Origin of the sequence: Thermodesulfovibrio sp. 3462-1 (assembly GCF_040451425.1) — a bacterium.
GTDB classification, from domain to species: Bacteria; Nitrospirota; Thermodesulfovibrionia; order Thermodesulfovibrionales; family Thermodesulfovibrionaceae; genus Thermodesulfovibrio; species Thermodesulfovibrio obliviosus.
In genome coordinates, this window is record NZ_CP144374.1 from 230687 (window position 1) to 346029 (window position 115343).

A 115343-nucleotide genomic window follows, 5' to 3' on the forward strand; every position below is an offset into this window, starting at 1 on the left:
GCTTACTGGAGTGCGAAGGATAAAACTCTTTATTCCGATAATCCACTTAAGATTGAAGGAAACAGGTTTATTATAGAAGGCAACTCTGGCAAAGCCAGTGAGAATTTGATAGAATTAAAGAAAGGGGTGAAAGCAATTGTCTATTCTAAGAAGTAGTTTTATATTTTTAGTAGCTTTGTTTCTTTTTATTAATCCAGTTTTGGCTCAGGACAAAAAGGAAATGCCAGAGCCTATAATAATAACCTCAAAAACGCTTATAAATGATAGTAAAACAAAAACAGCTACTTTTGAGGGAAATGTTGTTGCTAAAAGAGGAGAGGTTACATTGTATGCAAATAAAATGATTGTTTATTATGAAGATGAGCAAAAAGGTGGGAATATAAAAATGATAGAGGCAATAGGAGATGTAAAGCTTGTAAAGGCAGACAGAGTTATTACCTCCCATAAGGCAACATATCTTCCTGAGCCAGAAGAAAGAGTAATATTTACTGGAGAGCCAAGAGCAACAGAGGGTAAAAATCTTGTAACAGGTGAAAAGATAACATATTTCATGAAAGATGACAGATCAGTTGTGGAAAAAAGTAAGGTTTATTTAAAAGAGAAAAAATCAGGAAAATGAGCACTCTTAAGGTTGAAAATTTAAAAAAAAGCTTTGGTAAAAAGGAAGCTGTTAAGAGTATCAGCTTTAAAGTAGAAAGCGGAGAGGTTGTTGGTTTACTTGGTCCTAATGGTGCCGGGAAAACAACCACATTTTACATGATAACAGGAATAATAAAGCCTGACAGTGGCAGTATCTTTCTTGATGATAAGAACATTTCATCAATGCCAATTTATGAAAGAGCAAGACTTGGATTGGGATACCTTCCTCAAGAACCTTCTATATTTAGAAAGTTAACAGTTAGAGAGAATCTGAAGGCTGTTCTTGAAATTAAATACGACGATGATAAAAATGCTTTATCAAGAATTGACGAAGAGGTTAATGAAATTCTTAAAGAATTTAATTTAACAGAGTTTGCAGACAGAGAAGGATACAAACTTTCAGGTGGTGAACGTAGAAGAGCTGAGATTGCAAGGGCAATTGCATTAAAACCTATTTTTATGCTTTTTGATGAACCATTTGCAGGTATAGATCCTCTTGCTGTGGTTGAACTAAAAAAAACAATAAAGCATTTAAAAGACAGAGGAATTGGAGTAATAATAACAGACCATAATGTGAGAGAGACTCTTTCTATAACTGATAGAGCATTTATTATACACAGCGGTAAATTGCTTGCCGAGGGTGGCCCAGATACTTTGATTAATGATCCAGTGGTAAGAGAAGCTTATTTAGGGGAGGAGTTTAAACTATAATGGTACTTGAACAGAAAACTGAGTTAAGGCTTACGCAGAAACTGGCACTTACACCGCAGCTTCAGCTTCAGCTAAAGCTTTTACAGTTACCACAGCTTGAACTCAGTCAGTTTATTGAACTTCAGTTAATGGAAAATCCTATGCTTGAAATAGATGAAGAGACTGAAAACAATCATGAAAAAGAAATTTCAGAAGAAATTGAAGAACCCATAGCAGTTGATAAATTAGAAAAGATAATGATAGATGAATATTTTGCTGAAAGAGCTGATGATGGTAGAGATCTTGGCTATTTTACCCCAGGCATAGAGGAAAAGCCTTCCTTTGAACTTTTTTATTCAACGACCTCTGACCTCTGGGAATATCTCCTGTGGCAACTAAGATTAAGCAAGGCTTCAGATGAAATAAGAGCAGTGGCAGAGATAATTATTGGTAACATTGATGAAGACGGATATCTTAAGGCAACAGAGGAAGAAATAGCAAAAATTGCAGATACAAATATTGAGACTGTAAAGAAAGCAATTGAACTTGTTCAGGAATTTGATCCTCCAGGAGTTGGCGCAAGGGATATTAAAGAATGTTTAATCTTGCAGATAAAAGCACTTGATCTTGGAAATACTCTTGTTCAGTTTGTTGTTGAAGAGCATCTTGAAGATATAAGAAAGAAGAAATATGAAACCATAGCGAAGAAATTTAATGTCTCTATTGATGAAGTCATTAAAGCAGTAAAAATCATAGAGAAACTTGAACCAAGACCCGGTAGAAATTTTTCTAAAGCACAGGTGAACATTCCAGTTCCTGATGTTTATGTAAACAAAGTTGAAGGTGAATATCAGATTATATTGAATGACGAAGGAATTCCAAAGCTAAGGTTAAGCAAACTTTACAGGGAGCTTTTTACAGAAAAAGATTTATCTTCTGATGAAAAGAAATATCTGAAAGAAAAATTTAAAAATGCTATAGAGCTTTTAAGAAGCATAGAGCAGAGAAATAGAACAATTTACAGAGTAACTGAAAGTCTGATCAAATTTCAGAGAGAGTTTTTTGATAAAGGTGTTAGCTATTTAAAACCCCTCAATTTGAAGGATGTAGCGAGTGATCTCGGACTTCATGAAAGCACAATAAGCAGGGTAACCTCAAATAAGTATCTTGCCTGTGAACATGGTGTATTTAATTTCCGATTTTTTTTCAGCAATGCCTTGCCATCCAATCATGGAAGTGTTTCCACTACTTTTGTAAAGGAGCTAATTCAAAAAATTATAAACGAGGAAAATCCAGCAAATCCTCTTTCTGATCAGGAAATTTCAGATATGTTAAAAAAACAGGGTATAGATATTGCCAGAAGAACTGTTGCAAAATATAGAGAAGAGCTTAAAATTCCACCAAAATCTTTGAGAAAACTAAAAAATTATTAGGGAGGAGCAAGCATGAAGATAACAATCAGAGGGAAAAACATTGATGTCACAGAAGCATTAAAACAGTATATTGAGAAAAGAGTGAGTAAATTTGAAAGGTTTTTAAATGATGCTTCAGAGGCAATAGTAACAATAAGCACAGAAAAGTTTACTCACAAAATAGATGTTTTGTTAAAAGTAAATGGGCATTTAATACAGGCTGAAGGCAAAACAGAAGACCTTTATTCAGCAGTGGATCAGGTCGTGGAGAAGCTTGAAAAACAGGTTTTGAAGTATAAAGAGAAGATTCAAAATAAAAATAAAAAAGAAGCAGTTAAATATCCTACTACAGCTCCTCAAGAAATAGAACAGGTAAAGAGAATTGTTAAATATAAAAAATTTGATTTAAGACCGATGTCTCCAGAGGAAGCAGTTGACCAGATGGAACTTTTAGATAAAGATTTCTTTATTTTCCTTAACTCATTTACTGGAGATGTCAATGTGGTGTACAGAAGAAAAGATGGCAATTTTGGCTTAATTGAGCCAGCCAGATAAGTTGAATTCTGAAAAATTTATAGTAATAGTAACAGGACTTTCTGGCGCAGGTAAAACCGTAACTCTTAGAACGCTGGAAGATATAGGATTTTTTTGCGTAGATAATCTTCCACCTCCGGTTATACTGGAGTTTTTAAAGTTGCTTCAGAAGCACACAACTTTTAGAAATATTGCAATAGGAATTGACATTAGAGTTCAACAATTTTTTGAAGAAGCGATAAAACTTATTAAAAAAATAAAAAAATCATATAAAACAGAAGTTTTGTTTCTTGAAGCTGATGATGAGGCAATTCTTTTAAGATATAAAGAAACAAGAAGACCTCATCCCCTTTCAGGTTATGTCAGCGATTTAATTGAGGCAATCAAAAAGGAAAGAGCTATGCTTTATCCTCTCAGAAGCTTTTCTGAAAGAATAATTGATACATCACGATTTAATCCTCATCAGTTGAAGTCTTTAATTCGTTCAATTTATGCAGCAGAAGAAATACTGCCTTCAGTAATTGTTATTTCTTTTGGCTATAAAAAGGGTGTCCCTATGAATGCTGATCTTGTTTTTGACGCAAGATTCCTGCCCAATCCTTATTTTGTGCCTTCTTTAACAGAGTTAAGCGGCAAAGATAAACCAGTAAGAGATTTTGTATTGAAACAGAAGGAAACAATTGAATTTTTGAAGTATATCAAGAACTTTTTGAATTTTGCGGTTTCAGGGTATAAAAAAGAAGGAAGAGCTTATATAACAATAGCAATTGGATGTACTGGAGGCAGGCACAGGTCAGTGGTTTTAGCAGAAGAAATAGCTGAGTATATAAAAAGCCTTTCTCTTAATCCTGTGGTGATTCACAGAGATTTATAAGTAAATTTTAAGAAATCCATAAAAATTTAAAATTAACAATTTCTTGACAAAATAGACTTTCTATGGTATTCTTTTTTGCAGTTGTTTTTTTTAGCTGCAAAAATCTAACAGAAAGAAGGTGGGGTATGTTAGAGTTCAACAATTGGTTTTTTGTCTTAATGATTCAATTTTTTGTATTGATGTTTATTCTTAATGCTATTCTCTTTAAGCCAATGATGGAGCTTTTCAGGCAGAGAGAACAGACAATTAAAGGTGCTCTGGAAGAAGCTCAACTGATGAATGAAAAGAAGGAAAAAGCCATTGCTCAGATGAATGCAGATCTGGCTCAGGCAAAGGCTCAGGCAAAAAGTATTATCAATGCTTTAAGAGAGGAAGGGCTTTCTTATCAGAGAGAAGTTGTCTCTAATGCTGAAAAAGAAGCTGTTCAGATGATTGAAAAAGCAAGAGCAGAAATTAAAGCAGAAACAGAAAGAATAAGAGCAGCGCTCAGGCAGGAAGTTGAAAGACTTTCTGAAGAGATTGTGAATAAACTGATAAAGGTTTGATTGGAGGGAATATGAAAAAATCAATAATTTCAATACTAATGATAGTTATATTTGCTTCATCAGCAATGGCAGCAGGGGCAGAGCATGCTGGAGGGAGTTCAAAAAGCTGGATTTATCAGTTCATTAATTTTGCCATACTTGTCTTTCTTCTTGTTAAATTCTTAGGTAAGCCCCTTAAAAAGTTTTTTGCTCAGAGAAGAGAATTAATTGAGAAGAGTATAAAAGAATCACAGGAAGCCAAAGAGCTTGCTAAGAAAGCTCTTCAGGAAGTAGAGGAAAAACTTAAATTAAAGGATAAAGAAGTTCAGGATATTTTGGATACAGCCAAAAAAATTGGAGAGCAGGAAAAATTAAAGATTATAGAGGAAAGTGATAAATTAAAGGAAAAAATTCTTGAACAGGCTAAAACAAATATTGAATTTGAAGTTAAGATGGCAAAGGATGCACTAAGACTTGAGGCAGCGGAGCTTGCAATTCAGCTCAGTGAACAAAAATTAAAAGAGAAAATTACACCTGAAGAGCAAGAAAAGCTTCTTCAGGAATCAATAAAAATAATAGAGGGGCGGAAAAATTGAGAAAGGTAAGAGGAGCTAAGGCAAAAAAATATGCAAAACAATTTTTAAGCCTGGTTAATCTTGACCAGGTTCCTGAAATTGCAGGCAAATTAGAAACAATGGCTCTGCTTATGCAGAAAGAAAAGCAGTTCAGAAACATGCTTGCATCTCCCTCATTTAATGAGCAAGAAAGAGCTGGAGTGATTAACTATCTCTGTGAGAAATTGGCACTTCCTGAAGAAGCAAAGAAATTTCTCACTTTCCTCAGTATTGAAGGGGTGCTTGTTGGATTGGGAGAAATTGTAAAATATATCAATGCACTTTATCTGGAAGCCAAGAAAAAGGTTAAAGGCGTGGTTACATCTGCTGTGGAGCTTCCTGAAAGTATCAAGCAAAAGATTGTTGAATCTCTCAGAGCAATTACTGGCAGAGATATTGAATTGCAATATGAGATTGACCCTTCACTGCTTGGTGGAGTCAGGGTTAAAGTGGGTAGTACCATGTATGACTTGAGCATAAAAGGCCAGTTAGGTCTTTTAAGAGATAAGCTTATAAAGGGGTGAAAAACTATGGAACTTAAGATGGAAGAAATTAGTGAGTACCTTAAAAAGCAGATTGCTGACTTTGAGAAGAAGGCTGATGTCAGCGAAATCGGAATTGTTACTTCTGTTGGTGACGGTGTTGCAAGAATTTACGGATTGGATAACTGCATGGCTTCCGAAATGCTTGAGCTACCAAATGGTGTTTACGGAATGGCTCTCAATCTTGAAGAAGACAATGTAGGTGCAATTCTGTTTGGTGATGACAGACTGATAAAAGAAGGTGATATTGTTAAAAGAACTGGAAGGGTTATGGAAACACCAGTTGGAGAAGAGCTCATTGGAAGAGTTGTCAATGCAGTTGGAATGCCAATTGACGGTAAAGGTCCAATTAATGCAAAACACTTTAGAAAAGTTGATGTTATTGCACCTGGAATTATTAAAAGACAGCCTGTTAAGGAGCCTTTGCAGACAGGTATTAAGGCAATAGATGCAATGATTCCAATAGGAAGAGGACAGAGAGAGCTTGTTATTGGTGACCGTCAGACTGGTAAGACAGCAATTCTGCTTGATACAATCATTAATCAGAAGGGACAAAATTGTATATGTATATATGTTGCATGCGGGCAGAGACGTCAGAGTGTTGTTCAGGTTGTTGAGACTCTGAAAAAATATGGTGCAATGGATCATACAATTGTTGTTGCAGCCACTGCCTCAGAACCTGCTGCCATGCAGTATATTGCCCCATATGTTGGCTGTGCAATGGGTGAATACTTTAGAGATAAAGGCATGCATGCACTTGTATGTTATGATGACCTTACAAAGCAGGCTTATGCATACAGGCAGATTTCATTGATTCTTAGAAGACCACCAGGAAGAGAAGCATATCCTGGTGATGTATTTTATCTCCACTCCAGATTGCTTGAAAGAGCAGCTAAGCTCTCTGATGCAGAGGGTGGTGGTTCTCTTACAGCACTTCCAGTTATTGAAACACAGGCTGGTGACGTTTCTGGATATATTCCAACAAACGTTATTTCTATTACAGATGGTCAGATATATCTTGAACCTGAGCTTTTCTATGCCGGTGTCCGTCCTGCTATTAATGTGGGACTATCAGTTAGCCGTGTTGGTGGTTCAGCACAGATTAAAGCTATGAAACAGGTTGCAGGAATGTTAAGGCTTGACCTTGCACAATACAGAGAGCTTGCAGCATTTGCTCAGTTTGCTGCAGATCTTGATAAAGCTACAAGAGCATTACTTGAAAGAGGACAGAGAATGGTGGAACTTCTGAAACAGGACCAGTACGTTCCAATGCCTGTTGAAGATCAGATAATGCTCATTTTCGCAGGAACTCAGGGACATCTTGATGATTTACCTGTTTCTGCTATTAAAGCATTTGAACAGGGCTTCCTGAGCTTTATAAGAAGCCAGAAAGAAGACCTTAGAAAAGAAATCAGAGAAAAGAAAGAGCTTGATGATACATTAAAACAAAAAATTACAGATGCTATCTTAGAGTTTAAAAAGACATTTCAGCCTTAATTAAATAAAATCTGAAGGTAGGAGCAGTTAAATGCCAACATTAAGAGATATAAGAAAAAAAATAAAAGCAATACAGGGAACAAAAAAGATCACCTCTGCTATGAAAATGGTGGCAGCAGCCAAGCTCCGCAAGGTTCAGGATAGTATGCTCAGATACAGACCTTATGCTACAAAAATGCAACAGGTTCTTGCAGATCTGGCTGCAGCAGTCGAGACAAGAAGTGATCTTCCACCTCTGCTTTTAAGAAGACCTATTAAGACAGTAGAAGTACTGGTTATTACATCTGATAAAGGACTCTGCGGAGCCTTTAATACTAATATTTTAAGAGTTGCCACAAAAGAGATAGACAGGCTAAAGAAGGAAGGTTTAAATACTACAATTTCAGTGGTTGGGAGAAAAGCAAGAGATTATTTCAAAAGAAGAGAGATTCCCCTTAAAAATATATGGACGGGAATTTCTGGAAAACTTCAATACACTCACGCTCAAATGATAGCCCAGGAGATGATTAATGCTTATGTAACTGAAGCAGTTGATGAAGTGGTGATCATTTACAATGAATTTAAATCCGTGATATCTCAAAGGGTTGTAGTAAACAGAATTCTTCCAATTGGCAGAATAGAAACTGAACCTGTGGAGCAGCCTTTTTATCCATTTACCTATGAGCCAAGAGCACCTGAATTGTTTGCAATGTTACTGCCAATCTATATAGAAATTCAGATTTACAGAGCACTTTTGGAATCACAGGCAGCAGAAGAGGCAGCAAGAATGACAGCAATGGATAATGCCACGAAGAACTGTGATGAGTTAATTAAGAAGACAACTCTTATAGCAAACAAGGTAAGACAGGCATCAATCACAAAAGAGCTTATGGACATAGTTGGTGGTGTGGAAGCTTTAAAACAAAGTGAAGGATAAAAATTTAAAAAAAGAATAAAGGAGGTTTAAAAATTATGAACGTAGGCAAGGTAGTACAGGTTATTGGAACAGTGGTTGACTGTGAATTTGAAGGACAGTTGCCTGAAGTTTTAAATGCTCTAAGAATAGATGAACCTGGTGATCCTCAGAAGGGTATTCCAGAGATTCATCTAACCCTGGAAGTTGCTATGCATCTCGGTGAAAATAGAGTAAGAACAATAGCTATGGGTTCAACAGACGGACTTGTAAGAGGAATGAAGGTTGTTGACACGGGTGCACCAATTAAAGTTCCTGTTGGTAAGCCTGTTCTTGGAAGAATTATAAATGTTATTGGTGAACCTGTCGATGAAATAGGTCCAATTCAGGCTAATGAGTATTATCCAATTCATATTCCAGCTCCTGATTTTACAGCCCAGTCTCCAACAACCCAGCAGTTTGAAACAGGTGTTAAAGTTTTTGACCTTCTTGTCCCATTCGTCAGAGGCGGTAAAATGGGAATGTTTGGTGGTGCAGGAGTTGGTAAAACAGTCATCATTATGGAAATGATTCATAACATCGCAATGAAACACGGTGGTGTTTCAGTTTTTGCAGGTGTTGGTGAAAGAACCCGTGAAGGAAATGACCTTTATCTTGAAATGAAGCATTCTGGAGTTTTACCTCAGGTTGCCCTTGTTTACGGACAGATGAACGAGCCACCAGGAGTTAGAGCACGTGTTGCTCTTACAGCACTTACAGTTGCAGAATACTTCAGAGATCAGGGACAGGACGTTCTAATATTTATAGATAACATTTTCAGATACACTCTTGCAGGATCAGAAGTTTCTGCTCTCTTAGGAAGAATGCCATCAGCAGTTGGTTATCAACCAACACTTTCAACAGAAATGGGAGCGTTGCAGGAAAGAATTACAACAACAGCAAAAGGTTCAATTACATCCATGCAGGCAATATATGTTCCAGCAGACGACTTAACAGACCCAGCAGTTGCAGCAGTTTTTGCTCATCTTGATGGAACAGTTGTTCTTTCCCGTCAGATTGCAGAGCTTGGAATTTATCCAGCAGTGGATCCTCTGGATTCAACAAGCCGAATTCTTGATCCAAGAATAATTGGTGAGGAACATTATCAGGTTGCAAGAGGAGTTCAAGCAGTTCTTCAGAGATATAAAGAATTGCAGGACATCATAGCAATTCTTGGAATTGAAGAGCTTTCAGAAGATGATAAACTCACTGTTGCAAGAGCAAGAAAGCTTCAGAGATTCCTTAGCCAGCCATTCCATGTAGCAGAAACCTTTACAGGAACACCTGGAAGATATGTAAAGCTTGAGGATACAATAAAAGGCTTTAAAGCAATTCTTGATGGTAAATACGATGATCTTCCAGAGCAGGCATTCTACATGGTTGGTCCAATAGAAGAAGTGGAGGAAAAAGCCAAGAAAATGGGATATACAAGGCAGGTATAAATTAGAAGGAGTAGACAATGGCAGATAAATTGAAGTTAGAAGTTATAACTCCCTATGGAGAAGTAGTAAACGAAGAAGTGGATGAAGTCTATACTACAGGTGCAGAAGGAGATTTTGGAGTATTGCCAGGGCATTGTCCTTTTATGACAGCCATCAGAATTGGCTCTCTCTCATACAAAAAAGATGGACAGATGCATTATCTTTTCGTTAATAGGGGATATTGTGAAGTGTTGAATGATAGAGTTTTAGTGTTAGTTGGAAGTGCTGAGAGAGTTGAGGAAATTGATATTGAAAGAGCTAAAGCTGCATTAGCTCGTGCAGAGGAGAGAATTCGTAAAGCTCAGGCTGGTGAAACAGATATTGATCTTGCAAGAGCTCAGGCAGCCCTGGAAAGAGCAACCATAAGAATTCAACTTGCTACAAAGCTTATTCCAAGGTAGCATATAAAAAGAGGAGGATTTAAATTGTCCTCCTCTTTTCACTTCAATAGCGTTAACCATTCATTCAACACTCAGATTGCTGATAGAAAATTGTTTTTAACTTTTGTTAGGAGCTTTTTATCAAAAAATTTTTAACATCGCTCAAGACAAAATCATAATGGCAATTTTAAGCCCTTGAACATTTAAACTATTTTATAAGTGGATTGGATATTAGAGGCTCAGAGATTCCTCGTGCCATCGAGGTGTTCGGAATATATGATGATATACGAATTACTCAGTGCTCGGAAAAATAAAAAAAGGGTGGGAGGGCATTATCCCTCTCACACCCTTTCTTTTTTTATCCGTGGGATGCTGGAAAGAATGTGTAGCTTATCCAGACAAGCACAATCAATAAAACTATGCCAAGCCCTACACTCCATAAGATAAGTTTTTTCTCAATTGGAAGTAGTGGCTCAAACTCCATTTTTTCAAGTTCTTCTTTGAGTTTTGCTTCTTCTGTCATATTCCTACCTCCTTTATCCTGTTATTACCGGAGGTTTTACTCCGTGGAAGAATATATAGGATATCAACAAACCAATCCAGAGAATGAATCCAAAAAGACATATCAGATAGACAAGGGCAAGCTTTCCAATACCCTCTTCCCAGAGTTTTCTAAAGTCAGACATTACTCCGATTGTAAAGAATGTGATCAAGAAGAAAAGCACTCTCAAGGCATTTGTTCCTGCTGTTGATACAGATGTTTGAGAAATAATTTTCTTTGCGTCTTTTACACTTGCTTCTAAATCTTGAATTTGTTTTTTCTTTGCATCAATTTGTGCTGTTAAGGTTGCCTGTTGTGCTGGGTCCGTAACTTGAGTAAGCTGCTTTTCAATTGTTGTTATTTCCTTTTTGATTTTGTTTACCTTTCCTTCAACAGAGCCAACTTTTGGAGCATACGGAATAGCAATGACAAGAATAACTATAAAGGTAACAGCATATGCTATGACGAATTTTGGAAATCTTCTCCATATTTCTGTTGCAGAGACCCTTTCTCCAGGTCTGCATTCAATTTTTGCACACCATATATAGGCAAGTATGAATGCCCAGATACTGATAAATATATCAATAAAAAGCTTTGTCGTTGATGCTGCCATTAGCATCCATCCTGGCTCATACTTAATCCCGGCAGCAGTTTCTGCTTTTGCTCTTATAAGGGCATCAACAACTGCACCTGATGCAAAGGCTGCACCATCTGTCTTAACTGCAAGTCCCATCCATGCACCAGCAACCATTGGCTCTTTCCAGAGGAAAGCTTGAGCAAAGAAAGGAAGAATAATGAGCTCAACAACTGCAAATATAACAACCAGTGAGCTTACCATAATCGGAACAACAGGCCTTGCTTTAATTGCTCCACCTGTTGCAATTGCTGCAGAAACACCACAAATGGAGATTCCAGATGCAAGTGGAGCTGCCCATTCTTTACTGAACTTAAACCATTTTCTCGCAATCCAATAAACCAATGCCCAGTAAATGAGATAGGCTTCAATTATGGCGCAGAGTCCTCTGAAAAGTACTGCCTGTGCAAGTCCAAATGATTGAGCTGCTTTTAATCCAAGTAATGCGCCCATTAAACCAATTGCGGTTTTAATGTAAAACTCTGGTTTTAATGCTTCACCAATGAATTTTGCAAAACCTCTGAAGAAATTACCAACAATCAAGCCAAGTAACAGAGCAAATATAAAGCCACCTTCACCTGTAAGTTTCAATGACCATGGAATATTGAATTTTTTAGCATCGGTTGCTGCAAAATAAGCATAATGACCAATAAACCAGCACAGATAGCTCAACCAGAAAACAAAGAAGAATCCAATATTGAATTTTACTATATTAGCTCGCATGAGTGCTGCACCGATTGTGAAAACTACAGCCATGAAAATATAGGTAAGCACAAGAGATGCAAATCCTGAAAGCCCTTTCTTTTCATAGGTGTCACCAACTTTGTATTTTGTTGGATCAGAGACTGTTACAGTTTCTTCTTTCCCGTCAGGTTTCTTGATGGTTAGTTTGTTCCCATCAATTTTTGTAATTTCACCCTTCAGGCTTTGATAAACTTTTCCTGTTGGAGCAATTGCCTTGCTTGAGTCTGTCCACTCTTGTGTAGAGACAACCCATCCTAAGGGATCAATTCCTGTGTAAGCCAGCAGAGAAATTGCAAAAATCACAATAGCTAACCAAAAGGCTAACCAATCCTCACTAACACCTTTCTTTTTTTCTTCCATACTTCATCCTCCTTCTCTTAAAAATTTTAATAAAATAAAGTAAAGTGCATTTTCACCCCCTCTCTTCAGAAAGAAGATTCACTTTAATTTAAGCAAAATATATACCAGAATAAAAAGCAGGAAAAATCAAAAAATTTTTTCATTTATGTTACTTTGCAGTAACAATTTTTTATTTATATGTTACTTTATGGTAACAATTTTAATCATCAATTATAAGGTATAATTCTTTAGACTTAGGCAATGGGTTCAATTTTACACATAAAAAATTTTTACACTGCTCATAAAAATTGTTTGACAAAAAAATTTCTTTTGCTTTAATATATAAAGTTTACAGGGGCTTTGTCCCTGTTTTCATCTCTGTGGGAGGAGGTCGAAAAATTGTATGCTTTAGGGACCCATCTTTTAATTGAATTAAAAAATTGCAATCCCGAGATCCTCAAAGATCTCGAAAGCGTCCAAAAAATTCTTGTAGATGCTGCCAAAAAAGCAAATGCAACAATCATTAATGTAAATTTCCATGAATTTAATCCTTTTGGTATTAGTGGAGTAGTAGTTATTGCTGAGTCTCATCTGACGATTCATACATGGCCTGAGTATGGTTTTGCTGCAGTGGATGTATTTACCTGTGGAGATACTATAAAGCCAGAGATTGCAGCTCAATATATTATAGAAGCCTTTGAATGTGAATCTCCCTCAATTGTTGAAATGAAAAGAGGTATAATTTCTTACAAAAACGAGAAATTACCACATAAGGTATGTCATGAAGAATTGCAAATGGTATATTGAGCAGACATCAGAGGATGAGATTATACTTCATTCTCTGAAGGAGATTATATATTCTGAAATATCTCCTTATCAGAGAATTGAAGTCATTTGTTCGGGTAATCTTGGCAGATGTCTTCTTCTTGATGGTAAAATGCAGTCTGCTGAGGCTGATGAATTTATTTATCACGAAGCACTGGTTCATCCTGTTATGCTTTTAAGTGAATCTATAGAAAGGGTGCTTATTGCAGGTGGTGGAGAAGGAGCTACTTTGAGAGAGGTATTAAAATATCCTGTTAAGGAAGTTGTAATGGTTGAGCTTGATGAATTAGTTATTAAAACTGCTAAGAGATATCTTCCAGAATGGCATAATGGCGCTTTTGATGATCCAAGGGTCAGGTTAGTTATAGATGATGCAAGAGCTTATATTGAAAGAACGAAAAACTATTTTGATGTAATAATAATAGACTTGCCAGAACCAGCAGAAGGAGGACCTGCGTATCTTCTTTATACAAAAGAGTTTTATGAAAAAGTCAAAGAAGCTCTTACTGAAAAGGGAATGATGGTTACGCAGTCTGCCTCTGCATCTGTGAATAATTTAAGAGTTTTTGTCTCAATTGTTACCACTCTCAAGCAGGTATTCCCCTATGTGAAACCCTACATTGCTTATATTCCTTCCTTTTTTGCTCCATGGGGTTTTGCTCTTGTTTCCAAAAAAATAAATCCAGAAGGCTCAATGGCTAAAATAAATGAAAAAATTGTTTCCATTAAGGATAGTCTAAAGTTTTATGATATAGATGCACATACTGCAATGTTTTGTCTTCCAAAGCATATTAAAAAAGCTATTGAAACAGAAGGGGTAGTCATCCATGATGACTCCCCTCTTTCTTTTTATTAATCTCTCTTTTTAGAAGGCAGCACTGCAAGACCTGGCAGTTCTTTACCTTCCAGTAGTTGTAAAGCAGCACCGCCACCAGTTGATATAAAGGAGATAGCATCACTTACACCTGCTTTATGCACTGCGTAGTCTGTATCTCCACCGCCAACTATTGTAAAAGCATAAGAGTCCGCTACGGCATGAGCAATTGCAAAAGTTCCTCTTGAAAAGGCATCTATTTCAAAAACTCCCATTGGTCCATTCCAAAGAATAGTTTTCGCATCATGTAATGCTTCTGTAAAAAGTTTTACTGAAGCAGGACCAATATCAAGGCCACGCCATCCTGGTGGAATTTCCTGAATAGGAACGATTTTTGTTTCTGCTCCATGCTCTATACTTTGAGCAATAACAACATCAACGGGCAAATAAAATTTAACTTTATTTTTGTGAAGTTTTTCTATAATTTTAAGGGCAAAATCTATCATATCTGGTTCAACAAGACTGTCTCCCACTTCGTATCCCATGGCTTTTATAAATGTGAAAGCCATACCTCCACCAACTATAACTTTGTCTGCCTTATCTGCAAGATTTTCAAGCACTCCAATTTTACCTCCTACTTTTGCTCCGCCAAGTATTACAACAAAGGGTCTTATTGGAGATTCCACTGCACCTTTCAGGTATTCAATTTCCTTTTTAAGTAAAAAACCAGCAGCAGAGGGAATAAACTTAGGAATACCAACAATTGAAGCATGTGCTCTGTGTGAGGCACCAAAGGCATCATTCACATAAAAATCCGCTAAAGAGGCAAGAGCTTTAGCAAATTTTTCGTCATTTTTTTCTTCTTCAATGTGAAATCTTAGATTTTCAAGCAACACAACATCGCCTTCCTTCATTTTTGAGACAAGCTGTTCTACCTGTGGACCAATGCAATCGGGTGCAAAAATTACTTCTTTGTTGAGTAATCTCTGAAGTCTTCTCGCAACAGGAGCCAAAGAAAGCTTTGGATCAAGTTTTCCTTTTGGTCTGCCAAGATGGGAAGCTAAAATTACCTTAGCCCCTTCGTCAATTGCATAGTTTATAGTTGGCAGTGTAGAGCGAATTCTTCTGTCATCAGTTATCATCAGGTTTGCGTCAAGGGGAACATTAAAATCAGCTCTAATAAAAACTCTCTTACCTTTTATAGGTAAATCTTCAATTGTCATTTTGTCAAAGGAATTATTAAAGGGTGCCATTTTTGCCTCCTTAAATTTTTTCCATTAAATATAGCACAAGGTCTCTTACTCTACAACTATAACCATATTCATTATCATACCATGATATCACCTTTGCAAGTTTGCCTTCTAAAACTTTTGTAAGAAGTCCATCAACAATTGATGAGTAGGGTGAATGGTTGAAATCTACAGAAACAAGAGGTTCTTCAATATACATAATAATTCCTTTAAGATGCTCCTGAGAGGCTTTTTTTAATGCTTCGTTGATATCAGACTCCGTAACTTCTTTACTGAGTTGAGCTACAAAATCAACCATTGATACATTTGGAGTTGGAACTCTTACTGCCATTCCATCAAGTTTTCCTTTAAGTTCTGGAAAAACTTTTCCTACAGCCCGTGCAGCACCTGTTGTGGTAGGAATTATTGAAACAGCAGCAGCTCTTGCTCTTCTTAAGTCTTTGTGAGGCAGATCAAGAATTCTCTGGTCATTTGTATAAGCATGAACAGTTGTAGCAAAACCTCTTTCAATCCCAAAGTGTTCATGAAGGACTTTTGCTACAGGAGCAAGGCAGTTTGTGGTACACGAAGCATTTGAAATTATTTTATGCTGAGATGGATCAAGAAGATAATGATTAACTCCCATCACGACTGTGATATCTTCTTCCTTTGCAGGTGCTGTAATTATTACCCATTTTGCACCAGCCTGCAGATGCTTAGATGCACCAGCTCTGTCTGTAAATCTTCCTGTTGATTCAATCACAACATCAATGTTTAAATCTTGCCATGGAAGTTTTTGAGGGTCTGTTTCAGCAAAAACTTGAATTTGTCTTTCATCAACCACGATATTGTTTCCTTGAGCTTTTACAGTTCCTTTAAACTTCCCATGAACAGAGTCATACTGAAGCAAATGAGCAAGAGTATATGCATCTGTAAGATCATTAATTGCAACGATTTCAATTTCTGGATAACCGTAGGAAGCACGGAAGAAAAGCCTTCCAATTCTGCCAAAACCATTAATGGCGACTTTTAATGCCATATTACACCTCCATTAAATTTTCTCTCTAAAACTATTAATAACCATTCCTGTAAGAAGTTTCGGGTAGAAATATGTTGATTTGGGAGGCATTCTTAGACCTTTAAGTGCAACTCGTTCTATTTCTTCTACTTTTGTCGCTCTGAGAATAAAAATTGCATCACATTTTCCTTCTTCCACCATCTTTATACCTTTGTCAATATCTGTATCATAACAGACTTCTTTCTGAGGAAACATTTCCTTTAGAATTACCTCTTCAAGAATGGTAACATCAAGATCTCTCAACTCTTCAGGTAAATGTTCAAGAGATGAGCCTTTATATTGAAGGATATAGAATTTGTTATTTTTAAAATAAACTCCGATATTTTTACTCCCCATTCTTTCAATTGCTTCCTGAATATCCTCATTTTTGTTGAATTCAAGTAAACAAAAAAGATTATTATGTTTTTCAAGTTGTTGCTTGACAGGTAAAGGAGTGCTTAAAATTCTGTGAGTTGGCAGAATTAGATAACCGTCATCTTCAATATTGGCCAAAAACATTAGAACATAATTCCATGGCGGGTCTTCTCTGTCTGGATAAATTGCATTCATCATTGTTTTAAACTCAAGAGCAACCTCGTATCTATGATGACCATCAGCAATAAATATGGGTTTGTTTTTAAACTCTTCCGCTATTTTTTTTATTTGAGATTGCTCATTTATTTTAAATAGCCTGTGAATATTTCCATCTAAATCTTTTGCCTGGATATAAGGATTTTTAAGATTTTCAAGTATTTGAGAGGTTACTCTCTCTTTTGAACGATAAATAGAAAATATCAAAGAAGTATTTGCCATGCAGGCTTTCATGAGATTTAATCTATCTGTCTTAGGTTTTGAATATGTTTGCTCATGAGGATAAATTCCTCTGCCAAGTTCTTCAAGTCTTACAGTGCCTATGATTCCTCTTAGTGTTTTCTTTTTATTTTTATATACATATTCAACTTCATAACCGTAAAAACAAGGCTCTTTTTCTTGAATAAGAATTCCTTCCCTAAGCCATCTCTCCATATACTCTTTTGCAAGAACATATTTATCTACTCCTGCTGAATTTTTCCCGTAATCAATTCTTATTATATTATAAGGGCTTTTATCATAGAGAATATCTTTAAGTTCATTGGAGATGATATCATAGGGAGGGCACATGACATCATCTCCAATGATTTTTTCAGGATTGTAAACAATTCCCTTAAAAGGTTTGATTACAGTCATATAGGTTCTATGATAACATTTAAAGTTATTGTAGCTCAACACTGATAAAATATGTTATATTGTTTTTCATGAATCTGATTACGAAAACAGTTCTTCTTCCAAAGATTGGAAAAACAAGAATAACATTTTACCGTGAAAGGAGAAAAATCACAAAGGATAAAACAACAATTTCTCTTCCCTTTGATCTTCAATTGAATGAAAAACTTGCTTATGGAGAGATAATTTACAGTCCTGTATTCAGGTCCTGTAGAATCATGTGGAGTGATGCTCCAGAGGACATGCAGATAAAAGAAGAGGCAGAAAATTTTATTAAAGAATTTTTATTTGGTACTTTGATTGCTACAACAGAACCAATAGAGGATGAGGAAGCTGAAAAGATTTTTAATGATTTTATAGAATTTTTTGCCTCCTCTGTGCAATACAGGATAACAGCTGAAGGTGCTTGCGTTCTGACTATTCCAATTGCTAAGAAGGAAGCAAAAGTAATTAAAGTAATATTAAGGAAAAAAGAAACAGGAGATTATTTTTTCAGTGATGATGGATTAATACTCAGAAGTTTTCGTCCCCATGAAAGAGGTCAGAGAGAAAGAGTTATTTTTGCTGCAAAAAAATTGGGCATAGAAATTAAAGAAGAAGAGTTGTTTCTTGAATCCTCTCGAGAAGAACTCTCTCAAAATTTTTACAAGTTTATACAGTTTGTCTCTGCAGTATATTTGTTTTACTTGATTTAATATTCCTTCTGGTTGACACAAAACAGGCAAAAAAATTAATATTGATTTTAGAAACTAAAAATTTTTACAGGAGCATTAAAATGTTTGAGAAGTTTACAGAAAAGGGTCGTAAAATAATTCTCTATGCCAGAGAAGAAGCAGAAAAAAGAAATAGCGAGTTTCTTGATACAGAACATTTACTTCTTGCAATTTTAAGAGAAGAAGATTCCATTCCAGTGGCTATACTAAGAAAAATCGGAATTTCTCCTGAAAATGTAAGATATGAAATTGAAAAAAGAATAAACACAGAGGGTAATCTTCTTACTTATGGAGAAATACCTTTTTCTCCAAGAGCTAAAAAGGTTCTTGAAAATGCAGTGGAAGAGGCAAGACTTTTAGGACATCCCTATATCGGGAGTGAACATCTCTTTCTTGGTTTAATTAAAGAGGAAGAAGGAATCGCAGGTAAAATTCTGAGAAGTTTTGGAATTAATCTTTTAGGCGCAAGACAATTGACTATTAACTTTTCAATAAGACCTCATTTCCAGAGTACACCTCAAAAAGAAAAAAGAAAAACAAATACTCCAGCTCTTGATGAATTTGGAAGAGATCTCACTTTGTTTGCTATTGAAGGCAAACTTGATCCTGTAATCGGAAGAGAAGATGAGATAGAAAGAGTCATTCAGATTCTTGGAAGAAGAATTAAAAATAATCCTGTTATAATTGGTGAGCCAGGGGTTGGCAAAACAGCAATAGTAGAAGGGCTTGCTCAAAAAATTATTGAAGGAGATGTGCCTGATATTTTACTTGGCAAAAGAATTATTGCCCTTGACTTGGGAGCATTAATTGCAGGAACAAAATACAGAGGCCAGTTTGAAGAGCGACTCAAAGCAGTAATAAGAGAGGCAACTCAATCAGACAATATTATTTTATTCATTGATGAGCTTCACACAATAATTGGAGCAGGTGCAGCAGAAGGCTCTGTTGATGCTTCAAACATGTTAAAACCTGCTCTGGCGCGTGGAGAAATGCAGTGTATTGGTGCGACAACTCCACAAGAATACAGAAAATATATAGAAAAAGATGGAGCTTTGGAAAGAAGATTTCAACCTGTATACATTCAACCAACAACTGTGGAAGTAACAATCGAGATTTTAAAAGGAATAAGAGAAAAATACGAATCCCATCATAGGGTAAAAATTACAGATGAAGCAATAGAAGCTGCTGTAAAGCTTTCAGATAGATACATTGCAGACAGATTTTTACCAGACAAAGCAATAGATGTTATTGATGAGACTGCTTCAAGAATTAAGCTTAGAAGATCTGTGATGCCTCAGGAACTTAAAGACCTTGAGTTTGAGCTTGCTAGAATTACCAAAGAAAAGTCTTTATACATAAAGCTTCACGATCTTCCTGCAGCGCAGAAGGCAAAATACGAAGAGGAAAAATTAAAAAGAATTTATGAAACTAATTACAAAAAATGGAAAGACTCAATGCACAAGGAAGTTCCTCTTGTTACAGCAGAGGATGTCTCATATACTGTTTCCAAGATGACAGGTATCCCACTTTATAAACTTGAACAGACAGAGTCTGAAAAACTGCTTCATATGGAGGAAATTCTACATCAAAGAATTGTAGGACAGGATGAGGCAATAAAGAGTGTCTGCAAGGCAATAAGACGCTCTCGTGCAGGATTGAAAACAAAAAACAGACCAATTGGTTCATTTTTCTTTTTAGGTCCTACAGGAGTTGGCAAAACAGAACTTGCAAGGGTCCTTGCAGAGTTCATGTTCAATGATGAGACTGCTTTAGTAAAATTTGACATGTCCGAGTATATGGAAAAATTCAATGTATCAAAGCTAATAGGCGCACCTCCTGGGTATGTTGGTTATGAAGAAGGAGGGCAGCTTACAGAAAGAATTCGTAAACGACCTTATTCTGTTGTTTTATTTGATGAGATTGAAAAAGCTCATCCTGATGTATTTAATCTGTTGCTCCAGATACTTGATGAAGGCGTTCTTACAGATAGTTTTGGTAGAAAAGTGGATTTCAGAAATACGATTATAATAATGACATCAAACATAGGAGCAAGATTGATTGAAAAATCAACACCTCTTGGTTTTCACAAGCCTCAGTCCACTGATATATACCAGAAAATCAAAGACAGCGTGTTTGATGAACTTAAAAAGACCTTTAATCCTGAATTTCTGAACCGAGTTGATGATATTGTGGTATTCCATCCTCTTGAAGAATCCCATTTACTTGCTATTATTGATCTTTTAATTGCTGAAACAAATAAAAAACTTGCAGAATACGGATTTGTTATTGCTGTATCCGATGCAGTTAAACATTGGATTCTCAGTAAATACTATCAGCCAGCTTATGGTGCAAGACCTATGAGACGAGCTATTGCAAAAGAAATAGAAGACCCACTTTCAGAAGAAATTCTGAAGGGTAACTTTAAAGGAGCGAGCCTTATAAAAGTTGAGCTAAATAACAATCAGATAGAGTTTAAAGAAGTTGCTGAAGAAGTAACAGCATCTGTTAATTGAGGTGAGTGATGAAAAAAAATGTATTTTTAATTTTATTTGTTTTACTTGCCCTGATTGTTACAGGAAGTATTTTATTAAAAAAAGGCAAGACTTCTATAAAAGAAAATGCACAGATTGGACTCCCTGCTCCTGATTTTGAACTTAAAGATATTAATGGTAAAAAATGGAGTCTCAAAGACTTAAAAGGTAAAATTGTTATTCTCAACTTCTGGGCATCATGGTGCAATGACTGTAAAGTAGAGAAAAAGTCAATACAGGCTTATTTAAATAAAAATGGAGCTTCCGATGACTTTGTATTTCTTACAGTTCTTTACAAAGATAATCCCCTAACTGCCACTGAAATAGCAAAAAAAGAGGGTTTTACTTTCCCTGTGCTTATTGATGACAGAGTTACATCAACAATTTATGGAATAAAGGGAGTTCCTGAAACATTTCTCATAGATAAAAAAGGAATATTAAGGCACAAGATCGTTGGTCCTGTTGACTGGAGTAATCCTCATATAGTTCCTCATCTAAGACAAGTATTATCTTAATGGGTAAACCCGCTCAGCCAAAAAAGGTTTTGCTATTTATTGGAACACTTTTCAAGGATAAAGAGGTATACTATAGGGCAAGACAAATCCTGGAGAAATTTTTCGGCGAAATAATTTTAGAGTCAAGTCCGAAACAATGGAATTATTCAGATTACTATACTGCAGAACTTGGTAGCCCAATACTGAGAAGATTCATGTTTTTTAAAAATTTGATTTCTGAAGGGGATATTGCCCAGATAAAAATTCAAACAAATCAGATTGAAGAGGAACTTTCTAAGGATGGAAAACGAACTATAAATCTTGATCCAGGTTATATAGGGCTTGCAAAGCTTATTCTTGCTACAACAAAGGATTACTCTCACAGAATTTATCTTAAAGATGGAATTTATGCAGAGGTTACATTGATTTTCAGGGATAATTCCTTCAGACCCTATATAAACACTTACAGAGATTATGCAGAAGATGAATATATAAAACTTTTTAATCTTGCAAGAGCTATTTATAAGGATTTGTTACTCAAGTAAAAATTGACAAAAATTCTATCTGACTTTTAAACTTAAAATAAATCATACTGAGGGAGGGAATGTGTTAAAAGGAATCGAAGAAATCTCAACGACCAAAAAAAGATTGAAATTTGAAATACCAGCAGATGTAGTTGAAGAAGAAATTCAGAGAGCATTAAAAGAAATTCAAAAGAAAGCAAAAATCCCTGGTTTCAGACCTGGAAAAGCTCCTCTTGCAATAATCGAAAAAAAATTTGGTCAAGAAGCTATTTCCGATGTTCTGGAAAAACTGGTTTCAGAGTCTTACAGGAAAGCAGTTAAAGAGGCTAATTTAAAACCTCTTGTTCCTCCAATAGCTGAAGATGCCATTGATATAAAGAGGAAGGAGCCTCTTTCTTTTGAATTAGTTGTTGAAGTAAGGCCAGAGATTGAAAATCTTAGCTATGAAAATATAGAGGTAGAAGAGATTGAAACAGAAGTAAAAGATGAAGAAATTGAAGAAGTCATTAAAAGATTGTGCGAAGAAAGAGGTAGTTATGAACCAACAGATGAGCCTACCCGGGCTGGAGATCTTGTAGTTATTGATTATAAAACAGACATTGGAAAAGAAGCAAAGGACTTTGTCTATAAGCTTGGTGCTGGACCATTTCCAGAGGATTTTTCAAAGGCAATAGAAGGCAAGAAAAAAGGAGAAAGTTTTAATGTAACAATTGATTTTACGGAAGACTCTATTGCTGATTTTGCAGGCAAAAAAGTTAATTTTGAGATTACTTTAAAAGAAGTAAAAAGAAAACAAACAGTTCCTTATGAAGAAATTTATAAAGAGCTTGGTTTTGAAAGTATGGAAGAGTTTAAAGATTACATAAGAAAAAATCTTGAAAACGCTAAAAAACAACAAGCTATTGAACAGCAGAAAATTGATATACTTAAAAAACTTCTTGATACTCATGAATTTGAACTTCCAGAAGGGCTTGTTGAGATGGAAATAAAACGAATCACTGAAGAATATGAATCATTAGGACTTGATATAACACAAAATATGGATAAAATCTCAGAAAGAGCAAAAAGGAATGTTAAAGCATATATTCTTCTTGAAGCCATAGGAGAAAAGGAAGGAGTTACTGTTTCAGAGGAAGAGCTTAAACAGGAAATTATGGATATTGCAAGAAGATACAGCATAACTCCACAGGGAGTTATACAGTATTACATGTCAAGGGATGGCTCCTTAGAGGCACTACAAAATAGTGTATTTGAAAGAAAGGTATTTGACATACTTCTAAGTAAATCAAATAAGATTAAAAAACAGGAGGCAGTATGAGCATTGTTCCAATAGTAATAGAACAAACAGGAAGAACAGAAAGAGTTTATGACATATACTCAAGACTGCTAAAGGATAGGATTATTTTTATTGGCACAGAAATAAATGATCAGGTTGCCAATGTTGTAATAGCTCAGTTGCTTTTTCTTCAAACTGAAGATCCTGACAAAGACATTCATATTTACATAAACTCACCAGGAGGTATGGTATCAAGCGGACTTGCAATATATGATACAATGCAGTATGTAAAACCTGATATTGCCACATACTGTATCGGACAGGCTTCTTCAATGGCTTGTGTTCTTCTTGCAGCTGGAACAAAAGGAAAAAGATTTGCGCTACCTCATTCAAGGGTAATGATTCACCAGCCAATTGGTGGTTTTTATGGACAGGCAACGGATGTGGAGATTCATGCAAGAGAAATCTTAAAAATGAAAGATTTGCTCAATAAAATTCTTGCAAAACACACAGGACAGCCAATTGAAAAAATTCAGAAGGATACAGAAAGAGACTTTTTTATGTCAGCAGAAGAAGCAAAAGAATATGGAATTGTTGATGAAGTTATCACATCAATAAAAAAATAAGGTGGTAGTATGGCAAAGAAAAATGAAGAAACTTTAAAATGTTCCTTTTGCGGAAAGTCACAGAAAGAAGTAAAAAAACTTATTGCAGGAAACGGCGTTTATATATGTGATGAATGTATTGCCCTGTGTAACGAGATTCTTGAAGAAGAAAGATTTAATAGCCTTGAGGGTATAAAGACAGATTTGCCAACTCCACAGGAAATTCACAGGTTTTTAAATGACTATGTTATAGGACAGGAAAGGGCAAAAAAAATACTTTCAGTGGCTGTTTACAATCATTACAAAAGAATTTTTAAAGGCACTTCCTCTGATGAAATTCAAAAAAGTAATATAATGCTTATAGGACCTACAGGCACAGGTAAAACCCTTTTAGCGCAAACTCTGGCAAAATTCCTTGATGTTCCCTTTGCAATTGCTGATGCCACAACACTTACAGAAGCTGGATATGTTGGCGAGGATGTGGAAAACATTCTTCTTAAACTACTCCAGAATGCCAATTATGACCTCCAGCGTGCTCAAATAGGAATAATTTACATTGATGAAATTGATAAAATAAGTAGAAAATCAGATAGCCCCTCCATTACTCGTGATGTATCAGGGGAGGGAGTTCAACAGGCACTTTTAAAAATAGTTGAAGGAACACTGGCAAACATACCACCTCAGGGAGGAAGAAAACATCCTCAACAGGATTATATTCAGATGGATACCACAAACATACTTTTTATATGTGGTGGCGCTTTTGTCGGGCTTGAAGAAATTATAAAAAAGAGAATCGGGAAAAGAACAATTGGTTTTCTTTCAGAAACACCGAAAGTGGATAAAGAAAATGTATTAGACTATGTTGAACCAGAGGATTTGATAAAATACGGGATGATTCCAGAATTTGTTGGAAGATTTCCTGTTGTAGCAACTCTGAATGAACTTGATGAAAATGCACTTGTAGAGATACTTACCAAACCAAAAAATGCCCTTGTAAAGCAATATCAGAAACTATTCAGCATTGATGGAGTAAAACTCACATTTACTGAAGATGCTTTACGGGCAATTGCTAAAAAAGCAATTGAAAGAAAAACAGGTGCAAGAGCATTAAGAAGCATACTTGAAGACATAATGCTTGATGTTATGTATCTCATTCCTTCTGAAAAGGGAATTTCAGAGTGCATTATAAACGAAGATGTGGTAAATAAAAAGACATCTCCTCTTTTGATTTATAAAGAAAAAAGAGCAAAACATGCATGAATACAAAAGTCAGATTAATTATTGACGGAAGACAAATAAGAGCAGAATTATATGATACGGAATGTGCAAAAAAAATTCTTGAGGCACTTCCAATAGAAAGCAAAATTAATGAATGGGGAGATGAATTCTACTTTTCAATAGGGATAAGCATGCCTCTTGACAGCACAGCAACGACTTGTGTAGCAGTAGGAGACATTGGTTATTGGCCAGCTGGTGAGGCTATGGCAGTATTTTTTGGAAAAACTCCTTTAAGCACCGGAGAGGATCCTGTGCCAGCCAGTGAAGTAAATATAGTTGGCAGAATTATTGATGATCCAGCCATTTTAAAAACTCTAAAAGGAGCAAGAAAAATTAGAATTGAAAAAGAATAAACTAAGGCTCAGTTTTCCTGAAGATGAAAAAATGCATAGCTGGCTACCAGTACTTCTTAATGCTTATGCAATAATGGATGAAGGAGTTAAAAGGGATATTAAAAAATATGAAAAATTAGGTCGTCGCCTGGCATGTCGTCGTGGATGTAGCTCCTGCTGTAAAACCCATCGTGACATTCCCGTTTATCCAATTGAAATTGTAGGAATTTACTGGTATGTAATTGAGAAGGTAAAAGAACCTCTGCGAGCAAAAATAAAAGCCTCACTCATATCACACAACCGAGGTGATTTCTGTCCTTTTTTAATTGATGAAGTATGTTCAATTTATCCAGTGAGGCCCCTTGCATGCAGACAGTTCAATGTATTTAATAGGCCCTGCAGTGCAGGGGAGGACCCTTTTTATACAAGACCTGAAGATGTTTTAAAGCCTTCAGAGCACTATCTTGGCAAAGCCCTCTATGAGACAACGCCATTTTACAATGTTTATACTGATGAAGAAAGAGTTGATTTTATAAACTCTGGCAGACTTAATTCACTTGTCAGAGTTCTTCAAAACTATCCATGGATTGAACTGGCACGAAGAATTGATAATGTGAAGAAAGCCCATAAATAGTAAATTTTATTGGAGGAGGAAGGTTTATGGAATGCAAAATTGAGAGAAATAAAAAAATCTGTAACTGCAGTTATGAGCCATGTGAAAAAAAGGGAATTTGTTGTGAATGCCTGCATTATCACAGAAAAAGAGGGGAACTACCAGCATGTTATTTTACTCCAGAAGTGGAAGCTACCTATGACAGAAGTATAAAAAGATTTATCTCAATGTATCAAGGGAAAAAGTAAGGTTTTCTAACTCAACATCTGTTGCATCTTTGATTTTTTTGGATAAATCAACTTTTGCTACAGTTATACCTGCTCTGAAGGCATATCTACGGCAGGTAAATACAGTTATGCATTTATTTGAATAGATGCGCTTACCTGCTACATTGTAGTCATGTCCTCTTATAAAACATGATGCATTGATTGAATTTAAAAACTCAATAAGTTGTTTTTCTGTGAACTTAGGAATTCCATATCCTCTAAACATGGGAGAACACTCAGGGTCTGCCCATAATATATCTATAATCAAATCCGTACTAGATTTGTCATCAATTTTTTGATCTTTTAAAGGAAACCCACCATGCGCGGCTACTACTCCATTTTTTGTTTGTATCATTAAAGGCATTTCCTGAAAAACAGATACTGCAGCATCATGCATTTTTACTCCTGTTTTTCCAAATAAATTTCCAAGCTCTTCATTAAATTCATAGGGAAAACATTGCACTGCATAGTTCGCCTCATGGTTACCCTTTAAGAGAAAAACTCTGTCTGGAAAGTTTATTTTAAGCAGGCAAAGATAAACGAGGTTCCAGACAGACCCCTCAGGTTCAGGCTCTCTATCCACATAATCTCCAAGAAATATCAGATTTTGTTTGTCTGAGTTATGTAAAAATCTTTTCACAATATATTTCGTGGTTGAAAAATCTCCATGAGTATCTCCTACAAACACTGCTTCACCTGCTTTAAGATCTGGTTTTACAAAAGCAGGCTCTTTAGCCAGAACCTCAGCTGTATTTTTGAAAATATCAATTATATCTTCTGGCTCGAAGTTATTTAATAATTCAGGATTATAAAGCACCTCCGAAAGCATTTAATAACTCTTTATGGTTTCCGTCAGAAGCTATTTCCTTTATAAAATTAACTGCCTCTGGTGTTCCTATTGATTTTAATGCACTTACAATTGCTATTCTCACTGCAAGAGTTTTTTCTGATAAAAAGGCTTCTTTTAAATATTTAACTGCTTCAGCCATCTTAATTCTACCCAGTGATTTTGCTGTAGCTTCCCTTACAAGAGTTTCTGGGTCATTTAAGCCTTCTTTCAGAATCTCAAGAAGCCTTATACTTGGTTTAAAGTCTCCTAAAGCATCAGCTACATAGGATTTTAACGAAGGACACTCATGATGAAAAAAAGGATCCTGAAACATTCCCAGTAAAGCTTCCTCAGCCTGAGGGCTGCCAATGCTTCCAAGAAGTTTTATTGCACGGATTCTGTATCTCCAGTCATAACCCCTTGCGTCAGCAAGTTTAATAACTGTGGAGAGCATATCAGGATTTTTAAATTTTTCTACAAAAGCTGGATTTGAAACCTTTTCTCTCCATTGAGGTGTATCAAGCTCTTTAAGAAGTTCATCAATTGTAAGGCTGTAAACACTGGTAAAAGGGAAAAGCAGAAATATTAAAATCAGAAATTTCAAAAAAATTTTCATAAAAAACCTCCGTAACAGTTTTTATGTTTTATAATAAAACTATGCAATGGAAAAAAGAAAGAGAAGAAATTGTGAAGATAGCAAAAAGGATTTATAAAAAAGGGCTTGTTACTGGATGTAGTGGTAACATTAGCATGAGGCTTAAAGAAAATCTTATTGCCATTACAGCAAAATCCAAATCTTACAATGGACTTAAAGCATCAGATGTGGTCATTATTGATTTTAATGAGAATGTCATAGAAGGAGACAGCGAACCATCATCAGAAAGAAAGCTTCATATAGAAATTTATAAGGCAAGAAAAGATGTAAATGCGGTGATCCACACACATTCTACTTTTGCATGCACAATGGCAGCTTTGAATCTTTCTCTCCCTTCAATTCTTGATGAACAGACTGATGTTCTTGGTGGGCCCATAAATGTTACAGAATACGCTCCTTCAGGGACAAAGGAGCTTGCCGAGAAGGCTGTAAAAGCTTTAGGGGATAAAAAAGCTGTTTTTTTATCAAGGCACGGAGCTGTAAGTGTAGGAGACTCCATGGAAGAAGCTTTTTCAGTTTGCGAACTTCTTGAAAAACTCTCTCAGATTTATCTTTTTATGAGATTAATTCAGAAATAAATTAGCATTTTTCAAGATAGTTAACAACATAATCTTTTATCCCTTCTTCAAGAGATACAGCGGATTTATTGTAGCCAGCTTTTTTAAGTTTACCCATATCAGCTTTTGTAAAATATTGATATTTTCCTTTGATTTCTTCAGGCATGTCAATGTATTCTATCTGTGGTTCAAGCTCTAATGCTGAAAAAACCGCTTTTGCTAAGTCATTCCATGAACGGGGTATGCCTGTGCCTGCATTGAAAATTCCATTTATTTCAGGTTTTTCAAGGAAAAATATAGTCATTTCTACCGCATCTTTTACATAAATGAAATCTCTAAGTTGTTCACCATCTCTGTAATCCGGGTGATAGGATTTAAAGAGTCTTATTTTGCCATCTCTCTTAATTTGCTCATAGGCTTTCAAAACCATACTTCTCATCTCACCTTTATGAGCTTCTCCTGGTCCGTAAACATTGAAGTATTTTAAGCCAACTATTTTATCAAGAATTCCATTTTTTAATGCCCAGAGGTCAAATATCTGCTTTGAATAACCATAGGCATTTAAAGGTCTTAAAAAAGGTATTAAGCTATGCTCATCAGAAAATCCCTTAGAGCCATCTCCATAGGTAGCTGCAGTTGATGCATATATGAATCTGACATTGTTTTGTAATGACCATTTTGCCAGTTTTTTAGTGTATTCATAGTTGTTTTTCATAAGAAAATCAACATCCTTTTCAGTAGTGCTACTTCTTGCACCAAGATGGATTATTGCTTTAGTTGAATTTTTAAATTCTTCTATTTTTTCAATAAACTCATCTTTGTGAATGTAATCTTCAAAATTGAGTTCCACAAGATTTTTCCACTTTTCCGAGGTATTTAAATTATCAACTATGAGGATTTTTTCCTCTCCCAGTTCATTAAGCCTTTTTACCACATTTGAGCCGATAAATCCAGCTCCTCCAGTGACAATCAGGTAGTTCAATTTTACCTCCAGAACAGTTTAATTTTTTATTTTACCAGAAATCTGCTCTATTCTGTAACCAGAAGGACTTAAATTTTCCATTAGGAAGTTAGTGTTTTGTTTAGAATGTTGACAAACATATAAAAATTTTTTTATACTTTTTGTATGGAAAACTTGAAAACATCTGAGTTGACAAAGGTGTTTCATGCATTGTCTGATGAAACGAGGCTTAAAATTCTCAAGCTTCTTGAAAAAGGTGAACTTTGCGTATGCGAAATAGTTAATGCTCTTGATATGATTCAGCCAAAGGTTTCCTTTCATCTCGGGGTTTTAAAGGAGGCAGGGCTGGTAAAGATAAAAAGAAAGGGAAAATGGATTCTCTATAGCCTTGATGACACTGATCTGTTTAAGAGATTTTTAATTCTTTCTGTGCTGGAAAAGATTTCAAATGAGGAGATTAAAAAAGAGCTTGAAAATTTAAAAAATTTTAAAGATAGCCAGGACCCTCGCTATTGTAAAACTTAATTAAAATTCAAAAGGATAAAATTGAAGGAAATAACTAAGCAATGGGCATATATCAAAGTTGTTGTGGGTATGGTTTTTGGTGCAATTGTTGATTAACCTTAGCATAGATTAAATATTCAATGTTGCCCTTTTGTCCTTTAATTGGAGACTCTATAATTCCAATTACTCTGAGCTTTATAGTTTCAAAGAATTTTTTGATTTCCTCTACTGCTTCTCTTCTCCTTTCTGCGGATTTTACAATTCCTCCTTTTTCAACATCACCACGACCAACCTCAAACTGTGGCTTAATTAGCGCTATAATTTCACCTTCTGGTTTCAGGAACTCTATGACTTTCGGAATAACAAGCTTTAAAGATATGAATGATACATCAACTGTTACTATATCAATATCCTCTGGAATGCTATCTTTATTCATGTATCTTATATTTGTTCTTTCTACTGGAATAACTCTCGGGTCTGTTCTCAATTTCCATGCAAGCTGACCATATCCAACATCCACCGCATAAACACGCTTTGCACCATGCTGAATTAGACAGTCAGTAAATCCTCCTGTGCTTGCACCAACATCCATTGCAATTTTGTCTTTAACATCTATTGAAAAAGCTTTTAATGCTGCCTCAAGCTTTAATCCACCTCTGCTCACATAGGAAAGAGGCTGTCCACATATAGTAATTTCAACATTTTCATCAACCATTGTGCCAGGTTTTTCAATTTTCTGTCCGTTTACAATAACTTTTCCTTCAAGAATTAAAGCACGGGCTTTTTCTCTGCTTTCTGTGATACCCTTTTTATAAAGTAATTGATCAAGGCGAAGCTTCACGATGTGCGTTTTATTATGTATTTTGCAATCTCTCTTAAAGGCTCTGCCTTTTCATCAAATGTTTCAAGAGCATTCAGGGCTTCATCAATCAGCTGTTTTGCCTTTTTTCTTGATTGAGTAATTCCATACACTCTTGGATAGGTCATTTTTCCTTTTTCAATATCAGAGCCTTTTGGTTTTCCAATCTCCTCAGTACTACCTTCTATGTCAAGGATGTCATCAATTATTTGAAAGGCAAGTCCAATGCTTAACCCATAGGTTTCAATTTTTTTCATTTGCTCATCATCAGCACTTGCAAGTATTGCTCCTGATTTAACAGAGGCAGAAATAAGCTTAGCAGTTTTATTTAAATGAATGAATTCAACGCTTTCTTTGTCAGGCTCTTTTCTCTCTGATATTAAATCCATTGCCTGACCCCCTACCATTCCGTAAACACCTGCTGAACTGCTTAATTCATGAATTACTTTTATGAGATTTAATGGCTCAACATCTGTATAAGCAGGATTGGATAGGATTCTAAAAGCCTCTGTCAGCAAACCATCACCTGCAAGAATAGCAATTGCTTCTCCAAATATTTTGTGATTTGTTGGTTTGCCGCGTCTGAGATCATCATTGTCCATTGCTGGAAGGTCATCGTGAATTAAAGAATAGGTATGGATGAACTCTATTGCAGTGGCATATGCAGTTATGTCTTCCTTTCCTCCGCAGGCTTCATAAGCAGATATGCATAAAATTGGCCTTAATCTTTTCCCTCCAGCTGTTAAAGAGTAAAGAACAGATTCATGAAGAATGGGAGGAACAATTGCTGGATTAAAGTAGGATTTGATAAATTCTTCAATTTTGGCTCTTTTTTCGGCAATGTATTTTTTTAAATCAAACATATTTACTCCCACTCAATGGTTCCTGGAGGCTTTGATGTTATGTCATAAACAACCCTGTTTACTCCCTTTACTTCATTGATTATTCTATTTGAGATTCTCTCAAGTAATTCATAGGGAAGCCTTACCCAGTCTGCTGTCATTCCATCAACACTGTGAACTGCTCTCACAGCTATTACATGCTCATATGTTCTTTCATCTCCCATAACTCCAACAGTTTTTATTGGAAGCAAAACAGCAAAGGATTGCCACACCTTTTTATACCATCCTGAATTTTTAATTTCTTCAAGAACAATCATGTCAGCCTGCCTCAGTATTTCAAGCCTTTCACGTGTAACCTCTCCAACGCATCTTATAGCAAGACCAGGTCCTGGAAAAGGATGCCTGTATAAGATTTCATCAGGTATTCCAAGTTCCTGCCCAAGCTGTCTTACCTCATCCTTAAAAAGCTCTCTTAATGGTTCAATAAGTTTAAGTTTCATTCTTTTAAGAAGTCCGCCTACATTATGATGGCTCTTTATGGTTGCAGAGGGTCCTTTAAAGGAAATGCTTTCTATAACATCTGGATAAAGAGTTCCTTGTGCAAGAAATTTCACTCCTTCAATTTTCTTAGCTTCTTCTTCAAATATTTTTATAAACTCTCCACCAATTATTTTTCTTTTTCTCTCAGGGTCACGCACTCCTTTAAGTCTTCTAAGGAATCTCTCTGATGCATCCACAACCTTTAAATTTATGTGAAAATTATTTCTTAGCATCTCTTCAACTTTTTGTCTCTCTCCTGCCCTTAAAAGTCCGTTATCCACAAAAATGCAGGTTAAGCTCTCTCCTACAGCCCGATGAACAAGCACAGCTGTAACAGTAGAGTCAACTCCTCCACTTAAAGCACAAACAACTTTATATGAACCAACTTTTTTTCTTATTTCCTCTATCTGTTTTTCAACAAAGGAATGCATATTCCAGGAAGGGCTACATCCACATACTTTGAATATAAAATTATTGAGTATCTTTTTGCCTTCTTCTGTGTGTACCACTTCAGGATGAAACTGTAAAGCATAGATTTTTTTCTTTTTGTCAGCCATTGCAGCATAAGGAGAGTTTTCTGTATGGGCAAGCCGTATAAAGCCTTCAGGCATCTCTGTAATTTTATCAGCATGACTCATCCAGACTACTGTTTCCCGAGAAACATCACTGAAAATATCAGAAAAATCCTCAATTCTTAAAATTGCTTTACCATACTCTTTTTTTTCAGCTTTAGAGACCTTCCCACCAAGAAGATGGGTAATGAGCTGCATTCCGTAGCATATTCCAAGAATCGGTATCCCAAGGTTGAATATTTCTTTATCTATCGTAGGTGCACCATCTTCATAAACACTTGAAGGTCCACCAGAAAGAATAATTCCTGCGGGTTTTCTTTTTTTTATCTCATTAAAAGGTGCGTTACAGGGAATTATTTCAGAGTAAACATTAAACTCTCTTATTCTTCGTGCTATAAGCTGAGTGTATTGGGAACCAAAGTCAATTACTATAATTTCTTCCATATCAGTCTTCAATCCAGTAATTTGGTGCTTCTCTTGTTATTGTTACATCGTGAACATGGCTTTCTCTTAATCCAGCATTTGTAATTTTGATGAATTTTGCTTTAGTTCTTAATTCCTCAAGGGTTCTACAACCGCAGTATCCCATTCCGGATTTAAGCCCTCCAACTAATTGATGAACACTTTTTGAAAGAGGTCCTCTATAGGGGACTCTTCCTTCAACTCCTTCAGGAACGAGCTTTTCAGGAGTTAATCCTTGCTGACTATATCTATCAGAAGAACCACTCTGCATTGCACCAATAGAACCCATGCCTCTGTACGTTTTATAACTTCTTCCCTGATAAAGTATAATTTCACCTGGAGCCTCATCTGTACCTGCAAAAAGACTTCCAATCATAACACAGTGTGCTCCTGCTGCAAGAGCCTTTGTTATATCTCCTGAATATTTAATTCCGCCATCAGCTATCAAAGGAATTTTATATTTTGATGTAACCCTGTAACAATTCATAATTGCTGTAAGCTGTGGAACTCCTGCACCAGCAACAATACGGGTTGTGCATATGGAGCCCGGTCCAATTCCTACTTTTACTGCATCAGCACCTGCCTGAATAAGTTCTTCCGTAGCTTCAGCTGTTGCTATGTTTCCAGCAACCACATCTATGTCAAATCTTCTTTTAAGCTCTTTTAATGTTTCAATAACAGCTTTACTGTGTCCATGAGCAGTGTCAATTACAATTGCATCTACACCTGCTTTCACAAGTAATTCTGCTCTGTAAATTGCTGGTTCTCCAACTCCCACAGCTGCTGCAACACGAAGTCTTCCAATATGGTCTTTACAGGCATTGGGATATTTTTTTCTTTTTTCAATATCCTTTATTGTTATTAAACCTTTGAGATTGAAGTTTTCATCAACAATTGGAAGTTTCTCTATTTTGTATTTATGAAGGATTTCCTGGGCTTCCTCAAGTGTAATCCCCACGCCTGCAGTAATAAGTCTTTCTTTGGTCATTACTTCTTCTACTTTTTTTGTAAAATCTCTTTCAAATTTAAGATCTCTATTTGTAATGATTCCAACGAGCTTTCCATTTACTGTAACAGGAACACCAGATATTCTATATTTTTCCATCAAAGCTAAGGCTTCTGATATCGGTGCATCTGGTCCAATTGTAATTGGATCAACAATCATTCCACTTTCTGATTTTTTTACCTTGTCTACTTCCATTGCCTGTTTTTCAGGAGGCATATTTCTGTGAATTACTCCAATGCCTCCTTCTCTTGCAATTGCAATTGCAAGATTTGCCTCTGTAACTGTGTCCATTGCAGCGCTCACAATGGGAATATTGAGTTTTATATTGGGAGTAAAATAAGTTGTTACATCAACCTCAGCAGGAACAACATCTGAGCGGGAAGGTACAAGTAGCACATCATCAAAGGTTAATCCTAAAGGTATTTCATTTTCTCTCATCTGATAACTCCTTTTTGTTATAATTTATTTAAGCGCCTGTAGCTCAGTGGACAGAGCGTGGGGCTCCGGACCCCAAGGTCGGAGGTTCAAATCCTCTCAGGCGCATTATACTTTTGTTAATATGTGTCCAAGCTTTTCCTTCTTTGTTTTTAAATAGCATCTGTTATTTTCATTTGGTTTAATTTCAATTGGGACTCTTTCAACCACCTTAAGTCCGTAACCTTCCAATCCTACAATTTTGCGGGGATTGTTTGTCATTAGCCTCATTTTTCTAACTCCGAGGTCAACTAAAATCTGAGCTCCTATTCCATAATCTCTTAAGTCTGGTTTAAAACCGAGTTTTAAGTTAGCTTCAACTGTATCATAACCTTTTTCCTGAAGTTCATAGGCTTTTAACTTGTTAAGGAGTCCTATTCCCCTTCCTTCCTGTCTCATGTAAAGAAGCACTCCTTTGCCTGCCTCTTCAATCATCTGCAAAGCTCTGTGAAGCTGTGAGCCGCAGTCACATCTTTTTGAAAGAAAAACATCACCAGTTAAACATTCTGAGTGAACTCTTACAAGGACTTCATCACCTGGCTTAATGTCTCCTTTAACCAGTGCAAGATGGACCTTGTCATCAATCAAAGTAGTGTATGCTATTGCTTTGAACTCTCCATAATCTGTTGGAAGATGAACAGTGGCAACTTTTTTAATAAGGGTTTCATTTCTCATGCGATATCTGATTAGATCTTTGATTGTAGTAATCTTAAGTCCGTGTTTTCTTGCAAATTCCATTAATTGGGGAACTCTTGCCATTGTTCCGTCTTCGTTCATAATCTCGCATATAACACCTGCTGGATACAGTCCTGCAAGACGGGCAAGATCAACAGCTCCTTCTGTATGACCTGCTCTTTTAAGAACTCCTCCTTTTTGTGCTCTTAAAGGGAAAACATGCCCTGGTTTAACAAGATCTTCGGGTTTTGTTTTCGGGTCAATTGCAGTAAGAATTGTATGAGCTCTGTCATGAGCTGAAATTCCTGTAGTTACACCTTTTCTTGCTTCAATTGATACAGTAAAGGCTGTCTGATGGGGTGATTCATTTAAATCTACCATCATGGGAAGTTTCAGTTCTTCAACCCTCTCAGGAGTTAAAGCCAGACATATTAAGCCTCTGGCATACTTTGCCATAAAGTTTATCGCTTCAGGTGTGACTTTTTCTGCTGCTATAAAGAGATCTCCCTCATTTTCTCTATCTTCATCATCAACGAGTATAATCATTTTTCCCTGAACCACATCCTCAAGAACTTCTTCTATTGTATTAAATTTGAATGTCTCTTTTTTTATTGTCATTTCTATGACCTCCTTTAATGATTAATTTTTAATATATCAAAATTTGAAAGGTTTTTGCGAGATTTAAATGAAAAACATGAAAAATTTTGAGCATTTTGAAGTTTATGTTATAATTTTTAATAATGAAAAAAGCCTATTTGAGTATAGAGGGAAATATTGTAAAAGCTATTATACCTAAAAAAGACATTGAAGATGCTGAATTTTCAGAATTTTCTCGGGATGAAATCTTTGGATTCATTAAAGAGTATTCAATAAAAGAGCTGTATATTTCAGTCTTCTTCTCAGATCTATACACATTTAAATTTTCTCTGCCTTTTCAAATTCCTGAAAAGAAAAAAATTCTTGAAAAACTTGTATTTAATGAAATAAGAAAAAGATCTCCATCTTTGCAGCAGTTTTCATTCATCTATGAAAAATACACAACTGAGGCAAGAACCTGGATAAGATGTTATGTGGTGCCTGAGTCTTCCTATCAATTTATTGAGGAACTTATCGAAGCAAAAATTAATATAAAAGCTCTTTATCCAATGCATATTCCTTTAATTTTTTTTATAAACTCTGATTCAGAACTCGCAGAAAAAAACAAAATAGTGTGTTTTGTTTCTGGAACATCAAGATTTTTATTCATTTTTGAAAAATCAGAGATGCTTATTATGAGAGAGTTTGAAGGGAGAGAGAGTTTAACCGATGAAGATACAGTTAATATCAATATGACAGTGAACTATTCAATACAGAATCTAAGAGTAACTCCTGAAGAGATTATTTTTATTGGCACAAAACATAAGGAAGTTTCAGGACTTATTCTTCCACACAGGTTTCTGTCAGTATTGCCAGAAAATGAGAAATATGCCATTCCGCTGAGCATGGTATTGTTTGAAGAGAATCTAAAAAAGAGAAGCATCCTACCACAGTCATACAGAAAATTTAAAAAAACAATGAAATACTTAAACTATGCAAGTTTAGTATTATTGATGGCTGCTGTAGTTTTATTTGGATACAATATAGTGTATCTTTATGATTTAAACTCCCTTTACCATTCGCTTAATTCCCAAAAACAATATATATTACAGCATAAACAAGAATTTATTAATCTTCAACAAAGCATTAAAAAATATGAAACTGAGTTAAAACCTTTTCAGGATTTACGAAACAAAAGAAATTCTATTATTGATACAAGAGCTCTTCTTATGAAACTTATTCAGGCTAAAACAGAATTAATTTATCTGGACTCTATAGAAATTGATCCTGAGAAATTGGAAATAAAAATAAAGGGTAAAAGCACAGGTAAAAATTTTTCCGAAAGACAGATTTCTTACTTAAAATTTAAGGAACTTCTTTCTCAAAGGGGATTTAAAATTACAAATGAAAAATTGGATATTACAAAAGGAGACCTTAGCATAGATGCAGTTTATGAGTATTCAGGAATTTTACAATAAAAAAATAGGCAGAAAACTTCTCTTTGTAACCATTGTTTATGCTATTGTTATGGTTCTTCTTTATGTTTTTATTTATCTTAACAAAACAGAGCAAGCCCTGAAGGAAGATTATGCCTTGATAACAAAATTAGACAACAAGATAACTCAGGGCATTAGATTTAAAAGAATACTTGAAAATATAACAGTACCTGAAAGAAAAGATTCAGAAATTTTAGCAGCCCAATTTCTTGATAATCTGAAATCAAGATTTCCTGAAATTAACATAGAAATATCGAATATACAAAAAGAACAAAAACAATTAAGCTATGATATAACTTTGAAAGCTGAAACTTTATGGAATAGAGTTGTTGATATTTTAAGCTTTCTTGAAGAGACAGAATATCCCTTGATTTTCATTAAATCAGTAGCTCTTTCTTCTAAGGGCAATACAACAGGTATTGATATCAAAGCTCATTTAAAGTTATTTTATCAAGAAAGTGAGAAAAGAACTTAAAATATCAATTGCTATTTTTATAATCTCCCTTTTAGGCTTAGGAGTTTCTTTGAAGATAAAACCTTTGAGCGTTGTCTCTCCAAATGAAAAAAACATGTTAGAGTATGCTTTTCCAGAGATAACAATTAAGGAGAGAGTCCGTATTTCTTATAGTAGTTTACAAAATCCCTTTGAAACCTCAAAAATAGTAGAAGCTAAAAAAAACCCTAAAGAGTCGGTTGTTAAAGAAGCTCCTTTACCTGTGCTGTCATTTATCTATGAAGGCAGGAATAAGTATGCTGTAATAGGAGATTCAATTGTCAGAGAGGGAGACTCAATCAATGGATACCAAGTAAAAGCCATATTTAAAGATAAAGTTTTAATTAAAAATAAACAGGGAGAAACAAAATGGCTAAAGTTAGAAAATTATTAATATTGCTTCTTTTATTATTCATGTATGCCTGCAGTAGCACTCAAATGAAAGGAGAAATAAAGATTCCTCAGATTGAGCTTCCTAAAAAAGAAGAAACAGTAAAAAAAGAAGTTTTCCCAGACTTCAGAATAGAGCAAGAGGATATAACCCCACTTAAGATGAAAAGGGTTTCTGTAAATGCAAGACAAAGTTCTTTAAGGGATATATTGATTGTTTTGTGTAGAGATGCTGGTTTAAATCTTGTTATTGAAAAAGGGGTAGATCCAAATGTCCCAGTAACAGTAGTTTTAAACAATGTTACATTAAAAGATGCTCTTGAGGCAGTTTTTTCCTCAACTGATTATTTTTATAAAATTGAAAGAAATGTGCTTACAGTAAAAGATACTGATACAAAAATATTTCACCTTAGCACAATTCCAATTCAACAAAATTATTCAACAGATGTTGGTGGAGACATTCTTGGTGGTGTAACAGGCCAGCTACCAGGTATAACTACAGGCACTACAGGAGGAACTACAGGAGGAACTACAGGAGGCACAGCAACTACAATACTTAAAGGGAATGTATCAAAATCTGAAAAAACAGATGATACAGCATATAAATTCTGGGATTCAATTGAGAAAGCACTTTCTACAATTCTTGGAGTATCAGATACTAAAACAATTCCACAGCAAGTAGCTTCATTGCAATTAGGTACTTCAATGCCTCGTGAAAACTATGTAATAAATAGAATGACAGGAACAGTGATGGTTACAGCAACAAAGAAAAATATAAAAAAAGTTGAAGAGTATATTGAAACAGTGAAAAAGGTTATGGCAAGACAGGTCCTTATAGAAGCCAAAGTCATAGAGGTTGCACTTTCAAAATCTTTAAAATACGGAATTGATTGGTCTTTTTTAAGAGAGTGGAGTCATGGCACACATAACTGGAGCATTGGTGGGAGCACATCAGGCTTTACAAATGTAATAGGTGGTGATAGCCCATACTCTTTGGGTAAATTTTCATTGACAACAACTGCTATAAAAGATTTTTCAGCTTTAATAAAAGCTCTTGGACAATTTGGAGATGTAAGAACCCTGTCAAATCCTCGTGTAAGTATAATGAATGGACAGACTTCGCTTTTTACAGTTGGAAGAAATTACTCGTTTATATCAAAGGTTCAGAGCAATGTTACAACATCCGGAACAGGTTCTCCGATAATAACTTATACAGTAGAAACAGGCAATCTTCTTTCAGGACTTATTATTGGAATAGTTCCTTACATTGATGAAAATGGAGAAATTTCTCTCACAATTACTCCAATAGTCTCTAAGCTTATAGATATGAAAACAGCAACTTTTGGTTCTTCAGGTAGTGAAACAGTAATCCAGCTTCCAAATGTTGATTTAAGAGAACTAAGCACAACAGTAAAGGTAAAAGATGGTGAAATTATAATAATTGGTGGAATGATTAAAAAGGAGGAAACTCTATCAGAAAATAAAGTGCCACTCTTAGGAGATATTCCTATGGTTGGTGAGCTTTTTAAAAGTAAAGATAAGGAAGAGATAAATACTGAGCTTGTAATACTTCTGCAGCCAAGGATTATTTCACAATGAGACTTGGTGACCTTTTATTAGAAAAAAAATTAATAACTCCTGATGAACTTAACATAGCTCTTAATGTTCAGAAAATTACAGGTCAGGTTCTCGGAAAATGTTTAATATCACTTGGATTTATTACATCTTCAGAGCTTGCAGAAGTTCTTGCAGTTCAGCATGGGCTTGAATACATAAATCTCAGAGACTATCCAATTGAAACAGAACTTCTTAAAGCTTTTCCCAAAGATGTTACTGAGTCAGCAAGATTTCTTCCAATTGAAGAAAAAGAGGAAGTTATTAAGATTGCAGTTACTGATCCAAGCAATATTGTTGCTTTAGATAAAGTAAAATCAATAACAGGCAAAAGGGCAAAGGCCTGTCTTACAGATGAAGAAGGTTTTATAGATACTCTTGAAAAAGCTTACTATTTCCTGGAAAATCCTACAGAAAAAATCATAGAAAATGCAATAAATGCAACCTTAGGGACAGGTGCAGCACCTCCTGAAATTTTTCCTAAGATTGTTGATGCAATTTTAGCAGAAGGAATAAGAAGAGGAGCTACAGATATACACATAAACATAAATGCTGGAGTTGTAACAATCTTTTATAGAGTTGATGGTATATTAAATGAAGGTTATTTCCTTCCAAGACTGCTACATACAGGAGTTGTATCAAGAATAAAAATTCTTTCAAGGCTTGATATAGCAGAGCAAAGACTTCCTCAGGATGGTTCATTTATTTTTACACTTGCAGGCAAAAAATATGAGGTAAGAGTATCAACTATTCCTACAGTAGAAGGAGAAAGCGTTGTAATGAGGCTACTTTTCGGTGCTTCAGAGGAGTTCTACAGTCTAACCAAGCTTGGTTTTAGTGAATCACTTGCTTTAAGATTAAAAGAGATTATAAAAAAACCAAACGGTATAATTCTTGTTGTTGGACCTACAGGTTCTGGAAAAAGCACAACTCTTTATGCATTAATAAGAGAAATTAATAGACTTCAAAGGTCTGTTATAACAATTGAAGATCCTGTTGAGTATAGAATTAGTTTTGTAAAGCAAAGCGAAGTAAATGAAAGGATTGGATATAACTTTGCACTTGCTGGAAGAAACTTTATGAGACATGACCCTGATATAATTCTTCTTGGTGAGATTCGTGATGAAGAAACAACACGCATTGCAATAAGAGCATCAATTACAGGACATCTTGTTTTGAGCACTCTTCATACTTCGGATGCGGTAAGTGCTGTTCCAAGGCTTTATGATCTTGGTGCAGACAGATTTCTTCTGAGTTCATCTTTGACTGCTGTGCTAAGTCAAAGACTTTTAAGAAAAATATGCCCCTTTTGTAAAACTTCAAGAGATTTAAATGAAAGAGAAAAAGAAATTTTTGCTTCTTCAGGAATAAAGCTGGATAAGATTTATTATGCTAAAGGATGCAAGATGTGTAGGAATACTGGATACTTAGGAAGAGTAGCAATAGGAGAACTGATGACAGTAAATGAAAAAATAAGGGAGATGATTTATGAAGGAGCTTCTTTTAACTCTCTTACAAAAGCTGCAGCTGAAGGAGGAATGCTCCCAATTAGGATTGATGGATTGAGGAAAGTTGCAGAAGGAATTTCAACACTTGAGGAGGTTGAAAGGGTTTTAGGATGAATATTTTCATGTACAGAGCTGTTACCGAAGAAGGAAAAGTTTTTAGAAGTTTTATAAAGGCAAACAATTATGAAGAAGCAATGCAGCTTCTGACAATGAAAAACATTTATGTTTTATCAATGTTAGAAATACCAAAGATTTTATCCCCTTTTATCAGCTTTTTCTCAGGCAAAATAAAAAATATTCATTTAATTGAATTTTCAAAAAATCTCTCAATAATGCTTAAAGCAGGAGTGCCTCTCACAGCAGCCCTTGCAGATATCGCTGAAAACATGACAAACCAGAGATTCAAAAGAATAATTTTAGATATAAAAGACATGATTGAAAAAGGAATGCCCTTTAATGAAGCAATATCAATGCAAAAAGATGTTTTTCCTCGAGTTGTTCAATATCTTATAAAAGTCGGAGAAGAAACAGGTCGTCTTGACAGAAGCCTTAGTGAGATAGCGGATTATTTTCAAAGAATTGAGGATTTAAGAACAGCCATAAAAAGAGCTCTTATTTATCCTATTTTTGCTACAGTGGTTTCTTTTGGTGCTGTTTGTTTCTGGCTTATTTATGTTCTGCCAAAAATTGTAAATGCAATGCAGGGCATGGGAGTAAAGATTCCTTTTATTACACAAATTATGGTTCAAATCGGTGCCCTACTGGCAAAGTTTTTTTATCTTTTGCCTGTCATACCTTTAATTTTTGTTCTTTCAATGCCTTTAATCAAAAAAAATAAAAAATTGAAATGGATAAAAGACTTCCTTTCGTTTAAATTGCCCATAATAAAAGAAATATTTTATAATAGAGCAGTTGCTCTCTTTACAGAGCAGTTTCGCATTCTCACTGTAGCAGGTATTCCAATAGACAATGCTCTTGACATGACAGCAGAAGTTGTTAACAATGAAATAATGAAAAAAGCAATAAATAATGCAAAAGAGAGAATTACTATAGGAGAAAGAATTTCACAATCTCTTAAAGACCAGAAAATTTTCCCGCCTATGGTAATCAGGCTTATAAACATAGGTGAAACTTCAGGAAATCTTGACGAACAGCTTGGATTTTTAACTAATTATTACACTTCAAAACTTCAGGAATACTCTGTGAGGCTTGGCAAAATCATAGAGCCTGTAATGATTTTATTTATCGGTTTATTTTTTGCAATAATTTTAATCAGTCTTTTAAGTCCTCTTTATGATTTAATTTCAAAACTTGGAGGACAGTAGTGGAATATTATGAGTTCTATAAATTTAAAGAAGACCCCTTTGGGATAACTCCTGATCCAGATTTCTTTTATCCTTCAAAAACCCATATGGAAGCTTTTGAATCTATCCGATATCTTATTCAGAAGGGTGAAGGATTTATGCTTGTTACAGGAAATCCTGGAACAGGGAAAACAACGCTTATAAGAAAATTCTTAAGAAACTTTAAAGAAGAAAATATCTTACCAATTGTTATCTACAATTCCTCTCTTACTCCTGAGGAGTTGCTCAAAGGAATAATTGAGAAATTAAGTAAAAACGACAATCAGATTGATTTAAACAAATTTCAAAGCAAGTTATCAATGATTGAATTTCTATCAGAGTATCTCAAAAATAAAAAACTCTCAGGTTATAAAAATATTCTTATAATTGATGAAGCCCAGGACATGCCTGAGGAAACTCTCACTGAAATAAAACATCTTTCAAATATTGAAACAGAAAAGGAAAAACTTTTTCAGATTATTCTATTTGCTCAGCCTTATTTTGAAGACCTTCTTGCAAAACCTAAATATTCACAAATAAACCAGAGAATAAGCCTTAAAGTAAGGCTTTATCCTTTAAGTAAGGAAGAAGTCGGAGAGTATGTAAAATTCAGACTCCAGACAGTAGCAGAAACACCTGTGTATTTTAAGAAATCAGCTATAAGAAAAATATACAAGGCATCAAAAGGAATTCCAAGACTTATAAATCTTATATGTTCCAGAGCCTTAATGGTTGGATATATTAAGAATTCGTATAAAATAAAAAAATCCTATGTAAAACTTGCTGTAAAGCATCTTCATTTGTAAAATGGAAAAAATTACTCTAATTAACAAAGTAGAACTTTTATGGGATAACATTGATGAGCTAAGAAAGCTTGTTGAAAGGATAGATTCAATTTTTAAAAATTTCCCTGAAGTTTTTAAAGAAACGATGTTACTGGCAACACAGGTAAAAGAACTAATCATAAAAATTGATCCCTTTGTTGATATTTATTCTAAGAAAGTTTGCGCCACATGCAGTAATATCTGCTGTTTAAACAAAAACAGTCGCTATGAATATGACGATTTAATTTATGTTTTAGCATTAAGAGAAAAATTTCCTCTGCCTCCGAGAAATCTTAAAGAAAAACAACCATGTTATCTTCTTACAAAAAAGGGATGTAAAATTCCACGATATCTTCGTCCTCTTAGATGTAATTGGTATTTCTGTAAAGATCTCTTAGAAGAAATGCAGACTGCACATGCCCGTGTTTTCAGAGAATTTTCAAACACTTTTAATAAAATGCTTTATTTAAGGCAGCAGATGCTTAACTCTTTCTTCCAATTACTATCCAATCTTAAGAGTGACATATAAGACTCTACCGTTTCTGTAAAACCATACAACAGCTTCATTTTTGATATTTTTTGCTATTTTTGAAAAGTCTTTTACATTGTTAATTTTTTCATTATTAATTTCTATAATCACATCTCCTTGTGAAAGTATTCCTTCAGCAGGGCAGCCTGGCTCAATTGATACTACAACAACTCCTTTAATTTTTTTAGGAATGTTTAATTCATTTCTTATTTTGTCTGTTAGATTATCAACATGAATACCTGCCAGAACATTGTCTGTCTGAGAAAGCTGCTTTTCGCTGGGAAGTTCACCTATGGTAGCAGTTATTGTATAATGTTTTCCATTTCTTATTATCTCCATCTGAACTGTTTTTCCAGGAGGACTACTTACTACCATGTTTCTGAGATGAGCAGAATCCTCTACTTCTTTACCATCAAAGCTGATGATAATGTCCTTTCTCATAAGTCCTGCTTTTTCAGCAGGGCTGCCTTCATCAACATCTGTAACAACAGCGCCTTTTAGTTCTTTCAATTTTGCCATTTTTGCCATTTCGGGATCTATATCTTGAACAGTTACACCAAGCCATCCACGAATTACTTTCTTATACTTGATAAGACTTTCCATTACAGTCTTTGCCATGTTGCTTGGAATTGCAAAACCAATTCCCTGATATCCTCCTGTTGTGCTAAATATCGCTGTATTTATTCCAACAAGTTCTCCACGAACATTCACAAGAGGACCACCTGAATTTCCTGGATTAATTGCTGCATCTGTCTGAATAAAGTCTTCATAATCAGAGATTCCTACATTTGCTCTACCAGTAGCACTAACAATACCACTTGTTACAGTAAGGCTTAATCCATAGGGATTTCCAATTGCTATTACTGTTTCTCCAACCTTTAGTTTGTCCGAATCACCCAATTTAATTGGATGTAATCCTTCTGCTTTTATTTTTATCACTGCAATATCAGTTTTTGCATCATAACCAATTACAGTTCCATCATAAACCCTTTTGTCATAAAGCTTTACTTTAATCTCATCAGCACCTTTAATTACATGATAGTTTGTGAGAATATATCCTGAAGAATCAACAATCACTCCTGAACCAAGTGATGTTTGCGTATATTCTCTTTGTTTGAAAAATTCTCCAAATTCCTCATCAAAAAATCTTCTGAAAAAAGGATCACTGAAAGGAAAAGGAATTCCTGGTCTTTTAATCTTTTTTGTAGTGTAAATGTTTACTACTGACGGTCTTACAGCCTGAATAACCTCTGCCATGGCATTGCTTATTTTTGACAAAATTTCTTGAGACTCCTTAGAAATCTTATAATCCTCTGAAAATCCCTTGTTCTGAATATCAAATTTTGAAGCAATTATAAGCCCTACTGTAATACCTATAACAAGAAAAATGATACCTGAAAGAAGAATTTTTTTACTTTTTATCATCTTCTTCCTCCTTTATTTTTTAATTTTTTCCCAATCTTTAAGAAATCTTTCAATGCCAATATCTGTTAAAGGATGCTTGATTAACTGTTTGATTACTGAATAAGGGATTGTTGCAATGTGTGCACCAATTCTTGCTGCTTCAAGCACATGCAAAGGATTTCGAATACTTGCCACAATTACTTGAGTTTCAAAATCATAGTTTTCAAAAATAATCTGGATGTCTCTTACAAGTTCTATTCCAAAGTGGCTTATGTCATCAAGTCTTCCAACAAAGGGACTTACATATGTAGCACCTGCCTTTGCAGCTAAAAGAGCCTGTAGTGGAGAAAAAACAAGAGTTACATTGGTTTTTATCCCTTCCTGAGAAAGTTTCTTAACTGCCTTCAATCCATCCTCAGTCATTGGAATTTTAACAACAATATTTGGATGAATTTTACTTAACTGATAAGCCTCTTTCACCATATCATCAAAATTAAGAGATACTGCTTCAGCGCTCACAGGACCATCTACTATCTGGCATATTTCTTTAAGAAGAGACAGTGGTTGTTGCTTTTCCTTTGCAATAAGCGAAGGATTTGTTGTCACTCCATCAATAACTCCAGCTTCCCATGCTTTCTTAATCTCTTCAACATTCGCTGTGTCAATAAAGAATTTCATTGTTCAGCCTCCTTCATAACTTTAATCAGAAAGTTTTCTCCTTCTTTCTCTATTAAAACTCCATAAAGAGGAGCAATTTCCATCAAAGACCTACCAAAAAGCAAAGGCAGAACATCATCCTGAATCTCCAGTTTTTTCTTTGCCCAATCCCTTATTGTAGAGTCAAATAAAATCATCTCAACAATTTTTTCAAAAATTTCTTCTTTGCCAGAGACAAATTCTTCCACAATATCATTGAATTTATAAAGAGAGCATTTTTCTTCGTGTTTATTTATAGCCTCTTTAACAATGTCAATACTGCCGAAAAGGTCATTTCTTGTTAGTCTTCTTTCCTCAAGACCTGTAATTGTAATGTTTTGACTCCAGCATTCAAATTCTCTGCATACAGTGGGTCTCATCTCATAGATTGTGCAACCTACTTCAGGGTCATAAAAAAGACATGTAGAGCTTGCAAAGATAGGACGGAGTTTTATCAATTCCATTGACGAATAATAGGTATCACCATCAATAAAAGAGCGAATTTTTTCACCCTCTCTTATTGTATAAATGTCCTTTTCAGATATAACACCCTTTTTCAATAGGATGATATCTTCTTTAAGAATTACTGGAGTATCCCTTTTACAACACTCTCCACATCGCTGGCATTCTGTTTTCATAGAAAACTTCATTTTCTTCGGCTTTCCATCTGGATCATAACCCTGAACAACTGATTCCTTTTCAGGTTTATAAACTGTTCCGTCAGGTAAGATTATTTCAAATGACTTTTCCATTTTTTTCTCCTTTCAGCAAAATTTTTTTAATTACCTCTACATAGTGAAGTATTTTTTTATCTTTCATAGCTGATTTTAACTGAATTATGCAATTTGGACAAGAGCTTATTATCATATCTGCTTTTTCATATTCTAAAACTTTTTTCTTAAGAATATCCATAGATTGTTTTTCAAATAAAAAAGAAAAGATTCCTCCAAAACCGCAGCATCCTGTTTTTTTGCTGGCATCAATTCCAAATTTTTTTAGCAATTTCAATATGTTATCAGCATCTTTAACATAGTTAAAAGTATGGCAGGAAACATGGAAAAACACATGACCATTGCTGTCTCCTTTGAACTCCTCCAGAGTGTTTTCAAATAAATCTGCAAGTCTCAATACATTGAGCCCCTGTCCGATAATTTCTTTATACACATCTTCAATAAAATGAGCACAGGTTGGGCATGGAGTAACTACACCATCAATATTGAAGGATTTATAAATTTCCACATTTTTTTTGGCGAGCTTTACTGCTTCTTTTTTAAATCCTGCAGCAAGCAGTGGTGCTGCACAGCAGTGCTGTTTTGGCACAATAACTTCATAGTTCAACCAGTTTAAAATATAAATTAAAGATTCAGTGATTGAAGGCATCAAATAATTTGATGAGCATCCTGAAAAAATTGCTATTCTTCCTTTGGGTTTTAATCTGCTGTAAACCTGAAGAAAGTTGGCTTGCCGTTTAATATTCGGTGAGGGAAATCTGTTGAAGTATGGTAGATTTTTGATGTTTAAAGAGTTTTTAATATGATTTAAAATGGAAAAAATTGAGAAAAATATCTCTGGATAAAAAGAGAAATACTTGAACAGGTATTGAAAAACCCCTTTTTTCATTTTTGTTCTTGTTTCATAAATGAGAGTTGTTACATCTATATTTAAAGGACAGCAGCTTTCGCAACTTCCACAAAGAAGACAGCTAAAAATTCTATTTTTAAAGGATTTCTCACAGGTTATTTCGTTCTCCTGCAGAGCTTTAATAAGCCTCAGCCTTCCTCTTGGACAGAAGGATTCATTAAGAAAAATCTGATAACTGGGGCATGTTTCTTTACATTTTCCACATTTATTGCATTCTGCAAGTAGATTCATTCTTATGGCATGTTTTTATGAATTGAGTAATTTTCCTGATGTAGCATCATATCTTTTTTAATTGTAATTCTTATTTTTTTTGTATTTTCAATTTCTTCTATTGAGTCTCTTTCTTCATCAGTAAGCAAATCTGCAACTGAGGAATTGGCAACTACTGTAAGCTCTGTTCCTTGAGGAACTGTCATGAATCTTAGCTTCCTTAAGATTTCATAGGCTACAGTTTTTATGCTTTTTACTCTTCCTTTGCCCTCACAATAAGGACAGCTGTCACATAATATGTGTTCAAGGCTTTCTCTTGTTCTCTTACGGGTCATTTGAACTATTCCTAATTCTGTAATGTTGTAAATTGTTGTTTTTGCTCTGTCTTTTTTCATCGCCTCTGTCATGGCATTTATGATTTTTTGTTTGTTTTCCTCCTTTTCCATGTCTATAAAGTCAATTAATATAATTCCACCGAGATTTCTCAGCCTTATCTGATAGGCAATTTCTTTGACTGCTTCAAGATTTGTTCTGAGAATTGTGTCTTCAAGATTCTCCTTGCCAACATACTTACCAGTGTTTACATCTATAACAGTCATTGCTTCTGTCTGATCAATAACAATGTATCCTCCAGATTTAAGCCATATCTTACGATGAAGTGCTCTTTCAAGGTCAACCTCTATGCCGAAGGCATCAAATATTGGTTCTTCTCCTTCATATAGTTCAATCTTATCGGCAAGTCTTGGAAAATAAACCTGAGCAAATTCCTTAAGCCTTTGCCATTCAATATAATTGTCAATAATCATACGATCTACATCCTGAGTCATAAAATCTCTCAGACTTCTCAGGACAAGGTCAAACTCACTGTGAATAAGAGATGGAGCATGAGCTTTATCTTTTTTCTTCTGAATGTTATCCCATAGGAGAAAAAGAAAATCAATATCCTTCTGAATCTCCTCTTGTGTTGCATCTTCACTAACTGTTCTCATAATTAAACCAAATCCTGGTGGTTTGATTTTACTGGCAAGCTCTTTCAGTTGCTTTCTTTTTTCTTCATTTTCTATTTTTCTTGATACACCAATGTGTTCCACCCCTGGCATAAGAACAACATATCTACCAGGAAGTGTAATTCTTGATGTAACCCTTGCTCCTTTTGTTCCCATTGGATCTTTTGCAACCTGAACAAGTATTTCCTGTCCTTCCTGGACAAGCTCTTCTATAGAAGCATCTTTGAAATCAATTTTTGGGAGGATATCTGTTCCCTCATCTGCTTCCAGAAAGGGATAAACCTCTTTAATTCCACCCCTTATGTCATCAACATAAAGAAATGCTGCCTTATCAAGTCCTATATCAACAAAGCAAGCTTGCATACCTTTTAAAACCTTAACAACCCTGCCTTTATAAATATTTCCTACATAGCTTGAATCTCCTTTTCTTTCAATATAAAACTCAACAACCTGCCCACCTTCTAAGAGAGCAACTCTGCATTCCTGTTTTGTTACATTTATTAAAAGTTCATTACTCAAGGTTCTACTTCTCCTTGCTGGGCATACATAGCTACTCTTTTGATTTTCAAGTCATGTAGCTTTTTACCAAAGATAACCTCTACAATTTTAGAAATTCTTGCTTTATGAACACTGTCTTTTACTATTATACATGCTTGATTACCATTTATTTGAATTTCTTCTAAAAAATCCTTGAGATAAAGCATTTTTTCATCTCTTTTTATGGTCATAAGGCTTATGGCATTATTGTCAAGCATAAATTCTTCTTCCAGTTCAACAATATACTTATATCGCTGAATAAAAGAATTAAGGGAAGGACTTTCATGAGGAATTTTTTTTGTTTCAATAATTTTTAAGCCTTCAGGCAAAATGTGATTTAATCTTTCAATGTCCTGATGATTAAGCTCACCGTAAATCTTCAAATCAAAATACTCTCTTTCACTTTCAATTCCCACAGGTAAAGAAGGACCAAAAGAAATCTCTGGTTTTGGATGAAACCCCTTTGAAACTACAAATGGTATATCTGCCATTCTTAATGCTCTTGTAATGAGATTGTTTAATTCAAGCTGAGAAAGATATTTCATCACTCCTGTTTTTTTATGGCAAAATCTTATTCTGGCTTCTTGACTTCTTAAATCATTTAATTCATTTTTTATCATGACAAGCTGAGGCTTTGCATCCTTGATATGGTTCGGAATAATCGATTGGCATCTCAATCCGCATGCTTCACATTTATCAGTGCATTCTTTTGAGCATTCACGGTTCATAGCCTTTTTAAATTCAGTTTTAAGAAAATCTTTTTTTACTCCTGTATCAATAAAATCCCATGGCAGAGGTTCATCCAGAGAAAGCTGTCTATTTGCATAGTTAAATAAATCAATTCCTGTTTCATCCATAGCTTTGAACCATCTATTAAACTCGAATAAATCAGACCATGCACTAAGTGTTTCTCCATTAAGCCATACTCTTAATAAAAGTTCTGATAATTTTTCATCTCCTCTTGATAAAGCAGCTTCAAGAAGGCTCATCTCTGGATTATGTCCTTTATAGTGAATTTTACTTTTTTTAAAGGCTTCTCTTAAAAAATTAAGTTTCTCAACCATTTCATTAAAATTAATCTGTCCAAGCCACTGAAATGGAGTGTGGGGTTTAGGAACAAAGGGAGAGACAGTAACATTTATTTCAACAAATTTTTTAGTGTATTTTTTCGCAATTTTTATTATTTTTCTTGAAAAATTAGCAATTTCTTCTATATCTTCTGCTGTCTCTGTTGGCAGTCCTATCATAAAATAAAGCTTTATACTCTGCCAGCCTTCCTCAAACAAAACGCTGCAAGCTCTTTCAATATCTTCATCTGAAATATTTTTATTAATAACATTGCGAAGCCTCTCTGTGGCTGCTTCAGGTGCGATTGTAAATCCTGTTTTTCTTGCTGATTTTATTGCCTGAAGAAGTTGTTTTGTTACTCTGTCAGCTCTTATTGAAGGAAGAGAAACAGCAACTGCCTTTTCTGCAAAATATTGATTTAAAGCTTTAACAAGTTCAACTAAATAGGGATAATGGCCTATGCTAAAGGAAAGTAAAGAAAGCTCTTCATAACCAGTGTTTTTTATTAGATTTTTTGCAATTTCAAATACCTTCCCTGGGCTTCTAAATCTTAAAGGTCTGTAAATAAAACCTGCTTGACAGAATCTGCATCCTGAAGGACATCCACGGGATACTTCTACGGAGACTCTATCATGAACAATCTTTGCATAAGGAACCACAGGAGCCTGTGGGAAAGGAGCATTTTCCAAATCATTTATAAATCTTCTTTTAACAGTTTTTTTACCAGCATAAGGAACATAAAATCCTTCAATTTCTGAGATTGCCCTAAGAAGAGATTCCTTTGATGAATTGGATTTTTTCCATTCTTTGTATGTTTCAACAAGTTCCTTAACTGCCTCTTCTGCTTCTCCAATAAAAAAAGCATCAATAAAATCAGATACTGGCAGGGGATTAACAGTAGAGGGACCTCCAGCAATTACAAGAGGATGCTTACCAATCATTCTGTCCTGCCATTTTAGAGGGATACCGCCAAGCTCAAGCATGTTTAAAACTGCAGTATAGGAAAGTTCATATTGAAGGGAAAATCCTGCAATATCAAATTCATTGAGTGGAGTTTTTGTTTCAAGACTAAGTAGGGGAATTTTATGCTTTTTCATGTGCTCAGACATATCAATCCAGGGAGAGAATACTCTTTCAGCATAAACATAGGGGATACTGTTTAAGATATAATAAAGAATTTTCAAACCAAGATGAGACATTCCAATTTCATACACATCAGGAAAACATAGAGCAAATCTTATGAATTCTCCCTTTTTGTAAACAGCATTTATTTCGTGATTTATATATCTTGTAGGTTTTTCAAAATAGACAAGATTCATTATTTTATTATGTCACTTTCCACTGCTTTTTCTGAAAGTGGTTTTGAGAGGAAAAATCCTTGAAGCATGTCACAGCCAAGAACTCTCAAAATATCAAGATGTTGTTTATCTTCAACTCCTTCGGCAAGGGTTATATAGTCAAGTCTTTTTGCAAGCTCTATTATTGTTTGAACAATTGCAAAGGATTTTTTATCTTTAAGCATATCTCTTACAAAGGCAATATCAATTTTAATAATGTCTACAGCTAAGTCCTTAAGATAAACAAGGGAAGAGTATCCTGTGCCAAAATCATCAATTGCAATCTTCGGTGGATTTTTCAATTTCTTAATCATTGAAATTAATTCTATTGTCCTTTCAGGATTTTCAATAAATATTCTTTCTGTAATTTCTACTGTAATTTTATCTCTTATATTTTCATCAATCCAGGATAACTTTTTAATAAAATCAGGTTCATTAAAGGTTTTTCCTGAAATGTTTATGGAAATATTAATGTTCCATTTTTTTATTTTTTCCGTGACTTCTTTAATTAACCAATCTTCAAATTTGCTGAGATATTGACTGTTTTCTATATAGTCCATGAAAAAACCAGGATAATAAATTTTATCTCCCTGCACAATTCTAACTAAAGCTTCAAATCCTGCAACTTCTAAAGTATCAGTATGATAATAAGGTTGATAATAAAGAACAAACAGATCTTGCTCAAAGGCTTTCTTAACCAGATTAATCACATTCCATTGAGTTTCTATTTCTTTTTCTATCCCGGGGTCAAAAAACTTTATTATTCCTGGACCTTCCTTTTTAGCCTTTGTTAATGTTATGTCAGCTTTCTCATAAAGTGTCTTAAAGGTTTCTCCATCCTTAGGAAACAAAGCTAATCCAGCATTGATATAAAATAAAATGGATTTACTATCTATTTGAAAACTTAAGTCATTCAACTCGAATAGCCTGGAGTAGGTTTTGGATAACTCATATGAACCCTCTAAAGTTAAATATATGCCAAAGGTATCTGCACTGATTCTCGCTATGGCATCTGTTTCCTTAAAGGTTTCCTTTAATTTTTGGCTTAGAAATTTTAATAACCCATCTCCACCTGAAATCCCAAGAGTTTTGTTTATAGAAGTCATATTAAACACATCAATCAAAATAAGCACCCCTATGATTCCTCTATCTTTCGTTTCTTTTAATTTTAAGGGAACTTGAGCAGCAAAGCCATTCAAATTTAAAAGCCCTGTAAGTGCATCGTAGTTTTGTAAAATATTTATTCTTTCAGAAAGCATTATTTGTTCTGTAATGTCTTTTGCTACAGCAACAAATCTTAAAATATTTCCTGGAAGGCTGACAGGAACTATTTTCAGGTCAGCATGGAAAATTTCACCATTTTTCTTTCTATTTGGAGTTATGGCATTAAATATTTTTCCTGAAAGAATAGTATTCCACATCTGTTTATAAAATTCGGGTGGATTGAGCCCTGATTTAAATATTCTTGGATTTTTTCCAAGAAGTTCTTCCTTTGTGTATCCACTTATTTTTTCTACAGCTTCATTTACATAGATAATATCTCCCTTTTCATCAGTAACCAGTATCCATGTATCAGAATGTTTAAGTGCTTCTGCAATAATCATATTCTGTCTTATTCTTTCCACCCTTTCAACAGCAAAGGATAGATCTCTTTGGATTTCCCTAAGTAAATCAATAATTGATTCGTTGAAATAATCTGGAAATTCAGAGTATATGCTTAATATAGCCACAACCCTGTCGTGTTTCAGAATCGGTATTAAACATGAAGAAAGAATTCCTCTTTTTAAAAGCTCAGCTCTCAGAGGATTGTCTTCACCGTTTATTCTTAAATCAGGATTAACAATAACATTTTTTTCATTCAAAGCTTTTTCACATATATATTCAGTTTTTTCAAAAAATTCTATAATACCCTGATCCTCGCCAAAATGAAATTTTGGAATTCTTCTGCAAGACTCATCACAAATACCTATCCATACAAGTTTAAACTTAAAATTATCTACCAGGGCTTTACATATTCCACTGAAGATTTCTTCTTCTGTTAAGGAGGTTGTTATTGTTTTGTTTATTTGTTTTAAAATTTCCTTTATATTTTCCGCACATTTTTGCCTGGATATATCATAAAACAATATAAAATTTGAACATCTGCCTCTAAAAAGAATCGTTGATGCTAAACACTGAACTGGTATTATCTTACCATCCTTTCTTATAAAAGAAATCTCATAAATTGCTGAAAATTTTTCACCTCTGAGTCTTTTTTCCATATTTTCAATTACTTTTTCTCTGTCCTTACTGTAAACCAGATCTGTACAGCTCATTTCCAATATCTCATCTTCTCTATAACCAAGAATATTTAATGCGTATTCATTGATAAAGACGATTTTTTCTTGATAGACAATAATGCCAATTATAGGAGAAGACTTTAATGCCTCAACAATATCATTGTTAGCCCACTCTTCAAGTAATAGATCTAATTGACTGTATAGACTTTTAATATGTTCAATCTCGTCCTCTGAAGCTTTTTCAATATCTTCAATGTTAAGCAAAGCATCCTTATATTTTTCTAATGAAGGATGAATAAAAATAAAATGAGGACATGGGAAACAGAAGTCCTCTGAAATTTTTATATTTTTTCCATTCTTCAACTCTTCCAATGTCTTTGTATATATGAACCCAATATCTGCAGCAGAGCTTTGCACAAGTTCAAGTATTTCATCGTAATTTCTGGTAAAAATTAGCTGAAAATTTTTGTAAACTTTTTTATGAAATAAAAGAGGAAGAAAAGAAAATTTTCTGTTTATCAAAGCCACATTTATTATTTCTTTTTGAGGATAATAGGAAGAGGAAATAATGCTACAAATAGAATGGTTCTCGTTTTTTAATTTGCCAAGAAGGATGTATCCTTTCTGGATAAGTTTTATTGTAGAATCAGGATTCGCATAGACAAAATGATAATCAAATTCTTGAAGTTTTTTTTCCTCTTCTATAAAGTCTTCAAAAGTAACAATATTTATTTGTCTCTCTAAAATTGAAGATATGTAAGAGATTATGCTTTTCCATTCTTCAATATCTTTTTCCAAACAGTGAGGACAAAAGGCAAAATTTAAAATTTTCGGCAACATAAAATTAAAACTTCGTTAATTTAGAGATTTCATCATTAACTTTCACAACAGTAGCGAAAACTTTATATGTTTCATTGAGCATAGATGCAGTATTTGTGATTCTCTTTGAAACATCGGTTAAAACCTGACTTTGCTCTTCTATTGCTGTTGATAAAGTATTTACTGCATCACCAACTGTGTCTGACATATCCTTTGTTTTTTCAAAAGACGCTCTTATTGTTCTCATTTCCTCTTCTACTTCTCTGAAAAGGTATTTGATTTTTTCTACCTCTTTGACTGCAGTTATTACTCTTTCACTAAGATTCCCAAGTATTTTACTAATGTCTTTTGTTAAAGTATCTGTTTTCTGAGCAAGTTTTCTTATTTCATCTGCTACCACTGCAAAGCCTCTTCCAGCCTCTCCAACTCTTGCTGCTTCAATTGAGGCATTGAGGGCAAGAAGATTTGTCTGCTCAGCTACATCTGAAATAGAAGTAACAATGTTGCCAATGTTTTTTGTTGCTTCTCCAAGTTCTTTTATGTTTGTGACAACTTCAATTATCTTTTCATTGTGGGATTCAATATCCTTGACTCTTTTTTCAAGTTCTTCATCCATTGCTTCATTTTGCTTAACAAGTGTCTGAACTTCTTCATTTATAGAGGCTACACTTTGTGACATGTCCCTTATGGTGGTATCAATTTCTTCCATAGCAGTGGCAATTGAGGAGACTTCATCCTTTATTCTTGAGAAATTGGAATCAATCAATCCCATTGTATTTGAAATTGTTGAGCCAACAATATTTGATTTTATAATACCTGAGGATAAAGTTCTAATAAGTGAAAGATTGGTATCAATGTCTTTTTTTGTAAGATTTGTATTTTTCTTTTTTCTTAAAAACATTTTATTCCTCCTTATCTGTAAAACTCCTCAGCTATATCAACTCCGCATTTTAAATTACTAAGCCAGTTAAAAAATTTCTGAATGTGTTCTTTCTTGTAAATTATTGCTCCATGCTGTGGCGCTATTCTTTCAATATTGAGTTTATTTATTTTTTCAAGATATTTTCTTATCACACTGTTTGATGCAAGATATCTCCGATGAAATCCCTCCATGAGCTTTAAATGACTGTCAAAGTCTTCAACATATGGATATCTCTGTCCTTTTGGGAATATCGCTGCTCCAAGATCTCCTGTAAATAAAGTTTTTGAACGGGGATCATAAACATGAAAATTGGCTACAGAGTGTAAGAAATGAGCAGGAATTATCTCAAGATAATCGCCTGAAGGAAGTTGAATACTTCCCCCGCCTTCCTCCAATGGGACAATTCTTGTCATATCAAATATCCCATAATGAGGAAGAAACCTAACCCACCACTTAGAAATATAAACTTTAGCAGATGTTACGCTGAGCCATAATGCCACACCAGAGGAGACATCAGGGTCCTGATGGGAAAAGAAAAGATGTTGAATTCTTTCAAGGTCAACATACCTTGATACATTTGCAACAACTCTTGGAAAAACATGAACACCACCCGGGTCAAGAATTACACCTACATTTTTATTTTCAATAAGATACTGATTTACCTGAACTAATCCTTCTTCTTCATTTTCTTCCCAGCCAAGCCAGATAAATTTATGGATTCCATCATCGTAAATAATATCTCCTCTTACAATGTCGACTTCTTTGTTTAATGCTGGCATATTTGCTCCTCCTTTAATAATTTTTTAGACAGAGCAAAATTGAAAAAAAATTTAGCTCTATATTTATAATGCAGTATACCCCTCGCTAATGCTCGGGATTACAGAAAAATGCTATCTTATTTTATCAAAATTATCACCTACTGTAAAGCTTTTTTATTTCTGAAAGCTCTCAGCATATTTGCATGGTGAGGAGAGCCCTGCATTTTCACCTTATGGCATACCTCGCACTTCATCTCTGATGAGATTGGAAGAGGCGTTCCCTGATATTGCATGGGCTGAATATTGTCTCTATTTTTTCCAAACTCATTGAATGCAGGATAAATTGCATGGGGAGAGCTGTGACAGGCTATGCAGGGAATTTTTTCAGTGTTTTCTTTTCTGTTTCTGTAAAGACCTGCAGTGTCGGTTGTCCATTTATTGAATGCTCTAACATTATTAGCAGGTTTCTGAAATCCCACATGACAACTAAGGCAATCAGGCTCCTGTATCCAGGGCGCTCTTGGTTTTATCTCTGAGATTGGTGTTTCAGGCTTTAGATTTCTAAGAAGAAGCTGAGCAGTTGTTGTACCTTCCTGAGACAATAAAACTGCAGAAGCATGCTCATCAAGTCTTCCATGACACCTGGTGCAACCAATTCCGATCTTTGCATGGATGTCTCTGTTACATCTTGTGTTACCTTTTGCATCATTGGGATGGCATAAGTTACAGGCTCTTTCATCTTTCCATGGTATATAGTTGGCATGCCATCCATGCATGGAGGCTGAAAAACTGTTGTGCCTCTTTATTCCCTTTGATTTAACAATAAAATCCTCATGACATTTCTGACACATAACAGGCTTTCCTTTAAGAGCATTTTCAAGAAGCTTTGTCCCATTATTTCTGTCATGAACTCTCAGGATGTTCTTAGCAGTATTATCAGATATACCTGAAATGCCATTCCATCTTGGAGCACCACTGTGACACTCAAAGCATCTGAGTTCCGTTGAAACAGGAGCAACAAATTTTGTGGTCTGTAAAATCCTGCCTGTAGATTTATGTATTGCCTTTGCTTTAAAAACTGGATAAGGATTAAATTTTCCGTCATCTCTATAAGGTAAGACAGGAATCCCCTCAGCCGAGAATATATTTCTTTCCTTATCATAATCAAATACTCCACTAAGACCTTTACCGGTAACTCCTGTATTTTCAGCCAGTTTTTTGCCTTTCAAAGACTCAGAATACTTCCAGAACTCACTATGTCTGGATGGATTCTCATATCCTTTCTGGACTTCATAATGAATTTCTATGTTTTCTGAGACAATTTCTGGCTTTAAACCTCTTTTTATAAGCACTGCCTGGAAGGAACTTCCCGGATATAGGAATGAAAACCATTTGTCTGAATCAGTTATGCATTTCTCACCGAGCGTGCTCCAAGCAAGAAGGACATATTCATCCTTCTGGGAATTGAAGGATGGAATGGAGACTTCCTCCTGTATTGGTTTAAAATCTGTCTTTTTGTTTTCTCTTTTGTCATGAAGGCTTGCTATAAACTCTGCAAGAGCCTCCATCTCCTTTTCCGTTCCAATAAACTTGGGCATGTAATCGCGAACTTTACCCTGACCATAAATCTGAGATAGTATTCCAAGCTTTGTAAGTCCCTTTGTTTTTTCAACAATATCATTTTTAACCCCTCTGATTGTGTGGCAGCTTAAACATTGAAGATTAAATAGTTCTTTACCTGCAAGGAGTTTGTTTTTTTCTGTCACTTCTTTAATAGGACTCCATTTTGCATATTTGAGAAATCCTTCTTTATTAAGCCTTTCCTCATCTGTAACCAAGACAGAAGGTGAATACATGTATCCATAAATAACATATGGCTTTCTTGCATACTCTCTTATATATTCAAAACCACCAATCCATGCGAGACCAATTAAAACAAGTATAAACACTGCAATCTGCTGAAGCTTTCTTGAAGTTTTCATTATGAAAATGAGTGTTAGAAGATAAATCAGAACTGACGAGACTATAAAGACATTGACTGCGTTGGCGGTCTGTCTATTAAGCCAGAAATTGGTCAATCTTGCATTTTCTGGAATTGCATAAAAATACCAGAATCCTGAAATTATCAGGAAGGCAAGAGGCATATAAAGCCATTTTGCACAATATCTTAGAAGTTTATCTCTAAAATCACTCTGGGGCATAGATACTGCTGTAATAAATCCGAAAAGACCTGCGAACATAATGCATACTGCAGTTCTGAAAACAACACCTGGAAGATTTGTGGGATTGAAAAATCCATCCCAGAAGTTATAACTTCGGAGCCACTCTCCAGGAGTGAGCATAAAAGTTATAATTCCATTAATTATGAAAAGACTTAACCACGCTGCAGCTGCGTAAATAAAAGCAATTCTCAGGCGATTTTTATCAGAAAGTGTTTCGAATTTGTAGTGATAAATAAGCAATGAGACGATTTCAACGAGGAAGAAAACCCACTCAATTGCCCAGGCAAATACAAAAGTATGAATTAGCACAGAAGTTGCCCAGGGACTTGAAAGAGCAATAATAAACCATATTCCAACACCTGTTACTCCACCAAAAACCATTGTAAGAAGCAGGAAAAACCAGATATGTTTACGTACATACTGTCTAAGTTCGTAATTTTTTTCCCGTACACTTTTTAAATCTGTAAGCCATAAAAATATTCCACCGCCTACTGCAAAATGTGCGACAAAGACGTGAAGAACAGCAATTACTGCAATTAAAGTTCCTGAATTGAGATAATATAATTGCCAAACAGGATAATTCATTTTTTTGCCTCTTTGAAAAAGGCAAGTTTAAGCATGTAAATAATAACTCCAACGCCTGCAAATAAAATCAGAAGAAAGATAACAAAAACATCCCACTGAGGATTAATCTTTAGCTCAGAAATCTTGAAATAATCACCAAGCTGAAAAATCCTTAGGTTGTAGCGATTTATAATCATAGCAAGAATAGTAAGAGTAAGAAAAACCAGGGTAAAGTTCAACTTTTCTTTAAATCCTGAAATCATTGCAGCTGTAGCAAAGACTATTCCTGAGATAAACACTAAAGTGGCTAAAAAATCACCACCCATAAATTGAAGCATGACTTTTTTTGGAAGAGTTAAAAGGAATAAAATTCCAATAAACATTTGAACCACTGTGGCATAACTGAATATTTTCAATCCTTCTTTAATTTTCATACTTTGTATTTTTTTATCCGTACTTTTTGTAAGTTTATTATAAACAGCATAAAAAATACCTCCCACAGCTAAAGAAGCAACAATAAAGTGGAAATATCTTGGATATATGGTTATTTCTTTCCACAGTAGAATTGTTCCGTCTCTTTTTTCAAAGTATTGAGGCCATTTTTGAGGCTCTTCCATGAGTGTGAGATTGTTAACCAGAATAAAGGCAATGTAAAGCAGTATAAAAATCACAATTAAAAGAGACAGGTTTGCCAAAGTAGAGGCTTCAACTTTCCTGTAGTAGAAATAGGATGCATAGTAGGCAACTATAAGCGATGGAATAATCAATATCCAGAAAGTTCCAAGAAGCACAGAACTGGTGTAGAAAAAATGCCCAAAAACAACCTGAATGAACAAAAGAGCAGGGATAGCCATATTTATCGCAATAGCAAAAAGAATGGGAATTTTTTGTGCAATTAGTTTTTTTATCTCCAGAGTTTCACCTGTAGCAGATAAATTTTTATAAATGATTATTAAACTCAATCCAATAATAGAATTTACAAGCACGATATGAATCATGAAAAAAAACTGTTCAAACAGAATCAAAATCTGCGCAGGCGCAGGAATGCTTTCAGTATATGGAATCAGATTTTTAATCTCCATTTTCTGGAAATTATATCAAATAATTTGATAGAATTCAACTTAATCTTTAAGTTTTTCCTCTATATGGGTGCAGATTCCATGAAGAAGTCTCAACTCCCAGAATGTAAGAGCTGTTCTTCCAAAAAGATGCCTGAAATTGTTGATTATTCTTTTTTCAAGATCAGGATTATCAGGTATATAACCGATTTTTTTTAAAACACTAAAAAATCTTTCATAAAATTTATTTAACTCCTGCTGGTCAACATAAAACTGACGTTGCATATGAAAATCTTTTATTTCTTCGCATCGCATAAGCTCATAAGCAACAATCAATACTGCTTGAGCAAGATTTAAAGATGGCTGAAGCTCTGATGTAGGAATTGTCATGAGATATCCGCACTTTTCAACTTCTTTATTAAAAAGTCCTTTATCTTCCCGTCCAAACAGTATGGCAACTCTGTTGTCCTGAGATATTTCATAAATTCTTTTTACTCCATCTCTTACATCCAGAATTGCACCTCTTTTTGAGCCTCTTCTGCGAGTTGTTCCAACTACGACTGCTTTGTCTTTGAGAGCATTGTCAAGTTCTTTATAAACTTCAGCTTTTTCAAGAATATCTTTGCTTGCCCATGCCATCCAGTAAGCTTCATCTGTTAGGGGTGCAGGATTTATAAGGATAAGATTTTTGAAACCCATGTTTTTTATTGCTCTTGCAGAAGAGCCAATGTTTCCTGATTCCTTTGGCTCAACTAAGACAAAATAGATATTTTCTTTCCATGAAGTCATTTAAAAGGGTTCGCTCTCTGTAGAATCTGGCTGTTCAAGCTCAATTAGGGTTTTATGAAGTTCTTCCTCTGCAGTTTTTAATTTGCCCTTGCAAAAACGAATAAGCTCTGTTGCTCTTTTTACTTTTTCAACAAGCACATCAACATCAACTTCCTGTGATTCTATAAACTTAAGAATTTCTTCAATCTCTTTCATTGCCTTAGAATAACTTAAGTTCTCCATTGTTTTCCTCCTTATTGGTTACAGTTGCTGAAATCTTTCCTTTGTAAAGCTGAATCTGAATATTAGCCCTGAGAGGGACTTCCCCGGAATTCTTCAAAACTTTTCCATTTAAATAAGTAATACTGTAGCCTCTTTTTAAGATATTTTCAGGGCTAAGAAGACGAAGTTTCTCATTAACTCTTTCTATTTGAATATTTTTCAATGAAAGCGTGTTTTTCAGCTTTGTAAAAAGGCTGTCTTTGTAAGAGCTTATTCTGAAATTCTGTTTCGCCATGTTTTCGTTAATTTTCATTTTTACTTTATTGTTAATGTTTGTGAGCTCCACTTCCTGCGCTGTCAGTATTAGATTTGTTTTTTTATAAAGCTGCTGTTTAACTTTGAAAAGAAATTCTCTTTCACTGTGAACCCTTTTTAAAACATTATTATGCACTTCACTTACGATTAGATTCATTTTCTGTAAAATTTTTTCTCTTGAGTTTTTCACAGCTAGCTTGAATCTTTCCTCAATGCTTTGATTTTTTGAAATCTCAACACTTAGAAAATTCTCAGCTCTGTGAATAATTCTCTGTCTCAGAGTATCAAGCCTTGAGTCAAAATCAACTGCTCTGTCAAGTATGAATTTAGCAACCTCAGATGGAGTTTTAAAAGACATTGATGCAACACGGTCTGCTACAGTTTCATCTCTTGTATGACCTATTCCTGTAAATACAGGGACCGGCATTAAAGCCATTGTTTTTGCAAGTTCATAATCATTGAAAATTGCTAAATCAGCAACAGAGCCACCACCACGAATTAAAACTACAGCATCAAAATTCTTAGCTTCAAAAGCACATCTTTGAAATGCAGCCATTAAAGAGGCAACGGCAGAGTCTCCCTGAACAAAAGCATCAAAAAGTTTTGTATAAAACTTAAAGCCATATTTGTTTCCCTTTAAAATTTTTAAAAAGTCCTCATATCCAGCTGCAGATTCACTGGAGACAATTGCAATTCTCTGAATTATAACAGGGATCTCAATAAGCTTATTTCTGTCAATGAAGCCTTCTCGGGTAAGTCTTTCTATTGTTTCTTTCTTTTTTAAAGCCATTTCTCCGAGGCTGAAAGAGGGATCAATCTGATAAATACTTATTTTAAAACCATATTTTTCATGAAAAGTTGCTTTGCCAAGAAAAAGAATTTTTATTCCCTTCTGAAGCTCCATACCGGTTTTTAGATAAAAGTTATGAACAGTTTCTACATTTCTGCTCCATACTACAGCATCGCATTTTGCAACAATTTCATTGTCTTTTTTTTCAACAAGCTCAATCCAGTAATGCCCATTTTTATCAGAATCTATTTTTGCTATTTCAGCAACAATCCATTGATAATCAGAGATTTCTTGAATAAGTTCTTTAATCTCATTTAGATATTGTGAGAGTGTTTGATAGGTTACATCCACATTAAACATTCATACATGCCTCTTTAATAAGATTTTTCATCTCTCTGACAGCTTCTTCAATTCCAACCAGAACAGCCCTTGCAATTATGCTGTGGCCAATGTAAAGTCCTCTTAATCCTTTTATTGCAGCAACTGGTTTTACATTGTAGTAATTTAATCCATGCCCTGCATTTGTCTTAAGTCCAAGATTCAATGAATATGCAACTGCATCTTTAATTCTTTCAAGTTCTTTAAGCTGACTCTGTCGTCTTGTTTCAGAATAATATCCTGTATGAATCTCAACCATGTCTGCTCCGATTTCTTTTGAGCATTCAATAGAGGCTCTGTCAGGATTTATAAAAAGACTTACAGGAATTCCTCCATCTTTAATTTTTTTTATAGCTTCCTTAAGAGAATCTTTAAGTTCAATAACATTTAAGCCACCTTCTGTTGTAAGTTCCTGCCTTTTTTCTGGAACGAGGGTTACCATATCAGGTTTAACATTAAGAGCAATATTTATCATTTCTTCTGTGGCAGCCATCTCAAGATTAAGCTCGCATGGGACAACTTCTCTAAGAATTTTTAAATCCCTGTCCTGAATGTGTCTGCGGTCTTCTCTTAGATGAACTGTTATCCCATCAGCTCCGCCAAGTATTGCCAGTGTTGCAGCCATTGCAGGATCAGGCTCAAAGGTTTTTCGTGCTTGCCTAACAGTGGCAACATGATCAACATTTACTCCTAAGATAACCATAATTAAACCTCCGAAAAGAGTAATTGATTTGATTATATCAATTTTTTTGAAAAGTTGACAAAAACCTGGTTTGTCCTCAGATTGCCGATTGAACCCTTGAACATTTTAACAATCTTGAACAATTTTTTTGAACCCTTGAACAATTTTTAAAACTGATGAAGTCTGAACAGGAACTGGCTTACCATATTTTTTCTAATAAAGAAAAAGGTTTGTGAATCTGTAGAATTTTTTCATAAACTTTTAAGTATTCCTTTACCATTTTTTCTGCAGTGAAATTTTTTTCAACATGAAGCCTGCAATTTAGAGGATTTATATTTTTAATTTCTTCAATTTTTTTAACCATTCCATCAATCATGTTTTCAACTGAAACAATAAAGCCTGTAACTCCATCAATCACTATTTCAGGAACAGATGCTCTTCTTGGGGCAATAACAGGAGTTCCACAAGCCATTGCTTCAATCATTACAAGTCCAAAGGCTTCTTTCCATCTAACTGGTAAAATAAGAGCCAGAGCATTTTTTAAAAGCTCTGCCTTTTCGGAAAAAGTAAGTTCTCCAAATACTTTAATTTGCTTTCCATCCTGCTCAGAAAGAATTTTTTCTTTATAAAAGTCTTCAAATTCTTTTCTTATTTCACCTGCAAGAATAATTGGAATTCCACTTTTTTTACTTATTTCAATAGCTATGTCAGGACCTTTGTAAGGAGAAAAAGTTCCAAGAAACAGTAAATACTCTCCTTTTTTGTCTGAAAAGGGATATTTTTTTACATCTATTCCATGATAAACTGTTGCTATCCAATTAAGCTCTGGAGCAAGCTCTCTTTGAGCATTACTTATTGAGACATAAAATCTATCTTTAAAGGCTTCCCTGAGCACTGCAGGCTCTGGAGGTAAAGAGCTGTGAATTGTTGTTACCACAGGAGTTTTCACTAAAGGAGTAATGCTGAGAGGGATAAATCCATTATGATTATGAAGAATATCAAAATCATTACTCATTTTACCAACTATTTCTGTTTGTAAAATATCGTAGTCATAAAAATCCCATTTAAATTTTCCAAGTATGTCATAGAGATTTCTCTCTACAATTGGAACTAATTTACATGGAAGGTTTGAGTCTCCAGAGGCAAAAACAGTTACTTCATGCCCTTTTTCAGTCAATGCACAAGCAAGGTCATAAACCACAAGTTCTGTGCCTCCATATTTTTCAGGAGGCAGTTTTTTCCAAAGTGGTGAAATTAATCCAATTTTCATTTTTTTCACTCCTTGAGAGTTTGAAAAATCCATATAATTGCCATATTGCTGAAGAATAAATTAAACCATTGACAAAAGCTCCGGTAGCCAAAACAAATTGATTTTTTAAAATTCCCACACTGAAAGCTAATCCACTAAAAATTAATATTAAAATTTCTGACAAACCTTCTCTGAGATATCTAAATATTCCAAAATTTTCCTTAAATTTAGGGGTTCTCCAGAATTCTTTTTTAGGATAGATTAGACATTTTATCCATTCTGTTGCCATTGGCAAGGTTAAAGAAAGAAAAGAGATAAACGCATACAGACGTTCTTTCAACCCTACAGCTGTATTAACTGGCATTGCAAAAAACAAACCAAGAGCTCTGCTTGACAGGAATGCTAAATAGGGAACTACAAAAGCAAAACTGAAAGAAACAAACTCAAAACAACTTAAGAGCATAATCCAGAATGGTATAAATAGATTGTTAAACCATATTGTATTTTGAGCTAAATAACAAAGTTTTTGCATAAAATTAAGTCTACTGAAGATGAAAAATCTAAGATTTTTTATTATTGTCTGCATGTTTCCAAATACCCATCTTGCCCTTTGTTTTTTGTAGGCTGCATAGCTATATGGCATAAGTCCTTTACCTTTTGAATGGTCAATATAAACTGTTTTATAACCAAGCTCGTGAATTCTAATTCCAATTTCACTGTCCTCTGTTATAACCTCCTTAGAAAATCCTCCTATACTTTCAAGAACGCTTTTTCTTATAAGTCCCATTGTTCCCATAAAGGAAGCAGCATTGTACTCATTGCAAGTATTCATTACTGTGCTGAAAAAGTATCTGTAGGCATAATACATTCCTTTTGATACAGCAGTGTCATTCAAAAAATAATTCTGCGGAAGTTGAACAACTGCTATTTCAGGGTCTTTAAAGTATCCCACTGTTTTTTTAAGAAAATCCTTTTCTACTATATAATCAGAATCTACAACTGCGACTATTTCGGTTTTAGGTGAAGTTAAATTTAAGGCATAATTTAACACTCCTGCCTTAAATCCTTCAATTTGTGGAATGTAAAAAAATTTTACTTTTTCACCAAGACTTTGGCAAATTTTTTCAATACTCCTCACCTCTTTATCATAAGGAGTATTGTTTACTAAGGCATATACTTCGTAGTTTTCATAATCAAGCTCGCTTAAAGAAATTAATGCCGGTGTTACAACCTCTGCTGGTTCTTTACATATGGGAACAAAAATGGAAACAAAAGGTTTATAATCAGCAGGCAGTTCAATAAAATCTGTTTTCCTCAATCTGTGTTTTTTTGTTGTATCAAAAATAACAAGAAGCTCTAATGAAAAAAGACAGAGAGAAATACAATTTACAATTGCTTCAAAAAAATTTAAATGAAATATATAAAAAATGTATCCAGAAATGATTGAAAAATAAAGAAATTTGGAAGAAAAAGACCAGCCAGCATTCTTCATTAGCCACCTCCTAAGAAAAATCTTAGTAGCAGCTAATTATTAAGAATGCTACCAAATTATAACAAAAAAATTTTAAGTTTATCAACTTAAAAATTCTTCTTAAAACTGCCATTAGGAAATTATTGTCTTGAGCGAATTTAGAATTTTTTTGGGAAAAGTTCTTAACTAAGCGGAAGCGAAAGTAAGTTTCCTGTCGGCAATTTCAACTCCTTAAGGTAAACTTGCGAAGAATGTCCTGATAAAGGTAAAATTAAAATACTGAGCCGAAGTGGCGGAACTGGCAGACGCGCCAGATTCAGGATCTGGTGGTGGCAACGCCGTGCGGGTTCAAATCCCGCCTTCGGCATTTAAAAGGTCTTTAAATAGTGTAAAAAACATATACTTCAGAAGACAGTAAGTATTAAGATAGAGCTTCTGAAAAAGCAGTAGTATAATTTTATTCTACTCGGTTACATTTGCTTTTGTGCTGATGTAACTGAGGATGCGGAGCATTGAAAAAAGCATGAGCCTAAATTGTTGATAACATTTACTAAAATTGTTATATTATAGTATGCTTTTCAGTATAGAAATTATTGAAGAGTTAGAAAAACTTGAGCCTGCCATCAGGTCAAGTCTTATCAAAATATTGAAAAGTCTTGACAAGACCATCGGTGAGATGGTCAAAAGAGAGGATTTTTTAGAATTAAAGGTTGATTTCAAGAAGCTCACAAAAATAGTAGAGGAGCTTGCAGAGGCACAGAAGCGTACTGAACAGAGGGTAGAGGAGCTTGCAGAGGCACAGAAGCGTACTGAACAGAGGGTAGAGGAGCTTGCAGAGGCACAGAAGCGTACTGAACAGAGGGTAGAGGAGCTTGCAGAGGCACAGAAGCGTACTGAGGAGGAACTGAGAAGACTTGCTTCAGATCATAGAGAAACAAGAAAAATACTTGGAAATCTCACAGATACAGTAGGATATGGTCTTGAGGACAGGATATTTCCATTTATAAAGAAATTTGCTGAAACAGAATATGGGATTAAAGTAAAAGACTTTGGTAGAAAAAATATTGTTTATCCTGATGGAAATTACGACGAACTGAACATCTATGTGGAAGGTGAAAGAGATGGTCAAAGGGTTTATCTTATAGGTGAATGTAAAGCACAGTTAGGCAAAAAGGACATTGAAAAATTTATTAAAATAATTGAAAGGGTTAGACAATATCTTAGAAGTGATGTTAATGGATTTATAGTAAGTTATTCCATACAGCCCAAAGTGGAGGAATATTTAAGAAAATCTCATCCTGAAATAAATTTCTACTACAGCTACTACTTTGACATGAAATACAAATATGGGGAATAAAAATTTTTCTATGTGATCCTCAGGTAACAATAAAAGATAATGAAAAAGGAAGAAATGTCTTATCTGCTAAGCATGTTTGGAATACTGATTTTTTTTGACATTCCGGTCGATAAAGAGGAAATTCCTCTTTTAAGGAGCAATAAAGATGAACTCTAAAATTAAGGTTTTTGTCACAGGGGGAGCAGGTTATATTGGAAGCCATGTTGTTAAAATGCTTGGTGAAAGGGGATACAGTGTGCTCACCTATGACAACCTTTCCTTTGGACATCGTGAAGCCGTGCTTTATGGAAAGCTTATTGTTGCAGATTTATCAGATAGACAAACTCTGAAGCAGACAATCAAAGAATACAAACCCGATGCAGTAATGCATTTTGCAGCCTCCATAGTTGTGCCAGAATCAGTAAAAGAGCCAGTGAAATATTACAGAAACAATTTCTGCAACACTCTTAATCTCGTGGAGGCATGTCTTGAGCATGGTGTGAAAAACTTTATATTTTCATCAGCAGCAGCAGTATATGGTATACCTGAAAAATGCCCTGTAAATGAAGATGCGCCAATTAATCCTATAAACCCTTATGGACATTCAAAGGCAATGGTGGAGAGGATGCTACATGAAGTGGCTCAGACAAGTGATTTCCGATATGTATCTCTCCGTTATTTTAATGTAGCAGGTGCTGATGGTTCTGACAGATTGGGGCAGAGAAGAAAAGATGCCACACATCTCATAACTGTTGCAGTAAAAACCGCACTTGGCAAAAGACCTTATCTTGAAATATATGGAACTGACTATCCCACAGAGGATAGCACATGTATAAGAGACTACATCCATGTAGATGATCTTGCAGACGCTCATATACTTGTGCTTGATTATTTGCTTCAGGGTGGTAAAAGCGATATTTTTAATTGTGGATATGGGCATGGATACTCTGTAAGAGAGGTTGTTGAAGCAACCAAAAAGGTAACGGGTGTTGATTTTAAAGTAATAGAAACAGGTCGTCGGGATGGAGACCCACCAGAACTTGTAGCAGAAAGCACAAAACTGAAAAACTCGCTTGGATGGCAACCCCGATACGATGATCTTCACTACATAATAAAAACCGCCTATGAATGGGAAAGAAAGCTTTTATAGTGGGGCAATTCGCCTTTACCGATTATGTAACGATGAGGAAATTCCTCTAAAGAGCAACAATGCCAGAAAGAGAAAGATGCATTACTAAGGATTATCAGTGGTGAGAAGGCCAAACTTAATTTTGGCAATTTTTTTGTGTTATAATTGGGTTGGATTTGATTGAAATAACTCTCAATAAGAGGATGAGAAATGGTTGAAAAAATATGCGTAGTGGGACTCGGTTATGTGGGGCTGCCTTTGGCATGTTTATTAGCTACAAAGTATAAGGTTATAGGATATGACAAAAACAAACAGAGGATTAAAGAGCTGAAAAAAGGTATAGATTCAACCAAAGAGGTTTTACCTGAAACTCTAAAGAACTCTAACCTTGAATTTACAAACAATGAGAAGAAAATATCGGAGTGTGACTTTATAATAGTTGCCGTTCCTACACCTGTGGATAAAGTTAAAAATCCTGACTTTTCGTATCTAAGAGATGCTTCAAGGATTGTAGGTAGAAATTTAAAGAAAGGAGCTATAGTAGTTTACGAATCAACGGTATATCCAGGAGCAACAGAGGAGATATGTGTGCCCATTCTTGAAAAAGAAAGTGGGCTTAAGTGGAAGAGAGACTTTTTGGTAGGTTATTCTCCTGAAAGGGTAAACCCTGGAGATAAAGAGCATACCATTGAAAAAATTGTTAAGGTTGTTGCAGGTGATACTGAGTACTCACTTGAGAGAATAGCAGAAGTTTACGGTTCTGTAATTAGCGCAGGTATATATAAAGCTCCGAGTATAAAGGTGGCAGAAGCTGCTAAAGTAATAGAAAATACTCAAAGGGACATAAATATAGCATTGATGAATGAGCTTGCGATTATTTTTGACAAAATGGGAATAGATACAAGGGAAGTTTTAAAAGCAGCTTACACAAAGTGGAACTTTTTAAGGTTCGAACCTGGACTTGTCGGAGGTCACTGCATACCGGTGGATCCATATTATTTAGCTTATAAGTCTATGGAAATAGGACATGTTCCTGAGTTGATACTTGCCGGAAGAAATATAAATGAGTCTATACCATCATACATAGCTTATAAAACTTTAAAGCTTATGATTAAAGCTGAAAAGACTATTGCAAATGCAAAAGTTTTAGTTATGGGAATAACCTTTAAGGAGAATGTTCCAGATATAAGAAATTCCAAATCCTATGATTTGGTAAAGGAATTAAAAGAGCTTGGGCTTAAAGTGTTTGTTTATGACCCTATAGCATATCAGGAAGAAGTTAAGAAAGAGTATGGAATAGAACTCATTAGAGATATTGAAGAATATGCACCTTACGATTGTGTAATCGTATCTGTGAAACATAATGAATTTATAAAATTCTCGAAAGAAGTTTTTAAAAAAATTATAAAAGCTCCCTATTTATTTATAGATGTAAGTAAAATTATAAATGTAAGTAATAAAATAAAATCTTGCTTTGAAGAGTTTAAGCAAGATAAAGATTTTATATATTGGGCTTTGTAAATAACCAGGAGGTGTAAATGGAAAAGGAATTTAAAAAGGAGACTTCATTTGAAGATGAGATTGACCTTTATGAATTAATTCTTATTTTTAAAAAACGGATAAAATATGTTGCTGGGGTGTTTGTTCTCGGTGTTTTTATCGCAACTGTAGTTAGTTTTCTTATGCCGAATATATATCAGGCAAGAGCAATGCTGTGGGTGGATTTTTTTTCGACTCAGACAATGATTGAAAGTCTTAAAGCAAATCAATTGGTAAAGGATGGTGAGTTTATAATTCCTCTTCAACAGGGTAGGCATCCAGAGGTAAATAATCTGAGTTTGTCAATACTGAACAGCGCTGAGTTTCAGAAAAAGGTGAGAGATAAAGTTAGACAAACTTTTGGTTCAGACGTTGATTTATTATATTTCAAAACTGATATAGATAAGAAATATTTCAAAACTGATATAGATAAGAAAACAGGAAGCATTGTTCTTACATCAGATCAAAGGGAAAGAAAGCTTGCAGAAGAGATTTTGAAGACTGCTATTGAGGAGTTCAGGACAGAGCTTGACAAAGTCTCTCTTACCTATTCAGAAATTCTGACTTCACAGAAGGTAAAGACTGATAAAAGTAAAAATTTCCTTCTTTATATTGTAGAAAATCCTTATTCCTCAGATGTTCCTGTGAAGCCTAAAAGGATGTTGATTATTGCTGTGGCTGCCATAACATCACTTTTTGCAGGAATTTTTCTTGTCTTTTTAGTTGAGTGGTGGAGTAAGGCAAAAAAAAGAAAGATTCCTCTCGCTCAGTGATGAGGCTCGGAATGATAAAAAGACAGGCTCAGATAAGTTGGAGGATATATAAATTTTATAAGTCTTTTCCTACAATTACAACAATATATGCCTGTGTATTAAGAATCTTTTCTGCTACTGTTTTTATGTCTTGTTTTGTTACTTTTTCAATATATTCTGGATATTTTGATATGTAATCATCTCCGAGGCCATAAAAATCAATAACAGGTAGAAATTCACTGATTTTTTTCATTGTGTCAATTCTTAATGGAAAACTTCCAGTAAGAAAAGCTTTTGCCTCTTTGAGTTCTTCTGTGGTCACTTCTTTTTCCTTCATTTTTTTAAGTTCTTCAACAATTAATTTTATAACATTCTGAGTATTTTCAGATTTTGTCTTTACCTCTACATAAAAAGCTCCTGGCATTAAATAAGGCGAAAAAGTGCTATACACTGAATAAGCAAGTCCACGGTTTTCTCTTATTTGTTTTGCAAGCCTTGATGTGAGACCTCCTCCTCCAACAATGTAGTTCATCACGCTTAAGGCATAGAAATCAGGATCATTTCTTGAAATTCCTTCAAATCCAAGAATTATCGTTGATTGAGTTAAATCTGGTCTTTTTATAAAAATTTTTACTGGCTCTTTTCTTTTTATAAAGATGGGTGGATTTAACTGCCTGCTGTAGTAGTGCCCATTTTGCCATCGACCAATGGGTTCAATAAGCTTTTTTAATTCTTCTTCCTCTATATCTCCAACAACTGAAAAAATCATTCCCTGTGGATTATAAAACTTTTCATAAAAATTCATTAAATCCTGTCTTGTAATGTTTTTGAGCTGTTCAGGTTCACCTTCCACTGGTCTTCCATATGGATGTTTATTAAAAAGCTGGTTAATAAAAGTTTTGTAGGCTATGTAGGAAGGGTCTTCTTCCATCTGCTTTAATGATTTCTCTACTCTGGTAAGTTCTTTTTTTAGCTCCTCTTCAGGAAATACAGGATTCATCAGGACATCAAAAAATAAATTTAAAGCTTCTTTTAAATGCCTTTTTGTTGTTGCAAGAGTGAGCATTGTATAGTCGTGGGTGATTTTTTTATCAATGGAGATTGCCAGGAAATCAATTTTGTCTTCAATCTGCCGTACAGTCATTGTTTTTGTGCCATGAGTAAGTAAGTGTGCTGTGAGATAGGCAACTGAAGGCTTAGACTCATCCAGTGCAGATGCTGGAATTAAAACAGATACATAAACAATGGGAATGCTATCCCTGTAAAGATATTTAATTTTTGCTCCGTTTTCAAGTTTAAAGGTTTTAAAATCCATACGGGTAGCTCCTTGAGTAGAGTTTAGATATAAAATAAAAATGATAAAAAAAATTATTAAAAAATTTTTCATTCTGGTAGAAGCACTCCTACAGTGAGATTGTCAAAGTTAAAATACTTTTTTGCTACTTCCTGAACATCCTTTGCTGTGACTTTCATTATATCTTCCTTATATTTTTCAATGAGTCTCCAATTTCCAAGAACTTCAAACTTACCAAGATAAAGGGCATGCCCGAAAACAGAATCCTGACTGAAAAGAAAGGAAGCCTCAATTTGATTTTTTGCTTTTTCAATCTCTGTATCTGTAGGGGGTTCGCTTTTTATTTTTTCAATCTCTTCTTTTATAATTTTTTCAACTTCTTCCACTTTATCAGGAGTTTTCACAGAAGCCAAAATGAAAAATAAAAATCCGTCTCTGCTTAATGGTGAATTACTACTTGAGACATCCACTGCTAATGATTTTTCTGTAACAAGGGTTCTGTAAAGTCTTGAACTTTTTCCTTCTCCAATTATACTACTTAATATTTCAAGACTGAGACTGTCTTTATCGGGATAAGCAGGAACTTTATAGCTCAGAACAAGCACTGGAAGATGTGTCTGCCTTTTCAGTATAACTCTTTTTTGTCCATATTGTTTGGGTTCATGGAAAAATTTTTTTGGAGGCTTACAAGAAGGAATTTTTTCAAATTTTTCTCTGATTTTTTCCTTTAGTTCATCAATTTTTATATCTCCTGCAACAATTATAAAGGCATTACCTGGACAGTAGTATTTATTGTAGTAGTTTTTTAAATCTTCAAGAGTTATTGATTCAATATCTTCAGTCCAGCCAATTACAGGCTTACGATAAGGATGTTCTTTGAATGCCAGGCTGATAACTTCTTCAATTATAAGACTTTCAGGATCATCTTCATATCGCTGTCTTCTTTCTTCAAGAACAATCTTTTTTTCAAGTTCAAAGTCTTCAGAATTAAAGAGCAGATTTGCCATTCTGTCAGATTCAAGATCAATTGAAGTTTGTAACTTTGAAGGAGAAAGCTTTTGAAAATAAACAGTGTAATCTTTTGTTGTAAAAGCATTGTCAATGCCACCTTGAGACTGAATTATTTTTGAAAAAACATTTCCAGGATAGTTTTTGCTTCCTCTAAACATCATGTGCTCAAGAAGATGACTTATTCCTGACTTGCCTTCAGGCTCATCAATGGCTCCAACTTTATACCACACTTGAAAAGTTGCCAGAGGCGCTGAATGATCTTCAATAAATATCAATTTAAGTCCGTTTTTTAAGACTTCTTCTTTAACTTCAGAGAATCCCATAAGTGGAAATATTAAAACAAAGATTAAGGATATTACAAGATATTTCATTTTATTCCAAATTTTTCTGCAATTTCTTTAATTGTCTCCTTTAAAGGACCAAGATCAGAGGATTTGACAACATAGGCATCTGATGCCCATATTGAAAAATCATCTCTGTAATCATAGGCAGTTAGCATTATTACAGGAATATTAGGATTTTTCTGTTTAAGCTGTCTTAAAACCTGAATTCCATCAATATCAGGCATCATTATATCAAGAGTTACCATATCTGGTTTTTCAGATTCAAAAAGTTCAATTGCTTCACGACCAGAATTTGCTGTAATAACTTCATATCCTTCATCTTCAAGCTCAGCTTTGTAAAGCATTAATATATTTTTTTCATCGTCAACTACCAGAATTTTCATTATCTCCTCCTTGTTCTTTATGTATTGGCAAATAAACTTTAAATTTTGTTCCTTTATTGACTTCGCTTTCTACTTTAATTATACCACCATGTTCTTCAACAATTCTTTTTGAAATAGCAAGCCCAAGACCTGTGCCCGTAGTTTTTGTTGTAAAAAAGGGATCAAAAATCCTTTTTAAATTTGCCTTTTCTATGCCGCAACCAGTATCTTCAACTTCAATTATGAAATACTCCTTATCTGCATCTGCCTCTACTGGTAATTTATCTGCCTTCTGTATTTTTAAAGTTATCAATCCATCCTTTGTTGCTTCATTGGCATTTGAAATCAGATTTAAAAGCACTTCTTTCAATTTATCATAATTACCGAGCACTGTAAAATTGTTATTTATCATCAATTTAAATTCATTGTTATTGTCTTTCAGCGTAGATTCAACAAAATTGACCACATCATCCACAAGCTGCTTAATTTCAAAAGATTCCTTTGCAATTGGGTAAGGCTTTACAAAGCTCAATATTTCATTAAGAATTCTTTCAAGCCTTTTTACTTCTTCAATGATTATCTTTATATATTCCTGTGATTTTCCATCCTTCAGCTCTTTATTAAGTCTTTTAGCAAATCCGCCAATTGCAAGCAAAGGATTTCTTATTTCATGAGCAACCTTTGCTGCCATTTCTCCAAGTGCAGCCATCTTTTCCATTGATATGATTCTTTCTTTTAAGTTTCTCAGTTCTGTTATATTTTTTGCCACATTAATGGTTCCTATAAGATTACCATTTTTATCAAATATTGGAGAGCTTGAAAGAAGATAAACACCATCAAGATAGTTTTCTTCAAGCTCTCCCACCTGAGATATTCCAGTTTCCATTGCTTTTCTATGAGGACATTCTTCCAGTGGATAATTAGTCTTATGAATAAGTTTAAAACATTTTTTGCCAATTACTTCATTTTCTTTTAATCCAACTGCATCAAGAAATGAGCGGTTTACTTTTTTTATTGTATAAGTTTCATCAGTGTAATAGATAAGGTCAGTTATTGAGTTAAAAATCATTTCAAGCTCTTTTTCTGCCTGCTCTACCTTGTCAAATATCCATGCATTTTCAATTGCACCTGCAACCTGATCCGCAAATCCTTTCAAAAAATTAATATCCTGTTCGGTAATTGGTTTTCTTGTATAAAGATTGTCAACCCATACTGCTCCAATAGCTTTATCCTTAGAAATAAGAGGAACAACAGCATATGCAATGCTTCCAAGTTGTTGAATTATTACAGGGTCTGCTTCTTCTTTATGAGCATCTCTAATATTAAAAACTTTTTTTTCTTTTATAGCTCTCACAATTGGTGTGTTGTCATTTAAAGAAATTGAAATGTTTTTACAGAGTCTTTCAAGAAAGCTATCCTCTTCAAACTCTTTCGTGCTTAATTCATCAAGAACCTCAAAAAGAGTTTTCTTTTCTCTTGACATACTTGACCATATATGCCAGGCTTCTTCATAGCTTGAAGGACCTACTGCCATAACTCCTCGGAGAGTATTGCTTTCTTCATCAACAAGAAATAGCACTGCTCTATTAAAACCGAGTCCTTCACCCATTGTAATTACTGTAAGTATCATTCTTAAAAGTTTATTCAGTTCTAAAGTGCTTCTTACAGCAGAACTTATAAATAAAATTTTCGTAAGCTCTTCATTTCTTCTGATGAGATCCCTTTCAAGCTTTTTCTTTTCTGTAATATCTCTTATTATTCTGCTGACTCCTACTATTTCTCCCCTTGAATTCTTTATCGGAGACATGGTAAGACTTACTTCTATAATTTTATTTTCCTTTGTTATCATGACTGTTTCTATATCTTTTAATGTCTCATCCTGTTTAACTCTTTCAAAATATATTTTTTCCATCTCATATAGGAAGTCAGGGATAACAGCCAAAGGTTTTCCAATAACTTCCTCCTTTGTGTAACCAAAAATATTTTCTGCACCTTTATTCCATGCAGTCACTATGTTGTTTAAATCAGTGGCTATTATTGCATCAGCAGAACTCTGAATCAGGCTTTCAAGATAACTTTTAAGCTCCTCTATCTGAGCCATTACCTTTATATTTTGTATTTCTCTTTCTTTAAGTTCCCTGAACTTTAGGGATTTAAGAATAATTAATGAAGCTATTGCTGAGAAAAGCTCTCCAACTTCAATGTCTTCTTGTGTAAACTCTCCAAAGCCTTCTTCTGAATCAAGTTTATTGTAAACAAGAATTGTTCCAATATTTTCCTGTTGCATTTTTAATGGAATGCATATTGCTGAGTAAGCAGGTATATCAAGCTCGTATTTTTCAAGTTCAGATTTATTAAATTTTTTAACCTTACCTTCATTTAAAACTTTTCCACATACTCCTTCATCAGATTTAATAACAGTTTTATCGGAATTAATGTTGTAAGTGGCAGTGACGTATAAATATCCATTTCTAATCAGTCTTACGATACCTGCCTGAGCATTCATAAGCTGACAAACGTAATAAATAAGTCTTTCAAGAAGGATTTCAATATCTTCGTATACTTCAAGAAGTTTTATAAGCTCAAATAATGCCTGTCTTTCCTTCATTTATTAATCCTCTATAGAGTTCTATATATTTTTTACATGAATTGCTCCAGGAAAAATCTCTTTTCATGGCTTCATAAATCATATTGAGAAATCTGTTTTTGTTTTTATATATTTCAATAAATCGCTCGATTGCTTCTGTTAAAGCAGCACTCGTGTATTCATCAAAGAGGAAACCTGTTACCCTATCTTCCACCGTGTCTGAAAGTCCACCAGTGCGTCTACATATTGGAGGTGTGCCATATCTCATAGCAATAAGTTGACTTAAACCACAGGGTTCGTATCTTGACGGAACGAGCAAACCGTCTGCACCAGCATATATTTTATGTGCTAAAGCTTCATCAAATCCGACAAAAGCATAAATTTTTGAAGGAAAGTTTTTTTGAAGTTCTCTTATTTTGTTTTCATAATAGGCTTCGCCTGTTCCTTCAAATACAAAACTTACTTCCTTCTGAACTAAAGCTGGTATTGCCTGAGCAATTATATCAATGCCTTTTTGATAAGCAAATCTTCCTATAAATGCAATTAAAGGAGATTCTGAGGAACATTTTATTCCAGCGAGGTTTATTAAATCTTCTTTGTTTTTCTGTTTGTTTTTAATATTATTTACTCCATAGTTTTGAACAATAAATGGATCCGTTTCAGGATTCCATATTTTGTAGTCAATCCCATTTATAATGCCAACAAGGCTTTCTTTTCTTTTCCTTAAGACTCCGTCAAGCCCTGCTCCGTATTCAGGAGTCAGGATCTCTTTTGCATATGTAGGACTAACAGTGGTAATTATGTCTGCATTGAAAAGTCCTACTTTAAGAAAATTTATCATACCATAAAATTCAAATCCATCTATATGAAACATCTCCTGCCCAAAGCCTGTTATCTCAAGTTTTTCACGGGGGAATATGCCCTGATACCCAAGATTATGAATGGTTAATATGGTTTTTGTTCTTTCAAAGCAACTACATTCTTTATAAAATGTTTTCAGATAAAGAGGAACCAGAGCTGTATGCCAGTCATGACAGTGAATAACATCAAATTTTAAATTCATAATTTTACAAATTTCAAGAACTGCTCTGCAAAAAAATACAAATCTTTCAGCATTGTCAAGATACTCACCATGAGTTGTTCCATAAAGTTCTTCTCTGTCAAAAAAATCATTATGCTCAATAAAGAACAGATTTCCTTGCGTTGAAGCTTCAATTTTTAAATTTTCTTCCTCATCAAAACAGACCCTTGCAGTTCTCAGAGCACCAAAACGAGTATTTGCACCCACTGACACTCCATAAACTATTCCTGCATTTACTGTAGATGAGGGAAAATTCTGTTTAGTTGTTCTGTAAAAGGGAAGAAAAAGTGTTGTATCAATGCCAGCTTTAATAAATTCTTTAAAAAGAGCACCTACAACCTCACCAAGACCTCCAGTTTTTGAAAAAGGATAAGCTTCTGCAGAGACAAGTGCTATTTTCATACTGTAGCCTCCCTCATAAATTGAGCAGCTTCTTCAGGAGAAGTTGGATTTATAAAAAATCCAGAACCCCATTCAAATCCAGCAGTTTTTGTAAGCTTTGGTATGATTTCAATATGCCAGTGATAGTATTCATTTATCTCATCTTGAAAAGGAGATGTGTGAAGAACATAGTTATAGGGAGGAGTTTCAAGTACAGCGTCAAGTTTTTTAAGTGTTGTCTGGAGAGCATCTGCAAGAAGACTGAAGCTTTTTTCTCTTGGTTCAAAACGAGATTCATGTCTTTTTGGTAGAATCCATGTTTCAAAAGGCTCTCTTGGTGCAAAGGGAGAAAGCACTATATAAGCATCATTTTGATAGATTATTCTTTTTTCAAACTCAAGCTCCTGAGCTATTATATCGCAAAATATGCATCTGTCTCTTAATTCAAAGTATCTTTGGGCTGAAGTCATCTCATTTTTTACAAGCTGAGGAACAATGGGAAGAGCAATTAACTGGCTATGGGTGTGCTCAATTGAGGCTCCTGCTGCTTCACCTTCATTTTTAAAGACCAGAACATATTTAAAGCGAATGTCTTTTTTAAGATCAGTAATCCTGAAATAATATGCCCACAAAACATCCTCAACTGCTTTAATTGGCATTGTAGAGAGTGAAGCAAGATGATCAGGTGTTTCAATAATTACCTCATGAGCGCCAATTCCATTCATTTTATCATAAATTCCTTCTCCTCTTTTATTGAGGTCTCCATGAATCTGCAAAGCTGGAAATTTATTTGGAACAACCCTCAGTGTCCAGCCAGGTGTGTTTGGCGCAGTATTTGGAGGTCTAAAAGCAATAATTTCATTTGGCGCAGTATGTTCATTTCCCGGGCAAAAGGGGCAGAATCCCTTTATTTTTCTTTTTTGACTTACAGGAGCAAAATCTGAAGGTCTTTTACCTCTTTCAACAGCTATAATAACCCATCGTCCAGATATAGGATCTCTTCTGAGTTCTGACATAGATTCCTCCATTGAAAAAGTTTCTGGATAATGTCACAAAAGTGCTTTTCATTTTGTATAATTATACCATTGTGGCAAGACTTTTTCATTATAGAGTTGTAAATGATGCCTTTGGAGACCCTTGTGTTTTTGTAAGGCTTCTTAGGGAAAGGAGAGCTTTGCTTTTTGATGTAGGAGACATAAGAAAAATTCCCTTTAATGAAATACTTAAAGTAAGCGATATTTTTGTAACTCATACGCATATTGATCATTTTATAGGATTTGATCAGGTTATAAGAGCTGTTTTAAGAAGATCTGAACCCTTGAGAGTTTACGGACCTGACAATATTATAGATTGTGTTTATGGAAAACTCAGGGGGTATACCTGGAATCTCGTTTCAGATTATCCATTATCAATTGAGGTTTTTGCAATTACAAAAAAAAAGATAAAAAGAGCAAGATTTTGTGCTAAAAATAAATTTAAAATTGAAAAATTACCAACTCTGCCAAGACAGCAGTGGATTATTGAAGACCCCCTTTTTAAAGTTAAAGCAGAAGTTTTATCTCATGGAATACCTGTAATTGCCTATTCGATTGAAGAGGATTTTCACATAAATATTAAAAAAGTAGAGCTTGAGAAAAAAGGCTTTGTAGTAGGTCCCTGGCTTGGACAGCTTAAAAAATTAATTAAACTTTATTATGAATATGATCCTCAAAAAATGCTTAAACCTAAACAGGTTTCAGTGAAAATCAATACTTCAAAGGGAGAATTTTTAGTGGAAGAGCTTTTTGATATTTTAAACATCTCAAAGGGAGAAAAAATCTCTTATGTTATGGATGTAGCTCCAGTAGAAGAAAACATAAAAAAAATAATAGATTTTGTAAAAGGCTCGGATGTTCTATTTTGTGAAGCCTATTTTTTAAGTAAAGACATGGAGAGAGCAATTGAAAGAAATCATCTGACTGCTGCTTTAGCTGGTAAAATTGCAAAAGAAGCAGAAGTTAAGGAGTTTATAATCCTCCACATTTCCCCAAAATATATTAACAATCCAGAGGAAGTTTACAGAGAGGTGGAATTATCAAGGTTTCAAGGTTTACGGTAAGATTAATTATATCTTCCTTAGTTTTCTTTGCCTCTTTAACTCAGTTAATCAGTGCTTTTTTTCTTTACAAAAATGCAGAACGCGCTACAGAGCAATCTCTTCAGATGCAGGCAATAGGAATTACAATCACTCTTAACAGTGTTCTCCAGGCTTCTGATATTGACCAAATTAAAAAACATGGTAGCACAATCTTTTCAGAAATCTTACTGGATGAGAGATGGGAAGGGGTTGCCTTTATAGCTCTTTATAATAAAAAAGGAAATGTGGTGTTCCATTCTAATCCTGCCCTGATAGGGAAAAAAATTCAGGAAGTAATTGCAATTTTTCAGGAGAAAACTCCCTATTATCATTATCTTGTTCTGGGCACAGGAGAAAAAGTTTTTATATCAGATACAAAAATAATTCTCCATGGGCTACCCTATCTTTTAAGAGTTGCTTTACATAAATATCCAGCTGAGGCTATTTTAAGAAATACAAAAATACATATACTTTTTATGGCTTTTACAGTAGGATTCCTTATTCTGGCAGGTTTTTTTACAACAATACTTTTAAGTAAAATAGAAAAAATGCAGATTAAAATGAGGGAGCTTGAAAATCTTTCAATGCTTTCACGAGTTTTAGCCCATGAAATAAGAAATCCCCTTGGAAGCATAAAGGGATTTGCCCAGTATCTTATGAAAAAGATTTCAGAGGCTTCTTTAAAAGAGTATCTTGAAATAATTGTAAAGGAGAGTTTGAGACTTGAAAGACTTACTGAAGAGCTATCACAGTATGCAAATCCTCAAAACATTAACATCCAGATGGTTAATCTCAAAGAATTAATTCATGACACAGTTTTACCTTTTATAGTTGAACACAGGGAAATATTTTTTGATTTAGACTTAGATGAAATCTACCTGAACACAGACAGTGATAAAATGACACAGATTATAAGTAATATTCTTCAGAACTCTGTTTTTGCCGTATCAGAAACAGAGGATAAAAGAATTAATATAAAAGCAAAAAAGATCAATGGTAAAATAAAAATTGAAATATCCGATACAGGAACTGGAATGGATGAAGAGACTTTAAAAAAAGCGCAAGAGCCTTTTTTTACGACAAAGCCAAAAGGCACAGGATTGGGTCTTGCAATAGTAAACCGTCTGTGTGAGATTTTAAAGATTAATCTGGAAATTAAAAGCAAAAAAGGACAGGGAACAAAGGTATGTCTGACAGTGCCAGAATCGTTATAGTTGAAGATGATCCCTCCTTTGCCTCTTTCCTTAAAACAATTCTTGAAGAAGAAGGATACACTGTAAAGGTGTTTAATGACCCTCAGATTGCCTTAAAAAATATCAGGAATTTTTCTCCCCATCTTATAATTACAGATTTAAAGATGCCGAAAATGGATGGTATTGAATTTATTGAAAAGGCAGAAGATGTTGTAAATACAGAATTTATTGTAATAACAGCTTATGGCACAATCCCTACTGCAGTAGAAGCAATAAAAAAGGGCGCAATTGATTATATCACAAAGCCTCTTTCATCTCCTGAAGAATTTTTAAAACGCATAGAAAAAGTTTTAAAGAAAGGACATTACAGTGAAGAACTTGAGCTACCTCCATATGAGATCCTATTTGCAGGAATTGAAGAGGTCTATCAGATGGTTAAAGAAGTGGCAAAGACAGATACAACAGTAATTCTCTATGGTGAAACAGGAACAGGTAAAACAGCTATTGCAAAAGCAATTCACATTATGAGCGGCAAGAAAGGCGCTTTTGTTGAGATAAATTGTGCTTCAATTCCTGAAACATTGATAGAAAGTGAACTTTTTGGTTATGAAAAAGGTGCTTTCTCAGGAGCAATAAAACAAAAATCAGGTAAAATTGAGCTTGCCCAGAATGGAACTCTATTTCTTGATGAAATAGGAGAATTAACTCCATCAATTCAGGCAAAATTTTTAAAAGTGCTGCAGGACAAAAGTTTTGAAAGAATTGGAGGGCTACAGACTCTTAAAACAAATGCAAGATTTATCACTGCAACAAACAGAGACTTAAAACAGCTTGTAAAAGATGGAAAATTCAGGGAAGATTTATATTTCAGGCTCAATGTCTTTCCAATTACCATTCCTCCTTTAAGAGAAAGAAGACAGCATATAACTAAAATTGCTGATTATCTTATAGAAAGGATTTCTAAAAAGCTTGAAAAAGAGATAAAAAAATTGAGCAAAAAATCTGTAGAAACCATTAAGAATTACTCTTTTCCAGGAAACATAAGAGAGCTTGAGAACATTCTTGAAAGAGCAATAATCCTGTCAAAAACAGAGGAGATTGAGATAGAAATTGAAAAAGAGGAAGAATTGGATGAGAATAATATTAAAAGTCTTGAAAAAAAAGCAATAATAGAAGCATTGAAAAAAACTGGCAGCAATAAAAAACTGGCAGCTCAGTTACTTGGTATTTCTTTAAGAACTCTTTACAATAAAATTAAAGAATTCGGATTGGAGTAGTTTTTTCCCTGGTGAGTTCTTCTAATGTAACATTGAATCCTTCTTTCTTAAGTTCAGAGAAGATTTTTCTTCTTATAAACTTTGGTAAAGCTTCTGGAGCAAACACGCCCTGCTCAAGGGACTGAATTTTCTTTATAAATTTTGCCATAATTCCCGCTACTAAAGCAGTGGGATAAGAGACATGAGTAGAGCCAGGAGCAATTTTTATAAGTTCTCTAATGGATGGAAATATTAAGTAACCTCTTAATGTTTTTCTTTTTCCCTGTAGTTTTCCTGAGCATTCTACAACAATGCCAAAGGTTGCCTCTTCAAGCACTCCTTCTTTCACTTTTTGAATTATTTCTCTAATTGAAGCAACTCTTTTCGTGATTTTCAAAAGAATTTCATATGGCGAAACTCTCCCTCCATTAATTTTCAATGGATTGTCACTTAAAAGCCCCATATTATAAAGAGCCATTAGAAACTCTATATCAGAGCCTGCAGATTTAAGATTTCCTGATTTTACTTTGAGAAATCGTGGTAAAGTGGAGATTTCATCTCCGTAAACAAGATAGGCTTTTCTTTTACCAATGGGCTCTGGATAATTATAATACTCAGGCTCACCAAAGGGTTCTCTAAGATTAAATTTCCCTTTTTCATAAACAAGTGGAGGTGACAAAATATCACTGAAAAGCACTTTAGGAGACCATGACCATATTGTTCCAGGTGGTTTTTGATCTTCAAAAATTCTAATTTTAATTGTATCCACACTGTCAAATTTTGAAGCAAGCTCACCGGCAATCAGGTTTGTCAAACCAGGACTTATACCTGTATTTATTAATCCAACGATTCCTTTTTGTTTAAAATCCTGAGAATATTCAAGCTGTTCAGGATTCATAAGGTCTTCAAGATTTGAAGCAAGATCCTGATAGTTAACAGCATATTTTAATGCAATCTCTATTATTTTTCTGTTAATTGCTGGTGTTGCAGAATTTATTACTAAATCAGTATCCCTGATCAATTTTTCTAAGGAAGGACTATCATTTACTGAAACTCTGTGTAAAGTTATTTTTTTCTTAGTGTTTGCAAATTCTTTGAGCTTTCTGAGATTTCTAATACTTTTATCAGCGCATTTTATTGTAAAATCTGTTTTTTCAAGAAAATACCTGCAAAGAAAAAATCCAACTGCTCCAATACCAATTACAGCAATCTTCATAAATCCTAATTACTCCTCTTTCCATCCATACTTTCCTATTAATGGAACAAAGGCTACAGGAATCAGATAATGCCTTTCAAGTTTACTGTCTTTTTTTATTGCTTTAAGCATATACTGAGAGTATCGTTCACCAACAGGAGCAACAATAATTCCACCTTCTTTTAATTGCGCAACGAGCGGTTCAGGTATATCTGGAGTGGCTGCAGTTATTATTATTCTATCAAATGGAGCTTCTTCTGGAATCCCTTCTGTGCCATCTTTTATATAAACTTTAATATTTTTAATCCCCAATTTTTCAAATCTTTGTTTTGCTTCATCTGCCAGTGGCTTGATTCTTTCGATTGTATGAACTTCTTTTACAAGTTCTGCAAGAATTGCAGCCTGATACCCAGAGCCTGTACCTATTTCAAGAACCTTTTCATCTCCTTTAAGCTCCAGCAATTCTGTCATCAAAGCAACTATGTAAGGTTGAGAAATTGTCTGGCCATAACCAATTGGAAGAGCTCTGTCATCATAGGCACTGTCAATGCTATCTTCTGGTACAAAAAGATGTCTCGGAATTTTTTTCATTACCTCAATAACCCGTTTATCTTTGATGCCTCTTTCAATGATCTGAGTTTCAACCATCCATTCTCTTAAGTGTTTAAATTTATCCATTTTTCATTATAACATTTAAGTCCGTTTCAATATCTCCCTTGCTACAAGAATACCTGATACCGAAGCTTGAATCAAGCCCCTGCTGATTCCTGCTCCATCTCCTGCAGCAAAAAGATTATCTATTTCTGTTTCAAGACTTTCAGTTAGTTTAAGCCTCATACTGTAAAGTTTAATCTCTACTCCATAAAGAAGCGTATGATTTGAATTTATACCTGGCATAACTTTATCAAGGGCTTCAAGCATTTCAAGAATATTTATAAGATAACGATAGGGCAAAACAAAACTGAGGTCTCCTGGTGTAACATCCTTAAGTGTGGGTTGAACCGGGTTCTTGAGAATTCTTTCAGATGTTGATCTTCTTCCTTTTTTAAGATCACCAAGCCTTTGAATTAAAACTCCATGACCAAGATAATTTGCAAGCCTGGCAATGCTCTGCCCATAAAGAATTGGCTCACGAAAGGGTTCTGTGAAGTATGTGCTTGAAAGAATCGCAAAGTTGGTATTGTCTGTTTTTTTATTAGCATAACTGTGACCATTTACAGTCCATATTCCATTTATGTTTTCTCTGACAACTTCGCCATAGGGATTTACACAGAATGTTCTTACCATATCATCAAAAGTTTTTGAATAATAAATAAACTTTGGTTCATAACAGACTCTGGTAAATTCATCGCAAACTGAAGCAGGAACTTCAACTCTCACACCTATATCAACAGGATTAAGCTCTGTGTTTAATTTTAGCCTTTTTGCTTCCTCATTTAACCAGCTACTTCCTGCTCTTCCAGGTGCAACAACAATGTATTTTGCATAGAATTTTCTTTTATCTTTAAGTTCAATTCCTGATGCTTTAGTTCTGTTTACAATGATTTTGAATGCTTCAGAATCAAAGATTATATCAGCCTTTTTTGAAAGCTCCTCTTTTATTGCTTTAAGAATCTCAGCACATCTTTCAGTTCCAATGTGTCTTATTTTTGATGGAATAAAGAGAAGTCCGCTTTTTGCTGCTTGAGCTTTGATTTTTTCAGCTACCTCAGGTTCTGGTTCATAGAGTTTTTCTGGAGCACCGTATTTAAGATAGATTTTATCAACATAATCAATAAGTTCAACGAGGCTGTCTCTATCTATGTATTTATCTAAAAATCCACCAATTTGAGGAGAAAGATTAAGCTTTCCATCGCTAAAAGCTCCTGCACCTCCCCATCCACTTAAAATATCGCATACTGCACAGTGAGCACACTTTCCTGTTTGCTCCATCGGACATTTTCTTTTTTCAATATCCTTTCCCTTTTCAATAAGTAAAACTTTTAATGAGGAATTATTAATTATCTCTAAGGCTGTAAAAATACCAGCAGGTCCTGCACCAACAATAATTACATCATACTTATTCTTCAATGCCATGTCTTTTTAAATAATCCAATGCCTGATAATTTGTTAAATCAATATGAAGCGGAGTAACTGATACATATCCTTCCATTATTGCCTGAATATCTGTTCCTTCCATTTTCTGCCATGATACAATTCCGCCTCCAATCCAATACTGTTTTTCTCCCCAGGGGGAGAAAATTTCATGAATTGAGTTTTCATAGGAACGTTTACCCTGCTTTGTTATTTTTATTCCATTGATTTCCTGTAAAGGTTTATTGGGCAGGTTAATATTTAAAAGAGTATCATGAGGAAGCCCCTTTTCAAGTATGAATTTTGCTATTTTTAATGCGTAATAACATGCTGTTTCATATCTGAAAGGTCTTTCTCCAACTATAGATATTGCAAAGGAGGGAACTCCAAGAATTGTCCCTTCAATAGCAGCTGAAACAGTTCCTGAGTATGTTATGTCCTCGCCAAGATTAGCTCCTTTGTTTATGCCTGACACAATTAAATCAGGTGCACGGGGCAAAAGTTTTTTCACTCCAACAACAACACAGTCAGTGGGAGTGCCGTTTACACTGTAGCAGCCCTCTCTTATTAAATCCACTTTAAGGGGTCTGTGCATTGTAAGAGCATGACTTACAGCAGAGCGATCTCTGTCTGGTGCAACAATGTATACTTCACCAAGTTCCTTTAAATATTCTGCCAGAGTTTGAATCCCTTTTGAGAAAAAACCATCATCGTTTGTTACAAGAATGAGCGGCATTATTTACTCCTTAGGGTAATATAATCAGCGATCATAAAAAGCCTTTTTCTGGCTTCAGAGTCTGGAAACACCTGAAGAGCCTTTTTTGCTTTATCTATGTACTGCCTCACTATTTCCATAGATGATTCTATGCAGTTGTATTGTTTTAGATAATTTAAAATTTTTAAAAGGTTTTCTTCTGAAAAATTGTCAGATTTTATAATGCCTACAATTTCTTCCTTTTCTTGAGCTTTTTTCATTAATTCAATAAGAGGAAGAGTAATTTTACCTTCCATTAAATCCTTGCCAAGTTTTTTGCCAAGTTCTGACTCCTGTGCTACATAATCAAGAATATCATCTACCATCTGAAACGCTATGCCTATATTATTTCCAAACTCAGTTAAAGCCTGAAGCTTTTCCTGTGGAAGTTCTCCTAAAATTCCTGCAATCCTACACGCAGCTCTAATTAATCCTGCAGTTTTTCCTGTTATTATTTTTATATATTCATCAAAAGTTATTGTTGGATCTCCTGCTTTCATAAGCTGAAGAATTTCTCCTTCAGCCATCTGAGATGTTGCCAGAGATAAAGCTTCCATTATCGGAAGACTTTCCTGTGCTACTGATATATGCAATGCCTTTGCATAAAGATAATCACCAAGTAGCACTGTAACCTGATTTCCCCATATTTTATTAGCGGAAACTTTGCCTCTTCTCAGGTCTGCTTCATCAACCACATCATCATGAAGAAGACTTGCAGTGTGAAGTGCCTCAATTACTGCAGCCAGGATAACCCTTTTGTATTCCCTGTAACCAACAAGGTCTGCACTTGAAAGCAAAAACAATGGCCGAAGTCTTTTTCCACCAGAGTTTACAATATATGCTCCTATTGTAGGAATTAAAGTAGCCTCTGACTGAAAAATGTTTATAAGCTCTCTTTCTACCTGTTTAAGTTCATTTTCGTATTGTTTGAATATATTCTGAAAATTCATAAGTTAAATCTCAGTTGATCTGGTTTAAAAATCCCTTTTTCAGTAATAATTGCTGTTATGTAATCAGCAGGTGTTACATCAAAAGCAAGATTTATTACTTTAATTCCTTCTGGAGCAACTCTCACTCCTTTAATAGTTGTTACTTCTTCCGGGGCTCTTTGTTCAATTGGAATCATATCTCCGGAAGGTATACTTAAGTCAATGCTTGAGGAAGGAGCTGCTACATAAAAAGGAACATTGTTTTCCCTGCAAAGAACAGCTAAGGAATATGTGCCGATTTTATTTGCTACATCACCGTTCCTTACAGTTCTATCTGTGCCAACAATTGCAAAATCAATCATACCTTTTCTTAGTAAAGCGCCAGCTGTGTTGTCACATATTAAGGTTACATCTATTCCAGCCTTCATGAGTTCAAAAGCTGTAATACGAGCGCCCTGAAGCACAGGTCTTGTTTCACAGGCAATTACTTTAAATTTTATTCCATTTTCCTTTGCAAGATACATTGGTGCAGTTGCTGTTCCGTATCCACCTGTTGCCAGTGCTCCGGCATTACAGTATGTTATAACAGTGCATCCTTCTTTAAAAAGATGTAAGGCATTTTCACCTATGCGTTTGTTTGTCTGTATATCTTCTTCATGAATTTTTAAAGCCTCATTTATTATTAAATCTTTGAGTTCAGAGACAGATAAAGAGGCATTTTTCTCTATCAGATTTTTAATTCTGTCAACAGCCCATTTTATATTTACAGCAGTTGGTCTTGTATTTATAACCCTTTGAAAAACAGGATTTAAATCTGAAAGAAATTTTTTAGCAGAAGATGACTTTAAACCGATAGAAGCGACTGCCACAGCATAAGCAGCAGCAATTCCTATTGCAGGAGCACCTCTTATTGAGAGATTTTCAATTGCCTGAGCTATTTCTTCATAATGCGTGCATTTTATGTATTCAATTTTTTCTGGCAAAAGCCTCTGGTCAAGTATATAGACAGCACCATTTTCCCATCTTATAGACTGAAGCATAGGCATATTATAACAATTTTTGCCAGGCTAAATCTTTTTCCCAAATGATATAATTAAAAAACAGGGAGAATTTCAATGAGTTCATCTAAGGCTCAAAATGTAGCTTATTTAAATTTATCAGATAAAGAGTTTAATCAAAAGATTGAAAAAGCATTTGAAATTCTGAAAGATTGCACTCTCTGCCCGAGAAATTGCCATGTTGACAGAATCTCGGGTAAAAAAGGAGCATGTAAAGTTCTTATAAAACCCTATGTTTCAAGCTGGGGACCGCATTTTGGAGAAGAAGCTCCTTTGGTTGGAAGATACGGTTCAGGAACCATATTTTTCGGTTTTTGTAATCTCAGCTGTGTATATTGTCAGAACTGGACAATAAGCCATCTTGGAGAAGGTGAAGAAATCTCCTGTGATGAGCTTGCTCAAATTATGATTTTTCTTCAAAATTCAGGCTGTCACAATATAAATCTTGTAACACCAACTCATCAGGTTCCTCAAATTATTAAATCAATTTACATTGCCCGTGAACAGGGACTCAGAATTCCGATTGTTTATAACTCGGGTGGTTATGAAGCAATTGAAACTTTAGAAATTCTTGATGGAATCATTGATATTTATATGCCTGATTTTAAATATGCTGATAATGCTCTGGCTGAAAAGTATTCAAAGGTTAAAAAATACACTGAGTTCGCAAAAAAAGCTTTGAAGGAGATGCACAGGCAGGTTGGAGATCTGATTATAAATGCAGAAGGAATTGCAGTTAGAGGACTTCTTGTAAGACATCTTGTTTTACCAAACAACATTGCAGGAACTGAAGAGGTAGTGAAATTTATTGCTGAGGAAATCTCAAAAGATACATACATAAACATTATGGATCAATACAGGCCCTGCTGGCAGACAGATAAGTATCCTGAATTAAACAGAACAATAACGCACAAGGAGTTTGAAGACGCTGTGAATATTGCTTTAAAATACGGACTAACAAGAATTGACTGCCTTATTTATTCAAAGAGATATTACCGCTGGCTCTAAACTATCAAGATCAAGGACCACAACAGTTGCCTTTCCATAAAGCCAGCCACAGGCCTCCCCAGGATTTATGATCAAAGTATTGTTTACTCTGCGAATATCAACTTCATGCATGTGTCCATAAACGATTAGATTAAATCTACCTGATTGAGCAAGTGCTTCAATTGTCTGAGGTTCATGCATCAATGCAATTTTTTTACCTTCAATTTCTAATTCTCTTATTTGTGGTTGGATTCTTTCTCCATACATTTTCTTTAAAAGAACTTTATCTCCATCATTATTTCCAAAAACTCCGTAAAACTCACCTTCAAAGTCTTTAAAAACTCTCCATGTAAAGGGAGAGACAAAATCACCTGCATGAATTATTGCTTTTACATTGTTTTCTTTAAAAATTTTCAATGCCTTTCTTATGTTTTCCATATGATCATGGGTGTCAGAGATAATTCCTATTTTCATTTCTTTCCTCCAAATTTATTAAAATTTTTCCAAAAGGTTTTTCCTGATAGGCTATGGCAATTCTGAGTTTTATTAATTCCAATAATGCAAGAAAAGTCACTATAATTTCAAGTTTTGATGAGTTATATTTAAAAAGTTCATAAAAATCTATTGATTTTTTAAATCTCAGCAAATTGAGAATCTGTTCAATTTTTTCCTCAACCTTTATGGTTTCCTTTGGAACATATATTCTCGGCTGAGGTTTATCAAGTATTTTCTTTAAAGCCTGTAAAAGGTCAAATATATTCAATTCCTCAAGAAAAAATTCCTCCTGTTTTGATGTACTTCTTGAAAAAGCCAGGGACCATACTTCATATCTTTCTTTAAGAATTTTAGAGGCTTCTTTGAAATTCTGATATTCTATTAATTTTTCTACCAGTTCTTTTCTTGGGTCTTCTTCCTCAGGTTCTTGCACTGGAAGAAGCATTTTTGACTTTATATAAATCAATGTAGCTGCCATAACAAGAAACTCTGAGGCAATTTCAAGGTCAAGCTCTTTCATAAGTTCAAGATATTCAAGATACTGCTTTGTAATTAAAGCAATCGGAATGTCATAAATGTCTATTTTATTCTGTTTAATAAGATGAAGAAGCAAATCTAAGGGACCTTCAAATACGGGTAAATTAACCTGAATCATTTTATAGTATTTTAGCACAATCTTAGCTGGCATATCTCAGTTTTTTTCTTGTATAATAAATCTATGCTTGATAAAAAATATCTGCTCCCTCAGGATGCTTTAAAGCTTATACTACATAACCTTAAACCAGGATGTCTTACAGTTGAAACAATTCCAATTGAGAAAGCTTATGGAAGAGTTACAGCAGAAGACATTCTTTCTCCTGAAGATCTTCCTGGCTTTGAACGTTCTACTGTTGATGGCTTTGCTGTAAAAGCTTTTGATACCTTTGGCGCAAAAGAAAGCTCTCCTGTTTATCTCACAGTTAAAGGTGATATAGCAATGGGGGCTATACCCCATTTTTCTCTATCAAATGGTGAAGCTGCGTCTATTGCAACTGGAGGTATGCTGCCTGAAGGAGCTGATGCTATTGTTATGATAGAGCATGTTAATGTAATATCAAATGATTTGATTGAGGTTTTAAGGGCTGTTTCTCCTGGTGAAAATGTTATATTCCGTGATGAGGATGCAAAAAAAGGAGAAGTTGTTATAAAGGCAGGACACAGGCTTAAACCTCAGGACATAGGCGCTCTTGCTGGAGTGGGAATAACAACTGTTAAGGTTTTTAAGCAACCTGTGGTTTCTATAATTCTTACAGGAGATGAAATAATTCCTCACACTGAAAAAGTTACTCCTGGAAAAGTAAGGGATGTAAACTCCTTTACCCTTGCAGGGCTGTGCTATGAAAATGGCGCTGTTCCTTTAAAAATGGGAATAGTGAGAGATGAATATGATAAGCTTAAAGAAACTGTTCAAAAAGCTTATGAAATAAGTGACATAATACTTATTACTGGTGGAACTTCTGCTGGGGTGAAGGATTTAACAGCAAAGGTTATAGATGAACTTGGCTCGCCAGGGGTGCTTTTTCATGGTGCTTCAATAAAGCCAGGAAAACCTGTTATTGGGGCAGTATGCAATGGCAAACCTGTTTTTGGACTTCCTGGTCATCCTGTAGCTGTTTATATATGTTTTGAACTATTTGTCAAACCCGTAATTCATCATATGCTTAAAGTAACAGATAAAAACTTTAAAAAAACTGTAAAGGCAAAGATTTCAAGAAATATTCATTCTCAGGCTGGGAGAGAAGATTTTATAAGGGTATATCTTGAAGAGCATAATGGTGAGATATGGGCAACTCCTTTGTTAAGTAAATCCGGACTTATAATGAGCCTTGTAAAAGCTCAGGGAATTGTTCGTATTCCCTCTGAGCTCATAGGATTGTCAGAGGGACAAGAAGTTCTCATTGAGATTATAGATTAGATGCGATAGCCCACTTTATTTGTTCTTTATAAGGAATTGGCTTTCTTCCTAAAAGAGCTTCTATTTTCAAAGCTTCAGAGTCTTCACAGATGTTGTCTTTCCACATCATTTTGTACTGCTCCTGAGCCAGTATTTTAAGAAAAAACTTTGGAAAAGGAATAAAAATAACTTTTTTCCCAAAATATGTTGCAAAGTCATGAACAATATCACGTAGTGTTACTCTTTCATCTCCGCAAAGTTCAAAGATACCGCTACTGTGGTAATCTATGGCATTAATAAAGCATTCTGCTACATCTCTTACATCTACTGGTTGAAAGTAATAATTACGAATATCAGGAAATATTAAAAATGGCAATTTTTTAAGAACTCTCCTGAGCTCTAAAAAAAGGAGCTGCTGTGGTCCGATAATAAAAGAAGGTCGAAGTATCACAAATGGGATTCCAGTTTTTATAAGTTCCTTTTCAGCTTTAAATTTTGTAATATGATATTTAGATGGAGCCTTTTCATCAGCTCCTAATGCGCTCATATGAATTATTTTTTCAATCGGGAAGTCTTTTAAAATCTCATAAAGAGTCTTTGGATACTCATAATGGACTTTTTCAAACGTAGATTTTTGAGTTTCCTTAATAATTCCAATAAGATGAATCACATATTGAGGGTTGATAATTTTCAGGATTTCTCTTAATTTTTCCTGATCTGTGAATTCATTGAGTTGATAAATTTTTATATTTTTTCCAAAGAGAGATTTTGCTTTTTCAGGATTTCTTACAATTAAATGAACATCATATTTTTTTGTTAAAGCCATGTTTACAACATGTCTTCCAACAAAACCTGTTCCGCCTGTAATTAACAGTTTTTTCATAAAAATTCAAGGAGGGCATGCGCCCTCCTTGACCTGTTTAGTTATTCAATTTTTAGCTTCACTTCTTTTTTCTTTGCTTCTTCAGTCTTGGGAATTCTTATCTCAAGCACACCATTTTCAAATTTTGCCTTTGCTTTGTCAGTTTGAACCTCCACTGGAAGTCTGAATGTTCTTGAAAAGGAGCCATAAGAGCGCTCATATCTGTAGTAGTCTTTCTTTTCCACTTTTTCTTCTTTCTTTTTCTCACCAGAGATGGTAAGATAATCATCAGTGATTTTAACTTCAATGTCCTCTTTATTTATACCTGGAAGCTCTGCCTTGACAACCAGATCATCGCCTTCCTCAAATATGTCTACTGCTGGAGAAATAAACTCAGCTTCTTCTCTTAATCTTGGCACAAATGTTCTAAACAGAGAGAAAGGCCTTCTCATAATTTCATCAAAAACACGCTCAATTTCCTCAAAAGGAGAAAGAATTGAAGGTTCAACCCTTGCTACATCCTTTGTTTCTTTTCTTGTCATGGCTTACACCTCCTTTTAAGTGATATTGACATTATCTAACTAAATATATCATTAAAACTCCACTTTTGTCAAGAGGTTTTATTAAATTATTTTATACAATTTATATCAAATTAAAATAACCTTGCCATGGCTTTTTTCCAGAACCTCACCTACTGCGGTTGCTTGAATCCCCTTTGAATTCAATTTTGCAATCAAATCATCTGCTTTACTGGAGGCTACAGAGATAAGAAGTCCTCCTGAAGTTTGAGGGTCAGAGAGAATATCAAGGGTTACAGGGTCTGTTTTGCCAGTGTCGATCAATTTTGAGCAGTAGTTAATATTTCTTCTTCCACCTGCTGGAACAATTCCTATTGAGGCAAATTCATAAACTCTTGGTAACACTGGAACTTTATCTTTCCATATTTTTATTGTTACTTTGCTTGCCCTTGCCATCTCAAGAGCATGTCCTATCAGCCCAAATCCTGTTATATCTGTGCAGGCATTGACTCCAGTTTGCATCATTGTTTCAGAAGCTTCTTTGTTAAGGAGAGTCATTGTTTTTGTAAGAAGCTCTGTTGTTTCAGGATCAAGAAGTTTTCCTTTGAGCGCTGTTGATAGAATTCCTGTGCCAATTGGTTTTGTCAAAATTAAAATATCTCCTGTTTTTGCACCTCTGTTTGTAACAAATTTTTCAGGATGAACAACTCCAGTGGCTGAAATTCCGTATTTTATTTCAGGATCTTCAACACTGTGTCCACCTATCATAAACGCTCCTGCTTCTTTGAGTTTGTCAGCGCCTCCTTTCAGGATTTCCTTCAAAATTGATTTATCCATCTCATTTACTGGAAAACAAACAATATTCAGTGCCAGAAGAGGTTTTGCACCAACTGCGTATATGTCACTTAAGGCATTTGCAACTGCTATTTGTCCAAAGTCATAAGGATTATCCACAACAGGAGTGAAGAAATCAACGCTTTGCACAATAGCGATTTCTTTATTTAAACGATAAATTCCTGCATCAGACCAGTCTTCAGAGCCAATCAAAATATTGGGGTCTTTGGGTAAAGGAATCTCTTTTAGTATTTCTTCAAGGTCCCCTGGACCTATCTTTGCTGCTCAGCCAGCAGCCTTAACTTTTTCTGTAAGCATTTTAATACCTTGTTGTTTTTTTTAATTTTACCATAATTTTAAATAGTTTGCCATTTAATGTTTCCATTTGCTAACATTAAATAATGAAACTCTGGAAAGCTGTAGCAATTGTTTTTGCAGGCTATTTTTTATTTTTGACACTTTATGTAACAATAGAACTTACAAAACCTATAAATATCTCCGAGGATACAGAAGTTTACATACCCAGGGGTGCAACATTTTCCTCAATAGCTAAAACTTTTAAAGAAAAAGGGATTATCAGAAACGAGACTCTTTTCATTATAATAGGAAGAATTTACGGAATTGAAAGAAAAGCAAGGGCTGGATATTATCTGTTTACTAAAGAAATGACAGTGCTTGATGTTATCAAAAAGCTTCTTCAGGGAAAGATCTTAGAATATACTATTACAGTTGTTGAGGGTGACAGTCTATACGAGATTGCTGAGAAGCTTTCAAAAATTAATCCTGATTTTAAAGATAAACTATTTCAGCTTGCATATGACAAAGCATTTCTTCGGTCTTTACAAATTGATGCGCCTTCGTTAGAAGGATATCTTTTCCCTGATACTTATAACATTCCAAAAGGACTGGATCTTGAAGAGATTGTCAGACTGATGGTAAAGAGATTCTGGGATGTTTATGATTCAAATTTAATGAAAAAAACAAAAAAAATTGGCTGGACAGTGAATGAAGTAGTTACGCTTGCATCAATAATTGAGAAAGAAGCAAAATTAGATGAAGAAAAGCCTTTAATTTCAGCAGTTTATCACAATAGACTTAAACTTGGAATGCCTCTTCAGGCTGATCCAACAGCAATTTATGGGGTTAAAAGATATAAGGATGGAGTCACAAAAAAAGACCTTAGAAACCCCTCTCCATACAATACTTACATAATTAAAGGACTTCCACCAGGACCCATTGCTTGTCCTGGATTAAAATCAATTTTAGCTGCTTTGAATCCTGCTAAGGTTTCATATCTTTATTTTGTATCTCGCGGGGATGGAACTCATGAATTTTCCTCTGACTATAAAACACACATTTCAGCTATAAGTCAAATAAGAGGTAGCAGAGTTGATTGAAAGAAGAAAGACAAGAAGAATTTATGTTGGAGATGTTTCAATCGGAGATGGAGCTCCTGTAAGGGTTCAGTCAATGACTAAAACAGATACTCGAAATGTTAAAGCCACTGTCAGACAGATAAAAACACTTGAAAAAGCAGGTTGTGAAATAATAAGGGTTGCAGTTCCTGATGAGGCTGCTGCAAAAGCATTAGGAGAAATAAAAAAAATGATAAAAATTCCTTTAATTGCAGATATACACTTTAATTATAAACTTGCGCTTGAGGCAATTAATCAGGGAGTTGACGGATTAAGAATAAATCCTGGAAATATTGGAGCAAAATGGAAGGTTAGGGAAGTGGTTAATGCTGCAAAGGACAAAAGGATACCAATAAGAATAGGAGTTAATGCAGGATCTTTACCAAAAGATTTAATTGAAAAATACGGAGGCTGTACACCTCAGGCAATGGTTGAGGCAGCAGAAAGGCACATCGAAATTCTTGAAGAACTTGATTTTCATGATATTAAAGTTTCATTGAAAGCATCAGATGTTATGAAAACAGTTGAAGCTTACCGTGCTTTCAGCAATAAATATGACTATCCACTTCATGTTGGAATTACAGAAACAGGACCTGTGCCAGAGGGTGTTGTAAAGAGTTCCATTGGCATAGGACTTCTTTTACTTGAGGGGATTGGAGATACAATAAGAGTTTCTCTTACAGATTCTCCTCAGGTTGAAGTTAATGTGGCATACGAGATATTGAGGGTGACAGGATTAAGACAGTTTGGAGTTGATATAATAAGTTGTCCTACCTGTGGAAGATGTGAGGTGAATATTAAAAAAATGGTGAAAGAGGTAAAAAAAGCTCTGTCGTATATAAAACAGCCTATACAGGTAGCTGTAATGGGCTGTTCAGTTAATGGTCCTGGAGAAGCTAAGGAAGCAGACTTTGGAATAGCAGGAGGACGCAGACAGGGAATAGTTTTTGCAAAAGGAAAAATTATAAAAACAGTAAAAGAAAACAAGCTTGTAGATACCTTAGTTGAGGAAATTAGGAAATCCATTGGTACAATGCATCATTAATGTCGCAATCCCTTTTAAATGAGGTCAAGTTTCCTACCAAGGATAAGCCTTTGGGGTACAAGGGGGAACCCGATGTGTCGCAATCCCTTTTAAATGAGGTCAAGTTTCCTACGAGGTAGAGAAATGGATGATAGGTATTATTTGGATTGGAGGTCGCAATCCCTTTTAAATGAGGTCAAGTTTCCTACTCCCGTGTCCGGGAGTGGGTAAGCAAACTCCCGGTCTCGTCGCAATCCCTTTTAAATGAGGTCAAGTTTCCTACTTCCTCCAGACTGGAAGGATTTGCCAAAGGAAGAAATAGTCGCAATCCCTTTTAAATGAGGTCAAGTTTCCTACTAAAAAATGAAAAACATTTTACTAAAATGGCAAAAGTCGCAATCCCTTTTAAATGAGGTCAAGTTTCCTACGGCAGAAGAGAATGTTAATCCGTAAAGGGAGCACTGTCGCAATCCCTTTTAAATGAGGTCAAGTTTCCTACAAAAAGAATGTACTGTAGTTTCTTCCCCGAGAACGTCGCAATCCCTTTTAAATGAGGTCAAGTTTCCTACATTTCAAAACTGAAGAAGATTGCCAAAGAGGTATATGAGTCGCAATCCCTTTTAAATGAGGTCAAGTTTCCTACCCTCAAAGAGATAGATCCAAAAGCTATAGTTGAAAAAGGTCGCAATCCCTTTTAAATGAGGTCAAGTTTCCTACATTTCAAAACTGAAGAAGATTGCCAAAGAGGTATATGAGTCGCAATCCCTTTTAAATGAGGTCAAGTTTCCTACAAACGGAAGACGGACGATATTCAGTAGGAGAGACGGGGTCGCAATCCCTTTTAAATGAGGTCAAGTTTCCTACAAAAAGCAGTCCAGCAAGATGGCCTGCAGAAAAGTCGCAATCCCTTTTAAATGAGGTCAAGTTTCCTACAGTTCATAAAAGAGAACTTGTCCCGTGAGATTGAACGTCGCAATCCCTTTTAAATGAGGTCAAGTTTCCTACCTCTATCCCAGCGGATTAATAGAGGAAAAGATTGAGTGTCGCAATCCCTTTTAAATGAGGTCAAGTTTCCTACCCCCTCTGGGAGGCAGGCATTCGGATCACCCCCAGGAGGTCGCAATCCCTTTTAAATGAGGTCAAGTTTCCTACAAGATTTGCTGCCAAAGGTTTTAGGGTTGACAGGGAGACGTCGCAATCCCTTTTAAATGAGGTCAAGTTTCCTACTTAACAAAATTGATTAGGTTCCTCCTCATTCATAACATGTCGCAATCCCTTTTAAATGAGGTCAAGTTTCCTACAAAATGGTGAGAAATGGTTATTTTACACGGATGCTCAGTCGCAATCCCTTTTAAATGAGGTCAAGTTTCCTACAGTCTATACTCCTGCAGGAAATCCCTTGAGAAAACCCGGTCGCAATCACGTTGAGCTACAGCCTGTTGTATCTAAAGAGTTAAAGGAAATCCCTTGAGAAAACCCGGTCGCAATCCCTTTTAAATGAGGTCAAGTTTCCTACCCTTGGAGGATGCCTCCAGACCCCTCTATCATACGGAGTCGCAAACCCTTTTAAATGAGGTCAAGTTTCCTACATTTATAAATGGCAGGTGAGTTTAATCTTTGGTCCCACACGTCGCAATCCCTTTTAAATGAGGTCAAGTTTCCTACAAGAATTTCAATTTCAAGACAAAAAGAGATTGATGTCGCAATCCCTTTTAAATGAGGTCAAGTTTCCTACGAATATTCCATACCAAAGGATAACAGTGCAGATGGGTCGCAATCCCTTTTAAATGAGGTCAAGTTTCCTACAGCATTTCCGACATTTAGGAGCAATTCAGAATGCTATGTCGCAATCCCTTTTAAATGAGGTCAAGTTTCCTACCTCTATGGAGCCCGAAGACGTCGGGATCCACTTTGTCCTGTCGCAATCCCTTTTAAATGAGGTCAAGTTTCCTACAGTTGGAGGAAGGCGTCAGAATTATTGGGGCTTTCCGTGTCGCAATCCCTTTTAAATGAGGTCAAGTTTCCTACACAATATTTTTCTTTGTATTGTACGTTTTTGCCTAGTCGCAATCCCTTTTAAATGAGGTCAAGTTTCCTACGTGTAAAGATGATTAAAGCTTGTTTTAGAGTAAGAGTCGCAATCCCTTTTAAATGAGGTCAAGTTTCCTACCCACTCTGCCCGAGTTTTTTAGTGAGTTCTTTAGTGTCGCAATCCCTTTTAAATGAGGTCAAGTTTCCTACGGCACACAGCATCGTAGAGACATTAGGAATTACATTTTAGTCGCAATCCCTTTTAAATGAGGTCAAGTTTCCTACGTTAAGCAAGAGCCAAAGAATTCAGTTAAACAAATTTGGTCGCAATCCCTTTTAAATGAGGTCAAGTTTCCTACTTCAATATTTTCAGCTCTTGTTTAAATTTAATCCAGACTTGTCAAAGACCAAAATTTTTTATAAATTAAAGCATAAATTGATAAAAAAAGTCAATCCCAGGCAGAAAAATTTACAATTGCTTGCCAAAATTTTTTATTTCAGGATAAAATTAAATATTAAACTTGAGGGAGGACAAAATGAAAGAGAAAATTCATCCTGAATACAAAGAGGCAAAGGTTATATGTGCCTGCGGTGAAACTTTTATCACCCGTTCAACAAAACCTTTAATTAAGGTGGATATTTGTTCTAAGTGTCATCCTTTTTACACAGGAAAGCAGAAAATTGTTGACACAGAAGGTAGAGTAGAAAAGTTCATGAAGAAATACAGTAAAAAATAGCTGTAAAAAGTTTTCTCAGGGGGTTAGAATTAAATTTTTATTTTTTCTAACCCCTTTTTGTTTGTCCTTGAATCTTAAAATGTAGGAGAAACTATAAGATGAAAGATACAATAGGTGGACAGGCTGTAATTGAAGGCGTGATGATGAAATCAAAAAAAGCATGGGCTGTGGCTGTAAGAAGTCCAGAGGGTGAAATTGTCATAAAATCAGAAGAATTTAAAAAACAAAGCATTGTGACAAAAATTCCCGTAATAAGAGGTTTTTTTATTCTTCTTGAAACTTTATGGCTTGGCATGAAAGCAATTGATTTTAGCAGTAAAGTCGTATTTAAAGAGGAAAAATCAAGCACGGGGAGTTTTGCTTTCTCATTATTTCTGGCATTTTTAATTGGAATACTTCTCTTTATTGTTTTACCTTTATATCTAACAAAACTGTCAGCCTATTTTATTGAAATGGTAACTACAAATTCCTTTGTTTTTAATTTGATAGATGGTATTTTGAGAGTTTTAATATTCATAGGCTACATTTTTGCAATAGGCATGTGGAGCCAGATGAGAAAAATTTTTGCCTATCACGGTGCTGAACACAAAACAATAAATGCCTTTGAAGCAGGTGAAGCTCTAACCCCTGAAAATGTAAAGAAATACTCAAGATTGCATGCAAGATGTGGTACAAGTTTTATTTTTATTGTGCTTGTAATAAGCATCATTGTATTTTCAATGATTCCATCTTCATGGAACTTTGTTTTAAAAGCTTTATCAAGAATTATACTTTTACCATTAATTGCTGGAGTATCCTACGAGATATTAAAAATTTCTGCTAAATGGCGTAATAATTTCGTAGGTAAGATTATTATACTGCCCGGATTGATTTTCCAGAAAATAACAACCCATGAGCCAGATAGCTCACAGATAGAGGTTGCTTGTGAAGCTTTAAAAGCTGTTTTAAAATTGAATGCAGGAGGAGGAATAAATGATTGAAAAACTCACAGAAATTGAAAATAAATATGAAAAGATAACTCAAGCACTTTTAGATCCAAAAGTGCTTTCCAATAAAGAAGAATATATGAAATACTCAAAAGAAAGTCAGCAACTGGAAGGGATTGTTACAAAATTTAGAGAGTATAAAAAAATTATTCAACAGATGCAGGAAGCTGAAGAAATAATTAAATCAGGGGATTCAGATTTAAAAGAGCTTGCTGAAGAGGAATTACAAAAACTGAAAAAAATAAAGCCTCAGATTGAACAGGAACTGAAAATTCTGCTTTTACCAAAGGATCCAAGGGATGAAAAAAATGTAATTCTTGAAATAAGAGCAGGCACAGGTGGTGAAGAAGCAGCACTTTTTGCAGCAGATTTATTTAGAATGTATGCAAAATATGCTGAATCAAAAGGATGGAAAATAGAGATTCTTGACAGTCATCCTACTGGATTGGGAGGTTTTAAGGAAGTAATTGCTTTGATTTCTGGCAAGGGTGCTTTTAGCAAACTGAAATATGAAAGCGGGGTTCACAGAGTTCAAAGGATTCCTGTTACAGAAGCATCTGGTAGAATTCATACATCTACTGCAACAGTAGCTGTGCTTCCTGAAGCAGAAGAAGTTGATATAAAAATTGATGAGAAGGATTTAAGAATAGATACCTTTTGTTCTTCAGGTCCAGGAGGACAATCTGTAAATACAGCCTATTCAGCAGTAAGAATTGTTCACTTGCCAACAGGAATAGTTGTTCAATGCCAGGACGAAAGGTCTCAGATTAAAAACAGAGAAAAAGCTATGAAGGTTTTGAGAGCTCGTCTGCTTGAAATGGAAAGGCAGAAAAAAGAAGCAGAAAGAGCAGCTGAAAGAAAAGAGCAGGTTGGCACAGGGGAAAGAAGTGAAAGAATAAGAACTTATAACTTCCCTCAAAATAGAGTTACTGATCATAGAATAGGACTTACTCTTTACAAACTTGAGCAGGTTTTAAATGGAGAGATTGATGAAATAATTGATGCCCTGATTGCCTACTATCAGGCTGAGAAACTTAAAGAGATGTGAAGGCTCTTGAAAAAATAAAACAGCTTGTTGGCAAATTTTCTATTGATCCGAAAGAAGCACAGCAAATTGTCTGTCATGTTTTAAAAATTGAAAAGGTTCAACTTTATACCAGAAATCCTGAAATAACTTCTGATGAAGAGCAAACTATGAATTTTTTTGTTGAAAGAAGGCTAAAAAGAGAACCCCTCCAGTATATTCTTGGAGAATGCTTTTTTTACAACCTTAAAATAAAGGTAGGACCGGGAGTATTAATTCCAAGGCAGGAAACTGAAATTCTGGTAGATGAAGTGTTGAAGAGTAAAAATTTAATTGCACATACAGGACAGAGAATACTTGATTTATGCACAGGCTCAGGATGTATTGCTTTAGCAATAGGTAAAAATATTCCTGAATTCCAGATTTTTGGCATTGATATTTCAGAAAAAGCAATAAAATACGCAGCAGAAAATAAGGTATTGAACAATGTAAAAAATGTTTTTTTTCTTGTTGGAGATTTATTTAATCCCTTTAAAGAAAAAATTTTTTCCTGTATTACAGCAAATCCCCCTTATGTAAAAACAGGACAAATACATGAATTACAGCCTGAGATTAAAAACTATGAACCTCTGGAAGCATTAAATGGAGGGATAGATGGACTCATTTTTTATAGAAAAATTCTTGATGGCGCTAAAAAATATCTTTTAAAGAATGGATTGATTTTTTTAGAGATAGGAGCAGGACAGGCAGATGAAATCTGTGCTTATGCATTGATGAGAGGTTTTGAGGTAAGCAATGTAGTAAAAGATCTTGCAGGAATTCAAAGAGTTATGATATTAAAAAACAGTAAGGCAGATGAAACTCAAATTTAGAAATATTTTTCTTTTTTTAATGTTGCTAACATCTTTTGCCTCTGCCGAAGAGTATATTATACAATCTGTTCCTTTTTTTCCTTCAGAGGATTTTCAATGCGGTCCTGCATCCTTAGCAATGGTTTTAAATTTTTGGGGAGTAAAAATCACTCCAGAGGAAATTGCAAGGGAAATTTACAGTAAAGATGCTCGTGGAACAGCTGATTTTGACATGATTATGTTTACAGAAAAAAAGGGATTCAAGGCGTTACAATACAGAGGAAACATTGAAGATATAAAAGAAAAGATAAAAGCTCAGAAACCGTTGATAGTCATGACAGATGAAGGATTTTGGTTTTATAAGAAATATCATTACATGGTAGTTGTCGGATTTGATGAATCTACTGTTATAGTAAATTCAGGAGCTGAAAAGCATAAACGAATTGATACTGAAGTTTTTATAAAAAAATGGGGAAAAACAGGATTTTGGACACTTTTAATAGAGAGATAGGGAGGGAGGATGGCAAAAGTTTTAGCAATTATTCTTGCAGGAGGCAAGGGTGAAAGACTTTTTCCCTTAACTTCTTTCAGGTCAAAACCTTCAGTGCCCTTTGGAGCAAGATACAGAATTGTTGATTTTGTCTTAAGCAATCTTGTTAATTCCCAAATTTACTCCATCTATCTTCTTGTTCAGTATAAATCCCAATCACTTATTGAGCATATTAGACAGAACTGGTTTTTTTCATCAGTTGGCAGAGATCACTTTGTAACAGTTGTTCCACCTCAGATGAGAATGGGGCCTGAATGGTTTCAGGGAACAGCTGATGCAGTTTTTCAAAACATTGGATTAATTAAAGAGCACAAGCCTGATATTGTTTTAATTTTTGGTGCTGATCACATTTACAGAATGGATATAAGACAGATGATAAAATTTCATATTGAAAATGATGCTGAGGTTACTGTAGCTGCAAGGCCTATTCCAATAAAACAGGCTTCAGCATTTGGAGTAATTGTGGCAAATTCAAACCAGAAAATCACAGGATTTCAAGAAAAACCGAAGCAACCACAGCCCATGCCTGATAACCCTCAGATGGCTTATGTTTCAATGGGTAATTATATTTTTAACAGTGATATTTTGGTTGATGCTTTAGTGAGAGCTGAAAAGAAAAAACAGCACGATTTTGGTGCTCATGTTATTCCCGAGCTTGTTGAAAGAGGGGCAAGAGTTTATGCATATGATTTTGATAAGAATGAAATCCCTGGCATTAAACCATATGAAGAGCGAGGTTATTGGAGGGATGTAGGAACAATTAGTACTTATTTCGATGCTCATATGGATATGCTTGGAGAAAAACCTGTTTTTGAAATTTACAATAAGATGTGGCCTATTTATCCTTCAAGATATGAAGGGCCACCTGTAAAAATTCTTGATGGACAAATAAGAAATAGCGTTATCGCTGATGGAGCATTAATTTATGGCGGTAAGATAGAAAATTCTTTCATAAGAAGCGGATGCATAATAGAGGAAGGAGCTCAGGTAAAAGATTCTTTAATTATGGATGATGTTGTTGTAAAAAGAAATAGTAGGCTTTACAGGGTTATAGTAGATAAAAAGAATGTGGTTTATGAAGGAGAAGAAATTGGATTTTCACGTGAAAAGGATCGTTTCCGCTGTCATATAGATTCTTCAGGAATCTGTATTATTCCAAGAGCAGCAAGATACAATGATTGGATTAAAGAAATCAGCCGTATTTAGAATAATTTTTATTTTTTTATTTGTTTTTTGCTTATCAGCTCACGCTCAGGATAAAAAAAAGATTTTGCTTCTTAACTCCTATCATCAGGGATTGAGCTGGACAGACAATATAATGATAGGAATTAAAGAATCATTAAAGCCATTAGAAAACAGTATTGATTACTATGTTGAATATATGGATACTAAACGTTTTTATGGAGAAAAATACTTCAACAAAATTTTTGATCTTCTAAAACAAAAATACCATGGGATTAAGTTTGATTTGATAATTGTGTCGGATAATGACGCTCTTTTATTCACTATGAAACATTATAACGAACTGTTTTACGGGGTGCCTGTGGTTTTCTGCGGAATCAATAATTTTAAAGATAGCCTGATAGAAAAATATAGAAAATGGTTTACAGGAGTTGCCGAGGAAACAGATGTTGAAGGAACAATTGATATAGCACTTAAGCTTCATCCAGATACAAAAAGAGTTTATATTATTAATGACATCACAACAACCGGATTAGCGATGAAAAGAACACTTTTTGAGATATTTCCAAAATTCGCAGATAAAGTAAAATTCATTATTCTTGAGAATCCGGATATGAAAGAACTTCAGAAAAAAGTTGAGACAATTCCACCAAAAAGTATCATCCTTCTTTTGCTCGTAAACAGAGACAGAACAGGCAATTTCTTTGCTTATGAAGAAAGCCTTGATTTGCTTTATCCTCATACCAATTCTCCCATATACAGTGTATGGGATTTTTATCTTGGCAGAGGAATTGTAGGTGGTAAATTGACAAGCGCATTTTTGCAGGGCAAAAAAGCAGGGGAGCTGGCTATGCAAATTTTACAAGGTAAAAGCCCTTCTGAAATTCCAGTTATTAAAGAAAGTCCAAATGAATTTATGTTTGACTATAATGAACTTAAAAGATTTCATGTCTCTTTAAATAAGCTTCCAAAAGAAAGCAGAGTCATAAATTTGCCTGAAAGCTTCTGGGTAAAATACCGAAAAACATTGATAAGTATTACCTTAATTTTTATTGGATTGTCCCTCGTAATAGTTGTCCTTTCAATAAACATCTCAAAGAGGAAAAAAGTTGAAAAAGAGTTAAGACTCTCAGAGGAAAAATACAGAGATCTTTACGATAATGCACCAGATATGTATCACTCAGTTGATAAAAATGGAATTATTATTGAATGCAATGAAACAGAGGCAAAAATGCTGGGATACAGAAAAGAAGAGATAATTGGTAAACCTATAACATACTTTATGACAGAAGAATCAAGAAAAGCACAGGAAGAGTTTTTCCCTAACATAGGAAAATACAGTTTTATTCAAGTTGAAAGAGACTTTGTCCGAAAAGATGGCTCAGTTTTCACTGCTGCTTTAAATGTTTATGTAGAGGTGGATGAAAAGGGAAATTTTGTTAAAACAAAAACAATAGGAAGAGATATTACATACAGAAAGAAAATTGAGGAAGAACTCAGGAAATCAAAAGAAGCTCTAAGAAAACTTTCCGTATATTTGCAGAATGTAAGAGAAAAGGAAAGGAAGGAAATTGCCAGAGAAATTCATGATGAAATGGGACAGTCTCTCACTGCGTTAAAACTTTCTTTGTCATGGATTAGAAAAAGGATCGAAGATGAATTTTTACAGGAAAAATTTGATGAAACATTAAGCATAGTAAATGCCTTGATAAAACAGGTTCAGAATATATCAAACAGACTCCGTCCTTCTTTAATTGACCATTTAACCCTGGAAGATGCTATAATGTGGCAGGTCAAGGAATTTGAGAGAAATACTTCAATACGGTGCAGCGTTGAGATTTCAGAAGACAGCGTGAAATTAGCAAGAAACATATCTTTAAATATTTTCAGAATATTCCAGGAAGCACTTACAAATGTGGCAAGACATGCTAATGCAACCCTGGTTAATATTAAAATGTTTCGATCAAATGGCAGTGTTTTGTTAATTATTAAAGACAATGGTATGGGGATACCAGAAGAGAAAATTAAGAGTCCTGAATCATTCGGTTTAATGGCAATGAGAGAAAGGGCTTATTCTATAAATGCAACCTTTGACATACGAAGAATCCCGGAAGGAGGAACTGAAGTAATTCTCTCAGTTCCTTTAAGAGAAAATGAATAAAAAACTGAAAGTTTTAATCGTTGATGACCATACTCTCTTTAGAAAAGGATTAAAGGAAATTCTTCTTGATAATCCTTATATTACAGAATGCAAAGAAGCTAAAACTGGTTACGAAGCCATTGATATTCTTTCAAAAGAAAATTTTGATATAGTATTTCTTGATATAGCAATGCCTGATATGGATGGGATAGAAACCCTAAAAAAAATTAAAAATGAGCATCCTGAAACAAAAATACTTATGCTCAGCATGTATCCTGAAGAGCAGTATGCTATAAGATCGTTAAAATATGGAGCTTCAGGTTATCTCAATAAATCTGCAGAACCAGATGAACTTTTAAATGCAGTTAATAAAATAATAAAAGGCGGTAAATACATTCCACAGGCTTTTTCAGAAAAACTGATTCATTACATTGATAAATCCTGGGAGATTCCACCTCATGAAAAGTTATCAGAAAGGGAATTTCAGGTTTTTCTTATGATAGCAAAAGGCAAAAGTCTCATTGAGATTGCCAGAGAACTTTCCATAAGCATTAAAACTGTAAGCACCTATAGAGCAAGAATTCTTGAAAAACTTGGATGCGAAAACAATGCTGAAATTATAAATTACGCTATCAAGAATGGTCTGATAGCTTAGTGACCACAAAAAAACCACCAAATAGCAGAATGAGCAGAATTATTATAAAACTTTGCCACCCGAAATTTTTATATACAATTCCTGGCAGATAAGAGCCAACAACACCACCTGAGTAATAAAAAGCTATGTATGCTCCATTTACAAGGCTTTTTTGTGTTGTTACAATTCTATTTAAATAACCAGAAGCTACTGAATGAACGAGAAACATCCCAGAGCAAAAACCAAACATTGCAATAAATATTAGCAACATGTTGGGTAGACTTAATATCAAAAGAAAAAATCCATAGACAGAAAAACCAAATAACATGGTTTTTCTTTCGTTCCCAATGACTCTTATAATTTTTGTTGCGATAAAGGATATGAAAATTCCCGTGATGTAACCTGAATAAATAAGTCCTATAAGCATTTCGCTGGCTTGTTTATTAATGCTTTTTATCCTGAAAGGCAAGAAATTTGTTATCCCCGAGAAAACAAAAAACAAGCAGAAAACAGCGATGTAAATATAAAAAATTTTTTTATTGAAAACAACAAGCTTAAAGTTCTTAAAACTAAGATAATCTTTTTTTTGAATTTTTGGTATCTTAAGCTCTTCCATAAAATAATAAACTATAGGAAGAACAACAAGAAGACTCAATGACATTACTTGAAAACACGCTCTCCACCCAAAATAATTAGCTATAATACTACCGAGAACTCTTCCAAGAAGTCCTCCAATTATTGTAAAAGCAATATAATAGGACATAAAAAATTGAATTTTTTCTTTTACAGATTTTAATGCGATATATGTTGTGTTTGAAGTAAGAATTGCAGAGATTAAAAAACCCTCTATAAACCTGAGGAATATAACCAGATAAACATTTTCTGCCATAGATATTGAAAATACAACAAAAGAGTGTATTGCAGCAGCGAAGATGATCATTTTTCTTGGAGAAAAAAAATTAAGCAAAACTCCTGAGATAACAGGAATTACTGTAAGAGGAATGAAAGTGGCACTCATAATTAGTGATATCGTATCCATTTCAACTTTAAAAGAACTTCCAAGTAGGGGTAAAAGAGGCTGAGGCATGTGCAATGCTGAAATTGTAAGTATGGTTGTATAGATTATGGCAAGAAAATCCTTAATTGGCATGGATGAAATTTTTGAAAAAACTCTCCCTTTTGTTTTTTAAGAGTTTTTACAGTAAAATAGCAAAACTACAATGTTATTCTTACCAGTTTGTCAAAAATATGAATTGTATCAACAAATCTTACAATCTTTTGATAGGATTCTATCACAATTGAGTGAGTTCTTGCGCCTCCACCAAAAAATCTTACTCCATTAAGCAGGTCTCCCTTTGTTACTCCTGTAGCAACAAAAATTATGTCATCACTTGGAACGAGGTCATCAAGAGTGTAAACTTTGTCTTCATCAATGTCCATACCATAGCTTATAGCACGCTTTTTTTCTTCTTCATTTCTCCATCGCATTCTTGCCTGCATTTCTCCACCAAGAGATTTTACAGCTGCCGCTGAAAGCACGCCTTCTGGTGCTCCACCAATGCCCATAAGCGCATGAATACCTGTTCCTTCAACAGTTGCTGCAATAGCTGGTGTTATATCTCCATCTGAGATTAATTTAATTCTTGCACCAGCAGCGCGAATTTCTTTAATAAGATTTTCATGTCTTGGTCTGTCAAGCACAACCACAACAAGGTCATCTATGTCACGTCCTAAAGCTTTTGCAAGGGCTTGAAGGTTTTCTTTTACAGATTTTCTTATATCAACCATTCCCTTTGCTTGTGGTCTTACAACAAGTTTTTCCATATATGTGTCAGGGCAGTGAAGAAGTCCATTTCTTTCTGTTACAGCCATAACAGTAAGAGCATTGGGCATTCCTGTTGCGCAAAGATTTGTTCCTTCAAGAGGATCAACAGCTATGTCCACTTCAGGACCAGTTGCATTTCCAACTTCTTCTCCAATATAAAGCATAGGTGCTTCATCTCTTTCACCTTCTCCTATAACGATTCTACCTTTGATTGGTAAATCATTTAATGCCTTTCTCATTGCTGTTACAGCAGCCTGATCTGCTTCTTTTCTGTCTCCCTTGCCCATCAATCTTGCAGCTTCAATTGCTGCAAGCTCGCAAACTTTTAAAATTGCGGGAGTCAATGAACTATTCATTTTAAATTCCTCCTATTATTTTTTTGAGGTTATTGAATAAAAACTTGATATTATCTTTTTTACTTTCTGAGACTTACACTTTGGGCATCTTACCTTTGTTTTTTCCATTTCGCTTATGCTCATTTTCTTCGTAAAAGTTTCATTGCACTTTTGGCATTGAAACTCATACAAAGGCATAAGCCACCTCCTAAATTAGATTTTTTTCTTTCATGCTAAAGTATCTTCCATTTCCTATAATTACATGGTCTAAAAGGGAAATTTCAAGTATTTCAGAAGCCTTTTTTAATTTTTTTGTAATATCCAGATCTTGCTCAGAAGGAGTAGGGTCTCCGCTTGGATGATTATGAGCAAGAATCACTGCATAGGCTGAATGCTTTACTGCTTCTTTAAAAATCTCTCTTGGATGAATTATTGTTTGCGTTAATATTCCTTCTGAAACTTTAATCTCTTTGATGAGTTTCAACTTTGTATCAAGTAAAAGAGTGATAAAAACTTCTTTTTTTAATCCACTAAGCTTAGGATAAAGATAATTGTAAACTGCATTGGCAGAATTAAAGTTTTTTTCTTTTTCTGCATGGCTTAAAACTCTTCTTCCCAGCTCAAAGGATGCTTTAATCTGAGCAATCTTTGCAATTCCAAGCCCTGCTATATGCTGAAGTTCATTTACTGATGCATCTTCAATTCCTTTTAATCCTCCAAACTTATTTAAAAGCTCAATTGCTGTTTCAACCACTGTTTTTCCATTAATCCCTGTTCTGAGAACAACAGCAAGCAATTGAGCATCTGAGAGGCTTTGAGCACCTTCTTTAATAAGTCTTTCTCTGGGTCTTTCAGCTTCTGGCCATTCCTTAAGCTTCATTTTATTCCCGCACCAGGATTAACTTCTCTGTCAACTGTAAGAATTGATATAGTGCCATCTGAAGCAGTTGCTGCGAGTAGCATACCTTGAGATTCAACTCCCATGAGTTTAACTGGTTTAAGGTTGGACACAACAATAATTGATTTGCCAATTAACTGTTCAGGTGAATAGGATTTTCCAATTCCTGCAACAATTTGTCTTTGCTGTCCAATATCTACAATAAGTTTTATAAGCTTTTCTGATCCCTTTATTCTTTCAGCTTCAATAACCTTTCCTACTTTAAGTTTTATCTTCATAAAATCTTCTATACCTATAAGCTCTTGCATTTTACTGTTGTCTTCCTTGATTTTTTGTTCTGACTCATTATCTTTTTTTGTCTGTATTCTTGGAAAGATTTGTTCAATCTTTTCAGTCTTAACCTCCTTTAACTGAATACTCCAGCTTAACATATTATAATCAATTTTTAAAGATTTTAATCCTAAGGCATTCCAGATTTTCATCGCTGTATCAGGCATAAAAGGATAGAGAAAAACAGTTATGATTCTGATGCTATTCCATATGTTAAAAAGTATAAGAGAGAGTTTTTCAGAATCCTCTTTTGATATTTTCCATGGCTCTGTTTTTGCAATATAGTTGTTTGTAAGGGATATAGCTTCCCATATTTTTTCAAGAACAATATTGAATTTGAACTCATCCCACAGTTTTTCATTGTCAATCTCTGTTATTAATTTTTTAATTTGTATTGTAAAATCATCATCTATCCACATTGGGTTTATCTGACCATTCATGTATTTTTCATTCATCACAAGAAAACGATTGAGGAGATTACCAAGGTCATTGGCAAGATCATTGTTTATTCTTCTTACAATTGCTTCTTCTGAAAAATCTCCATCAAGGCCAAAGGAAACTTCACGGAACAAAAAGTATCTGAGGGTATCTACTCCATATTTTTTTATAATTTCATGGGGATTTACAACATTACCAAGAGATTTTGACATTTTAGCACCCTGCACAGTCCACCATCCATGGGCAAATATATTTCTTGGAAGAGGCATTCCCAAAGCCATGAGCATTGTTGACCAGTAAACTGCATGGGTTATCAAAATGTCTTTCCCAATTAAATGATGATCAGGTGGCCACCACTCAATATTTTTGGGTGCAAGATAATTCAATGCTGAGTAATAATTAACCAGTGCATCAAACCATACATAGGTAGTATAGTTTTCATCAAAGGGAAGAGGAATTCCCCAGCTAAGCCTCTGTCGAGGACGAGATATGCAAAGATCACCAAGAGGTTTATTTTTAAGAAATGAAAGAACCTCATTTTTTCTCGTTTCAGGAAGAATGTATTCAGGATTTTTTTCAATGTAATCAATGAGAGAGTTCTGATATTTGGACATGAGGAAAAAGTAGTTTTCTTCTTCAATGTATTCAACATCTCTTCCGCAGTCAGGGCATTTTCCTTCTATTAAATCTTTGGCTGTCCAGAATCTTTCACAGGGAGTGCAATACATTCCTGAGTATTTTCTTTTTTCAATTTCTCCTTTATCGTAAAGTTTTTGAAGTATTGCACTAACAACTTTTTTGTGTTCTTCATCAGTTGTTCGTATAAAAGCATCATTGCGTATATTTAATTCATTCCATAATGTTTTAAAGTTTTCAACCATTATATCCGCATGTTCCTTTGGAGACCTACCACGCTCACGAGCTGCTTTTTCAACCTTCTGTCCGTGTTCATCTGTGCCTGTAAGAAAAAAAACTTTTTTCCCTTTAAGTCTCATATATCTTGCCAGTATGTCTGCAGCCAGTGTTGTGTAGGCATGTCCAATATGTGGAATATCATTGACATAATAAATTGGTGTTGTAATATAAAATCCCTTATTTTGACTCATCCTTTCCTCCAGAACTTTCATCTATTAATTCTTCTGCCTCTTTTATAATAAAGGACAGTTTTTTAATTTCAGGCTCTTTTTCTTCCTGAGCAATAATTTCTTCATCAACAGTATCCTCTGCTTCATCATAGTATTCGTGTCTTAGACAACATTTCAACCTTCCGCAAAGACCTGAAAGCTTGGAAACATTAAGCACAATTTCCTGATCTTTAGCCATTTTTAAAGAAATTGGCTTAAAGAAACTTATAAATGTTTTACAGCATGTCTCAAACCCACAAACTCCAATCCCACCAAGAAATTTTGCTTCATCCCTTACTCCTATCTGCCTCATTTCTATTCTCGTTTTGAATTTTGCTGCAAGGTCTTTAACCAGTTCTCTGAAATCAATCCTACCTTCTGCAGTAAAATAGAAGATAATTCTTTTTCTGTCAAGGGCAGACTCCACCACTAATAGTTTCATCGGTAACTGTCTTTCATTTATTCTTTGAAGACAAAAATTCCATGCTTCTTTCTCTAAAGAAAGATTTTTCTGAAAGGCTTCCATATCTTCCTGAGTTGCCTTTCTCATGACTGGCTTAAAAGAGTTTTCTGTGTCAGAAGAAGTTTTCAAAACATATCCCAAGGTTAATCCAAAATCACCCTCCACAACAACAAAATCACCTTTTTTTAATTCTATACCAAGGTTGTTTAAATAGCGATAAACTTTACCAAAAGGTCTAACTCTTACATGTACTATATTGTTCATCCCTGTATCTCCTATTGTTCTAAGTTAGTTGTTTCTTGCTTTTTTATAGTTATCAAATTCCCAAGAAGATAAGTCATATAATTCCATACAATTGACTTATTTAAATTTAAATCAATGCTTCTTTTTATGTTTTGTATCTCTTCATAAAGATTAAACAATTCCTCTGGAGATGCATTTTCTTTTAGTTTAAAATCTGAGGGTAAAATAGGGCAATATGAAGTTTTAAGAAAAAATCCCAAAAGGCAGTCTCTAAGAAAAATACATAAAAAATCTATCCACCATTTAACATCTTCATTGTCTTTCCACGGTGATTTTTTATTCTTTTCTTTCATGTTTTTTAATGTGCTATTAAACCATTGAATATCTTTTGATACATCCCTTGATATAAAAAGCCCTGGTTTACCCATAATAATTCTGATTAAACTGTCTTCAACATCAGGTAGAATCTTTTTTACTGCTTGAGTTGAAAGAGGTGTAAAATATACTTTAAAACATCTTGAAATCAGAGGTTCTGGTAAAGTATCAATATTTTCGCAGATAAGAATTATTACAGTATTTTCAGGAGGCTCTTCAACTGTTTTAAGAAAGGCATTTGCTGCTGCATGATTCATTTTATGTGCTTCTTTTATGATAACAACTTTATACCTTCCTTCAAGAGGACGGAAAGAAACAAACTCTTCAACCTCTCTTATGCTGGTCACTGTTACTACATCCTTTTCAGCAGTTACGAGTTTAACATCTGGATGCAATCCCTGTTCAATTTTTTTGCATGATGTGCAAATATTGCAGGCATCTTCTTCAGAATTCAAGCAATTCAGAGCTTTGGCATAGTTGATAGCTGTTGAAGTTTTTCCGATATAAGCGTCTCCCAGAAATAATAAAGCACTGGGAATCTTTTTCGTCCTTAATGTGCCCTTGAGTAGTTTTATTGCTTTTTCCTGGGATATGATTTCATTAAAACTCATTTTATTAAATGGTTCAACATATTTCAATATTGTTCAAGATAGTTCAAATAATCAAGGATTTAACTTTTTTATATATTTTTTCAGCTATTACATTTATAGACTCAGTGGCATCCAGAACAAAAAATCTTTCTTTGTTTATTTTTGCAAGTTCAAGATAACCCTCTCTTACTTTCTCATGAAAGGATAAGGTTTCCATCTCAAATCTATCTTTTTTATTTGCTTTCTTATTTCTTCCAAGCCCGATGCTTGCTGAACAGTCAAGCAATACTGTTAAATCTGGTATGAATTGACTGAATAGTTTTTTATTCAATTCTTCAATTAAATCAATTGATATACCTCTTACATATCCCTGATAAACTATGGTTGAATCAGTAAATCTGTCACATATTACAATAAAACCTGCTTCAAGATGTGGCTTTATTTTTTCCTCAATGTGTTGAGCTCTGTCTGCAAAATAAAGAAGAAGTTCACATAATGGAGTTATTTTAATTTCTGAATTAAGAAGAATCTCTCTGATGTATCTTCCAGCTAAGGTATCTCCTGGCTCATAAGTATAAAAAACTTTAAATCCTTCATTCTTCAATGTCTGAGCAAGCAGTCTTCCCTGAGTTGTTTTGCCAGAACCCTCTATGCCTTCAAAGGTTATAAAAATTCCTCTATTCATTTACCAGTTTATTTTTTAATTTTTTAAGAAGTTCACAAACTCTCTCAGAGCTTGAAACATCAAGAGAGCCCATTCCACAGGATGGAGTAATAAGTGAGTTTTTAATAATTAAAGGTAAAATTTTTGATATTTCCTCAGTTTTTCTTACTGCTTTTTCAATTATTTCTTCATCGCTAAAAACATTTAAATCATCTGTTGTTGGAATAAATCCCCAGGCAATATAGCCATTTCTGCTCAGAAATTCTGAAATTTCATCTCTGTAAATTTTGAAAAAATCAAAAAAGAAAAAGGCATCAAAGCTTAAAATATCTATATCAATAGATAAAACCTCTTTCCAGTCAGTTCTTCCACAGCAGTGAATTCCTGCTTTAACATCAAGAGATTTAATAAAAGAAACAATCTCCTTAATTAATCTCATTGCTTCAGACTGCTCAACAGAGATATATGCAGATGTGCCAACTGCCTGAAGTATAGGTTCATCAATAAAAATTATTACATTTTCGGCAAAAGTTTTTAAAAATTCAATCTGCCACCTTACTTTTGCTTTAAGATGCATGAGAGAAAGCTCTCTCAGAGTTTCATCAAAATAAATAAGTTTACCCTCATCATCTTTAAGAGATAAGGTAAATGTAAGGGGTCCTGTAATCTGTCCTTTAAAGATTTTTATTTTTTCATTTTTTATCAATCTCTGCATACTGTAAAGACCAATTGCAAATTGTTCACTTACAGGAGATAACATTTCATCATTATAGTTACTTAACCATTCAGTGATAAGCTCATCATTTTTTTTAATGTACACTTTGCCTGATTCAAAGGTTACTCCAGGAAATCCTTCAGTAAACTGGGCAATCATCTGTTCATTAACTGAATATTTCGGCATCTGAGGCCAAAATGGGATATCAAAATATTTCAAAATAAGTTCACATGCAAGCCTGACCTCAGTATGAGGCATGCTTCCTATGCCTGTGGTGCTAAATGGTTCAAACATAATTACTCCATTGAGCTGAGTTTTTTTAGAATATCAGGATACTCTTTTTTAAAATCAGGGAAAACCCTCTTTAAAAACATTTTAATTGCCTTGATTTCAACGGCAAGTTCATTGATTTTTTCTAATTTTTTATCAATTTCATCAATTTTTTCTG

The 115343-nt window shown here is 34.6% G+C and carries 111 protein-coding genes, 2 tRNA genes and 1 CRISPR repeat array (2 of these 114 running past the window's edge); of the genes, 56 read left to right on the forward strand and 57 right to left on the reverse strand.

Annotation, left to right across the window (positions count from 1 at the left end; translation table 11 throughout):
* The 13 genes from lptC to V4D31_RS01200 form a co-directional block, all read left to right on the forward strand.
* Positions 1 to 156, forward strand: the final stretch of a protein-coding gene (gene lptC / locus V4D31_RS01140; RefSeq protein WP_353686412.1) for an LPS export ABC transporter periplasmic protein LptC. The gene continues 363 nt to the left of window position 1, outside the view; 156 of the gene's 519 nt are visible here — the last part of the coding sequence; the start codon falls outside the window, past its left edge; it ends in the stop codon at positions 154 to 156.
* Positions 137 to 619, forward strand: coding sequence for an LptA/OstA family protein (locus V4D31_RS01145; protein ID WP_353686413.1), 483 nt, complete (start codon positions 137 to 139; stop codon positions 617 to 619). Before lptC ends, V4D31_RS01145 begins: the two co-directional genes overlap by 20 nt.
* The gene (gene lptB / locus V4D31_RS01150; protein WP_353686414.1) at positions 616 to 1350 is read left to right on the forward strand and encodes an LPS export ABC transporter ATP-binding protein; all 735 of its coding nucleotides are present in this window, start codon (positions 616 to 618) and stop codon (positions 1348 to 1350) included. The genes V4D31_RS01145 and lptB overlap by 4 nt, the downstream gene beginning before the upstream one ends.
* Positions 1350 to 2762, forward strand: a complete 1413-nt coding sequence (gene rpoN / locus V4D31_RS01155; protein ID WP_353686415.1) for an RNA polymerase factor sigma-54 — start codon at positions 1350 to 1352, stop codon at positions 2760 to 2762. Before lptB ends, rpoN begins: the two co-directional genes overlap by 1 nt.
* A gap of 12 nt (positions 2763 to 2774) precedes the next feature.
* Positions 2775 to 3296 (forward strand): ribosome-associated translation inhibitor RaiA, encoded by a 522-nt coding sequence (gene raiA, locus V4D31_RS01160; protein ID WP_353686416.1) that lies wholly within the window; start codon positions 2775 to 2777, stop codon positions 3294 to 3296.
* On the forward strand, positions 3280 to 4149 hold the full coding sequence (gene rapZ, locus V4D31_RS01165) for an RNase adapter RapZ (protein ID WP_353686417.1): 870 nt from the start codon (positions 3280 to 3282) through the stop codon (positions 4147 to 4149). Before raiA ends, rapZ begins: the two co-directional genes overlap by 17 nt.
* A 125-nt stretch (positions 4150 to 4274) precedes the next feature.
* A complete protein-coding gene (atpF, locus tag V4D31_RS01170) occupies positions 4275 to 4694 on the forward strand; it encodes a F0F1 ATP synthase subunit B (RefSeq protein ID WP_353686418.1) in 420 nt (139 codons plus the stop codon).
* Between the two features lie 11 nt (positions 4695 to 4705).
* Positions 4706 to 5269 carry a F0F1 ATP synthase subunit B gene (atpF, locus tag V4D31_RS01175; RefSeq protein WP_353686419.1) on the forward strand — a complete coding sequence of 188 codons (564 nt, stop codon included), beginning with the start codon at positions 4706 to 4708 and terminating at the stop codon, positions 5267 to 5269.
* Positions 5266 to 5811, forward strand: a complete 546-nt coding sequence (gene atpH, locus V4D31_RS01180) for an ATP synthase F1 subunit delta (RefSeq protein WP_353686420.1) — start codon at positions 5266 to 5268, stop codon at positions 5809 to 5811. Before atpF (V4D31_RS01175) ends, atpH begins: the two co-directional genes overlap by 4 nt.
* Positions 5812 to 5817: 6 nt before the next feature.
* Positions 5818 to 7326 carry a F0F1 ATP synthase subunit alpha gene (gene atpA, locus V4D31_RS01185; protein ID WP_353686421.1) on the forward strand — a complete coding sequence of 503 codons (1509 nt, stop codon included), beginning with the start codon at positions 5818 to 5820 and terminating at the stop codon, positions 7324 to 7326.
* A 31-nt stretch (positions 7327 to 7357) separates the two neighbouring features.
* Complete coding sequence (atpG, locus tag V4D31_RS01190) at positions 7358 to 8242, forward strand: ATP synthase F1 subunit gamma (protein WP_353686422.1); 885 nt, start codon at positions 7358 to 7360, stop codon at positions 8240 to 8242.
* 35 nt (positions 8243 to 8277) lie between these two features.
* The gene (gene atpD, locus V4D31_RS01195) at positions 8278 to 9699 is read left to right on the forward strand and encodes a F0F1 ATP synthase subunit beta (protein WP_353686423.1); all 1422 of its coding nucleotides are present in this window, start codon (positions 8278 to 8280) and stop codon (positions 9697 to 9699) included.
* Positions 9700 to 9716: 17 nt separating this feature from the next.
* Positions 9717 to 10139 carry a F0F1 ATP synthase subunit epsilon gene (locus tag V4D31_RS01200; protein ID WP_353686424.1) on the forward strand — a complete coding sequence of 141 codons (423 nt, stop codon included), beginning with the start codon at positions 9717 to 9719 and terminating at the stop codon, positions 10137 to 10139.
* Positions 10140 to 10476: 337 nt separating this feature from the next.
* Here V4D31_RS01200 and V4D31_RS01205 read toward each other — a convergent pair whose 3' ends face one another.
* On the reverse strand, positions 10477 to 10641 hold the full coding sequence (locus V4D31_RS01205; RefSeq protein ID WP_353686425.1) for a hypothetical protein: 165 nt from the start codon (positions 10639 to 10641) through the stop codon (positions 10477 to 10479).
* A 13-nt stretch (positions 10642 to 10654) separates the two neighbouring features.
* The gene (locus tag V4D31_RS01210) at positions 10655 to 12397 is read right to left on the reverse strand and encodes a putative sulfate exporter family transporter (protein WP_353686426.1); all 1743 of its coding nucleotides are present in this window, start codon (positions 12395 to 12397) and stop codon (positions 10655 to 10657) included.
* Between the two features lie 378 nt (positions 12398 to 12775).
* Here V4D31_RS01210 and speD point away from each other — a divergent pair, with 378 nt between their 5' ends.
* Positions 12776 to 13183 carry an adenosylmethionine decarboxylase gene (gene speD, locus V4D31_RS01215; protein WP_353686427.1) on the forward strand — a complete coding sequence of 136 codons (408 nt, stop codon included), beginning with the start codon at positions 12776 to 12778 and terminating at the stop codon, positions 13181 to 13183.
* Complete coding sequence (gene speE / locus V4D31_RS01220; protein ID WP_353686428.1) at positions 13158 to 14057, forward strand: polyamine aminopropyltransferase; 900 nt, start codon at positions 13158 to 13160, stop codon at positions 14055 to 14057. The genes speD and speE overlap by 26 nt, the downstream gene beginning before the upstream one ends.
* On the opposite strand, the gene V4D31_RS01225 is transcribed toward speE, so the two are convergent.
* The 3 genes from V4D31_RS01225 to V4D31_RS01235 are packed head-to-tail and all read right to left on the reverse strand — an operon-like array spanning position 14054 to position 17528.
* Positions 14054 to 15268, reverse strand: a complete 1215-nt coding sequence (locus V4D31_RS01225; RefSeq protein WP_353686429.1) for a phosphoglycerate kinase — start codon at positions 15266 to 15268, stop codon at positions 14054 to 14056. The genes speE and V4D31_RS01225 overlap by 4 nt on opposite strands.
* A gap of 10 nt (positions 15269 to 15278) precedes the next feature.
* Complete coding sequence (gene gap / locus V4D31_RS01230; RefSeq protein WP_353686430.1) at positions 15279 to 16283, reverse strand: type I glyceraldehyde-3-phosphate dehydrogenase; 1005 nt, start codon at positions 16281 to 16283, stop codon at positions 15279 to 15281.
* Positions 16284 to 16295: 12 nt separating this feature from the next.
* Positions 16296 to 17528: a DUF1015 domain-containing protein gene (locus V4D31_RS01235; protein WP_353686431.1), complete on the reverse strand. Its 1233-nt coding sequence runs from the start codon at positions 17526 to 17528 to the stop codon at positions 16296 to 16298.
* Between the two features lie 68 nt (positions 17529 to 17596).
* Here V4D31_RS01235 and V4D31_RS01240 point away from each other — a divergent pair, with 68 nt between their 5' ends.
* The 10 genes from V4D31_RS01240 to V4D31_RS01285 all read left to right on the forward strand — a co-directional run bounded on the left by V4D31_RS01240 (position 17597) and on the right by V4D31_RS01285 (position 26178).
* Positions 17597 to 18259 carry a DUF1828 domain-containing protein gene (locus V4D31_RS01240; RefSeq protein ID WP_353686432.1) on the forward strand — a complete coding sequence of 221 codons (663 nt, stop codon included), beginning with the start codon at positions 17597 to 17599 and terminating at the stop codon, positions 18257 to 18259.
* 80 nt (positions 18260 to 18339) lie between these two features.
* Positions 18340 to 20790, forward strand: coding sequence for an ATP-dependent Clp protease ATP-binding subunit (locus V4D31_RS01245; RefSeq protein ID WP_353686433.1), 2451 nt, complete (start codon positions 18340 to 18342; stop codon positions 20788 to 20790).
* Positions 20791 to 20798: 8 nt separating this feature from the next.
* Entirely contained in the window at positions 20799 to 21323 is a 525-nt protein-coding gene (locus V4D31_RS01250; protein ID WP_353686434.1) for a TlpA disulfide reductase family protein, read from the forward strand.
* Complete coding sequence (locus tag V4D31_RS01255) at positions 21323 to 21847, forward strand: DUF4416 family protein (protein WP_353686435.1); 525 nt, start codon at positions 21323 to 21325, stop codon at positions 21845 to 21847. Before V4D31_RS01250 ends, V4D31_RS01255 begins: the two co-directional genes overlap by 1 nt.
* Before the next feature lie 61 nt (positions 21848 to 21908).
* Positions 21909 to 23144 (forward strand): trigger factor, encoded by a 1236-nt coding sequence (gene tig, locus V4D31_RS01260; RefSeq protein ID WP_353686436.1) that lies wholly within the window; start codon positions 21909 to 21911, stop codon positions 23142 to 23144.
* Positions 23141 to 23728, forward strand: a complete 588-nt coding sequence (gene clpP / locus V4D31_RS01265) for an ATP-dependent Clp endopeptidase proteolytic subunit ClpP (RefSeq protein ID WP_353686437.1) — start codon at positions 23141 to 23143, stop codon at positions 23726 to 23728. Before tig ends, clpP begins: the two co-directional genes overlap by 4 nt.
* 9 nt (positions 23729 to 23737) lie before the next feature.
* Complete coding sequence (gene clpX, locus V4D31_RS01270; protein ID WP_353686438.1) at positions 23738 to 24967, forward strand: ATP-dependent Clp protease ATP-binding subunit ClpX; 1230 nt, start codon at positions 23738 to 23740, stop codon at positions 24965 to 24967.
* Positions 24964 to 25338, forward strand: a complete 375-nt coding sequence (locus V4D31_RS01275) for a cyclophilin-like fold protein (protein WP_353686439.1) — start codon at positions 24964 to 24966, stop codon at positions 25336 to 25338. Before clpX ends, V4D31_RS01275 begins: the two co-directional genes overlap by 4 nt.
* The gene (locus tag V4D31_RS01280; protein WP_353686440.1) at positions 25325 to 25951 is read left to right on the forward strand and encodes a YkgJ family cysteine cluster protein; all 627 of its coding nucleotides are present in this window, start codon (positions 25325 to 25327) and stop codon (positions 25949 to 25951) included. The genes V4D31_RS01275 and V4D31_RS01280 overlap by 14 nt, the downstream gene beginning before the upstream one ends.
* Positions 25952 to 25977: 26 nt before the next feature.
* Positions 25978 to 26178, forward strand: coding sequence for a DUF6485 family protein (locus V4D31_RS01285; protein WP_353686441.1), 201 nt, complete (start codon positions 25978 to 25980; stop codon positions 26176 to 26178).
* On the opposite strand, the gene V4D31_RS01290 is transcribed toward V4D31_RS01285, so the two are convergent.
* Both V4D31_RS01290 and V4D31_RS01295 read right to left on the reverse strand, forming a co-directional pair.
* Positions 26150 to 27025, reverse strand: a complete 876-nt coding sequence (locus tag V4D31_RS01290; protein WP_353686442.1) for a metallophosphoesterase family protein — start codon at positions 27023 to 27025, stop codon at positions 26150 to 26152. The genes V4D31_RS01285 and V4D31_RS01290 overlap by 29 nt on opposite strands.
* Entirely contained in the window at positions 27003 to 27641 is a 639-nt protein-coding gene (locus V4D31_RS01295; RefSeq protein ID WP_353686443.1) for a HEAT repeat domain-containing protein, read from the reverse strand. The genes V4D31_RS01290 and V4D31_RS01295 overlap by 23 nt, the downstream gene beginning before the upstream one ends.
* Positions 27642 to 27682: 41 nt before the next feature.
* Here V4D31_RS01295 and V4D31_RS01300 point away from each other — a divergent pair, with 41 nt between their 5' ends.
* On the forward strand, positions 27683 to 28258 hold the full coding sequence (locus V4D31_RS01300) for a class II aldolase/adducin family protein (protein ID WP_353686444.1): 576 nt from the start codon (positions 27683 to 27685) through the stop codon (positions 28256 to 28258).
* Position 28259: 1 nt separating this feature from the next.
* Here V4D31_RS01300 and rfaD read toward each other — a convergent pair whose 3' ends face one another.
* Positions 28260 to 29219, reverse strand: a complete 960-nt coding sequence (gene rfaD, locus V4D31_RS01305) for an ADP-glyceromanno-heptose 6-epimerase (protein ID WP_353686445.1) — start codon at positions 29217 to 29219, stop codon at positions 28260 to 28262.
* Positions 29220 to 29363: 144 nt separating this feature from the next.
* On the opposite strand from rfaD, the gene V4D31_RS01310 reads away from it, so the two are divergent.
* A complete protein-coding gene (locus V4D31_RS01310) occupies positions 29364 to 29723 on the forward strand; it encodes a metalloregulator ArsR/SmtB family transcription factor (protein ID WP_353686446.1) in 360 nt (119 codons plus the stop codon).
* 52 nt (positions 29724 to 29775) lie between these two features.
* Here V4D31_RS01310 and V4D31_RS01315 read toward each other — a convergent pair whose 3' ends face one another.
* Genes V4D31_RS01315 through guaB form a run of 4 tightly spaced genes read right to left on the reverse strand, consistent with a single transcriptional unit; the run spans position 29776 to position 34421 of the window.
* Complete coding sequence (locus V4D31_RS01315) at positions 29776 to 30543, reverse strand: TlyA family RNA methyltransferase (protein WP_353686447.1); 768 nt, start codon at positions 30541 to 30543, stop codon at positions 29776 to 29778.
* Entirely contained in the window at positions 30540 to 31424 is an 885-nt protein-coding gene (locus V4D31_RS01320; protein ID WP_353686448.1) for a polyprenyl synthetase family protein, read from the reverse strand. Before V4D31_RS01320 ends, V4D31_RS01315 begins: the two co-directional genes overlap by 4 nt.
* A gap of 2 nt (positions 31425 to 31426) precedes the next feature.
* A complete protein-coding gene (gene guaA / locus V4D31_RS01325; RefSeq protein ID WP_353686449.1) occupies positions 31427 to 32959 on the reverse strand; it encodes a glutamine-hydrolyzing GMP synthase in 1533 nt (510 codons plus the stop codon).
* Position 32960: 1 nt separating this feature from the next.
* The gene (gene guaB / locus V4D31_RS01330) at positions 32961 to 34421 is read right to left on the reverse strand and encodes an IMP dehydrogenase (protein WP_353686450.1); all 1461 of its coding nucleotides are present in this window, start codon (positions 34419 to 34421) and stop codon (positions 32961 to 32963) included.
* A 32-nt stretch (positions 34422 to 34453) separates the two neighbouring features.
* Between guaB and V4D31_RS01335 the strand changes: the two genes are divergently transcribed.
* Positions 34454 to 34526 (forward strand) — tRNA-Arg (locus tag V4D31_RS01335).
* On the opposite strand, the gene V4D31_RS01340 is transcribed toward V4D31_RS01335, so the two are convergent.
* A complete protein-coding gene (locus V4D31_RS01340; protein ID WP_353686451.1) occupies positions 34527 to 35750 on the reverse strand; it encodes a bifunctional 3,4-dihydroxy-2-butanone-4-phosphate synthase/GTP cyclohydrolase II in 1224 nt (407 codons plus the stop codon).
* A 122-nt stretch (positions 35751 to 35872) separates the two neighbouring features.
* Here V4D31_RS01340 and V4D31_RS01345 point away from each other — a divergent pair, with 122 nt between their 5' ends.
* Genes V4D31_RS01345 through V4D31_RS01380 form a run of 8 tightly spaced genes read left to right on the forward strand, consistent with a single transcriptional unit; the run spans position 35873 to position 43905 of the window.
* Positions 35873 to 37186, forward strand: a complete 1314-nt coding sequence (locus V4D31_RS01345) for a hypothetical protein (RefSeq protein ID WP_353686452.1) — start codon at positions 35873 to 35875, stop codon at positions 37184 to 37186.
* A complete protein-coding gene (locus V4D31_RS01350) occupies positions 37161 to 37679 on the forward strand; it encodes a hypothetical protein (protein WP_353686453.1) in 519 nt (172 codons plus the stop codon). The genes V4D31_RS01345 and V4D31_RS01350 overlap by 26 nt, the downstream gene beginning before the upstream one ends.
* On the forward strand, positions 37663 to 38091 hold the full coding sequence (locus V4D31_RS01355) for a hypothetical protein (RefSeq protein ID WP_353686454.1): 429 nt from the start codon (positions 37663 to 37665) through the stop codon (positions 38089 to 38091). The genes V4D31_RS01350 and V4D31_RS01355 overlap by 17 nt, the downstream gene beginning before the upstream one ends.
* Positions 38067 to 39686: a pilus (MSHA type) biogenesis protein MshL gene (gene mshL / locus V4D31_RS01360; protein ID WP_353686455.1), complete on the forward strand. Its 1620-nt coding sequence runs from the start codon at positions 38067 to 38069 to the stop codon at positions 39684 to 39686. The genes V4D31_RS01355 and mshL overlap by 25 nt, the downstream gene beginning before the upstream one ends.
* Positions 39683 to 41323: an ATPase, T2SS/T4P/T4SS family gene (locus V4D31_RS01365; RefSeq protein ID WP_353686456.1), complete on the forward strand. Its 1641-nt coding sequence runs from the start codon at positions 39683 to 39685 to the stop codon at positions 41321 to 41323. The genes mshL and V4D31_RS01365 overlap by 4 nt, the downstream gene beginning before the upstream one ends.
* Positions 41320 to 42534 (forward strand): type II secretion system F family protein, encoded by a 1215-nt coding sequence (locus V4D31_RS01370; protein WP_353686457.1) that lies wholly within the window; start codon positions 41320 to 41322, stop codon positions 42532 to 42534. Before V4D31_RS01365 ends, V4D31_RS01370 begins: the two co-directional genes overlap by 4 nt.
* On the forward strand, positions 42534 to 43358 hold the full coding sequence (locus V4D31_RS01375) for an AAA family ATPase (RefSeq protein WP_353686458.1): 825 nt from the start codon (positions 42534 to 42536) through the stop codon (positions 43356 to 43358). Before V4D31_RS01370 ends, V4D31_RS01375 begins: the two co-directional genes overlap by 1 nt.
* A 1-nt stretch (position 43359) precedes the next feature.
* On the forward strand, positions 43360 to 43905 hold the full coding sequence (locus tag V4D31_RS01380) for a hypothetical protein (RefSeq protein ID WP_353686459.1): 546 nt from the start codon (positions 43360 to 43362) through the stop codon (positions 43903 to 43905).
* On the opposite strand, the gene V4D31_RS01385 is transcribed toward V4D31_RS01380, so the two are convergent.
* The 17 genes from V4D31_RS01385 to V4D31_RS01465 form a co-directional block, all read right to left on the reverse strand.
* A complete protein-coding gene (locus V4D31_RS01385) occupies positions 43879 to 45330 on the reverse strand; it encodes a DegQ family serine endoprotease (protein WP_353686460.1) in 1452 nt (483 codons plus the stop codon). The genes V4D31_RS01380 and V4D31_RS01385 overlap by 27 nt on opposite strands.
* Positions 45331 to 45342: 12 nt before the next feature.
* Entirely contained in the window at positions 45343 to 45987 is a 645-nt protein-coding gene (fsa, locus tag V4D31_RS01390; RefSeq protein ID WP_353686461.1) for a fructose-6-phosphate aldolase, read from the reverse strand.
* A complete protein-coding gene (locus V4D31_RS01395) occupies positions 45984 to 46757 on the reverse strand; it encodes a YkgJ family cysteine cluster protein (protein ID WP_353686462.1) in 774 nt (257 codons plus the stop codon). The genes fsa and V4D31_RS01395 overlap by 4 nt, the downstream gene beginning before the upstream one ends.
* Positions 46741 to 47877, reverse strand: coding sequence for a (Fe-S)-binding protein (locus V4D31_RS01400; RefSeq protein ID WP_353686463.1), 1137 nt, complete (start codon positions 47875 to 47877; stop codon positions 46741 to 46743). The genes V4D31_RS01395 and V4D31_RS01400 overlap by 17 nt, the downstream gene beginning before the upstream one ends.
* A 2-nt stretch (positions 47878 to 47879) precedes the next feature.
* Positions 47880 to 49382 carry an Rne/Rng family ribonuclease gene (locus V4D31_RS01405; RefSeq protein ID WP_353686464.1) on the reverse strand — a complete coding sequence of 501 codons (1503 nt, stop codon included), beginning with the start codon at positions 49380 to 49382 and terminating at the stop codon, positions 47880 to 47882.
* Positions 49379 to 51787, reverse strand: coding sequence for a TIGR03960 family B12-binding radical SAM protein (locus V4D31_RS01410; RefSeq protein WP_353686465.1), 2409 nt, complete (start codon positions 51785 to 51787; stop codon positions 49379 to 49381). The genes V4D31_RS01405 and V4D31_RS01410 overlap by 4 nt, the downstream gene beginning before the upstream one ends.
* Positions 51787 to 54882: an EAL domain-containing protein gene (locus V4D31_RS01415; protein WP_353686466.1), complete on the reverse strand. Its 3096-nt coding sequence runs from the start codon at positions 54880 to 54882 to the stop codon at positions 51787 to 51789. The genes V4D31_RS01410 and V4D31_RS01415 overlap by 1 nt, the downstream gene beginning before the upstream one ends.
* A 46-nt stretch (positions 54883 to 54928) precedes the next feature.
* Positions 54929 to 55804: a methyl-accepting chemotaxis protein gene (locus V4D31_RS01420; protein ID WP_353686467.1), complete on the reverse strand. Its 876-nt coding sequence runs from the start codon at positions 55802 to 55804 to the stop codon at positions 54929 to 54931.
* Positions 55805 to 55815: 11 nt separating this feature from the next.
* A complete protein-coding gene (locus tag V4D31_RS01425; protein ID WP_353686468.1) occupies positions 55816 to 56604 on the reverse strand; it encodes an MBL fold metallo-hydrolase in 789 nt (262 codons plus the stop codon).
* A 137-nt stretch (positions 56605 to 56741) separates the two neighbouring features.
* Complete coding sequence (locus V4D31_RS01430; RefSeq protein WP_353686469.1) at positions 56742 to 59390, reverse strand: cytochrome C; 2649 nt, start codon at positions 59388 to 59390, stop codon at positions 56742 to 56744.
* Positions 59387 to 60451 (reverse strand): hypothetical protein, encoded by a 1065-nt coding sequence (locus V4D31_RS01435; RefSeq protein WP_353686470.1) that lies wholly within the window; start codon positions 60449 to 60451, stop codon positions 59387 to 59389. Before V4D31_RS01435 ends, V4D31_RS01430 begins: the two co-directional genes overlap by 4 nt.
* A gap of 39 nt (positions 60452 to 60490) precedes the next feature.
* Positions 60491 to 61216: an RNA methyltransferase gene (locus V4D31_RS01440; RefSeq protein WP_353686471.1), complete on the reverse strand. Its 726-nt coding sequence runs from the start codon at positions 61214 to 61216 to the stop codon at positions 60491 to 60493.
* Complete coding sequence (gene xseB, locus V4D31_RS01445) at positions 61217 to 61438, reverse strand: exodeoxyribonuclease VII small subunit (RefSeq protein ID WP_353686472.1); 222 nt, start codon at positions 61436 to 61438, stop codon at positions 61217 to 61219. It abuts the gene before it with no gap.
* On the reverse strand, positions 61416 to 62882 hold the full coding sequence (gene xseA / locus V4D31_RS01450; RefSeq protein WP_353686473.1) for an exodeoxyribonuclease VII large subunit: 1467 nt from the start codon (positions 62880 to 62882) through the stop codon (positions 61416 to 61418). Before xseA ends, xseB begins: the two co-directional genes overlap by 23 nt.
* A complete protein-coding gene (locus V4D31_RS01455) occupies positions 62875 to 63603 on the reverse strand; it encodes a pyridoxine 5'-phosphate synthase (protein ID WP_353686474.1) in 729 nt (242 codons plus the stop codon). The genes xseA and V4D31_RS01455 overlap by 8 nt, the downstream gene beginning before the upstream one ends.
* Before the next feature lie 178 nt (positions 63604 to 63781).
* Positions 63782 to 64852, reverse strand: a complete 1071-nt coding sequence (locus V4D31_RS01460) for a glycosyltransferase family 4 protein (RefSeq protein ID WP_353686475.1) — start codon at positions 64850 to 64852, stop codon at positions 63782 to 63784.
* Entirely contained in the window at positions 64806 to 66323 is a 1518-nt protein-coding gene (locus tag V4D31_RS01465; protein ID WP_353686476.1) for a glycosyltransferase family 2 protein, read from the reverse strand. The genes V4D31_RS01460 and V4D31_RS01465 overlap by 47 nt, the downstream gene beginning before the upstream one ends.
* A 262-nt stretch (positions 66324 to 66585) precedes the next feature.
* Here V4D31_RS01465 and V4D31_RS01470 point away from each other — a divergent pair.
* The 5 genes from V4D31_RS01470 (at position 66586) to V4D31_RS01490 (ending at position 71079) form a co-directional block, all read left to right on the forward strand.
* A tRNA-Leu gene (locus V4D31_RS01470) sits at positions 66586 to 66669 on the forward strand.
* Positions 66670 to 66873: 204 nt separating this feature from the next.
* A complete protein-coding gene (locus tag V4D31_RS01475) occupies positions 66874 to 67659 on the forward strand; it encodes a hypothetical protein (protein ID WP_353686477.1) in 786 nt (261 codons plus the stop codon).
* Between the two features lie 145 nt (positions 67660 to 67804).
* Positions 67805 to 68788 (forward strand): UDP-glucose 4-epimerase GalE, encoded by a 984-nt coding sequence (gene galE / locus V4D31_RS01480; protein WP_353686478.1) that lies wholly within the window; start codon positions 67805 to 67807, stop codon positions 68786 to 68788.
* 189 nt (positions 68789 to 68977) lie between these two features.
* Positions 68978 to 70288 (forward strand): nucleotide sugar dehydrogenase, encoded by a 1311-nt coding sequence (locus V4D31_RS01485; protein ID WP_353686479.1) that lies wholly within the window; start codon positions 68978 to 68980, stop codon positions 70286 to 70288.
* Between the two features lie 17 nt (positions 70289 to 70305).
* Positions 70306 to 71079 (forward strand): Wzz/FepE/Etk N-terminal domain-containing protein, encoded by a 774-nt coding sequence (locus tag V4D31_RS01490; RefSeq protein WP_353686480.1) that lies wholly within the window; start codon positions 70306 to 70308, stop codon positions 71077 to 71079.
* 55 nt (positions 71080 to 71134) lie between these two features.
* On the opposite strand, the gene V4D31_RS01495 is transcribed toward V4D31_RS01490, so the two are convergent.
* The 6 genes from V4D31_RS01495 to galT form a co-directional block, all read right to left on the reverse strand.
* The gene (locus V4D31_RS01495) at positions 71135 to 72373 is read right to left on the reverse strand and encodes a pitrilysin family protein (protein WP_353686481.1); all 1239 of its coding nucleotides are present in this window, start codon (positions 72371 to 72373) and stop codon (positions 71135 to 71137) included.
* Positions 72374 to 72441: 68 nt separating this feature from the next.
* On the reverse strand, positions 72442 to 73734 hold the full coding sequence (locus V4D31_RS01500) for a pitrilysin family protein (RefSeq protein WP_353686482.1): 1293 nt from the start codon (positions 73732 to 73734) through the stop codon (positions 72442 to 72444).
* Complete coding sequence (locus V4D31_RS01505; RefSeq protein WP_353686483.1) at positions 73731 to 74090, reverse strand: response regulator; 360 nt, start codon at positions 74088 to 74090, stop codon at positions 73731 to 73733. Before V4D31_RS01505 ends, V4D31_RS01500 begins: the two co-directional genes overlap by 4 nt.
* The gene (locus tag V4D31_RS01510) at positions 74071 to 76677 is read right to left on the reverse strand and encodes a PAS domain S-box protein (RefSeq protein WP_353686484.1); all 2607 of its coding nucleotides are present in this window, start codon (positions 76675 to 76677) and stop codon (positions 74071 to 74073) included. Before V4D31_RS01510 ends, V4D31_RS01505 begins: the two co-directional genes overlap by 20 nt.
* A complete protein-coding gene (glgA, locus tag V4D31_RS01515) occupies positions 76652 to 78139 on the reverse strand; it encodes a glycogen synthase GlgA (protein ID WP_353686485.1) in 1488 nt (495 codons plus the stop codon). Before glgA ends, V4D31_RS01510 begins: the two co-directional genes overlap by 26 nt.
* A complete protein-coding gene (gene galT, locus V4D31_RS01520) occupies positions 78136 to 79134 on the reverse strand; it encodes a galactose-1-phosphate uridylyltransferase (protein WP_353686486.1) in 999 nt (332 codons plus the stop codon). Before galT ends, glgA begins: the two co-directional genes overlap by 4 nt.
* 11 nt (positions 79135 to 79145) lie before the next feature.
* Here galT and V4D31_RS01525 point away from each other — a divergent pair, with 11 nt between their 5' ends.
* The 3 genes from V4D31_RS01525 (at position 79146) to V4D31_RS01535 (ending at position 82704) form a co-directional block, all read left to right on the forward strand.
* Entirely contained in the window at positions 79146 to 80216 is a 1071-nt protein-coding gene (locus tag V4D31_RS01525; protein ID WP_353686487.1) for a ribonuclease Z, read from the forward strand.
* Between the two features lie 104 nt (positions 80217 to 80320).
* Positions 80321 to 81448, forward strand: coding sequence for an ATP-binding protein (locus V4D31_RS01530; protein WP_353686488.1), 1128 nt, complete (start codon positions 80321 to 80323; stop codon positions 81446 to 81448).
* Entirely contained in the window at positions 81421 to 82704 is a 1284-nt protein-coding gene (locus V4D31_RS01535; RefSeq protein WP_353686489.1) for a sigma-54 dependent transcriptional regulator, read from the forward strand. Before V4D31_RS01530 ends, V4D31_RS01535 begins: the two co-directional genes overlap by 28 nt.
* On the opposite strand, the gene V4D31_RS01540 is transcribed toward V4D31_RS01535, so the two are convergent.
* From V4D31_RS01540 to mtnA, 6 genes are read right to left on the reverse strand one after another with little or no spacing between them, the layout of a single operon-like run.
* A complete protein-coding gene (locus V4D31_RS01540; RefSeq protein WP_353686490.1) occupies positions 82682 to 83899 on the reverse strand; it encodes a saccharopine dehydrogenase NADP-binding domain-containing protein in 1218 nt (405 codons plus the stop codon). The genes V4D31_RS01535 and V4D31_RS01540 overlap by 23 nt on opposite strands.
* A 9-nt stretch (positions 83900 to 83908) precedes the next feature.
* Positions 83909 to 84556 carry a protein-L-isoaspartate(D-aspartate) O-methyltransferase gene (locus V4D31_RS01545; protein ID WP_353686491.1) on the reverse strand — a complete coding sequence of 216 codons (648 nt, stop codon included), beginning with the start codon at positions 84554 to 84556 and terminating at the stop codon, positions 83909 to 83911.
* A 15-nt stretch (positions 84557 to 84571) separates the two neighbouring features.
* On the reverse strand, positions 84572 to 85954 hold the full coding sequence (locus V4D31_RS01550) for an NAD(P)/FAD-dependent oxidoreductase (protein ID WP_353686492.1): 1383 nt from the start codon (positions 85952 to 85954) through the stop codon (positions 84572 to 84574).
* Entirely contained in the window at positions 85938 to 86687 is a 750-nt protein-coding gene (gene surE / locus V4D31_RS01555) for a 5'/3'-nucleotidase SurE (protein WP_353686493.1), read from the reverse strand. The genes V4D31_RS01550 and surE overlap by 17 nt, the downstream gene beginning before the upstream one ends.
* Entirely contained in the window at positions 86687 to 87655 is a 969-nt protein-coding gene (locus tag V4D31_RS01560; RefSeq protein WP_353686494.1) for a polyprenyl synthetase family protein, read from the reverse strand. The genes surE and V4D31_RS01560 overlap by 1 nt, the downstream gene beginning before the upstream one ends.
* On the reverse strand, positions 87652 to 88680 hold the full coding sequence (mtnA, locus tag V4D31_RS01565; RefSeq protein WP_353686495.1) for an S-methyl-5-thioribose-1-phosphate isomerase: 1029 nt from the start codon (positions 88678 to 88680) through the stop codon (positions 87652 to 87654). The genes V4D31_RS01560 and mtnA overlap by 4 nt, the downstream gene beginning before the upstream one ends.
* Before the next feature lie 69 nt (positions 88681 to 88749).
* Here mtnA and V4D31_RS01570 point away from each other — a divergent pair, with 69 nt between their 5' ends.
* Positions 88750 to 89700, forward strand: a complete 951-nt coding sequence (locus tag V4D31_RS01570) for a radical SAM protein (protein ID WP_353686496.1) — start codon at positions 88750 to 88752, stop codon at positions 89698 to 89700.
* Here V4D31_RS01570 and V4D31_RS01575 read toward each other — a convergent pair.
* Together V4D31_RS01575 and V4D31_RS01580 are read right to left on the reverse strand one after the other, a co-directional pair.
* Positions 89674 to 90153: a metallophosphoesterase gene (locus V4D31_RS01575; RefSeq protein ID WP_353686497.1), complete on the reverse strand. Its 480-nt coding sequence runs from the start codon at positions 90151 to 90153 to the stop codon at positions 89674 to 89676. The genes V4D31_RS01570 and V4D31_RS01575 overlap by 27 nt on opposite strands.
* Positions 90131 to 90862, reverse strand: a complete 732-nt coding sequence (locus V4D31_RS01580; protein WP_353686498.1) for a segregation/condensation protein A — start codon at positions 90860 to 90862, stop codon at positions 90131 to 90133. The genes V4D31_RS01575 and V4D31_RS01580 overlap by 23 nt, the downstream gene beginning before the upstream one ends.
* Before the next feature lie 30 nt (positions 90863 to 90892).
* Here V4D31_RS01580 and glp point away from each other — a divergent pair, with 30 nt between their 5' ends.
* Entirely contained in the window at positions 90893 to 92128 is a 1236-nt protein-coding gene (gene glp / locus V4D31_RS01585; protein ID WP_353686499.1) for a gephyrin-like molybdotransferase Glp, read from the forward strand.
* Here the strand turns inward: glp and V4D31_RS01590 are convergent.
* The 3 genes from V4D31_RS01590 to selD form a co-directional block, all read right to left on the reverse strand.
* Positions 92118 to 92990, reverse strand: coding sequence for an NAD-dependent epimerase/dehydratase family protein (locus tag V4D31_RS01590; protein WP_353686500.1), 873 nt, complete (start codon positions 92988 to 92990; stop codon positions 92118 to 92120). The genes glp and V4D31_RS01590 overlap by 11 nt on opposite strands.
* Positions 92991 to 93031: 41 nt before the next feature.
* Entirely contained in the window at positions 93032 to 93511 is a 480-nt protein-coding gene (locus V4D31_RS01595; protein ID WP_353686501.1) for an Hsp20/alpha crystallin family protein, read from the reverse strand.
* Positions 93512 to 93616: 105 nt separating this feature from the next.
* On the reverse strand, positions 93617 to 94639 hold the full coding sequence (gene selD / locus V4D31_RS01600) for a selenide, water dikinase SelD (protein WP_353686502.1): 1023 nt from the start codon (positions 94637 to 94639) through the stop codon (positions 93617 to 93619).
* A gap of 83 nt (positions 94640 to 94722) precedes the next feature.
* Between selD and mltG the strand changes: the two genes are divergently transcribed.
* From mltG to V4D31_RS01650, 10 genes are all read left to right on the forward strand, one after another.
* Positions 94723 to 95718, forward strand: coding sequence for an endolytic transglycosylase MltG (gene mltG, locus V4D31_RS01605; RefSeq protein WP_353686503.1), 996 nt, complete (start codon positions 94723 to 94725; stop codon positions 95716 to 95718).
* Positions 95711 to 96781 (forward strand): flavodoxin-dependent (E)-4-hydroxy-3-methylbut-2-enyl-diphosphate synthase, encoded by a 1071-nt coding sequence (ispG, locus tag V4D31_RS01610; RefSeq protein ID WP_353686504.1) that lies wholly within the window; start codon positions 95711 to 95713, stop codon positions 96779 to 96781. Before mltG ends, ispG begins: the two co-directional genes overlap by 8 nt.
* A gap of 1 nt (position 96782) precedes the next feature.
* A CRISPR array of direct repeats spans positions 96783 to 99150; the repeat unit is 36 nt; unit sequence GTCGCAATCCCTTTTAAATGAGGTCAAGTTTCCTAC.
* 177 nt (positions 99151 to 99327) lie between these two features.
* Complete coding sequence (gene rpmE / locus V4D31_RS01615) at positions 99328 to 99528, forward strand: 50S ribosomal protein L31 (protein WP_353686505.1); 201 nt, start codon at positions 99328 to 99330, stop codon at positions 99526 to 99528.
* Between the two features lie 98 nt (positions 99529 to 99626).
* Positions 99627 to 100508 (forward strand): DUF1385 domain-containing protein, encoded by an 882-nt coding sequence (locus V4D31_RS01620; protein WP_353686506.1) that lies wholly within the window; start codon positions 99627 to 99629, stop codon positions 100506 to 100508.
* On the forward strand, positions 100501 to 101562 hold the full coding sequence (gene prfA / locus V4D31_RS01625) for a peptide chain release factor 1 (RefSeq protein WP_353686507.1): 1062 nt from the start codon (positions 100501 to 100503) through the stop codon (positions 101560 to 101562). Before V4D31_RS01620 ends, prfA begins: the two co-directional genes overlap by 8 nt.
* Complete coding sequence (gene prmC, locus V4D31_RS01630) at positions 101559 to 102410, forward strand: peptide chain release factor N(5)-glutamine methyltransferase (RefSeq protein WP_353686508.1); 852 nt, start codon at positions 101559 to 101561, stop codon at positions 102408 to 102410. The genes prfA and prmC overlap by 4 nt, the downstream gene beginning before the upstream one ends.
* Entirely contained in the window at positions 102394 to 102900 is a 507-nt protein-coding gene (locus V4D31_RS01635) for a C39 family peptidase (RefSeq protein ID WP_353686509.1), read from the forward strand. The genes prmC and V4D31_RS01635 overlap by 17 nt, the downstream gene beginning before the upstream one ends.
* A 9-nt stretch (positions 102901 to 102909) precedes the next feature.
* On the forward strand, positions 102910 to 104145 hold the full coding sequence (glgC, locus tag V4D31_RS01640) for a glucose-1-phosphate adenylyltransferase (RefSeq protein WP_353686510.1): 1236 nt from the start codon (positions 102910 to 102912) through the stop codon (positions 104143 to 104145).
* Complete coding sequence (locus V4D31_RS01645; RefSeq protein ID WP_353686511.1) at positions 104114 to 106282, forward strand: ABC transporter substrate binding protein; 2169 nt, start codon at positions 104114 to 104116, stop codon at positions 106280 to 106282. Before glgC ends, V4D31_RS01645 begins: the two co-directional genes overlap by 32 nt.
* Complete coding sequence (locus V4D31_RS01650; protein WP_353686512.1) at positions 106275 to 106916, forward strand: response regulator transcription factor; 642 nt, start codon at positions 106275 to 106277, stop codon at positions 106914 to 106916. The genes V4D31_RS01645 and V4D31_RS01650 overlap by 8 nt, the downstream gene beginning before the upstream one ends.
* Here V4D31_RS01650 and V4D31_RS01655 read toward each other — a convergent pair.
* The 10 genes from V4D31_RS01655 to V4D31_RS01700 form a co-directional block, all read right to left on the reverse strand.
* Positions 106894 to 108045, reverse strand: coding sequence for an MFS transporter (locus V4D31_RS01655; protein WP_353686513.1), 1152 nt, complete (start codon positions 108043 to 108045; stop codon positions 106894 to 106896). The genes V4D31_RS01650 and V4D31_RS01655 overlap by 23 nt on opposite strands.
* Before the next feature lie 65 nt (positions 108046 to 108110).
* Positions 108111 to 109076, reverse strand: a complete 966-nt coding sequence (gene glpX / locus V4D31_RS01660; RefSeq protein WP_353686514.1) for a class II fructose-bisphosphatase — start codon at positions 109074 to 109076, stop codon at positions 108111 to 108113.
* 15 nt (positions 109077 to 109091) lie between these two features.
* Positions 109092 to 109253, reverse strand: a complete 162-nt coding sequence (locus tag V4D31_RS01665; RefSeq protein ID WP_353686515.1) for a zinc ribbon domain-containing protein — start codon at positions 109251 to 109253, stop codon at positions 109092 to 109094.
* Between the two features lie 10 nt (positions 109254 to 109263).
* The gene (gene radC, locus V4D31_RS01670) at positions 109264 to 109935 is read right to left on the reverse strand and encodes a DNA repair protein RadC (RefSeq protein ID WP_353686516.1); all 672 of its coding nucleotides are present in this window, start codon (positions 109933 to 109935) and stop codon (positions 109264 to 109266) included.
* Positions 109932 to 111827 carry a methionine--tRNA ligase gene (gene metG / locus V4D31_RS01675; protein WP_353686517.1) on the reverse strand — a complete coding sequence of 632 codons (1896 nt, stop codon included), beginning with the start codon at positions 111825 to 111827 and terminating at the stop codon, positions 109932 to 109934. The genes radC and metG overlap by 4 nt, the downstream gene beginning before the upstream one ends.
* Positions 111814 to 112572, reverse strand: a complete 759-nt coding sequence (ricT, locus tag V4D31_RS01680) for a regulatory iron-sulfur-containing complex subunit RicT (protein WP_353686518.1) — start codon at positions 112570 to 112572, stop codon at positions 111814 to 111816. Before ricT ends, metG begins: the two co-directional genes overlap by 14 nt.
* Before the next feature lie 11 nt (positions 112573 to 112583).
* Positions 112584 to 113537 carry a DNA polymerase III subunit gene (locus V4D31_RS01685; RefSeq protein WP_353686519.1) on the reverse strand — a complete coding sequence of 318 codons (954 nt, stop codon included), beginning with the start codon at positions 113535 to 113537 and terminating at the stop codon, positions 112584 to 112586.
* Between the two features lie 43 nt (positions 113538 to 113580).
* On the reverse strand, positions 113581 to 114201 hold the full coding sequence (gene tmk / locus V4D31_RS01690) for a dTMP kinase (protein ID WP_353686520.1): 621 nt from the start codon (positions 114199 to 114201) through the stop codon (positions 113581 to 113583).
* Positions 114194 to 115189, reverse strand: coding sequence for a hypothetical protein (locus V4D31_RS01695; protein ID WP_353686521.1), 996 nt, complete (start codon positions 115187 to 115189; stop codon positions 114194 to 114196). Before V4D31_RS01695 ends, tmk begins: the two co-directional genes overlap by 8 nt.
* A 2-nt stretch (positions 115190 to 115191) precedes the next feature.
* Positions 115192 to 115343, reverse strand: the 3' portion of a protein-coding gene (locus tag V4D31_RS01700) for a hypothetical protein (RefSeq protein ID WP_353686522.1). The gene runs 64 nt beyond the window's last position; only the last 152 of its 216 coding nucleotides appear in the window; its start codon lies beyond the right edge, outside the window; the stop codon is at positions 115192 to 115194.

Bases quoted from the DNA above. Each gene is read 5' to 3' on its own strand.
- galT (WP_353686486.1), bottom strand. From the start codon at position 79,134: ATGTCAGAACTCAGAAGAGATCCTATATCTGGACGATGGGTTATTATA.
- metG (WP_353686517.1), bottom strand. From the start codon at position 111,827: ATGAGTCAAAATAAGGGATTTTATATTACAACACCAATTTATTATGTC.
- fsa (WP_353686461.1), bottom strand. From the start codon at position 45,987: ATGAAATTCTTTATTGACACAGCGAATGTTGAAGAGATTAAGAAAGCA.
- V4D31_RS01535 (WP_353686489.1), top strand. From the start codon at position 81,421: ATGTCTGACAGTGCCAGAATCGTTATAGTTGAAGATGATCCCTCCTTT.
- V4D31_RS01380 (WP_353686459.1), top strand. From the start codon at position 43,360: ATGGAAAAAATTACTCTAATTAACAAAGTAGAACTTTTATGGGATAAC.
- gap (WP_353686430.1), bottom strand. From the start codon at position 16,283: ATGGCATTAAAAGTCGCCATTAATGGTTTTGGCAGAATTGGAAGGCTT.
- V4D31_RS01320 (WP_353686448.1), bottom strand. From the start codon at position 31,424: ATGTTTGATTTAAAAAAATACATTGCCGAAAAAAGAGCCAAAATTGAA.
- raiA (WP_353686416.1), top strand. From the start codon at position 2,775: ATGAAGATAACAATCAGAGGGAAAAACATTGATGTCACAGAAGCATTA.
- V4D31_RS01570 (WP_353686496.1), top strand. From the start codon at position 88,750: ATGAGTTCATCTAAGGCTCAAAATGTAGCTTATTTAAATTTATCAGAT.
- V4D31_RS01530 (WP_353686488.1), top strand. From the start codon at position 80,321: ATGCAGGCAATAGGAATTACAATCACTCTTAACAGTGTTCTCCAGGCT.
- glgA (WP_353686485.1), bottom strand. From the start codon at position 78,139: ATGAAAATAGCACTTGTCTCTGCAGAAGCTTATCCTTTTTCAAAAACT.
- V4D31_RS01295 (WP_353686443.1), bottom strand. From the start codon at position 27,641: ATGAAAATTTTTTTGAAATTTCTGATTTTAATATTTCTGCTTTTCCCT.
- V4D31_RS01620 (WP_353686506.1), top strand. From the start codon at position 99,627: ATGAAAGATACAATAGGTGGACAGGCTGTAATTGAAGGCGTGATGATG.
- V4D31_RS01440 (WP_353686471.1), bottom strand. From the start codon at position 61,216: ATGACTTCATGGAAAGAAAATATCTATTTTGTCTTAGTTGAGCCAAAG.
- ricT (WP_353686518.1), bottom strand. From the start codon at position 112,572: ATGAACAATATAGTACATGTAAGAGTTAGACCTTTTGGTAAAGTTTAT.
- V4D31_RS01340 (WP_353686451.1), bottom strand. From the start codon at position 35,750: ATGACAATAAAAAAAGAGACATTCAAATTTAATACAATAGAAGAAGTT.
- V4D31_RS01310 (WP_353686446.1), top strand. From the start codon at position 29,364: ATGGAAAACTTGAAAACATCTGAGTTGACAAAGGTGTTTCATGCATTG.
- V4D31_RS01590 (WP_353686500.1), bottom strand. From the start codon at position 92,990: ATGAAAAAACTGTTAATTACAGGCGGAACAGGTTTTGTTGGAAGACAT.
- galE (WP_353686478.1), top strand. From the start codon at position 67,805: ATGAACTCTAAAATTAAGGTTTTTGTCACAGGGGGAGCAGGTTATATT.
- atpA (WP_353686421.1), top strand. From the start codon at position 5,818: ATGGAACTTAAGATGGAAGAAATTAGTGAGTACCTTAAAAAGCAGATT.
- V4D31_RS01275 (WP_353686439.1), top strand. From the start codon at position 24,964: ATGAATACAAAAGTCAGATTAATTATTGACGGAAGACAAATAAGAGCA.
- V4D31_RS01410 (WP_353686465.1), bottom strand. From the start codon at position 51,787: ATGAATCTTGTCTATTTTGAAAAACCTACAAGATATATAAATCACGAA.
- V4D31_RS01210 (WP_353686426.1), bottom strand. From the start codon at position 12,397: ATGGAAGAAAAAAAGAAAGGTGTTAGTGAGGATTGGTTAGCCTTTTGG.
- V4D31_RS01560 (WP_353686494.1), bottom strand. From the start codon at position 87,655: ATGAATTTTCAGAATATATTCAAACAATACGAAAATGAACTTAAACAG.
- glgC (WP_353686510.1), top strand. From the start codon at position 102,910: ATGGCAAAAGTTTTAGCAATTATTCTTGCAGGAGGCAAGGGTGAAAGA.
- V4D31_RS01205 (WP_353686425.1), bottom strand. From the start codon at position 10,641: ATGACAGAAGAAGCAAAACTCAAAGAAGAACTTGAAAAAATGGAGTTT.
- V4D31_RS01290 (WP_353686442.1), bottom strand. From the start codon at position 27,025: ATGCTTTCGGAGGTGCTTTATAATCCTGAATTATTAAATAACTTCGAG.
- V4D31_RS01255 (WP_353686435.1), top strand. From the start codon at position 21,323: ATGGGTAAACCCGCTCAGCCAAAAAAGGTTTTGCTATTTATTGGAACA.
- V4D31_RS01200 (WP_353686424.1), top strand. From the start codon at position 9,717: ATGGCAGATAAATTGAAGTTAGAAGTTATAACTCCCTATGGAGAAGTA.
- V4D31_RS01545 (WP_353686491.1), bottom strand. From the start codon at position 84,556: ATGGATAAATTTAAACACTTAAGAGAATGGATGGTTGAAACTCAGATC.
- V4D31_RS01665 (WP_353686515.1), bottom strand. From the start codon at position 109,253: ATGCCTTTGTATGAGTTTCAATGCCAAAAGTGCAATGAAACTTTTACG.
- lptB (WP_353686414.1), top strand. From the start codon at position 616: ATGAGCACTCTTAAGGTTGAAAATTTAAAAAAAAGCTTTGGTAAAAAG.
- mshL (WP_353686455.1), top strand. From the start codon at position 38,067: ATGGCTAAAGTTAGAAAATTATTAATATTGCTTCTTTTATTATTCATG.
- V4D31_RS01400 (WP_353686463.1), bottom strand. From the start codon at position 47,877: ATGAATCTACTTGCAGAATGCAATAAATGTGGAAAATGTAAAGAAACA.
- V4D31_RS01350 (WP_353686453.1), top strand. From the start codon at position 37,161: ATGAGTATTCAGGAATTTTACAATAAAAAAATAGGCAGAAAACTTCTC.
- atpD (WP_353686423.1), top strand. From the start codon at position 8,278: ATGAACGTAGGCAAGGTAGTACAGGTTATTGGAACAGTGGTTGACTGT.
- glp (WP_353686499.1), top strand. From the start codon at position 90,893: ATGCTTGATAAAAAATATCTGCTCCCTCAGGATGCTTTAAAGCTTATA.
- xseA (WP_353686473.1), bottom strand. From the start codon at position 62,882: ATGTTTAATGTGGATGTAACCTATCAAACACTCTCACAATATCTAAAT.
- V4D31_RS01650 (WP_353686512.1), top strand. From the start codon at position 106,275: ATGAATAAAAAACTGAAAGTTTTAATCGTTGATGACCATACTCTCTTT.
- V4D31_RS01385 (WP_353686460.1), bottom strand. From the start codon at position 45,330: ATGATAAAAAGTAAAAAAATTCTTCTTTCAGGTATCATTTTTCTTGTT.
- V4D31_RS01550 (WP_353686492.1), bottom strand. From the start codon at position 85,954: ATGGCATTGAAGAATAAGTATGATGTAATTATTGTTGGTGCAGGACCT.
- clpP (WP_353686437.1), top strand. From the start codon at position 23,141: ATGAGCATTGTTCCAATAGTAATAGAACAAACAGGAAGAACAGAAAGA.
- V4D31_RS01420 (WP_353686467.1), bottom strand. From the start codon at position 55,804: ATGTTTTTAAGAAAAAAGAAAAATACAAATCTTACAAAAAAAGACATT.
- surE (WP_353686493.1), bottom strand. From the start codon at position 86,687: ATGCCGCTCATTCTTGTAACAAACGATGATGGTTTTTTCTCAAAAGGG.
- V4D31_RS01370 (WP_353686457.1), top strand. From the start codon at position 41,320: ATGAATATTTTCATGTACAGAGCTGTTACCGAAGAAGGAAAAGTTTTT.
- V4D31_RS01575 (WP_353686497.1), bottom strand. From the start codon at position 90,153: ATGAAAATAGGAATTATCTCTGACACCCATGATCATATGGAAAACATA.
- V4D31_RS01505 (WP_353686483.1), bottom strand. From the start codon at position 74,090: ATGAAAATTCTGGTAGTTGACGATGAAAAAAATATATTAATGCTTTAC.
- V4D31_RS01425 (WP_353686468.1), bottom strand. From the start codon at position 56,604: ATGCCAGCATTAAACAAAGAAGTCGACATTGTAAGAGGAGATATTATT.
- mtnA (WP_353686495.1), bottom strand. From the start codon at position 88,680: ATGCCTATGCTTCAGTCTATAAGATGGGAAAATGGTGCTGTCTATATA.
- V4D31_RS01240 (WP_353686432.1), top strand. From the start codon at position 17,597: ATGAATCTGATTACGAAAACAGTTCTTCTTCCAAAGATTGGAAAAACA.
- radC (WP_353686516.1), bottom strand. From the start codon at position 109,935: ATGAAGCTTAAGGAATGGCCAGAAGCTGAAAGACCCAGAGAAAGACTT.
- V4D31_RS01455 (WP_353686474.1), bottom strand. From the start codon at position 63,603: ATGGTTATCTTAGGAGTAAATGTTGATCATGTTGCCACTGTTAGGCAA.
- rpoN (WP_353686415.1), top strand. From the start codon at position 1,350: ATGGTACTTGAACAGAAAACTGAGTTAAGGCTTACGCAGAAACTGGCA.
- V4D31_RS01580 (WP_353686498.1), bottom strand. From the start codon at position 90,862: ATGCCAGCTAAGATTGTGCTAAAATACTATAAAATGATTCAGGTTAAT.
- V4D31_RS01595 (WP_353686501.1), bottom strand. From the start codon at position 93,511: ATGACAAGAAAAGAAACAAAGGATGTAGCAAGGGTTGAACCTTCAATT.
- V4D31_RS01225 (WP_353686429.1), bottom strand. From the start codon at position 15,268: ATGGCACCCTTTAATAATTCCTTTGACAAAATGACAATTGAAGATTTA.
- mltG (WP_353686503.1), top strand. From the start codon at position 94,723: ATGAAACTCTGGAAAGCTGTAGCAATTGTTTTTGCAGGCTATTTTTTA.
- V4D31_RS01485 (WP_353686479.1), top strand. From the start codon at position 68,978: ATGGTTGAAAAAATATGCGTAGTGGGACTCGGTTATGTGGGGCTGCCT.
- glpX (WP_353686514.1), bottom strand. From the start codon at position 109,076: ATGAATAGTTCATTGACTCCCGCAATTTTAAAAGTTTGCGAGCTTGCA.
- V4D31_RS01235 (WP_353686431.1), bottom strand. From the start codon at position 17,528: ATGACTGTAATCAAACCTTTTAAGGGAATTGTTTACAATCCTGAAAAA.
- V4D31_RS01345 (WP_353686452.1), top strand. From the start codon at position 35,873: ATGAAAAAAGCCTATTTGAGTATAGAGGGAAATATTGTAAAAGCTATT.
- V4D31_RS01245 (WP_353686433.1), top strand. From the start codon at position 18,340: ATGTTTGAGAAGTTTACAGAAAAGGGTCGTAAAATAATTCTCTATGCC.
- guaA (WP_353686449.1), bottom strand. From the start codon at position 32,959: ATGGAAGAAATTATAGTAATTGACTTTGGTTCCCAATACACTCAGCTT.
- V4D31_RS01655 (WP_353686513.1), bottom strand. From the start codon at position 108,045: ATGCCAATTAAGGATTTTCTTGCCATAATCTATACAACCATACTTACA.
- V4D31_RS01435 (WP_353686470.1), bottom strand. From the start codon at position 60,451: ATGGAGATTAAAAATCTGATTCCATATACTGAAAGCATTCCTGCGCCT.
- V4D31_RS01460 (WP_353686475.1), bottom strand. From the start codon at position 64,852: ATGAAAATTGGATTAATTTCACCACTTTGGAAAAAACTGCCTCCTGAA.
- speE (WP_353686428.1), top strand. From the start codon at position 13,158: ATGAAGAATTGCAAATGGTATATTGAGCAGACATCAGAGGATGAGATT.
- V4D31_RS01475 (WP_353686477.1), top strand. From the start codon at position 66,874: ATGCTTTTCAGTATAGAAATTATTGAAGAGTTAGAAAAACTTGAGCCT.
- guaB (WP_353686450.1), bottom strand. From the start codon at position 34,421: ATGAGAGAAAATGAAATACCTTTAGGATTAACCTTTGATGATGTGCTA.
- V4D31_RS01495 (WP_353686481.1), bottom strand. From the start codon at position 72,373: ATGGATTTTAAAACCTTTAAACTTGAAAACGGAGCAAAAATTAAATAT.
- V4D31_RS01430 (WP_353686469.1), bottom strand. From the start codon at position 59,390: ATGAATTATCCTGTTTGGCAATTATATTATCTCAATTCAGGAACTTTA.
- V4D31_RS01300 (WP_353686444.1), top strand. From the start codon at position 27,683: ATGCAATGGAAAAAAGAAAGAGAAGAAATTGTGAAGATAGCAAAAAGG.
- atpG (WP_353686422.1), top strand. From the start codon at position 7,358: ATGCCAACATTAAGAGATATAAGAAAAAAAATAAAAGCAATACAGGGA.
- rpmE (WP_353686505.1), top strand. From the start codon at position 99,328: ATGAAAGAGAAAATTCATCCTGAATACAAAGAGGCAAAGGTTATATGT.
- V4D31_RS01250 (WP_353686434.1), top strand. From the start codon at position 20,799: ATGAAAAAAAATGTATTTTTAATTTTATTTGTTTTACTTGCCCTGATT.
- clpX (WP_353686438.1), top strand. From the start codon at position 23,738: ATGGCAAAGAAAAATGAAGAAACTTTAAAATGTTCCTTTTGCGGAAAG.
- V4D31_RS01490 (WP_353686480.1), top strand. From the start codon at position 70,306: ATGGAAAAGGAATTTAAAAAGGAGACTTCATTTGAAGATGAGATTGAC.
- atpF (WP_353686419.1), top strand. From the start codon at position 4,706: ATGAAAAAATCAATAATTTCAATACTAATGATAGTTATATTTGCTTCA.
- V4D31_RS01635 (WP_353686509.1), top strand. From the start codon at position 102,394: ATGAAACTCAAATTTAGAAATATTTTTCTTTTTTTAATGTTGCTAACA.
- tmk (WP_353686520.1), bottom strand. From the start codon at position 114,201: ATGAATAGAGGAATTTTTATAACCTTTGAAGGCATAGAGGGTTCTGGC.
- xseB (WP_353686472.1), bottom strand. From the start codon at position 61,438: ATGGAGAACTTAAGTTATTCTAAGGCAATGAAAGAGATTGAAGAAATT.
- V4D31_RS01510 (WP_353686484.1), bottom strand. From the start codon at position 76,677: ATGAAGGAAAGACAGGCATTATTTGAGCTTATAAAACTTCTTGAAGTA.
- V4D31_RS01695 (WP_353686521.1), bottom strand. From the start codon at position 115,189: ATGTTTGAACCATTTAGCACCACAGGCATAGGAAGCATGCCTCATACT.
- prfA (WP_353686507.1), top strand. From the start codon at position 100,501: ATGATTGAAAAACTCACAGAAATTGAAAATAAATATGAAAAGATAACT.
- V4D31_RS01540 (WP_353686490.1), bottom strand. From the start codon at position 83,899: ATGAAGATTGCTGTAATTGGTATTGGAGCAGTTGGATTTTTTCTTTGC.
- V4D31_RS01645 (WP_353686511.1), top strand. From the start codon at position 104,114: ATGATTGGATTAAAGAAATCAGCCGTATTTAGAATAATTTTTATTTTT.
- V4D31_RS01365 (WP_353686456.1), top strand. From the start codon at position 39,683: ATGAGACTTGGTGACCTTTTATTAGAAAAAAAATTAATAACTCCTGAT.
- atpF (WP_353686418.1), top strand. From the start codon at position 4,275: ATGTTAGAGTTCAACAATTGGTTTTTTGTCTTAATGATTCAATTTTTT.
- V4D31_RS01285 (WP_353686441.1), top strand. From the start codon at position 25,978: ATGGAATGCAAAATTGAGAGAAATAAAAAAATCTGTAACTGCAGTTAT.
- V4D31_RS01465 (WP_353686476.1), bottom strand. From the start codon at position 66,323: ATGAAGAATGCTGGCTGGTCTTTTTCTTCCAAATTTCTTTATTTTTCA.
- V4D31_RS01685 (WP_353686519.1), bottom strand. From the start codon at position 113,537: ATGAGTTTTAATGAAATCATATCCCAGGAAAAAGCAATAAAACTACTC.
- V4D31_RS01500 (WP_353686482.1), bottom strand. From the start codon at position 73,734: ATGAAATATCTTGTAATATCCTTAATCTTTGTTTTAATATTTCCACTT.
- V4D31_RS01395 (WP_353686462.1), bottom strand. From the start codon at position 46,757: ATGGAAAAGTCATTTGAAATAATCTTACCTGACGGAACAGTTTATAAA.